General features: G+C 38.6%; 97 protein-coding genes and 1 CRISPR repeat array (1 of these 98 running past the window's edge). Of the genes, 45 read left to right on the top strand and 52 right to left on the bottom strand.

Translation table 11 applies throughout. The features are described from left to right. Positions 1-68, bottom strand: the start of a protein-coding gene (locus tag BM179_RS11400; RefSeq protein ID WP_092016849.1) for a hypothetical protein. The gene continues 217 nt to the left of window position 1, outside the view; the window shows 68 of its 285 coding nt (coding positions 1-68); the start codon lies at positions 66-68; its stop codon lies beyond the left edge, outside the window. Positions 69-186: 118 nt separating this feature from the next. On the opposite strand from BM179_RS11400, the gene BM179_RS11395 reads away from it, so the two are divergent. The 7 genes from BM179_RS11395 to map all read left to right on the top strand — a co-directional run bounded on the left by BM179_RS11395 (position 187) and on the right by map (position 6,082). Further along, a complete protein-coding gene (locus BM179_RS11395) occupies positions 187-633 on the top strand; it encodes a hypothetical protein (RefSeq protein ID WP_092016847.1) in 447 nt (148 codons plus the stop codon). A gap of 217 nt (positions 634-850) precedes the next feature. Continuing rightward, entirely contained in the window at positions 851-1,720 is an 870-nt protein-coding gene (locus BM179_RS11390) for a chromate resistance protein ChrB domain-containing protein (protein WP_092016845.1), read from the top strand. A 57-nt stretch (positions 1,721-1,777) separates the two neighbouring features. Then, on the top strand, positions 1,778-2,278 hold the full coding sequence (locus tag BM179_RS11385) for a hypothetical protein (protein ID WP_092016843.1): 501 nt from the start codon (positions 1,778-1,780) through the stop codon (positions 2,276-2,278). 10 nt (positions 2,279-2,288) lie between these two features. Beyond that, positions 2,289-3,455, top strand: a complete 1,167-nt coding sequence (locus tag BM179_RS11380) for a chromate transporter (RefSeq protein ID WP_092016841.1) — start codon at positions 2,289-2,291, stop codon at positions 3,453-3,455. Next, positions 3,452-4,177 carry a superoxide dismutase gene (locus BM179_RS11375; protein WP_092016839.1) on the top strand — a complete coding sequence of 242 codons (726 nt, stop codon included), beginning with the start codon at positions 3,452-3,454 and terminating at the stop codon, positions 4,175-4,177. The genes BM179_RS11380 and BM179_RS11375 overlap by 4 nt, the downstream gene beginning before the upstream one ends. Positions 4,178-4,451: 274 nt before the next feature. Beyond that, complete coding sequence (locus BM179_RS11370) at positions 4,452-5,177, top strand: YoaK family protein (protein ID WP_092016837.1); 726 nt, start codon at positions 4,452-4,454, stop codon at positions 5,175-5,177. Positions 5,178-5,317: 140 nt separating this feature from the next. Further along, positions 5,318-6,082: a type I methionyl aminopeptidase gene (map, locus tag BM179_RS11365; RefSeq protein ID WP_092016836.1), complete on the top strand. Its 765-nt coding sequence runs from the start codon at positions 5,318-5,320 to the stop codon at positions 6,080-6,082. 90 nt (positions 6,083-6,172) lie between these two features. On the opposite strand, the gene BM179_RS11360 is transcribed toward map, so the two are convergent. Continuing rightward, positions 6,173-7,369: a cytochrome-c peroxidase gene (locus tag BM179_RS11360; protein ID WP_092016834.1), complete on the bottom strand. Its 1,197-nt coding sequence runs from the start codon at positions 7,367-7,369 to the stop codon at positions 6,173-6,175. Between the two features lie 393 nt (positions 7,370-7,762). On the opposite strand from BM179_RS11360, the gene BM179_RS11355 reads away from it, so the two are divergent. From BM179_RS11355 to BM179_RS11340, 4 genes are all read left to right on the top strand, one after another. Further along, positions 7,763-7,996: a 4a-hydroxytetrahydrobiopterin dehydratase gene (locus tag BM179_RS11355; protein ID WP_092016832.1), complete on the top strand. Its 234-nt coding sequence runs from the start codon at positions 7,763-7,765 to the stop codon at positions 7,994-7,996. A gap of 33 nt (positions 7,997-8,029) precedes the next feature. Further along, positions 8,030-8,701, top strand: coding sequence for a 16S rRNA (cytidine(1402)-2'-O)-methyltransferase (gene rsmI, locus BM179_RS11350; protein ID WP_092016830.1), 672 nt, complete (start codon positions 8,030-8,032; stop codon positions 8,699-8,701). Further along, positions 8,670-9,947 carry an Lnb N-terminal periplasmic domain-containing protein gene (locus BM179_RS11345; protein WP_177219368.1) on the top strand — a complete coding sequence of 426 codons (1,278 nt, stop codon included), beginning with the start codon at positions 8,670-8,672 and terminating at the stop codon, positions 9,945-9,947. Before rsmI ends, BM179_RS11345 begins: the two co-directional genes overlap by 32 nt. Positions 9,948-10,110: 163 nt before the next feature. Beyond that, the gene (locus BM179_RS11340) at positions 10,111-12,387 is read left to right on the top strand and encodes a carbohydrate binding family 9 domain-containing protein (protein ID WP_092016826.1); all 2,277 of its coding nucleotides are present in this window, start codon (positions 10,111-10,113) and stop codon (positions 12,385-12,387) included. Here BM179_RS11340 and BM179_RS11335 read toward each other — a convergent pair. After that, the gene (locus tag BM179_RS11335) at positions 12,353-13,420 is read right to left on the bottom strand and encodes a DMT family transporter (protein ID WP_092016824.1); all 1,068 of its coding nucleotides are present in this window, start codon (positions 13,418-13,420) and stop codon (positions 12,353-12,355) included. The two genes, BM179_RS11340 and BM179_RS11335, sit on opposite strands and share 35 nt — an antisense overlap. Between BM179_RS11335 and BM179_RS11330 the strand changes: the two genes are divergently transcribed. Then, positions 13,359-14,372, top strand: coding sequence for a threonine aldolase family protein (locus BM179_RS11330; RefSeq protein ID WP_092016822.1), 1,014 nt, complete (start codon positions 13,359-13,361; stop codon positions 14,370-14,372). The two genes, BM179_RS11335 and BM179_RS11330, sit on opposite strands and share 62 nt — an antisense overlap. A 72-nt stretch (positions 14,373-14,444) precedes the next feature. Here the strand turns inward: BM179_RS11330 and BM179_RS11325 are convergent, their stop codons facing one another. The 5 genes from BM179_RS11325 to BM179_RS11305 form a co-directional block, all read right to left on the bottom strand. Beyond that, on the bottom strand, positions 14,445-15,740 hold the full coding sequence (locus tag BM179_RS11325) for a chloride channel protein (RefSeq protein ID WP_092016820.1): 1,296 nt from the start codon (positions 15,738-15,740) through the stop codon (positions 14,445-14,447). Positions 15,741-15,855: 115 nt separating this feature from the next. Continuing rightward, positions 15,856-16,614, bottom strand: coding sequence for a LytR/AlgR family response regulator transcription factor (locus BM179_RS11320; RefSeq protein ID WP_310586941.1), 759 nt, complete (start codon positions 16,612-16,614; stop codon positions 15,856-15,858). Then, complete coding sequence (locus BM179_RS11315; protein WP_092016816.1) at positions 16,592-18,712, bottom strand: histidine kinase; 2,121 nt, start codon at positions 18,710-18,712, stop codon at positions 16,592-16,594. The genes BM179_RS11320 and BM179_RS11315 overlap by 23 nt, the downstream gene beginning before the upstream one ends. Positions 18,713-18,991: 279 nt before the next feature. After that, the gene (locus BM179_RS11310; protein WP_092017061.1) at positions 18,992-19,666 is read right to left on the bottom strand and encodes a response regulator transcription factor; all 675 of its coding nucleotides are present in this window, start codon (positions 19,664-19,666) and stop codon (positions 18,992-18,994) included. Positions 19,667-20,110: 444 nt separating this feature from the next. Then, on the bottom strand, positions 20,111-22,318 hold the full coding sequence (locus BM179_RS11305) for a DUF5916 domain-containing protein (protein ID WP_092016814.1): 2,208 nt from the start codon (positions 22,316-22,318) through the stop codon (positions 20,111-20,113). A gap of 547 nt (positions 22,319-22,865) precedes the next feature. Between BM179_RS11305 and BM179_RS11300 the strand changes: the two genes are divergently transcribed. After that, the gene (locus BM179_RS11300) at positions 22,866-23,072 is read left to right on the top strand and encodes a hypothetical protein (RefSeq protein WP_143095205.1); all 207 of its coding nucleotides are present in this window, start codon (positions 22,866-22,868) and stop codon (positions 23,070-23,072) included. A gap of 439 nt (positions 23,073-23,511) precedes the next feature. After that, positions 23,512-23,772 carry a hypothetical protein gene (locus tag BM179_RS11295; protein WP_092016810.1) on the top strand — a complete coding sequence of 87 codons (261 nt, stop codon included), beginning with the start codon at positions 23,512-23,514 and terminating at the stop codon, positions 23,770-23,772. Between the two features lie 16 nt (positions 23,773-23,788). Here BM179_RS11295 and BM179_RS11290 read toward each other — a convergent pair whose 3' ends face one another. The 3 genes from BM179_RS11290 to BM179_RS11280 form a co-directional block, all read right to left on the bottom strand. Further along, positions 23,789-24,145 carry a DUF1801 domain-containing protein gene (locus BM179_RS11290; protein WP_092016808.1) on the bottom strand — a complete coding sequence of 119 codons (357 nt, stop codon included), beginning with the start codon at positions 24,143-24,145 and terminating at the stop codon, positions 23,789-23,791. 20 nt (positions 24,146-24,165) lie between these two features. Beyond that, a complete protein-coding gene (locus BM179_RS11285; protein WP_092016806.1) occupies positions 24,166-25,266 on the bottom strand; it encodes a DNA alkylation repair protein in 1,101 nt (366 codons plus the stop codon). A 237-nt stretch (positions 25,267-25,503) separates the two neighbouring features. Next, positions 25,504-26,520 (bottom strand): LacI family DNA-binding transcriptional regulator, encoded by a 1,017-nt coding sequence (locus tag BM179_RS11280; protein WP_092016804.1) that lies wholly within the window; start codon positions 26,518-26,520, stop codon positions 25,504-25,506. Positions 26,521-27,036: 516 nt separating this feature from the next. Here BM179_RS11280 and BM179_RS11275 point away from each other — a divergent pair. Continuing rightward, complete coding sequence (locus BM179_RS11275) at positions 27,037-28,998, top strand: sialate O-acetylesterase (protein WP_092016802.1); 1,962 nt, start codon at positions 27,037-27,039, stop codon at positions 28,996-28,998. Between the two features lie 95 nt (positions 28,999-29,093). Here BM179_RS11275 and BM179_RS11270 read toward each other — a convergent pair whose 3' ends face one another. Further along, positions 29,094-29,666, bottom strand: a complete 573-nt coding sequence (locus tag BM179_RS11270; protein WP_092016800.1) for a pentapeptide repeat-containing protein — start codon at positions 29,664-29,666, stop codon at positions 29,094-29,096. Positions 29,667-29,907: 241 nt separating this feature from the next. Between BM179_RS11270 and BM179_RS11265 the strand changes: the two genes are divergently transcribed. The 3 genes from BM179_RS11265 to BM179_RS11255 are packed head-to-tail and all read left to right on the top strand — an operon-like array spanning position 29,908 to position 35,549. Beyond that, positions 29,908-30,246, top strand: coding sequence for a PadR family transcriptional regulator (locus BM179_RS11265; protein WP_092017059.1), 339 nt, complete (start codon positions 29,908-29,910; stop codon positions 30,244-30,246). Then, positions 30,243-32,867: an ABC transporter permease gene (locus BM179_RS11260; protein WP_177219367.1), complete on the top strand. Its 2,625-nt coding sequence runs from the start codon at positions 30,243-30,245 to the stop codon at positions 32,865-32,867. The genes BM179_RS11265 and BM179_RS11260 overlap by 4 nt, the downstream gene beginning before the upstream one ends. A gap of 45 nt (positions 32,868-32,912) precedes the next feature. Next, entirely contained in the window at positions 32,913-35,549 is a 2,637-nt protein-coding gene (locus tag BM179_RS11255) for an ABC transporter permease (RefSeq protein WP_177219366.1), read from the top strand. 63 nt (positions 35,550-35,612) lie between these two features. Here BM179_RS11255 and BM179_RS11250 read toward each other — a convergent pair whose 3' ends face one another. Then, positions 35,613-36,095 carry a hypothetical protein gene (locus tag BM179_RS11250; protein ID WP_092016798.1) on the bottom strand — a complete coding sequence of 161 codons (483 nt, stop codon included), beginning with the start codon at positions 36,093-36,095 and terminating at the stop codon, positions 35,613-35,615. A gap of 246 nt (positions 36,096-36,341) precedes the next feature. Between BM179_RS11250 and BM179_RS11245 the strand changes: the two genes are divergently transcribed. After that, the gene (locus BM179_RS11245; protein WP_092016796.1) at positions 36,342-36,716 is read left to right on the top strand and encodes a hypothetical protein; all 375 of its coding nucleotides are present in this window, start codon (positions 36,342-36,344) and stop codon (positions 36,714-36,716) included. A gap of 143 nt (positions 36,717-36,859) precedes the next feature. Here the strand turns inward: BM179_RS11245 and BM179_RS11240 are convergent, their stop codons facing one another. The 7 genes from BM179_RS11240 to BM179_RS11210 all read right to left on the bottom strand — a co-directional run bounded on the left by BM179_RS11240 (position 36,860) and on the right by BM179_RS11210 (position 41,899). Continuing rightward, on the bottom strand, positions 36,860-37,870 hold the full coding sequence (locus BM179_RS11240) for a sugar phosphate isomerase/epimerase family protein (protein WP_092016794.1): 1,011 nt from the start codon (positions 37,868-37,870) through the stop codon (positions 36,860-36,862). 213 nt (positions 37,871-38,083) lie between these two features. After that, complete coding sequence (locus BM179_RS11235; protein ID WP_092016792.1) at positions 38,084-38,467, bottom strand: DUF3037 domain-containing protein; 384 nt, start codon at positions 38,465-38,467, stop codon at positions 38,084-38,086. Next, complete coding sequence (locus tag BM179_RS11230; protein WP_092016790.1) at positions 38,445-39,242, bottom strand: HipA family kinase; 798 nt, start codon at positions 39,240-39,242, stop codon at positions 38,445-38,447. Before BM179_RS11230 ends, BM179_RS11235 begins: the two co-directional genes overlap by 23 nt. Positions 39,243-39,450: 208 nt before the next feature. Continuing rightward, positions 39,451-39,588, bottom strand: coding sequence for a hypothetical protein (locus BM179_RS25280; RefSeq protein ID WP_177219365.1), 138 nt, complete (start codon positions 39,586-39,588; stop codon positions 39,451-39,453). A 26-nt stretch (positions 39,589-39,614) separates the two neighbouring features. Beyond that, positions 39,615-39,977 carry a DUF4180 domain-containing protein gene (locus tag BM179_RS11220; protein ID WP_092016786.1) on the bottom strand — a complete coding sequence of 121 codons (363 nt, stop codon included), beginning with the start codon at positions 39,975-39,977 and terminating at the stop codon, positions 39,615-39,617. A gap of 23 nt (positions 39,978-40,000) precedes the next feature. After that, on the bottom strand, positions 40,001-41,503 hold the full coding sequence (gene accC, locus BM179_RS11215) for an acetyl-CoA carboxylase biotin carboxylase subunit (RefSeq protein WP_092016784.1): 1,503 nt from the start codon (positions 41,501-41,503) through the stop codon (positions 40,001-40,003). A 12-nt stretch (positions 41,504-41,515) separates the two neighbouring features. Then, a complete protein-coding gene (locus tag BM179_RS11210) occupies positions 41,516-41,899 on the bottom strand; it encodes a hypothetical protein (RefSeq protein WP_092016782.1) in 384 nt (127 codons plus the stop codon). Positions 41,900-42,239: 340 nt separating this feature from the next. On the opposite strand from BM179_RS11210, the gene BM179_RS11205 reads away from it, so the two are divergent. After that, on the top strand, positions 42,240-43,511 hold the full coding sequence (locus tag BM179_RS11205; RefSeq protein WP_092016780.1) for an aminotransferase class I/II-fold pyridoxal phosphate-dependent enzyme: 1,272 nt from the start codon (positions 42,240-42,242) through the stop codon (positions 43,509-43,511). 145 nt (positions 43,512-43,656) lie between these two features. After that, the gene (locus BM179_RS11200) at positions 43,657-43,836 is read left to right on the top strand and encodes a BF3379 family histone-like protein (protein ID WP_092016779.1); all 180 of its coding nucleotides are present in this window, start codon (positions 43,657-43,659) and stop codon (positions 43,834-43,836) included. A 103-nt stretch (positions 43,837-43,939) separates the two neighbouring features. Here the strand turns inward: BM179_RS11200 and BM179_RS11195 are convergent, their stop codons facing one another. After that, on the bottom strand, positions 43,940-44,344 hold the full coding sequence (locus tag BM179_RS11195) for a MaoC family dehydratase (RefSeq protein WP_092016777.1): 405 nt from the start codon (positions 44,342-44,344) through the stop codon (positions 43,940-43,942). A 109-nt stretch (positions 44,345-44,453) separates the two neighbouring features. Then, positions 44,454-44,882 (bottom strand): YybH family protein, encoded by a 429-nt coding sequence (locus BM179_RS11190; RefSeq protein WP_092016775.1) that lies wholly within the window; start codon positions 44,880-44,882, stop codon positions 44,454-44,456. A 226-nt stretch (positions 44,883-45,108) separates the two neighbouring features. On the opposite strand from BM179_RS11190, the gene BM179_RS11185 reads away from it, so the two are divergent. The 4 genes from BM179_RS11185 (at position 45,109) to cdaA (ending at position 47,957) form a co-directional block, all read left to right on the top strand. Beyond that, a complete protein-coding gene (locus BM179_RS11185) occupies positions 45,109-45,969 on the top strand; it encodes a diacylglycerol/lipid kinase family protein (RefSeq protein ID WP_092016773.1) in 861 nt (286 codons plus the stop codon). Positions 45,970-45,998: 29 nt separating this feature from the next. Next, positions 45,999-46,343 (top strand): translation initiation factor, encoded by a 345-nt coding sequence (locus BM179_RS11180; protein WP_092016771.1) that lies wholly within the window; start codon positions 45,999-46,001, stop codon positions 46,341-46,343. Between the two features lie 27 nt (positions 46,344-46,370). Beyond that, a complete protein-coding gene (locus BM179_RS11175; RefSeq protein ID WP_092016769.1) occupies positions 46,371-47,063 on the top strand; it encodes a peptidoglycan DD-metalloendopeptidase family protein in 693 nt (230 codons plus the stop codon). Positions 47,064-47,171: 108 nt separating this feature from the next. Beyond that, complete coding sequence (gene cdaA, locus BM179_RS11170; RefSeq protein WP_092016767.1) at positions 47,172-47,957, top strand: diadenylate cyclase CdaA; 786 nt, start codon at positions 47,172-47,174, stop codon at positions 47,955-47,957. A 74-nt stretch (positions 47,958-48,031) separates the two neighbouring features. Here cdaA and BM179_RS11165 read toward each other — a convergent pair whose 3' ends face one another. The 10 genes from BM179_RS11165 to BM179_RS11115 form a co-directional block, all read right to left on the bottom strand. After that, positions 48,032-48,544 (bottom strand): GNAT family N-acetyltransferase, encoded by a 513-nt coding sequence (locus BM179_RS11165; protein ID WP_092016765.1) that lies wholly within the window; start codon positions 48,542-48,544, stop codon positions 48,032-48,034. Positions 48,545-48,871: 327 nt separating this feature from the next. Further along, positions 48,872-50,497, bottom strand: a complete 1,626-nt coding sequence (locus BM179_RS11160) for an NADP-dependent glyceraldehyde-3-phosphate dehydrogenase (RefSeq protein WP_092016763.1) — start codon at positions 50,495-50,497, stop codon at positions 48,872-48,874. A gap of 151 nt (positions 50,498-50,648) precedes the next feature. Next, positions 50,649-51,056, bottom strand: a complete 408-nt coding sequence (locus BM179_RS11155; protein ID WP_092016761.1) for a DUF4332 domain-containing protein — start codon at positions 51,054-51,056, stop codon at positions 50,649-50,651. Positions 51,057-51,412: 356 nt separating this feature from the next. Continuing rightward, complete coding sequence (locus BM179_RS11145) at positions 51,413-52,597, bottom strand: MFS transporter (protein WP_092016757.1); 1,185 nt, start codon at positions 52,595-52,597, stop codon at positions 51,413-51,415. A 112-nt stretch (positions 52,598-52,709) separates the two neighbouring features. Then, a complete protein-coding gene (locus BM179_RS11140) occupies positions 52,710-55,067 on the bottom strand; it encodes an efflux RND transporter permease subunit (RefSeq protein WP_092016754.1) in 2,358 nt (785 codons plus the stop codon). 157 nt (positions 55,068-55,224) lie between these two features. Then, the gene (meaB, locus tag BM179_RS11135) at positions 55,225-56,208 is read right to left on the bottom strand and encodes a methylmalonyl Co-A mutase-associated GTPase MeaB (RefSeq protein ID WP_092016751.1); all 984 of its coding nucleotides are present in this window, start codon (positions 56,206-56,208) and stop codon (positions 55,225-55,227) included. Between the two features lie 70 nt (positions 56,209-56,278). Beyond that, positions 56,279-56,965, bottom strand: a complete 687-nt coding sequence (locus BM179_RS11130; protein ID WP_092016749.1) for a 2-C-methyl-D-erythritol 4-phosphate cytidylyltransferase — start codon at positions 56,963-56,965, stop codon at positions 56,279-56,281. A 93-nt stretch (positions 56,966-57,058) separates the two neighbouring features. Next, on the bottom strand, positions 57,059-58,111 hold the full coding sequence (queA, locus tag BM179_RS11125; protein ID WP_092016747.1) for a tRNA preQ1(34) S-adenosylmethionine ribosyltransferase-isomerase QueA: 1,053 nt from the start codon (positions 58,109-58,111) through the stop codon (positions 57,059-57,061). 187 nt (positions 58,112-58,298) lie between these two features. Further along, positions 58,299-58,718: a DUF2752 domain-containing protein gene (locus tag BM179_RS11120; RefSeq protein ID WP_092016745.1), complete on the bottom strand. Its 420-nt coding sequence runs from the start codon at positions 58,716-58,718 to the stop codon at positions 58,299-58,301. Next, positions 58,702-59,142, bottom strand: coding sequence for an RDD family protein (locus BM179_RS11115; protein ID WP_092016743.1), 441 nt, complete (start codon positions 59,140-59,142; stop codon positions 58,702-58,704). The genes BM179_RS11120 and BM179_RS11115 overlap by 17 nt, the downstream gene beginning before the upstream one ends. 166 nt (positions 59,143-59,308) lie before the next feature. On the opposite strand from BM179_RS11115, the gene BM179_RS11110 reads away from it, so the two are divergent. Both BM179_RS11110 and BM179_RS11105 read left to right on the top strand, forming a co-directional pair. Beyond that, positions 59,309-60,619 carry a cryptochrome/photolyase family protein gene (locus tag BM179_RS11110; protein ID WP_092016741.1) on the top strand — a complete coding sequence of 437 codons (1,311 nt, stop codon included), beginning with the start codon at positions 59,309-59,311 and terminating at the stop codon, positions 60,617-60,619. Between the two features lie 132 nt (positions 60,620-60,751). Further along, a complete protein-coding gene (locus BM179_RS11105; RefSeq protein WP_092016739.1) occupies positions 60,752-63,001 on the top strand; it encodes a beta-N-acetylhexosaminidase in 2,250 nt (749 codons plus the stop codon). Between the two features lie 52 nt (positions 63,002-63,053). Here the strand turns inward: BM179_RS11105 and BM179_RS11100 are convergent, their stop codons facing one another. After that, complete coding sequence (locus BM179_RS11100; protein WP_092016737.1) at positions 63,054-63,899, bottom strand: MBL fold metallo-hydrolase; 846 nt, start codon at positions 63,897-63,899, stop codon at positions 63,054-63,056. 105 nt (positions 63,900-64,004) lie between these two features. Between BM179_RS11100 and BM179_RS11095 the strand changes: the two genes are divergently transcribed. The 5 genes from BM179_RS11095 to BM179_RS25275 all read left to right on the top strand — a co-directional run bounded on the left by BM179_RS11095 (position 64,005) and on the right by BM179_RS25275 (position 70,917). After that, the gene (locus BM179_RS11095; protein ID WP_092016735.1) at positions 64,005-64,775 is read left to right on the top strand and encodes a patatin-like phospholipase family protein; all 771 of its coding nucleotides are present in this window, start codon (positions 64,005-64,007) and stop codon (positions 64,773-64,775) included. Positions 64,776-65,201: 426 nt separating this feature from the next. After that, on the top strand, positions 65,202-68,444 hold the full coding sequence (locus BM179_RS11090) for a SusC/RagA family TonB-linked outer membrane protein (RefSeq protein WP_092016733.1): 3,243 nt from the start codon (positions 65,202-65,204) through the stop codon (positions 68,442-68,444). 29 nt (positions 68,445-68,473) lie between these two features. Continuing rightward, on the top strand, positions 68,474-70,108 hold the full coding sequence (locus tag BM179_RS11085) for a RagB/SusD family nutrient uptake outer membrane protein (protein WP_092016731.1): 1,635 nt from the start codon (positions 68,474-68,476) through the stop codon (positions 70,106-70,108). A 207-nt stretch (positions 70,109-70,315) separates the two neighbouring features. Further along, positions 70,316-70,714 (top strand): DUF1348 family protein, encoded by a 399-nt coding sequence (locus BM179_RS11080; protein ID WP_092016729.1) that lies wholly within the window; start codon positions 70,316-70,318, stop codon positions 70,712-70,714. 29 nt (positions 70,715-70,743) lie between these two features. Then, complete coding sequence (locus BM179_RS25275; protein ID WP_177219364.1) at positions 70,744-70,917, top strand: hypothetical protein; 174 nt, start codon at positions 70,744-70,746, stop codon at positions 70,915-70,917. Positions 70,918-70,993: 76 nt separating this feature from the next. Here BM179_RS25275 and BM179_RS11070 read toward each other — a convergent pair whose 3' ends face one another. The 5 genes from BM179_RS11070 to BM179_RS11050 form a co-directional block, all read right to left on the bottom strand. Beyond that, complete coding sequence (locus BM179_RS11070) at positions 70,994-72,565, bottom strand: ADP-ribosylglycohydrolase family protein (RefSeq protein WP_092017054.1); 1,572 nt, start codon at positions 72,563-72,565, stop codon at positions 70,994-70,996. 71 nt (positions 72,566-72,636) lie between these two features. Further along, positions 72,637-76,581: a M12 family metallo-peptidase gene (locus tag BM179_RS11065; protein ID WP_092016725.1), complete on the bottom strand. Its 3,945-nt coding sequence runs from the start codon at positions 76,579-76,581 to the stop codon at positions 72,637-72,639. A gap of 174 nt (positions 76,582-76,755) precedes the next feature. Further along, the gene (locus tag BM179_RS11060; RefSeq protein ID WP_092016724.1) at positions 76,756-80,730 is read right to left on the bottom strand and encodes a T9SS type A sorting domain-containing protein; all 3,975 of its coding nucleotides are present in this window, start codon (positions 80,728-80,730) and stop codon (positions 76,756-76,758) included. 244 nt (positions 80,731-80,974) lie between these two features. Further along, complete coding sequence (locus BM179_RS11055; RefSeq protein ID WP_092016722.1) at positions 80,975-82,045, bottom strand: M42 family metallopeptidase; 1,071 nt, start codon at positions 82,043-82,045, stop codon at positions 80,975-80,977. Between the two features lie 183 nt (positions 82,046-82,228). Beyond that, positions 82,229-83,785 (bottom strand): acyl-CoA carboxylase subunit beta, encoded by a 1,557-nt coding sequence (locus BM179_RS11050; protein WP_092016720.1) that lies wholly within the window; start codon positions 83,783-83,785, stop codon positions 82,229-82,231. 276 nt (positions 83,786-84,061) lie between these two features. Here BM179_RS11050 and porQ point away from each other — a divergent pair, with 276 nt between their 5' ends. Both porQ and hslU read left to right on the top strand, forming a co-directional pair. Next, positions 84,062-85,117 carry a type IX secretion system protein PorQ gene (gene porQ, locus BM179_RS11045; protein WP_143095204.1) on the top strand — a complete coding sequence of 352 codons (1,056 nt, stop codon included), beginning with the start codon at positions 84,062-84,064 and terminating at the stop codon, positions 85,115-85,117. Between the two features lie 79 nt (positions 85,118-85,196). Continuing rightward, positions 85,197-86,606, top strand: a complete 1,410-nt coding sequence (gene hslU, locus BM179_RS11040) for an ATP-dependent protease ATPase subunit HslU (RefSeq protein WP_092016716.1) — start codon at positions 85,197-85,199, stop codon at positions 86,604-86,606. Between the two features lie 80 nt (positions 86,607-86,686). Here hslU and BM179_RS11035 read toward each other — a convergent pair whose 3' ends face one another. Beyond that, positions 86,687-88,261: a DUF5723 family protein gene (locus BM179_RS11035; protein WP_092016714.1), complete on the bottom strand. Its 1,575-nt coding sequence runs from the start codon at positions 88,259-88,261 to the stop codon at positions 86,687-86,689. Between the two features lie 464 nt (positions 88,262-88,725). Here BM179_RS11035 and pfkA point away from each other — a divergent pair, with 464 nt between their 5' ends. Beyond that, entirely contained in the window at positions 88,726-89,700 is a 975-nt protein-coding gene (gene pfkA / locus BM179_RS11030) for a 6-phosphofructokinase (RefSeq protein WP_092016712.1), read from the top strand. Between the two features lie 30 nt (positions 89,701-89,730). On the opposite strand, the gene BM179_RS11025 is transcribed toward pfkA, so the two are convergent. Further along, positions 89,731-90,471: a YdcF family protein gene (locus tag BM179_RS11025; RefSeq protein ID WP_218159204.1), complete on the bottom strand. Its 741-nt coding sequence runs from the start codon at positions 90,469-90,471 to the stop codon at positions 89,731-89,733. A gap of 143 nt (positions 90,472-90,614) precedes the next feature. Here BM179_RS11025 and BM179_RS11020 point away from each other — a divergent pair, with 143 nt between their 5' ends. Beyond that, on the top strand, positions 90,615-92,102 hold the full coding sequence (locus BM179_RS11020) for a TlpA family protein disulfide reductase (protein WP_092016708.1): 1,488 nt from the start codon (positions 90,615-90,617) through the stop codon (positions 92,100-92,102). Between the two features lie 52 nt (positions 92,103-92,154). Here BM179_RS11020 and BM179_RS11015 read toward each other — a convergent pair whose 3' ends face one another. Beyond that, on the bottom strand, positions 92,155-93,054 hold the full coding sequence (locus BM179_RS11015) for a DUF58 domain-containing protein (protein WP_092016706.1): 900 nt from the start codon (positions 93,052-93,054) through the stop codon (positions 92,155-92,157). 128 nt (positions 93,055-93,182) lie between these two features. After that, entirely contained in the window at positions 93,183-93,782 is a 600-nt protein-coding gene (locus tag BM179_RS11010) for a septal ring lytic transglycosylase RlpA family protein (protein WP_092016704.1), read from the bottom strand. 399 nt (positions 93,783-94,181) lie between these two features. On the opposite strand from BM179_RS11010, the gene BM179_RS11000 reads away from it, so the two are divergent. Beyond that, positions 94,182-94,508 (top strand): DUF3276 family protein, encoded by a 327-nt coding sequence (locus BM179_RS11000; protein ID WP_092016701.1) that lies wholly within the window; start codon positions 94,182-94,184, stop codon positions 94,506-94,508. Positions 94,509-94,676: 168 nt separating this feature from the next. Here BM179_RS11000 and BM179_RS25580 read toward each other — a convergent pair whose 3' ends face one another. Then, entirely contained in the window at positions 94,677-94,850 is a 174-nt protein-coding gene (locus BM179_RS25580) for a hypothetical protein (protein WP_218159203.1), read from the bottom strand. 12 nt (positions 94,851-94,862) lie between these two features. On the opposite strand from BM179_RS25580, the gene ychF reads away from it, so the two are divergent. Next, on the top strand, positions 94,863-95,966 hold the full coding sequence (gene ychF / locus BM179_RS10995; RefSeq protein WP_092016699.1) for a redox-regulated ATPase YchF: 1,104 nt from the start codon (positions 94,863-94,865) through the stop codon (positions 95,964-95,966). 67 nt (positions 95,967-96,033) lie between these two features. On the opposite strand, the gene BM179_RS10990 is transcribed toward ychF, so the two are convergent. The 8 genes from BM179_RS10990 to BM179_RS10955 form a co-directional block, all read right to left on the bottom strand. Beyond that, entirely contained in the window at positions 96,034-97,359 is a 1,326-nt protein-coding gene (locus BM179_RS10990) for an OmpA family protein (RefSeq protein WP_092016697.1), read from the bottom strand. A gap of 47 nt (positions 97,360-97,406) precedes the next feature. Then, a complete protein-coding gene (locus BM179_RS10985; protein ID WP_092016696.1) occupies positions 97,407-97,691 on the bottom strand; it encodes a DUF3817 domain-containing protein in 285 nt (94 codons plus the stop codon). Positions 97,692-97,737: 46 nt separating this feature from the next. Beyond that, positions 97,738-98,970 (bottom strand): type IX secretion system plug protein, encoded by a 1,233-nt coding sequence (locus BM179_RS10980; RefSeq protein WP_218159202.1) that lies wholly within the window; start codon positions 98,968-98,970, stop codon positions 97,738-97,740. A gap of 137 nt (positions 98,971-99,107) precedes the next feature. Beyond that, positions 99,108-101,039, bottom strand: coding sequence for an ABC-F family ATP-binding cassette domain-containing protein (locus tag BM179_RS10975; RefSeq protein ID WP_092016692.1), 1,932 nt, complete (start codon positions 101,037-101,039; stop codon positions 99,108-99,110). A gap of 157 nt (positions 101,040-101,196) precedes the next feature. Continuing rightward, the gene (locus BM179_RS10970; protein WP_143095202.1) at positions 101,197-101,772 is read right to left on the bottom strand and encodes a Crp/Fnr family transcriptional regulator; all 576 of its coding nucleotides are present in this window, start codon (positions 101,770-101,772) and stop codon (positions 101,197-101,199) included. Between the two features lie 208 nt (positions 101,773-101,980). Then, positions 101,981-103,531, bottom strand: coding sequence for an FMN-binding glutamate synthase family protein (locus BM179_RS10965; RefSeq protein WP_092017052.1), 1,551 nt, complete (start codon positions 103,529-103,531; stop codon positions 101,981-101,983). Positions 103,532-103,624: 93 nt separating this feature from the next. Further along, positions 103,625-104,242, bottom strand: a complete 618-nt coding sequence (locus BM179_RS10960; protein ID WP_092016688.1) for a DUF502 domain-containing protein — start codon at positions 104,240-104,242, stop codon at positions 103,625-103,627. 140 nt (positions 104,243-104,382) lie between these two features. After that, positions 104,383-104,937 (bottom strand): DUF4139 domain-containing protein, encoded by a 555-nt coding sequence (locus tag BM179_RS10955; RefSeq protein WP_092016687.1) that lies wholly within the window; start codon positions 104,935-104,937, stop codon positions 104,383-104,385. Positions 104,938-105,135: 198 nt separating this feature from the next. On the opposite strand from BM179_RS10955, the gene BM179_RS10950 reads away from it, so the two are divergent. The 5 genes from BM179_RS10950 to BM179_RS10930 all read left to right on the top strand — a co-directional run bounded on the left by BM179_RS10950 (position 105,136) and on the right by BM179_RS10930 (position 109,896). Continuing rightward, positions 105,136-106,212, top strand: coding sequence for an Ldh family oxidoreductase (locus BM179_RS10950; protein WP_092016685.1), 1,077 nt, complete (start codon positions 105,136-105,138; stop codon positions 106,210-106,212). 147 nt (positions 106,213-106,359) lie between these two features. After that, on the top strand, positions 106,360-107,400 hold the full coding sequence (mltG, locus tag BM179_RS10945) for an endolytic transglycosylase MltG (protein WP_092016683.1): 1,041 nt from the start codon (positions 106,360-106,362) through the stop codon (positions 107,398-107,400). 183 nt (positions 107,401-107,583) lie between these two features. Continuing rightward, positions 107,584-107,991 carry an acyl-CoA thioesterase gene (locus BM179_RS10940; RefSeq protein WP_092016681.1) on the top strand — a complete coding sequence of 136 codons (408 nt, stop codon included), beginning with the start codon at positions 107,584-107,586 and terminating at the stop codon, positions 107,989-107,991. Between the two features lie 71 nt (positions 107,992-108,062). Continuing rightward, positions 108,063-109,004 carry a YihY/virulence factor BrkB family protein gene (locus tag BM179_RS10935; protein WP_092016679.1) on the top strand — a complete coding sequence of 314 codons (942 nt, stop codon included), beginning with the start codon at positions 108,063-108,065 and terminating at the stop codon, positions 109,002-109,004. 265 nt (positions 109,005-109,269) lie between these two features. Continuing rightward, positions 109,270-109,896 carry an L-threonylcarbamoyladenylate synthase gene (locus BM179_RS10930; RefSeq protein ID WP_092016677.1) on the top strand — a complete coding sequence of 209 codons (627 nt, stop codon included), beginning with the start codon at positions 109,270-109,272 and terminating at the stop codon, positions 109,894-109,896. A gap of 20 nt (positions 109,897-109,916) precedes the next feature. Here the strand turns inward: BM179_RS10930 and BM179_RS10925 are convergent, their stop codons facing one another. After that, positions 109,917-110,786, bottom strand: coding sequence for a lysophospholipid acyltransferase family protein (locus tag BM179_RS10925; protein ID WP_092016675.1), 870 nt, complete (start codon positions 110,784-110,786; stop codon positions 109,917-109,919). Positions 110,787-110,867: 81 nt separating this feature from the next. On the opposite strand from BM179_RS10925, the gene BM179_RS10920 reads away from it, so the two are divergent. Together BM179_RS10920 and BM179_RS10915 are read left to right on the top strand one after the other, a co-directional pair. Then, a complete protein-coding gene (locus BM179_RS10920; protein WP_092016673.1) occupies positions 110,868-111,476 on the top strand; it encodes a WbqC family protein in 609 nt (202 codons plus the stop codon). A gap of 112 nt (positions 111,477-111,588) precedes the next feature. Next, positions 111,589-114,150, top strand: a complete 2,562-nt coding sequence (locus BM179_RS10915; RefSeq protein ID WP_092016670.1) for an ATP-dependent Clp protease ATP-binding subunit — start codon at positions 111,589-111,591, stop codon at positions 114,148-114,150. A 169-nt stretch (positions 114,151-114,319) separates the two neighbouring features. After that, a CRISPR array of direct repeats spans positions 114,320-115,328; the repeat unit is 30 nt; unit sequence CCTTTAATCGCACCAGATAGGAATTGAAAC. Positions 115,329-115,343: the final 15 nt, after the last annotated feature.

Raw genomic sequence — 115,343 nt, 5'->3', positions numbered from 1 at the left:
GATCCCCTGCCTTCATTTGGAAGATTAGCTGAAATAAATTTTTTCAGCCCGTTCTCTGTCTTTTTCATAATATTTTATAATTTTGCTTGTCGGTTTTATAAATGTGTTAGGTGATTTAATAAATAAATCTGAATTTATAATTCGTTATGACAAAATTATAATTAAATATAAAATAAGCAAAATAAAATGGAAAGATTTTCAGAAAGATTGGAATATGTTCTCAGGACTTATAGAGATCATCCAATGCAGATTTCAGACCTAAGTAAAGCGCTTAACTATTCTAAGAGTCAAGCCTCGAAGCTATATCAATATATTTCGGGTCATTCTGAGCCCAAACTTGAAAACCTTACTGAGTTAAGAAAGGTTTTCCCTAGGCTTAGTTTGACGTGGTTGGCAACCGGAGACGGTGAGATGGTTGAAGTTGATGTTAAGGCTATATTGGAGGAAAACGAAAGGCTAAGAAAAGAGAATGAAAACCTTAGGAGCAGAGAGAATATTTTTATTAATACGCTCGGAGCTTTAGGGGCAAGCCCAAAGTCGCTGGGTGATAGTATAAGCCAAAGTGTTATGCTCAATTTTCCCGAAATAGATATGGCTATGAATACGCCAAAATCTCTTATGGGTAACGCATAGGTAACACTTTATTATTACCCGTCAGAAAAACCCTTTTTTCTGAGGCTAGAGTAAATAAGTTGTGTAATAGTAAGAGACCCTCTCTCTCTGCAGAAATCAGAAGCAGCTTAATTACTCAGGTAGTTAAGCTGTTTTTTTTTGCGGATTTGGGTATTATTTGTACTTCCGGGAATTCAGTTTGATCCGGTGTTTTTAAACTAAAGCAAACAGACCTTCAATGAAATGGATTACAAGAGAACGGCCAAAGATTGACAGGTTAGCGTGTCCATGGCTCATCAGAAAGTTTGTTGACAATGACGCGGAATTTATCTACGTTCCATACGATCAGGTGCAGGAAGAAGCGAAAAGATTAAATGCCATTCCGTTTGACATTCCGGATGTAGAGTTTACCCATTATGATGACCAATGTACTTTTGACTATATCGTCAAAAAATATAAAATAACAGATCCGGCTGTTTTGGTGATGGCAGTTATTGTTCGAGGCGCAGATACAGACCGGCACGACCTTGCCAAAGAATCAGCCGGACTTCAGGCCATCTCTGCGGGGCTTTCTTATAACCATACTGACGATTACAGGTTATTGGAAACCGGAATGCTTATCTACGATGCCTTGTACAGCTGGGCTGCACATTTACAAAAACAAAATCATTTGCAAAACAGCCCCTTTGAAAACTTATTGCATGAAGTATATAAGAAGTTTTTGGAAGAAAGTGCAAACGACAGGAAGAAAATACCCGGATGGGTAAAAAACTTAAAAGAAATAATTCAGGACCAGATTGATACTCAACTAACGTTTGACCTGAAAACAATTTCTCATGACTTAGAACTTAACCCGTCATATTTATCAAGGGAATTTTCAAAATATTTTGAGGATCTCAATTTCGGAGAATATATCAGAAAAATACGTATCGACAAAGCCATAAAACTTATTCAAAATACTAGCTGCTCACTTACAGAAATTGCCTACCTGACTGGTTTTTCAGATCAAAGCCATTTTACAAGAATATTCAAAAAACACACAGGGAAAAATCCATCCGCTTACAGAAAAAATCTGCAAAAAAGTAAACCTGGTACAAAAAGTAAATAAGCTCCTATTTATTTTATTTTGCCATCAATAGTTTTGCTCTCAACCAAGCAAAAAACTATGATAGAGTTTCGTTTCTTTTTTATTTTTTCGTTTCTTTTATTACCTGTTTCAGCATTTTCACAAAATACTTATCCGAAAATTACAGGCTATGCAGGTATTGTTCATCCGATAGTCACATTCAGCGAGTATGAAACAGCCACTAATTTTAAAGACTATTATGTAGTGGGGATGCCCGTTGGTATCAATATCTGGAAAAGTCCGAAAGTCGGGTTTTCAATGGAGTTCGTTCCGCACATAAAGGCTGAGAATGGCACCAGCAGGATGAACAATTTCTTATTTCATCCAGGTGTGCTGATTGCATTAGGTAAGGGTTACACTTTTGCGGGCAGGGCCGCCTTTGAGACATCGGGCAGGTATGGCATTACTCCGGTTCTGAATAAAACCGTTATTAAAAATAAAAACAGCAGCTATTATATTGCTATCCCGCTTCCTGTCAGGTTGGGCAACGACAAGCCCACATCTTTTACCATCGGTTTTCAGTTTGGAATTGCCTTTTAAATCGAATAAAATGACTGAAAGAACCCCATACACTTTACGGCAATTAATTTTTTATTTTCTGAAATTAGGTTCGACAGGTTTTGGCGGGCCGGTTGCACTGGTGGGTTACATGCACAAAGATCTGGTAGAAAACCGTAAATGGATTTCAGACGAAGAATATAAACAAGGCCTGGCTTTGGCACAATTAGCCCCTGGACCGCTAGCTGCGCAATTAGGTATTTATCTGGGCTTTGTTCACTACGGTATTTTAGGGGCAACGCTGGCAGGTATTGCTTTTGTAATTCCTTCTTTTTTTATGGTTGTGCTGCTGGGCATGGCTTACAGATTATATGGCGGACTTGCATGGATGCAAGCTGTATTTTATGGCGTTGGTGCAGCAGTTATTGGCATCATTGCAAACAGCTCCTATAAACTTACCATCAAATCGATCGGTAAATTCAACCTACAATCCTTCAGACAAAATTGGTTGCTTTGGCTGTTTTTTATTGTTGCAGCGGCCATCACTTTCTTTACTCAGCAGGAACAGGTTCTATTATTCGTTGCAGCAGGACTTTTGTATATGTTTGTAAAAGCGCCGCCTCAATGGCTTCATAAATCCAGAGCGAACAGTTTTGTTCTTTTACAAATCGGTTTTTGGAATTATGAAACTTCAGCCCTTGTAAAAATTGCCATATTCTTTACCGAAGCCGGGGCATTTGTTTTTGGAAGCGGACTGGCAATCGTTCCGTTTTTACATGCCGGAGTTGTTACTGAAAACCATTGGCTGACGGAACAGCAATTTTTAGATGCGGTTGCGGTCGCAATGATTACGCCTGGCCCGGTTGTAATCACAGTTGGTTTTATTGGTTATCTGATTGCAGGTTTTCCCGGAGCAGTGGTTGCGGCATTATCCACATTTTTACCTTGTTATTTATTTACAGTAATTCCGGCGCCATATTTCAAAAAAATATCCGGAAATCAATCAGTCAAAGCATTTGTAGAAGGTATTACTGCTGCCGTTATCGGGGCTTTAACCGGAGCAGTTATCGTTATTGCAACAAAAAGTATTTCAGACATCCCGACAGCGTTAATTGCTGTGGCTGCAATTTTAATTTTACTTTATTTCAGGAAAATCCAGGAACCTTATGTAATTGCAGTTGCTGCGGTTCTGGGGATTTTTATAAAACTAATATTATGAACAGAAAGACTTTTTTAAAATCAGGAACATTAGCGGGTGCAGCAACTTTGCTTTCTACAGGAAATGCTTTTGCTCAGCACCTTTCCAGCAATCCGATAGATAAATTGGTTGATGCTAACGGTAACTATATCCAGCAATCTTTGCCTTACAGTGAAAGTTTCTTAGAACCGTACATGGATGCTGAAACATTGCATCTTCATTATACATTTCACCACGGAGGCGCAGTTAAAGGGGCAAACAAAGATTTACAGATGATAAAAAAAGCCCTTGACGAAAATAATTTAGAAACCGTTGACTTCTGGACAAAGAAACTAACTTATCATTTCTCCTCTCATATTTTACATTCTATTTTCTGGACAAACCTTACCAATAAAAAAACTGAACCTTCAGGAGATTTACGAAAACGAATTGAAAAGAATTTTGGCAGTTATGAAAGGCTCAAATCACTGATTGCCGAAACTTCTAAAAATGTTGACGGCAATGGGTGGGGCATTGTTGCCTATCAGCCTTATAGCGACAGCTTGACTGTTCTGCAATGTGAAAACCATGAAAAACTAACGCAATGGGGTGCCATTCCCCTGCTGGTGATCGACGTTTGGGAACACGCTTATTATCTGAAGTATAAAAATAAACGCACTGACTTTGTAGATGCTTTATTTAATATTATCAATTGGGATAATGCAGCATTAAGACTTGATGAAGCACTAAAACTGACAAAATAAATCACAGTTAACCAAATTTACAGCTTCACCCTGTCTTATCTTTTTGGCATTAAGCATGAAAAATCCTACAATAACAGCAGTTTGCTACTGACAGAACTGCTGTTATTGTAGGGTTTTTATACTTCTGCCCGTCTTATCCCGTTTTTATTTGCTGAGAAGTTTTAACTTAGCAGATCAAAAAACTGCTTCAACTTGCTATGGTGCAACACTCAGCTTTTATTACGCTGATTTTTATATCAAAGTTTGCATCCGGCAAAAGTTATAAAAGAATGAAATGTTTAGACACCAGGGGAAAACACGGACTTTAAGGCATAATCTAAGAATAGCTTCATTATTATCATTTGTTGCTGGTTTTGTAAATGTTACAGGTTTTCTTGCGGTTCAAAAGCTGACGACTAACGTGACAGGACACTTTGCTTTTTTTGTGGATGAAGTCTTCAAACTCAATTTCTGGCAGGGACTTGTTTATTTTCTTTATATCTTTTTCTTTTTTTCAGGCTCCTTTATTTCCAGTTTTCTTATTGAAGTTTTCTCAAGAAAAAATGACCAGTATATTTATGTAGTCCCTGCTTCCATAGAATGCTTAATTCTATTTGTGGTTGGGAGCTGGCCACAGGATTTAATCATTACAAGTCCGGATATAATTGCATTTAGTCTACTCTTTGCAATGGGTTTACAAAACTCTTTAGTGACAACTATTTCAAGTGCAAGTGTCAGGACCACTCATTTAACAGGGCTTTTCACCGACCTGGGCATTGAATTATCCCAATTATTCTTCTACAAACAAAAAGAGCAAAAACTCAGATTAATTTCCTCAATTAAACTTCGTCTGACAATAATATGTTTCTTCTTTATCGGTGGAATTGCCGGGGGAGTTCTCTATTCGAAAGCAGGGCTTCATTCTTTAATTTTTGCATCAGCAACTTTAATTTCGGGCCTGATTTATGATACTTTAAAATTCAAACTCATTTTGTTAAGACGAAAAATCAAAAACAATTGACGCAATCGCTTACAGCAGAGGAGTGTGGTAAGCGTAGGGAAGCAGCAGCTTAAAAAGCTGGTAAAAGGTCTTAACTTTATCAATAAAACAAAACTTTTCAGGTTTGTGGCAGATACCGCAGACAAAGAGATAAAACGAATATGTCTATAACAAAAGAAGCAGAACTAATCGGGATGAAAAAGGCAAGCGAAGCTGTTGCCTGTACTTTGAAGGAAATGAGAGATTATGCTCAGCCAGGTATGACAACAAAGGAACTGGACAATTTCGGTGCAAAAATACTTTCGGATTTTGGGGCAAAATCTGCACCGTATCTGACTTACGGTTTTCCTGGTTGGACCTGTATAAGCGTAAATAAAGAATTTTGTCACGGTATTCCGTCTGACAACAAAATTTTGAAAGACGGCGATTTGATTAATATTGATGTTTCTGCGGAGCTGGATGGCTTTTGGTCAGACAATGGAAACTCTTTTGTGATAGGCGAAGACATCAATCAACACCAGAAACTTATAGATGCTTCAAAACAGATTTTGCGCAAAGCAATCTATAATATAAAAGGTGGTGTCCGCATTTCAGACATCGGACATATCATGGAAACAGAGGCGAAAAAATACGGTTATAAAGTAATTAAGAATCTGGCAGGTCATGGAATTGGCAGAAGTCTTCACGAAGAACCAAGCGAAATCACGAATTACAGAGACCGCTTTAATCAGACAAGATTTAAAAAGAATGCGGTCGTTGCCATTGAAACATTCATCTCCACCACTTCAACCTATGCTGAAACACTCAACGATGGTTGGACAATGGTCGGAAATAAAGGCGGATACATGGCCCAGCACGAGCATACTATTGTCGTTACAGAAGGAAAACCAATCATATTGACAGAAATGAATGAAATCTGGAATTGAGATATGAAGTAAAAGTCCGGAATAATATGATATTTGTAAGAGAGGGGGCTTGGGGGGTGCGTATTAGTATTTACTACCCCTCAATCAACCTCAAAGCCCTTTTACCGGGAGTCCGCTTGGTACTTTAACTGGCATTGTTTTGTCAAAAGAATCGTCATTCAGCGTGTTTAAAAACTCAATAATTGAAGAAATATCCTTGAAGTTTACATCTAAATGAGTAACCAGTGAATCCATTTGCTCCGCTTTTACTTTAGGATTGATGATTTTTCCTCCTGAGATATCTTCATAAAACATCAGTACATCGTCGAGGGTTAAGAATTTACCACTGTGCATGTAAGGACTGGTGTACCTGAGGTTTCGTAAGGTCGGAGTTCTGAATGCATAGTTATTATTTATTCCGGTATCACTTTCTTTCCTGTTTTTTGTATCAGGAACTCCTAAAGTATGTAATTTATAATCAGAAAGCATAGGGCCGGAATGACATTTCGCACAACCTGCTTTTAAAAATGTATTCATCCCATCTATTTCACTTACTGACAAAGCGTTTTTATCTCCCCGCATGTATTGATCAAATCTTGTGTTGGTAGCTACGAGGGTTCGTTCATAGGCTGCAATTGCTTTGGATAAATTCAGCTCATTTACAGGGTTTTTCTCTCCGGTAAAAGCTTCAGAAAACAATTTGGTATAGGCCGGTATTTTTTGGATTCTGTTTAAAACTTCAGCGATGATTTTATCTTTGTGATAATAGCTGCCCCGCATTTCTTCAAATGATTTGATTGGCTCCAATGCCTGTTGTTCCAATCCTTTGGCTCTTAAATCCCAAAACATCGGTGCTGATTCAGGATCATAAGTTTCATTGTTTTTTATGCCATTAAAAGCGGTATTCAAAACACTTTGAGAATTCCTTTTTACAAATGGAATCTCGTTAGGTTCACGAAATCTTCTTTTACTTCCGCTTCCTACTCCGTTTACACCGATGGAAGTTTCCAGAAATTCTGCATAATTTGATTCCGGCTGATGGCATGTGGCACAGGAAACATCTTTATTTCCGGAAAGAATGGGGTCAAAAAAAAGAAAACGCCCCAGCTTTATCTTTTGCGGATTGCCCGGATTATTAGCCGGGTCGCTGGCATATTGTGGTAATGCACCTAAAACATCAACTGTTTCAATAACTTTTTCATGCTTTTTGTGAGATGCTTCCGGCTTACTGTTACAGGCAGTCAAAAGGAACAACAGCCAAACATTGCATAACAACCATTTTGAAAGTTGAAGGATACTTCTTTCCATTATGGGTATAAATCGGGGTTTAAATCAATTTATGGGAATTCAAGGAAGCTAAAGATACAAATCCGATCCTATAAGATGGCATGCAATCTTTATATGTAATATTTGAGTACCCGAAATCTAAAAATTAATACATTCAATATTATCCTAACCTGTCCTTAGTACCTTCCTGAGCGTCGGTTACATCGGGCAGAAAAGTATTATATATCTTGCCGGATTTCGACTGATTAATGAAGCATAACGATAGTTTTCAATAATACAGATAAAAGAGTAAATCTCTTAAAACAGGGCAATTACTACACTAAAGCCGAACTTAATCAGTTCGGCTTTTTTTGTTTTGGATAATTCTGGCTATTTTCACATCAATATTTTAATCTCATCCTTATTTTTAAAAACATGTGGCAAGAAGAAGACAACAAATTGAAAAAGACCTTTAATTTTCAGGATTTTTCCGAAGCTTTTGCTTTTATGACCCGTGTTGCACTTTTGGCTGAGAAACTGGATCATCATCCCTGGTGGTCAAATGTTTACAGTACCGTAAGTATAGAGCTCAATACGCATGATGCCGGTAATATTGTTACACAAAAAGACCGGAAAATGGCTGAAGCCATAGATAAGCTGGTGGATTAGTATGGGCTGTGCTGAACTTTGAAATATTTTAGAATGAAACTTTATCTTGTTCCAACCCCTATCGGTAACCTTGATGACATTACCCTAAGGGCTGTGAAAATTTTGCAATCTGTTGACGGTATTTTTGCCGAAGACACCAGAAATACCGGCATGCTTCTGAAGCATCTGAATATTTCGAAACCATTATATTCTCATCATGCTCATAACGAACATCATAGCACCGCGGGAATTATCAAATTACTGAAAGAAGGAAAGACCCTGGCATTGGTTTCTGATGCCGGAACACCCGGAATATCTGATCCGGGTTTTTTACTGGTAAGAGAGTGCCTCAAATTTGAGATTGAAGTGGAATGCCTGCCTGGTGCCACAGCCTTTGTTCCGGCTCTGGTAAATTCCGGATTACCTTCCGATCGTTTTACTTTCGAAGGCTTTTTGCCACATAAAAAAGGAAGACAAACCCGTCTTCAGAATTTGGTGGAGGAAGAACGTACCATGATTTTTTACGAGTCTCCTCACCGCCTGATAAAGTCGCTTGAGCAATTTACGGAGTTTCTGGGAGGAGAACGACAGGCATCAGTTTCAAGAGAATTAACGAAAATTTACGAAGAAACCATTAGAGGAACACTCTATGAAATTACTAAACACTATCAGGAAAACCCAAATACTATCAAAGGTGAAATCGTTATCGTGGTGGCCGGCAAATAATCTGCCCGGAAAATCCGGAATTTCAGCCAGACTTTGTCTGATGCTTTTTTTATTACTTGCAGCGAAGAACTCCTTCGGCTTTGGTGAAAAGCTTTCTGCAGAAGCGAAGGTCAGTGTAGTAACTGTGGCGCCCGGAGAAGACCTTTATTCAGTATTCGGGCATACTCTGCTTTGGGTTTATGATCCTGTAAATCAGATAGATAAAGCATATAGTTATGGTACGTTTGATTTTAATACGCAGAGTTTTTACTGGAAATTTATCAGAGGCACTTTGCCATACACCATTTCTTATGCTACACTGGGACAGAATGTTGACTTTTACCGTTTCCGTGAAAACCGTGAAATGACAGAACAGATCCTTAATTTATCCTTATACCAGAAACAACGGATTTATGATTATCTGGAAACTAATCTGCTTCCCGAAAATCGTGAATATCAGTATAAGTTCTTTTATGATAACTGTTCGACCCGGATCAGAGATGCGGTTTTGAATGCCTGTTCCGATAGCCTTCACCTTCAGCCAATCCGTGGACTGAGCGATAGTACCTATCGTCAGTGGATGAATAAATGTTTGAAAAATAAGAATAAACTCTGGGAAGCTGTTGGGATGAATATCGGGCTTGGTCAGCCTGCTGATGAAGTAGCAATGCAATTCAATGCTTGTTATTTACCGGAAAACCTGATGAAAAGTTTAAGTCAGGCACGGAGAATGACTAATGGCAGGGTAAAAATGCTGGTATGGGAAGAACAAAAATTGTTCAATGCTGTTCCGATGGAAAGTCCGAAACTTTCATTCTGGCTTAGTCCCGGATTCATCTTATCTTTAGTTTTTGTCATCACCGTAGCGCTTACTTATTTTCAGCACAAAAGAGAAGATCAGGGTTATTGGTTTGATAAAATTTTGTTCAGTATTGCCGGATTGGTGGGCTGGGTTCTTGTGTTTCTTTGGTTTGGGACGGATCATGGAGTAACCAGCTGGAACAGAAATCTGTTTTGGCTGATGCCGCTTCACTTACCACTGATATTTTTTATTCGCTCAGGTACTCCGAAAAATATTATCGGTTACTACTTTTTCTTCACCGGCTTGATGATTTGTGCAGGGTTGTTTTTCGTAGTGCAATATTCAATTGATACTGTACCATGGGTTTGCGCTTTGTTTGTCCGTGCTATTTATCATGCCGGATTCGAGCCTGAAAGTCGTGTCAGAATTAAGAAGAGAACCAGAAAACATGCTCAGGCTCTGTAATAAGCCTTAACAGGCATCTTTCTTTCAGAAAAACTTTACCGAAATCATATTTACCGCTGATGGTTAATTCAATCAGCGGTTTTTGTTTACAGACAGTTACCTACAGATAATAGAATGTTTGAAAGTATTTTTGTAAAAACAGCCTCTCATCAACCCATTAGGTATGCATAAATTTTACTACGTTTTTTTATTTTTTTTACTATTTAGTGCAGCGGAATCAGTCAAAGGTCAGAACATATTCCCACCGGATTCTATTAAAAAGACCTTAAATGCTACCAAAATCGATCATCATCTGAAGATTGACGGAAAACTTGATGAATCTGCCTGGAAATCAGCAAAAATTGCGGAAGGATTTGTGCAGGTAGAACCTTTTCAGAAAGCAAAAGTGAATCATGAAACCCAGATCCGATTGCTGTATAATCAGGATTTTCTTTATGTAGGAGCTGTTATGCATGATAAAGAGGGAAAGAAATCACTGAGGGTGACAAGTATGAAACGGGATTTCGAATATGGAGCTTCAGATCAGTTTGCGATTGGTATTGACGGATTTAACGATCAGCGTAACTGCATGATTTTCATGACTGATCCTTACAGTTCTCAAAGAGATTTGCTCTCTGCTGATGATACGGTATTTGATATTGATTGGGACGGGCTTTGGAAAGTTCGTACTTCCAGGACTGATTCTGGTTGGGTTGCAGAGTTTGCCATTCCCTGGCAAACCCTTCGTTATCAGAAAAATAAGGAAAATACAGAACAAATCTGGGGAATCAATTTCTGGAGGAATCGCCGGGCAACGAATGAATTGTCCGCATGGTCTCCGGTTCCGAGGGCGTTTTCACCTTCCCGTGTACCATATGCAGGCAGACTGGAAGGAATCGAACCTCCGAAAACATCAGGTTCAAACATTCGTGTACAGCCATACGTTCTGTTTTCGAGCGATAATTACAATGGTTCTGAATACTATGACAAACATAATGGAAGTTCTGTGAAGGTCGGAGGAGAGTTGAAATGGGCTGTTACTCCCAATTCTTTGCTGGATCTCACATACAATACAGATTTTGCACAGGCTGATGCCGATCGTCAGGTAAATAACCTTTCCCGTCTGTCTATTTTCTTTCCGGAAAGAAGACAGTTTTTTCTGGAAAATGCTTCGCTTTTCGGAGCAGGTTTAGAGCCTTTGGATAGCTTTTGGGGAGGACAACAAAGAATACAGCCCTTTTTCAGCCGGAGAATCGGGTTGGACGGTAATGGAAATCCGGTTCCGATTGATGTAGGAGGAAGATTTGTAAACCGGTCTATTCAAAGGAATTATGGCGTAATGTTTGTCCGCCAGCGGGGAAATGAAGATAACCTGGCAACCAATTTCTTCGTAGGTCGTTATTCACAGAATATAGGTAAGCAAAACCGTATCGGGTATTTGTCAACGATCAGAAATGATGCCGATCATAGTAATTTCACAAATTCAATTGATGGTTTTTTCAGATTAAACGCCAGTTCTTATATCAAAACAATGGCAATGCTTTCCAATTCATCAAATGGGAAAGACAACGGTTTTGCCGGATATTATCAATTTGTTCATAAAGGAATCAAATGGATATACTGGCTGAGCCAATCGGTTGTGAATAATGGTTTTAATCCTGAAATGGGTTTTGTTTCCAGACCTGACGTACTTGAAAGCTCCACCGGAGGTTACTGGCTTAATCGGGGCAAATGGCTGCCTTCTTTTATCAGATCATTTGAACCCGGTGTTTTCGGGGTAACTTATCATTCTGCCACAACCGGAAAACTCATAGAACGACAGGTTAATTTAAATCCGGTTTGGTTTTCACTCCAGAACGGAGGAGGAATCGGTCTGTTTTCAAACCATTTTTACCAGAATGTTGATTATGTAACGACGGGGGATACTTTGACAATTCTGGGTGTGAAACTGCCGAACGGCGATTTTAATTATGATCGGTTTTCGATATTTATGAATAGTGATGCCTCAAAGAAGATTTCTTTTACTTTCAGCGGTGAAATCGGGAAATATTACAACGGAAGTTTAAATACTTATGGCGTTTCACTGAATGCTGCGCCGATTCCGCATGTTTCATTAGAGGCGAAACTTACCGAAAATTATTACAGGGATTTAGGTATTAATAAAGAAACAGGAAACAGTCAGTTATATTCAATTTCAGGTCGTTTCGCCTATAATCCACGTTTACAATTAATAGGATTTTATCAGAAAAGTTCGATAAATGACCTTGATGTATGGAATATTCGCTTCTCCTGGGAATATAAACCATTGTCATTTATTTACCTGGTTTTTAATAACCGCGGTTTTAATGAACAGCAGACGATGCTGTTGGGTGATGGCAAAACAAGGGTTAGCATGGGAACTTTAGCCCGCCAGCAGGAACAGCATGTTATTGCGAAAGTGTCTTATCTGAAACAGTTTTAAGGTTGGATTTTCCAGCCTTATTTTTTTGATTAACCAGGTAAATTCCGGCAATAACAATCAGACCTCCGATAATTTGCTCTGTCCTGAGAGATTCCTGTAAAATAAAAAAAGAGATTACGGCGGTCATAACCGGTTGGAAAAGCAGGGTAGGTGAGACAATGGCCGCTGAAATATGTCCTAAGGCATAATTGATGGAAAGCCATCCGGCCAAATGACAGATGATTCCCATCGCAATCATAAGAATCCAGGTTTGCTGATCAAATCCTGTCATCGGATCCTTGTTGACAAGGCAAAGCACAAAGGATATAATCAGACTCGGAATAAGCGACCAGCCCATGAAATTAACGGTGTCAAGGCTAAGCCTGGCTTTCTGGGTAACCAGCATGTACAAGGCATAGAAAAAAGCAGCTCCGATGGCCATGAGATGTCCAAGGCCTAAACCCTGATTGTGCATAAAATCTTTGCCGACTACCAGTAAAATTCCTCCGAGTGCCACAAAAAGACCAATCCAGTATTTTAAAGGTAATTTCTGATTGAAAAAGATTAATGACCCGATTCCTACGAAAATGGAAGCATTATTGGCCAGCAGTGTTGATACAGAAGCAGAGGTTCTGATAATTGAAAGATTCCAGAGCGCCATGTCACAGGCAAAAAATGTTCCTCCCAAAATCACTAAAAGCAAGGTGTTTCTATCCGGAATTTTAATTTTTTTGACAATCCAGATAGGTAACAAACCAATAAAACAAAACAGATAACTGTAAAAACCGGAAGTCAGAGCAGGAGCATGCGCAAGCTTGACAAATATGGAAGAAAAGGTAATGCAACCTATTCCGAGGGCTAAAAAAAGATAGGCCTTAACGGGAATAGCGGATTCTTTGGAATTGAACATGAAAATTAGGTAAGTACTTACGTTTTGCTCGCAAAAATAACTATTTTTGGAAATATTTTTCTCATCAGATTGTAAACAAACCATGAAAATAGAATTACGAAGTGATACTTTTACCAAACCTACTCCCGGGATGCTGGAAGCCATGTTTTCTGCTGAAGTAGGAGATGATGTTTTTGGAGAGGATCCTACAGTAAATGCATTGGAGCAGAAAGCAGCAGCTATTTTTGGCTATGAGGCAGGTTTATTTTGTACCTCCGGTACCATGACGAATCAAATTGCCATCAATGTTCATGTAAGACAGGGAGACGAGGTGATTTGTGATGAATTATCTCATATTTATCTTTATGAAGGAGGTGGAATTATGGCAAATTCAAATGCTTCCGTAAAATTGCTGAAAGGGGATAAAGGCAGAATTACTGCGCAGGCTGTGCAGGATAATGTTGCGCCGGATGATATTCATGCCTGTGTAAGCAGATTGGTTTCTCTGGAAAATACCATGAACAAGGGAGGAGGAAGTATTTATCAGTTTTCTGAGATTCTGAAAATTAAAGAGGTTTGCCGGAAGAATAATATGCAGCTTCATCTCGACGGGGCCCGTATTTTTAATGCCCTGGTAGAAACAAATGATGATCCTTTGGCTTATGGAAAGGTTTTTGATTCGATTTCAATCTGCCTTTCAAAAGGTTTGGGAACGCCTGTAGGCTCTGTGTTATTAGGAAATAAAGAGTTTATCAGACAAGCCAGAAGAACCAGAAAACGTATGGGCGGAGGCTGGAGACAGGCGGGGTATTTGGCTGCGGCCGGAATTTATGCACTTGACCATCACATTGAAAGGCTGAAAGAAGATCACCAGAGAGCAAGGCATATTGGCAATATTCTGGCAAAAAGACCTGAAATTGAGGAGATTTTTCCGGTAGATACCAATATTGCAATTGCCAGATTAAATACCTCAGTTCTTGCTTCGGATTATGTGAAAAATCTGGCTGAAAAAGGGATTTTTGCCGTTACTTTCGGAAAACACCTGGTCAGATTTGTTACCCATCTTGATTTCAAAGACGAGCATTTACATGAATTTGAAAAAAGAATGACACTGTAAATTTCCTGAAAACAGAAAAACTCTCTGCCATTTCTGAACAAAGAGTTTTTCTGTTTTGTAATCCCCTCAGAATCAGCGGGCCGGATTATAACTGTAAACCGTATATGGTTGAATTTTTCTGGCAAAACCAAAAGCTACCAATGAAGTAATCAGGGTTGGAAGCAAAATCTGATAATTGCCTGTAAGGCCTAATACCAGCGCAATAGCTGTAAAAGGGGCATGAATACTGGCGCTTAATACAGCAGCCATTCCCACAATCACAAAATTAATTTCAACAACATGCCCCAGTCCGGTTTGATTGATGAACTGAGCTACCAGAAAACCTACAATGGCTCCCAGAAAAAGAGATGGAGCAAACACTCCGCCGTCACCTCCCGAAGCAAGGGTAAAAGAAGTAATGATAGGTTTAAACAGAAGAATCATACACAGAATCAGAATAACCTGCCAATACTGATAGGTTGACGAAACAATGCCAAAGCCAATTTTATCTGCATTTCCGGTCAGAAGATTTTTAATAGTCAGGTAGCCTTCTCCATAAAGTGAAGGGAAAACCAATATGCCTGTGCCAATCAGTAATCCTCCCAGAAGCACCTTTATGAAACCGGAAGAAATTTCTGAGAATTTCTTTTTCACCCGAATAATTGTTTGGGTAAGATATACTGAAAATAATGCGGCAATCCCTCCCAATAAAAAGAAGAAAGGCATAGCCTGCATATGCCAGTCAGTTTGAGCGATCTGAAAAAAACTTTCCTGGTTCATGAAATAATTCAATCCTCCGGCAGTTAAGGCTGAAAGAACTGTAATTGATAAGGCTGTCATTGAAAAATTAGTCATCAGCACTTCAACTACAAAGAAAATTCCCGCCAGCGGTGCATTAAACAAAGCTGTAATTCCTGCTGAAACCCCTGCCATTACAAGCCAGTTGCTGATTTCTTTACGATTGACAAAATCACCTGCTACAGAACCGATGGCAGCGGTAGAAACTACGGTTGAAACCTCTATTCCGGTAGAACCCCCGAATATTACAGTAAGCCAGCCATTGACAAAATGAGAAAAGATTCTGTCTTTTTTCAAGGTACGTTTCTGGGAATTCAGGTTTTCTATTACTTCAGTAATTCCTTTGTTGGGTTTATTGCTGAATATGAATTTTCTAATACTGAAAATCGCCAGTAAACCAATCAGCGGTGAAATTCCGATGAGAATTTTCAGGGGATTCTCCTGATAAAAATGGAAGAAATAGTGTTCCATTTTCTCAGTGATAACTTTCAGTAAATCAGCCAGTAATGTGGCTGAGATGGCAATAAGGAGTATAAGACTGACTAATTTGGACCGATTGATAAATCTGACAAGCTTACGTTTTCTCTGCATGATTTAAAAAGATTGTTTACTCAGAATAGGAGTAAATATTTTAAGAAAGGTTTATTAACCAAAGTTGATTAATAAAGCCTTTACAAAACTAAGTCTGAGTAAGTTATAATCCTTTCTAAATCTTCATTAATTTATTGATGTTGTCTGAATAAGTAGATCCGGTTTCTATTTGTGTCTGTTTTTTGTCATTCATTGAAACCAGATATTTTCCGTTAAAATACTTTTTCAGCTCTTTAATAAGCAATGTATTAACTACACAGGAACGACTCACCCGCATAAAATTGTCCGGAAGCTTTTCTTCGAGCACAGAAAGCGTGTAACTGGTCAGGTATTTTTGTCCATCTGTCGTAACCAGAAAAACATACTTGTCTTCCGCTTCAAAGTAGCATATTTCTGTCAGAGAAATAAACAGGACTCTTTCTCCTGATTTGACGGAAAGCGTATGGATTTCCTTTTTAGGTTTAAATTGTTCCAGAAGTTCCAGAATATTCTGATTAAAAGGATTTTTAACAGGCTCTTTTCTGAAGCTATTGAGTTTATCAATAGTTTTTTCCAGTCTTTCTTCTTCTACCGGTTTTAAAAGATAATCTACTGATTTTTCCTCAAAAGCACGGATGGCATATTGGTCGAAAGCTGTCACAAAAATTACCAGGGGCATATAGCTGAGTTGTGCCAGCATTTCAAAACCTGTCATTCCCGGCATTTCAATATCCAAAAAAATCACATCGGGCGTTAATGATTCTATCTGTTCAATACCTTCAAACCCATTTCCGGCTTCTGAAATAATATTGAAAGTATCATCGTGTTTACCCAGGAGTCTTCTGAGACGAGCCATCGCTAATGGTTCATCCTCAATTAATATCGTTTTTAGCACTGTTTTGAATTTTTATTTTGATAATAACTTGCTTGTAAAGAGCATTTTCAATAATCATTTCAGCTTTGTCATCATACAAAAGTCTGAGTTTATCCTGAATACTTTTCAGTCCGTAACCTGAGATTAAGGTATCCGGAAAAGCAGGGCCATTGTCATGCACAGAGAGTTTGAGTACATCAGATTCCTTAGCAATACAGATTTTGATGACGCCTTGTCCGATGTTCTGAGAGATACCATGTTTGATCGCATTTTCTACAATAGGCTGAAGTAAAAAACAGGGAATTTCGAGTTTCTGCAAACCATCTTCCACTTCCAGGGTATAAGTAAGTCTTGTCCCGAAACGTACCTGCTCAATGGCCAGATAATTGTTGACAATTTCCAGTTCTTCCGCTATACTGTTGAATTGCTGGTTTTTAGATCCTGTGGAATACCTGAATAATTTGGAAAGCAAAAGTGTCATTTTCTCTGCTTTTGCCGGCTCTTCATATACCAGACTGGCAATGCTGTTAAGTGCATTATGGAGGAAATGGGGATTTATTCTGGCCTGTAAAGCATCCAGCTCAGCTTTGGTTTTTAGCTTTTCAAGTTGTAATAAACGATATTCCTGTTCTGAAATTTTCATGGAAATCTGCTTGGATCGCTGCCAGAAATAGTAATAAATAGATGCGACAATGGCCGGTACACTGATATAAAGCAAAGATTCATAACTGAATCCAGTATTGACTCTGGGAGTTCTTTTATACAAAATGCCAATCAGAGAGCCATGAATGACAACCTCAGCCACATAACTCCAGAGAATCAGTTTCAGGTAATTTCTGAAATTACCTGTCCCATGTGATTTCCGGCTGATAAACCAGTATAAAACCAGCAATGTTATAAATGCATTGATCGCGTTATTTATGACTACTGATTTGTTGTCTTCATAGGTAGAAGGGTTGACCGGAGTGGACCTGATGAGCGCAAGTGAGAAATATATAATGGCGCTTAAGCCAAACGTCATTAAAAAGCAAAGGGTAAAAGACAGCAGAAAACCTTTGAAATTTCTGACAAAGAAATTAGGAGAAAGATTGAAGTCTGATTCCGTAAAGGATTGGGCAATGGAGTAAAAGGTTTCTTTTTGTGCGTCACGGATAATGACTCTGCCTCCGCTTGTACGCATACGTATCATTGCCCCGCCGCCATTGAGTTTCCCGTGAATACTCCTTTTCTGAGCAAAGCCTTCAAACTGGCCGGTACGCGGGATTCTTACCCTTGAGCCACTCAGATCAAGGTTCATTCCCCGATTCAACGGGATACTGGCATGAATATTCCCGCCGTTTGTATCCAGACTTATCAGTTTATCAAAATCATTGACTTCTGCCTGTATTCCTCCTCCGCTGGTTTGCGCATCAATATTACCACTCAGGTCAATAATTCTGATAAAACCACCGGAAGTGGAGACTTTCAGTGTACCGTTTATTTTGTCTGCCTGAATATTTCCTCCGCTGGTATGAGCTTCTATTTCTCCGCCGAGGTTAAAAAAGCGAAGATTCCCTCCCGAGGTTCTTAAATTAATCAGGCCCTCAGAACTGTCAGCAACAATATTGCCTCCATAAGTTTGCAGATCAATTTTCTCACTGCAACCGCTTATTGCAATATTTCCGCCCGAAGTTCTGCCATGAATTTCTCCTTTAATATTCGCCATTTTGAGGTTCCCGCCTTCTGAAGAGAATCTTTGTTTCCCGATAAGATTTTCCAGTGAAATTTTACCTCCTGAGGTTTGAAGCGTGGTCGAGATATTTTGAGGGACATATATTTTGTAAGAAACTCCCATAAATTTCATCCAGCTGTTCCAATTCCAGGTTTCAGGTTTTCTGCGATGTAAAGCGACAATCTTGTCTTCCTGTTTTTCAATGATCAGATCATATTGCCTTAATCTTTCCTCGATTTTCTGACGTGGCGTAGTTCCCCATACCCATCCCAGAGAATGTACATACACTTCCACTTTAATATCAGTTGTATCGCTTCCTGAAACCGTAATATTTCCGGCGAGGGTTTCGGCTAATAGTGAATGGATCCCTTCAGCTGGAAACGTTTTTATCAAATATGGCTCTTCCATAAAAATGCAATGGTTAAAAAATCTGATTTAGTGGTTTGTTATTGAAATATACCGATCGGAGTTTTCAACTTACCTGATACAAAAATAGTTTAGCTTACAGAGCCACAGCTATCTTTTCAGACGAAAGTACGTTTGGGTGGCGCAAGTTTAAAAAAAATAAGGATAAATATCAGGGCTAAAGGTATGAAATACCTGTATTGGAACATAAGGATATATCTCATTCAGCAAAAATGCTGAATAATAATACTTTTAATCAGAAGCAGATTGAATAAGGAAAAGCTATACACCGAATTTATAACCCATTCCATAAACGGAATGCAGGTAATCAGGACAGCCTTTTTCCATGAGTTTTTTACGAAGATTTTTGATGTGCGTGTAAATGAAATCAAAATTGTCTAACATATCTGCATTATCTCCCCACAGATGTTCTGCAATAGCAGCTTTGGTTAACATTCTGTTTTGGTTAGCAATCAGATAAATCAGTAATTCAAACTCTTTTTTGGTGAGGACAATTTCTTCACCTTTCACAGAAACTTTCATTTCATCAGTCCGGATTTTGATTTCCTGAAAAGAAACTTCATGCTGACCTTTAAAAGTTCTGCGTCTGAAAATGGATTTAATCCTTGCGTTGAGTTCAGAAAGATGAAAAGGTTTTGTCAGATAATCATCGGAACCAAGTTCTAATCCATGCAGTTTATCGTCCAGTGCATTTCTTGCAGAAACAATGATGATTCCAGACTCAGATTGCTGCTGTTTGAGAGATTTGATGATATTGAGCCCGCTTCCATCCGGTAAATTAATATCAACGACCACACAATCGTATTGATACAGATTGATTTTCTCAGAAGCTGAGGCAAAATCATGGGCCGATTCACAGAGATATCCTTCTCCTTCGAAGTAAGAAATGAGTGCTTGTCTCAAACTTTTTTCATCCTCAATAAATAGCAGTTTCATACAGAAAGATTTGGTATCCGGTTGTTTTTCGAATGCCAAATTAGAGAGAAAATCTGGAGAAATTCTGTAGAAGGGCAGGAAGTTTTTACCCTCCTTTGTGTAAATACTCCTTATAAACCACCTTTCAGCAACAGCCCCTATATGCCCTATGTTGCTATGTGGTTAAATAACTTGCCTATGTTCCTATGCGGTTACAAGGTAGCTTCCTATGTGCCCTATGTTGCTATGTGGTTACAAGATTGCTTTCTATGTGCCCTATGTTCCTATGTGGTTACAAAGTAGCTTCCTATGTGCCCTATGTTGCTATGTGGTTACAAGTTTGCTTTCTATGTGCCCTATGTTCCTATGCGGTTACAAGGTTGCTTTCTATGTGCCCTATGTTGCTATGTAGTTACAAGGTTGCAAAAGCCACCCATCCCAAAACAGATGGCTTTTACTGAGGATTTAAACATTCCACCAATAAGTGAACTTTAATACAATAGCTCTGTTTTTAATGTAAAAATTTTCAGGAAGATAATTGTCTGTATAGACTAAAAATAAGTCAGAGGCAGGTTTATATCTCCATTGAACTCTGGCATTAAGATTTACATTTTTCGACTGCTGATTGTATTGTAAATAGGTTGTAAAGAAAAGTTTATTGGTAAAAGTTACATCCACTCTGGGGCTGATCAGCCAGAATTCAGTATTAACCATGTTGTTTTTCAGTACTTCATCTCTTTTCACCGGAACATTTACATTATCAATGTTATTGTATTCGAGTCCCAGAGTTAAGCTTACATATGGCTGAAATCTGTAACCCATTTCTCCTTTCAGACCCAGGCGGCTTCCGTTTCCATAATATCCTCCATAGCGTCCTGAAAATAAATAGGTAAATAAACCTCTTGGGCGGGAAGTATAGTCAACTCCAAAGGCTTTCCAGGAATGGTCTGTTCCGGTAGCCAGCGTATCTCCACCGGAATTGGTAGGATCAAACGGGGCAAGAAGTTTTACATAATCATATGCTACCCAGCCGGAAAGAAGGCTTCTGTCTTTGAAATTAACTGTATAAGAAAAATAAGTTTCATGATCGATCGCTTTTCCTTTTTTGTCAAAGAAAGTAGTTGATCCCAAAGAAGGTCCATGCAGGAAAATAGGGCTTGATGGCGTTTTCGGATAAAAATTATAAGTAATAGTAGGGTTGGCTTTGTAATATCCCTTTCTCGGAACATACCCGACCTCGGCATTATAATTAGTCCCGACATATTCATGACGCCAATGCCAGAACCATTTCTTGGCATTATAAACAATGTCAAAAGCATGGGTAAAATCATCTCCGGTTTTATTCGGACTGAATGATTTCATATAAACCATTTTCCCCGTCCAGATGTTGTTGGAGGAGGCAAGGTTATACTCAATTCCTAAGTTTCTGTTATAGAGTGAGACCGTTTTATTGGTATCGGGCAGGTCGATAGATTGCTTATTGACAAATAATGCTGAAATATTTGAACGGGCAAAAACACGTCTTTGTAAAGCAAAAACGGTAAAATTCTGTGCAGGGGTAATATTATCGGGAGAAGCGCCGGTTTGCATATCCATAACACCCAGTCTCCAGTTTTTATTCAGTTTTCCGCTAAGTCTGGCTCCGTAACGGATAGGAACGTTCAGACCAATTCTTCTGGAGAAAAAAGGTCTGAGGTTAGCAAAGCCGAAATTGTCAAATAAATCACCGTTTTCCAGAAAAAACTGTCTCCTTTCAGGAAAGAAAAGCTCATAACGGTCAAGGTTAGTTACCTGCCTGTCAACATCTACCTGTGAGAAATCCGGGTTGACCGTCAAATCGAGGTTCATAGAAGAGGTTACAGCAATTTTTACATCACCACCAACTTCGGTTTTATAACTGGGCGATTGATCTGTCTGGTAGTTTTTGTTAAATCCGGTCAGGAAATAAGGAATCACAGAAATGTTGGTTTTAGGTGTAGGAGGAGGGCTGTCCCAAAGTAATACACCTGCGTAAGCCAAAGAAGCAGATGGAAACTGTCGGGGAACAGGCGCCCAGGCCGATTTTTCATTAGCTTTCAGATCAAGTCGGCTGAAATTAATCCCCCAGCGGTCTATTCCGGCTTTATACCGGATACTTTTGAAAGGAATAGCAGCTTCAAAAACCCATTTTTCATCATCATTTATGGTAATAGAGTTCCATTTGTTATCCCAGTTCAGGTTGATACTGCCACCTTCAAACATTTGTCCGTCCCATTGAGCTCCTGCCGCATTTGCTCCGAAAGAGAAACCGTTCGTCATGTCATCGAAGGTATCAATAACAGCAAAAAAGTTGTCATTTTTGCCAAAAGTAAAATCCCGTTTTAAAGATTCCACCACATAACCAGCACCTTTTTCAGATTTGTAACAAATGGCAGACATGTAAATGTTCTGGTCGTCATAGGTCAGACGAACTTCGGTTTTGACATTCGCATGACTGGTATCCATAGGAGTAATCATGTAAAAATCTTTTGCTGCTTCTGCATTTTGCCAGCTTGATTCATTGAGGATTCCGTCAATCCTTATGGGAGAGCTTGCCCTTTGGATATGTAACTGGAATGCTTCATTTTTCTTCTGTGCACTGGCTAAAAAAGATGAAAAGATTAAAGAGAGTAATACAGTATAAAGTTTCTTCACGGATAATTTTGGGTTGATTTTGGTAAATATAAAAGCTAAAATACAGCAATAAAACAGGAAAATAAGGCCGAGTTGTAGGGTAAAAAAATCCTGAGTCTCACAAAAATATGTTGGAATAGTTATAGAAAAAGTTTAGGTAATGGTATCTGCCTCCGTAAATTATCAGAATTGAGAAATGAAAAATGGAGTATGCAATTGATGTATGTTAACAGGTAAAAATACCCCCTGATTTATATGAATCGGTTTAAAAAAATGACCAAACTGTATTTTTAATGTATGAATTATTTAAAAGTATGTTTCGGTTAATCTTTCATCAAACCCTTATTTTCTATTCTTTGAATTAAATTTAGCTTAATCATGTAAATAGTGAGTTTTTTTTATTAATTTAGAGTTGCAGAAGACGCAGAAATTTCTCTGAAATTTTATGCTCTTCTGCGAACTTAAACCATAACTAAATAACTGCTTCATGCCCGGAGATCATTTCTGTTGCATTGCATTGTTTTGAATTCCGGGTTAGGACAACTAAATCCAAACTGCACTAAAACTTATGAATTCTATGACAATTTTCAGCTATAAAAAAGACACCGGAATTAAGTTCCTTAAATTAAAAGAGGTAGCGATGATTCGGACTTTTGAACAGCACGTAGAGTTTGTGTTTGAGAACGGCACAAGTGAGCTTGTTTCCTGGGGAATTAATCATTCAGCATTGATTAATTTATTTAGTAACCTCCAGATGACGGATTTTCCTAACTAACTAAAACTCCTTCAAAAGCTCCGGTTTATTGTTAACCGGAGTTTTTTGATTTTCAGGAGATTTAAAAAGCCCTTTCGTATCCAGCTTCGTTTTTGTTTAAGTATTAATAACGGTCCTTAAGTTTTTCATGTTTTCCTGCGGAATAATTGCCCGGATTAATGACGAAAGCATCAATCCAGGTCTGATCTATTGTCAGATATCCCTTTTGAGCTGATTAATCTGTAAAAGGTGAACGTTCCACTCCGGGAAAAATGCGTAAAGCAGAGCATAGACAAAAATCCCTGATATGGTCAGTTTGTAAGCATTGTGTCTTTTTGTAAAGTAAGCAGCAATGACCAGGTCGGGAGTGGAAAAATAAATTTTTAAAATAAGTAAAACTTTTAGAAGTTAAAGTAGTTAAGTATTTTATTAGAAATTCATCAGCTAATTTTAAGTAACCATGTATAAGATAGATGACTTAATTTGTGAGGAGAGGGTTTTTGACGAGTTTAAGAAAATTGCCCATTATTATAATATCATGGGCGAAATCCGGGCTGTTCCGATAAATCTTGCCAACGGCGAGCGTTCAAAATTTGTAAAAATTACTTTTGAGTTTGAAGGTCTTTCCACCTTATTCCAGGTGGCGCTTAATGTTGGAATCAATCTGGGAAAAGAAGAACGGATCATTTCGGATTTTGAAGAACATCCGGTTCAGAACTGAATTTTTTAATTAGTAATTACAGCCTGTCATATTTTGCTATTCCATCCTGAAGGTTTTTCAGAATGATTTCTAAAGGTAAATCGGCATTTGGATCGATTATCATAGTAGAGAACTGATCCTTGCTTCTTACCCCGGGAATTTTAGGGAAAAGGCTTTTATCCTCTACAAATCCCAGCAGGAGTTTTTTCCGGTTTACCCATAAAAAACACAACTTTTTTCCCTTGTAGCAAAAGAACGGAATCTGATAAATTCTTTCATGGCTAATCTCCTTATCTGCAGCAAGAATAATGCTTTTTAATGCCAGTAAGCATCCCTGAATTGGTTCGGGATGCTTTAAATAATAATTGTCAAGTTCCGCAATTTCAGAAGCCATATGAGAAAGAGGATGAAATGTTAAATGGTTAATTCAAAGTCTTTTAAAGCTTTTTCTTCACCATTGACGATAATAGAAAGCTGATGAAGTTCGGCATGGAATTTTCTGGTTGTAATGAGTCTGAAAGATTGTTTCCTGTGAACTTTTGCAAACTCGTCTGGTTGATAAACCCTTTCACTTATTTTATAGACTTTCTTCGCCAGATGACCCCTGGATTTTTGATAATAGACAGCATATTCCAATCGCACGGTTTGTGAAGAAATATCATTGTTTTTAAGATGGATCGAAAATTCAAGGCTGTCTCCGATTTTAACGGAAGGAGTCAGAATGGTGAAGTCGCCCAGCTCAATATTTTTACTTTCCAGTCCGTATTGTTTTAAAATAGCCACATGCCCTTGTTTTAACAAAGTCCGGCTTCCATGTTTTATAATGGCATCGGTCTCTTTACTGATTCCCAGCCATTTCTGAGCAATTTCAATTACCAATTCAGGATGATCTTTTGCGATATCATTGAGGTTATTGGCTACACTTCGTCTTACCCATTCGGAGGGATCATTTTTTAAATTTTCGAGGATAGGCAGAACCGCAGCCGGATTCTTTTTTAACTGTGGAATGGCCATCGCCCAGGGCAGACGCGGACGGCTTCCTTCGCTGGCAAAACGCCGTACCTTATGGTTCTCATGTAATGATAACCTGCGCATTTCTTCCAGCATTTTGTCGCCATATCTGATAATAAATGGCCTTACGGCAAATTCACAGCTTACAAATTGCGTTATAAACTCCAGCGCTTCCACTGCATGGTCAAAATGATCCAGACCATAAGTTTCTATGTAATCCGGGAAAAACATAAAAGCCAGACTGTCTTCTCCAAAATGTTCTTTTCTCAGTGTTAAAATGATTTTTTTAATCATTTCTACCGCTTTGGGAAAATCTGCCGGAAGAAACTCATGTAAAACCCTTGTGGTATGTTTCATGCGCTCTTTCCATTCTTTATTTTTAAAATCATCTTCGAAAATCCTGTCTGTAAAATCCTGTTTGGAAAAGGAAGGAAGTACTGCCGACAGACTTTCTGAAAATCTGTCGTAAAATAAGGGAGAGTAAATGTCTTTAATTAAACCCATGTCGTTCAATTGAGATTGCCTTTTTTAATATACCGTTGATTTTACTGTCATTCAGGGATGTAAAAATCTCTTCTTGTAATGAAAAGCTGAATATCGGAAAAATGATTCAGCCTGAAAGCAAATATTCTCTGTTTGGAAGCTGAGAATAGGTCGGAGGTATTAAAAGGAGCATTCTGGTCTAAAGTAGGACGAAAGCCTTTCGACCTAAAAGCCTTTCGTCAGTCCTAAAATCAGTCGCTAAGAAATACCTGATTCACGAATCATCAACTCTGAGTGTAAGGTAATAGCACTGGCGGCATCCAGATCCAGATTGCCTTTCAGGTGGTTAATCATACTTTTTATGGCAATTTCTCCCATTTCTTTAGCCGGATAATGAATAGTTGTCAATTTAGGTGCAATAACCTGAGAAACAGGGTCATTGTTAAAGCCTACGACTGAAATATCTTTAGGGATATTGATGTTCAATTCTTTTAAAGTGGTAATGCAGCTGACTGCGCATAAATCACTGGCTATAAAAAGGGCATCAGGAAGTGTTTTTAAGGAAACAATGCGCTGTGCAACCTCTTTGCCTGTTTCAAGACTCAGGTCAGTTTCCCACACAAAATCCTGGTTATAAGGAATATTGTATTCTGTTAAAGCCTGTTGATATCCTTTCAGACGGTCAGCATAAACGTTTCTTTTTAAATTTCCGGTAATATGTAAAATAGTATGACGGCCCTGCTTTATTAAATGAGAGGTTGCGTCATATCCTGCTTTTATATTATCGATTACGATGGCCGGACAATTGCTGTTTTCAAGGATCCGGTCAAAGAAAATCAGTGGAATTTTCCTTTTGATAAAGGGCTGAAAATGTTCGAAAGAGTCTGTATCAAAAGCAACGGAAACCAGTAATCCGTCAACTCTGCTGCTGAACATTGTTTTGGTATTGGCAATTTCTTTCTTTTGAGATTCCAGCGATTGGCTGATAATTAGGTTAAAACCTTCTTCATTAGCTATTTTCTCCATCCCGGCCAGCACGGTTGACATAATATAACTGTTTAGTCGGGGTACAATCACGCCGATTGTATTAGTTTTTTGTTTGCGCAGGTTACTCGCAAATTTATTCGAACGATAACCTAATTCTTCAGCTTTAGCATTAATTAATGCCTTTGTTTTTACATTGATGGCCGGGTGGTCATTAAGTGCCCTGCTGACTGTTGCTGGAGATATTTGTAATTGACCGGCAATATCATAAATGGTTATTTCTTTTCCCATGGGACGATTAAAAAAGTATTTAGCTGTTTCCCGTAATGCCCGGGGTTTCTAAAATCCGGACGGGCATTGGGGAAAATGGTGTAATTGTCTTTCAATAATGCAACAAGTTAAATTATTGCATTAAATAATCAATATAACGGATTATTTAACAGGTCTGTTTTAACAGAAAAGATAGAAATAATGGTCAGTACTTAATATTTCTATATTCATTTTTTATTTATTCCTGATGATTTGAAAAATCCACAGAGCCGTTATAATTCGATTTTGCAACCGATTGCATTTTTGAAATTAATTCTCATATTTGTGCAGGCATACGAAATGTGACAAGCATTCCGGATTTTCTTATTCGGTTATTGGTAATATTTTAACGATAGATAATAAATCAAAGACTGTTCAAGAGTAATTAATCTGCATCAAACTGATTAATTGCAGCTATTACAGTTTCAGAAAAATAACAGAAAGGAGAAGAGTTTGCTCTGTAAGGACCTATTTCCCCGGTAAAACAAATGCATTGCAATGAATAGACTTTTTATATTAGGAATGATTGGTTTTCTGAGCAGTTTTATGCTCAAGGCACAGATCCGTTTACCAAGACTGATCAGCGACGGAATGATCTTGCAAAGAGACCGACCGGTTAAAATCTGGGGATGGGCTACTGCCAATGAAGAAATAACCTTACTTTTCAAAGGACAGCAATATCAGACAATTACCGGTTCTTCCGGGAAATGGGAAATTCTGATTCCGGCACAAAAGGCTGAAAAACAGCCTTTTGAAATTGTTCTGAAAGGGAAAAATGAGATTAGAATTAAGAATGTTTTGCTGGGAGATGTCTGGGTCTGCTCCGGTCAATCCAACATGGAATTGACGATGGATCGGGTGAAAGATCGTTATGCTGAAATTATTTCCAAAGCTGAGAACCCGGCTATCAGACAATTTCTGGTACCTGATAAATATGATTTTAAGGTTCAGCAGGAGGATGTTGAGTCCGGAAGCTGGCAGCCTGCTACCCAGCAAAATATCCTGTCTTTTTCCGCAGTGGGTTATTTTTTTGCCAGAGAATTGTTCGAACGATATCATGTGCCGATAGGTTTGATCAATTCCGCCTTAGGGGGCTCTCCGGTTGAAGCATGGCTTAGCGAAGATGCTGTTAAACAATTTCCCGAACATTATCTGGAAGCACAGAAATTCAGGAATTCTTCTCTGATTACTGAAATTGAGGGAAAAGATAAAATGATTAACCTCAACTGGTATAAGACGCTGAATCAGCAGGATAAAGGGCTTCAGAATCATTGGAAGAATGCTTCGTTTAACGACAGCGACTGGCAGCAAATGGAATTACCTGATTTCTGGAGTACTCAGCCTTTAGGAAATGTACATGGAACGGTTTGGTTCCGAAAAACTATTGAAGTTCCCGGAGGCATGGCCGGAAAACCGGCAAAGTTATTACTGGGCCGTATTGTAGATGCAGATTCTATATTTATCAACGATACATTTGTTGGAACTACCGGTTATCAGTATCCTCCCAGACGGTATTTTGTACCAGCCAATGTATTAAAAGAAGGCAGTAATACGATTGTCGTAAGAGTGATTAACAATGCCGGAGAAGGAGGATTTATCAGGGACAAACCCTATTATTTAATTTCAGGTAAAGACAGTATTTCATTGACAGGAACCTGGAAATATCAATTGGGGACTGCTATGCCGGAATTACCGGAACAGACATTTATCCGCTGGAAACCTGTAGGTCTTTATAATGCTATGATTTCCCCTTTGAGGAATTATGCGATGAAGGGGGTAATCTGGTTTCAGGGAGAATCCAACACAAAAGCGCCGGAACATTATTTCGATTATTTTAAGGCCTTAGTGAATGATTGGCGTGAAAAGTGGGGGCAAGGGGATTTCCCATTCTTATATGTACAATTGGCCAACTTCATGAAATCGGCCTCAATGCCTGCAGAAAGCAAATGGGCTGAGCTGAGGCAAAATCAATTGCTTGCCCTGACTATCCGTAATACCGGAATGGCAGTGAGTATAGATTTGGGGGAATGGAATGATATTCATCCGCTTAATAAACTTGATGTGGGGCATAGATTGGCCTTGCAGGCTCGAAAAACAGGATATGCTGAGTCAGGAGGAGTGTATGCAGGGCCTTTGTTCAAATCGGTTCAGAAACGTAAGGGAAAGCTGATTATAAGGTTTTCAAATGCAGGAGGTGGTTTGAAAACGGTTCCGGGAAATAATGCCCTCAAGCAATTTGCAGTTGCCGGAAAAGATAAATATTTCGTTTGGGCAAATGCTGCAATTCTCGGCCATGATAAAGTACTGATCTGGAGCGATGAAGTGAAAAACCCTGTGTTTGTCAGATATGCCTGGGCAGATAATCCGGAAGGGCCTAAACTTTATAACAGAGAAAACCTTCCGGCTTCACCTTTTCAAATTTCGGCCACCGGGAAAGGAACATGGATAATTTCCCGGTAAAAAGATGAAAAGGTTTTCTTTCGTTTCGCCTTTTGACCTGATTTTGAGGTTTCAGAGCTGAAGAGTACCTGACATATTGTAAATAAGTTGTTATATTAGTCTATAAAAAGCTGGTATTTGTCCAGAAGTCCTGCCAGCCCTGAACTTGAAAATTTTGCCTTTTTAATATGGTTGATTTCCGGATCTATTGAGAAATTATAGGCAGTCCGAAGATCGGCTTTTTCCAGAATCGTATTTTCAAATGTGGCCCCGTTTAAGTCGCAGTCCTTTAAAATAGCAGTGGTTAAATCTGTTTCAGTAAAATCTACCTCCTGTAGCTTACAGTTTTTAAACTTCGTTCCTTTTAGTTTCAATCGGTAAAAAGAGGCCAGATTTAACATGCAATCCTCAAAATCGAGCGATAAAAGAAAGGTATTACATACCCCAAAGTTCAGGCCCAGTAGTTTACAACTCCTGAACGTTACTGTTTTTAAGGCAGTATTATTCATTTTTGTCATGCTCAGATTACAACCATCGAAAGTGCAGTCGATGAAGTTTACATTTGAAAGATCTGAGTCTGCGAAAACGCAATTGATAAATGTACAATTCTCATATTCTCCCTCCAAAAAGTTATCCTCAGAAAAGGTGATTCCATTAAAATTTTGATCTTCAGTAAGGGATTGTCTCATGGGTATTTTTTAAAAACTCCTCAAAAATACTAAAGCTTTCGGGCGTAAGAAAGACAAAACCTAAGAAATAAAAACAGCTTGATTACCGGGAAAGGCTTTGATACTATTGTTCGAAATCGGACAATTACTGTCCGATTTCGAACAATATTTTTATCCGTATTCCTCAAAACAGCCTCAGGAAGCCATATCTGGTGTCTGGCATATCATTTGTTCTACAAAAGTGAATGTAATTCATAATCCCATGAAAAGGTCCTATTTAGGTGAATTTGAAGAAATCGTTTTATTGACAGTTGCCATACTTGGTGACGGAGCGTATGGCGTATCTATTGCAGATGAAATTGAACAACAGACGGATCGTTCTGTCAGTATCAGTGCAGTGCACGTGGCTTTAAACCGATTGGAAGAAAAAGGAATGCTTTCTTCTTATATGGGCGAGGCTACCGCTGAAAGAGGGGGCCGTCGCAAAAGACTTTTTACAGTATCTGCTCTTGGAAACCGGACCTTAAATGAACTTCGTTCTCTTCGCAACAGAATGTGGGAAGCTATTTCTCCCCAAAACCTTCCGGCCTTAAGTATATGAAAGCGTCGCCACAACCTCCCCGCTGGGCTGACCGCCTGCTTGAATGGTTTTGTGCTCCTCATTTACTGGAGGAAATTCAGGGGGATCTGTATGAACGTTTTCAAAGCAATTCGAACCGTTTCGGGGAGAAAACGGCCCGCCGGAAATACTTGTTTGGCGTATTAAGTTTCATACGACCATTTACCCTCAGACGAAAACCTGATTTATATCTTTCAACCTCATTATTTCCGAAGATTATGCTAAGCAATTATTTTAAAATCGCACTTAGAAATCTCCTTAGAAACAGGATCTATTCTTTCATTAATATCGGAGGGTTAGCCGTAGGTATGGCTGTAGCGATGCTGATTGGTTTATGGATTTTTGATGAACTTTCTTTTAACAAATACCATAAGAATTACGACCGAATTGCAAGTGTTATGCAGCATTACACCATGAACGGTGTAACTGACTCTCAGGTTTCATTACCAATTCCTCTGGCAAATGAGCTTCGGACTACATATGCCGGGAATTTCAGATATGTTTTGCTGTCTTCCTGGACGGAGGGGCATACCTTGTCGTATGGTGACCGGAAATTCTGGAAAGCAGGAAATTATATTGAGCCGGAAGCACCAGAAATGCTTTCTCTGAAAATGCTGAAAGGCACAAGAGCGGGATTGTATGAGCCTTCTTCGATTATGATAAATGCATCGGTAGCGAAAGCACTTTTCGGTGATTCAGATCCGATGGATAAAATCATTAAAATTGATAACCAGATTACTGTTAAAGTTACAGGCGTGTATGAAGATTTACCGTACAATACCCAATTTAACAATCTCGATTACCTGACTCCCTGGGCTTTAAATGTGGCTGTGAGGGACTGGGTGAAAAATTCCAGGGATAACTGGGATAATAACTCTTTTCAGATTTTTGCTCAGATTGGAGATAATGCAGATATGGATAAAGTTTCTGCAAAGATTAAAAATGCCAGGTTAAACAATGTTGACCGGGAAATTGCAAGAACCAAACCTGAGGTTTTTTTACAGCCAATGAGTAAATGGCATTTGTATTCAGAATTTAAGAACGGAATAAATGTAGGAGGAAGAATTCAGTTTGTCTGGCTATTTGGGCTTATAGGTTTTTTTGTGCTTCTGCTGGCATGCATCAATTTTATGAATCTGAGTACAGCCCGTTCTGAAAAACGTGCAAAAGAAGTTGGCATCCGGAAAGCAATCGGATCGCTGAGAGGTCAGTTAATCAGCCAGTTTTTGAGTGAGTCACTTTTGGTAGTTCTGATTGCCTTTGCTCTTTCTTTGGTTCTGGTGCAATTAGTCTTACCGTTCTTTAATGAGGTGGCAGATAAAAAAATGACCATTTTATGGTCAAATCCCCGGTTTTGGCTTCTTGGTATCAGTTTTAGTTTATGTACAGGTTTGCTGGCAGGAAGTTATCCGGCCTTTTATCTCTCTTCATTTCAGCCTGTTAAAGTGTTAAAAGGTGTTTTCAGGGTCGGTCGTTTTGCCGCGGCTCCCAGAAAAATCATGGTTGTTTTGCAATTCACGGTTTCTGTTACTTTAATTATTGGAACGATAATCGTTTTTCGCCAGATTCAGTTTGCTAAAAACCGGCCGATAGGATACAGCCGTAATGGTCTGATATATGTTCAGACCACCACAGCTGATGTTCATAATCATTATGAGGCGATCCGGAGTGAATTTATAAAGTCCGGAGCGGTGGTGGAAATGGCAGAATCAGAAAGCCCGGTAACCGGAGTCTGGAATAATAACGGAGGTTTTGAATGGAAAGGAAAAAATCCCGGACAGCAGGCAAATTTTGCGGTTATCGGAGTTACCCATGAATTTGGAAAAACAATAGGCTGGCAGTTTAAGGAGGGCAGAGATTTTTCAAAAGCCTTTTCAACTGATTCTCTCAGTCTGGTTTTGAATGAAGCGGCGGTAAAATTTATGGGACTGAAAAATCCGGTAGGAGAAACCGTTCGGGAGGGGAACCGGACTTACAAAATAATCGGAGTGATCAAAGATATGATAATGGCCTCGCCTTATGAACCTGTTAAACAGTCTCTTTTCTATTTAAGTGATTTTCCAAGCAATTTTATAAATATTAAAATCAACCCTAAAATGAGCGCAAATGAGGCCTTGCCTATCATCAGCGGGATTTTTCGGAAATATAACCCTGTTTCACCCTTCAATTATAAATTCGCCGACCTTGAATATGCCCATAAATTCGCGGCTGAAGAAAGAATCGGAAAGCTCGCTACTTTCTTTGCGATATTGGCCATTTTTATTTCCTGCCTGGGATTATTCGGACTGGCTTCATTTGTGGCAGAACAAAGGACGAAAGAAATCGGTATCAGAAAAGTTTTAGGAGCAACCGTTTTTAATTTATGGCGTCTGTTATCAAAGGATTTTGTCGTATTGGTAATCATATCTCTGTTTATCGCTATTCCGATCGCGTATTATTTCATGAATAACTGGCTGCACAATTATACATACCGTTCTGAAATTTCCTGGTGGATATTTGCCGTTTCCGGACTGGGCGCTTTGGGAATCACTTTACTGACGGTTAGTTATCAGGCAATTAAAGCCGCTTTGCTGAATCCTGTAAAAAGTTTAAAGACAGAGTAGTGTCATAAACAGATGTATAAAATTTTGTCCTGAAAATAAGAAAAAATGCCGGGAAATACTGAAAACCCCTCTCAACCACCCCGCTGGGCAGACCGCCTGCTTGAATGGTTTTGCGCGCCTCATCTCTTGGAGGAAATACAGGGCGATTTACATGAACATTTTCAAAGAGATTCTGAACGATTCGGCTATAAAACCGCCCGCTGGAAATACATACTGAATGTGTCTGGTTTTCTGAGACCGTTTGCGCTGAAACGCAAACCTGATCCATATCCTTCAACCTCATTATTTACACAGATTATGCTAAGTAACTATCTTAAAATTGCACTCCGGAACCTTATAAGAAATAAAGTACATTCGTTCATCAATATCTTCGGACTGGCTGCCGGGATGGCTGTAGCTATGCTGATAGGTTTATGGATTTATGATGAAATGTCGTTTGAAAAATATAATCCGAATTATGACCGTATTGCACAGGTAAAACAAAATCAGACATTTAACGGGTCTGTTGAAACCTGGCCGACCATGCCTTTGCCAATGGGAGAGGTGCTTCGGAGTAATTATGGCAGCAACTTCAAACATGTGGTAATTTCCTCCTGGCCAGAACAGCGCTTTTTGACGGTAGGAGATAAAACCATAACGATTTCAGGTAATTATATGGAAAGGGATGCCCCGCAATTGATGGCCTTGAAAATGGTAAAAGGTTTGAAAGACGGTTTGAAAGATCCTGCCTCCATTATGCTTTCTGAATCAACGGCTAAGGCTATTTTCGGAGAGGAAAACCCAATTGATAAAGTCATTAAACTTGAAAATAAAACCGAGGTAAAAGTGACCGGAGTGTATGAAAATGTGCCTCGTAATTCCAGATTTTCCAATGTCTCTTTTATTATTCCCTGGAAACAAAAACTGATCGAAAATAAGTGGATGGAAACAATGGAAAATCCCTGGGGAATGAATGGCTTTATCGTTTATGTGCAGATTGCTGATAATATGGATATGACTGAGGTTTCCGGTAAAATCAAAGAGGTAAAAAAGAATCATATTGCCCCCGATGAAGCAAAATATAAACCGGAGATTTTCCTGCATCCGATGAGTAAATGGCATTTATATTCAGAATTTAAAAATGGGGTAAACATTGGCGGTGGAATCGAATTTGTCTGGCTGTTTGGCTTTATCGGCTTTTTTGTTTTGCTGCTGGCCTGTATTAATTTTATGAATCTGAGTACTGCCCGTTCAGAGAAACGTGCGAAAGAGGTTGGTATCCGTAAGGCTGTAGGTTCAGTCCGTGGACAATTGATTGCACAGTTTTTCAGCGAATCATTACTGGTAGTAACTTTTGCTTTTATGCTGTCATTGGTTTTAGTACAGCTTATTCTTCCGTTTTTCAACGAGGTTTCCGGTAAAAAAATGTTGATTTTGTGGTCAAATCCTATATTCTGGCTGCTGAGCGTTGGATTTAGTATCATTACAGGACTGATTTCAGGCAGTTATCCTGCACTTTATTTGTCTTCTTTTCAGCCTGTGAAGGTATTAAAAGGGGTTTTCAAAGCAGGACGATTAGCTGCTGTTCCCAGAAAGGTATTGGTGGTGGTGCAATTTACCGTTTCTGTGACCTTAATTATCGGAACAATCATAGTTTTCCGTCAGATTCAATTTGCCAAAAATCGTCCTGTGGGTTATAACCGTGACAGATTGGTAGTGATGCAGCCGCTTACCAAGGATATACATAACCATTTTGAGGCAGTAAGAGAAGAACTGAAAAGTACAGGAGCAGTGACTGAAATGGCCGAATCTTCGGGTCCTATGACGGCAGTATGGTCAACCAACGGAGGATTTGACTGGAAAGGGAAAGACCCCAATCTGGCATGTGATTTTCCAACAACATCGGTTTCGCCTTATTACGGTAAAACGGTTGGCTGGCAGTTTAAACAGGGCCGGGATTTTTCTAAGGAATATGCCACTGATTCATCTGCATTTGTAATCAATGAAGCGGCCGTAAAATTCATGGGTTTAAAAAATCCGATCGGAGAAATGATTAAATGGGATAACAAACGATATAAAGTTATCGGAGTAATAAAAGATATGATTGTGGAGTCTCCTTATCAGGCTGTCCGGCCATCTCTTTTTAATATGGCTGACACCCACGATAGTTTTATAGTCTTTAAACTCAATCCTGCCAAAAGTGCCGGTGAAGCAATAGAGAAAATCGAAAATGTGCATAAGAAATACGCACCGGGTACACCCTTTGACTATAAATTTGTTGATGAAGAGTTTTCGCACAAATTCGGAGAGGAAGAACGTATCGGTAAATTGGTTACATTCTTTGCGGCTCTTGCTATTTTTATCTCCTGTTTAGGATTATTCGGATTGGCTTCATTCATGGCAGAACAGAGAACCAAAGAGATTGGTATCCGCAAAGTTCTGGGAGCAACGGTACTGAATTTATGGAGTCTGCTGTCAAAAGATTTTGTTCTGTTAGTTATTGTTTCGTTCCTGATAGCAAGTCCTTTAGCCTATTATTTCATGCATAACTGGTTGCAAAAATATGATTACCGCTCTGAAATATCCTGGTGGATTTTTGCAGCCTCAGGTTTTGGTGCCATGGCAATTGCTTTACTGACGGTTAGTTATCAGGCAGTGAAAGCCGCATTGATGAATCCCGTAAAAAGCTTAAAAACAGAATAAGGAATTAGCCGGAAAGCATGGATTAAATCTACCGGATCCATGCTTTCTGATAAAAACAGGAAATTATCTGTGTATTTCTACCAGTAGAACCCAGGCATCCAGAACAGCTTTAAGGAATGAAAACAGAACAGCCGGGACAATCCAGTAAACTCCGGAACCATTGATGGTCAAAATGGCAACTCCTCCGATAAAATAAGGAATAACTGCGATTTGATTAAGACAGAGATTAAGAATATAATGGTTTTTGTATTTCCGTTTGGTACTTTTTAAAATATCTGAATCGATTTTAGAAACGGCGAACCAGACAATAAGTCCGATTACTGTAATTTCCATACCAAGTAAGTTATAAGGTTGTTTTGGTACCAGAAACAATAAGGATACCACCAGAATCATAAGCAGTAAAATCAGGGAAAGAAGCGCCCTGTCAGGCAAACGGGGGATAGACAATATTTTTGTTAAGCTAATCGATACTCCTACGAATATAAGCCCTGTTAATGCTGCCGCAGCGCTGGCTGTTGCTACAAAAAAGTTATTCCATACTTCCATTTTCAATCATACTTAAAAGTTTCCGGGTTATTTTAAAATCCTCATTTGCTTATCCGTTTTACAGATCCGGCATTGAGGCGTTTAATTTATCTGGAAACTACCAAATTTAATTTGAAAAAGACAGATAAAAATGTAAAATTCAGGGGGATACTATATTACTTGCAATAGATTTTCCTAATCAGTTTGCAACCTTCATTCCCGGATTTACATCTTGAGGAAAGACAAATTAACATAAACCCAATAATTATGAAACGAATCTTAACCTACCTTTTCCTTATTACGGCTTTCAGTTCCTGTATTTCGTATTCCGGCGGATGGAATGGCTCTTCTTCCCGTGATTTTACAAATGGAGAATTTGTAGATCTGAATGGAAGACAGGCTTTTAAAATTGTTGTGCCAAATGATGATACTTATCTGAAATATTCTGTTGCGGTAGATAAGGGAGAAATTAAGGCTGGCTTAAAATCATCTTCCAGAAAAGTACTGGATGATAAACCTACCAGCTCCGAAGAGGGTTCTGTACATTTACTGAATGAAAAGGGAAAAACCTACACCTTCTATGTAAAAGGTAACCATGCTACCGGAAAGTTTAATGTGAGGTTTGAAGGAGCAGGTAAATAAAAATGATGGGAAAACTTGAGTTAAGATGCTGATAATCATTTCTCTAAGAGAAAATGAGTCGATTTCCACAGTTTTTAATAATAGGTAAAACTCAGAAGGCGCAGTCACAGACTACGCCTTCTGAAATATAAACATATCAAATCTTATGATAAGGCCTCTTTTGCGTAAGCAAGACATTTAGCCACTTCTTTTTCTGCATCAGAATCCTGAGGAATGGTGTATTCCAGCTCTATCGTAGCAGGAAATGAATACTTCTCTTTTTTCATAAGTTGCAGGACTTCCTTAATCGGTGTGTCACCTTGTCCCCAGGGCATATTCGGACCATTATTGAACTTCCGGTCTTTCAGGTGCATGCTGGTAATTTTATCATGGTATTTCTTAATCAGAGGAATAGGACTCTGACTCGTTCCTGCCACATAATGTCCTATGTCCAGGTTAATCCCGTTGTATTTGGATTGACTCATCGCCACATCCCAAAGCTCAGGGGTTGCCTGTGTATGGGCATGGTAACCAACCATTAATTTATGTTTTGTCGCAAATTCACCGATTCTTTTTGTCAGTTCTGCTTCTGTCGGGAGTTCCATTGTAAGCTGATTGGCACCAACTGCTTTTGCTGCATTGAAAGCGTAATCATATTCAGCATCAGACATTGCCTGGGTAAGTGGTAATTTAAAACCATACATTGTTACACCGGCTTCCTGATACAATTTGCGTAAAGCTTTGAATTTATCCATTGAAACCGAAAGACGCCATTCTTTTAATGCTTTGGTATAATTATCCAGCGCAGTTTGCTGCTCAGGAGTCAGCTGTCTTTTACCACCACCCGGAGGAGGGGGACCGAACAGACCCGCGGGAGCCGTCGGGGCTCCGGCAAATGATTCGATCGGGGTATTCTGCATCTCTACTGCATTGATTCCGATTGAGACACAATACTTTAGTAAATCCTGGGCAGTACCCGGCATGCTTCGGAAAGAATACGGAACAATCACACCGATTTGTACACCGTTAAACTTTGAATTCGGAGCACTATCAGGTTTGAAAAAAGAAGAAGCAAATGAGCTTCGACTGAGGGTCGTCATGCCTGTCAGGGCCAATACCGTACTGGCAATAAACCGGCGACGGGAAGGTTTCAGTAAATCTTTCGACTTGTTCATTTTTTAGAATCCAGAATTTTGAATTTGGGACCAGCTAAGTAAGAAAAACAAATTTTGTAACAAGACAGCCTTTGATTTCTTGGATTAGTAATTTTTATAAATGTATTATTTATATTTTTCTCTCCCAAACTAAACCGATGCAAAGGATATATTAGTCGACTAAATCAATTTATGTTTTCACCAAAAAGGCGAAAAAGATGTTTTTCTGAACTCCTAAAGTACCAGTTCCCCATGTAAACGAAGGAGTGTTTCCTGCGCATTCCCGCATAAGCCGGAATGTACTTTTGATGCCTGAACGACAGTACTTCGGGTAGCGGTAAGCCAGCGGAATCTTGAAGCAATCGGAAGTTCACCGATTGGTCCGCCTTGTTTTCCTCCGTTACAGATTTTGACCAGAGCCAGGATATAATCTTCCAGTTCCTGAATATTTAAGGAAGCAGAGAAGGCTTTAATTCTTTCTTTATCTAATGTGCAGATTGCCTGTAAAAAACGTTGTCCCGGACAATAAAGAATGACGCCAACATTCAGAAATTCTTCCCGCTCTACCCTTGGTACGACACGGATAACGGCGTACTCATATAAGTGATTTTCTTGCATGTTGTGCTTCTGTTACAAAAATTTCTGACATAGAGATCCGTGTCTCTAAAAATTGCGCATAAACTTGTCTGAGTTCATCAGCTGATTCATCTGAGCCTTCGTTTTTCAGCCATTCATCCGGAATCAGGGAAACAACCTCATTGATCTTTTCTCTGGTAAGAATAGCCCTGAATTCAGCATCTGTCTGCTCCAATTGAGAAGCCTGAGGCAGTAATACATGATCTTTGATTTTTACGAAAGGCCGTTTAGCCTGTTCTTCCCAATTTTCCCAGGAATGATGAAAATATAAAGAGGCACCATGATCTATCAGCCATAATTCTTTATGCCAGATTAACATATTGGTATTGCGGGCAGTGCGGTCAACATTTGTCAGAAGGCAGTCCATCCAGACAATCTGTGAGGCCAGTCCGGGTTCTATCTGTGTAACCACGGGATCAAAAGTAATGGCTCCTGAAAGGTAATGAACCCCTAAGTTTATGCCTGTGCTTGCCTGAAGTAAATCCTGGATTTCCTCATCCGGTTCTGTTCTGCCAAAAGCTTCGTCCAGTTCGGCAAAAACAATTTCCGGCATCTGCAAACCAAGCAAACGGGCAATTTCTCCCCCGATAAGCTCGGCAATCAATGCTTTTAGACCTTGACCTGCACCACGGAATTTGAGTACATACAAAAATCCGTCATCAGCTTCAACAATGGCCGGAAGTGAACCTCCTTCACGCAGAGGTGTTACATAACGGGTAACTTTAACCGTACGGATCTGGGCAGGGATGTTATTCATAGGTTTATCCTGTTGGAATAATTCGGAACAATTATTCTCTGGTTGATGAGCATTTAAGGTTTAATGTTGCAAAGATAGGAGATAGGCGGAATTATTGAATCGGGTACACTCAGGATTGAATAATTTCCGGGATTTTCCTTTTCAGAATAACCTGAAAAACCTTGCTGCTCAGATAAATTCTTCCTTAAATAACCTATATTCAATACCGTTAGATTTTTCCGGATTCTCTGATTTTGAAACTATGAAAAAGCTCCCGGAGGAAGACTCCCGGAACGTATTGCTGTACAAGAATATCTCCCTGAGCATCAGGAAATTGTTTGTCTTTTTTTCGGAGAATTACAGGCAATGTCGAAGCCTTTTTCCTTCAACTGCTTAGATTTTTGACAAATTTTGTTTTGCCTCTGTGACAGAATTTACAAAATATACCCGACCTGATTTATTACTCTCATAGATGAAGTCCTTCAAACTTTTACTCTGATACTTTGAAAACTCACCCACAATGGCAAGTTTGACCCGATAGTTCGAAAATTTCTGAAGAATTTCTCCTGCAAGTCCTGTTTTTAAATCAAAAAAATCGGGAATGAGATTTTTCTCATGAAGGATTATTCCATCCGCTCCCTGATAACTGCAATTCGCCATTATGTCTAAGGCTTCCTGCGTATTGTTGATTTCAATATTGTCTGAGATGATTTCTGCAATACCTGTATTGTTAATTTCTGCTAATTCTATTTTCATAATTTTATCTGATACTTTCTTTACTACCGCTCAATTCTGTTTCTCCATTTGCTCTTACCTCCATTGGAAGAAAGACTGGTATCTGAATGTACAACAGGTTTTTTGTCTTTGATGAGCATGCCTGCCAAAGCTGCTGCCAGTAATTCTTCCTGGTCGTTTGGCTGAGGGCTTAACACTTCCGGACTGAAATAGAGACTAATAAAACGGGTATCAAATTTCCCGGAAATAAAGGCTTCATGCTGCATAACGAATTTGCAGAATTGCAAAGTTGTCTGAATTCCGGTAATCTGATATTCGTCAATTGCTCTGATCATTTTGGCGATAGCTTCTTCCCGGGTTTTTCCGTAAGTAATCAGCTTGGCAATCATTGGATCATAATAAATAGGCATCGTCATGCCCGGTTCCATGCAATCGTCTACCCTTACCCCGTTTCCCTGTGGTCTGATATAGGTTTGAAGGGTACCTACATCTGGCAGGAAATTATTTTCAGGATCTTCCGCACAAACTCTTATCTCAATGGAATGTCCCTGAATCTGTAAATCCGATTGACTGAATGACAATACCTGGCCTTCAGCAATCCGGATCATTTCTTTCACTAAATCAATCCCTGTGATTTGTTCCGTAACCGGATGCTCTACCTGCAGTCGGGTATTCATTTCCAGAAAGTAAAATTTAAGATCTTCATCTACGATAAATTCTACTGTTCCTGCACCGTAATAATTACAGGCTTTGGCTACCTCTACGGCACATTTTCCCATCGCCTCCCTGATTTCCGGGGTTAAAACAGCAGAAGGAGCTTCTTCAACTACTTTCTGATGTCTTCTTTGGACAGAACATTCTCTTTCAAACAGATGTACAATATTGCCATGCTGATCTCCCAGAACCTGGATTTCGATATGTTTGGGAGAAGTAATATATTTTTCAATAAAAACCGAACCATTTCCAAAAGAAGCAATCGCCTCAGAAACAGCTCTGTCCATTTGTTCGTCAAATTCTTCCTCATTCTCCACAACCCGCATGCCTTTGCCGCCGCCGCCTGCCGAAGCTTTGATCAGAACCGGATATCCGATTTCTCTGGATTTTATTTTAGCATCTTTCCGATCTGTTACAGCATCAGATGTACCCGGAACCATTGGAATATTGTATCTGGCAACAGTATGTTTGGAAGATAATTTATCTCCCATCAGCTCAATGCTTTCCGGAGAAGGCCCGATGAAAATAATTCCGGCCTCTCTTACATTTCTGCAGAAATCCGCATTTTCGGAGAGAAAACCATATCCGGGATGAATGGCATCAACATTAAGCCTTTTACAAATGTCAATAATCTTATTTCCTAAAAGATAAGACTGACCGGAAGGCGGCGGACCGACGCACACAGCTTCATCGGCGTATCTGACATGCAAGGCATTCCGGTCGGCTTCTGAATAAATGGCAACGGTTTTGATCCCCATTTCTTTGGCCGTTCTCATAATTCTTAAGGCAATTTCTCCACGGTTTGCAATCAGAACCTTTTTGATTGTCTTCATAACTATTGTAATTTAAAAAAAATCAGGATCGTTTTCAGGGTCTTTTTTCCCGAAAAGTGCTCTGAATGTGTCAGTCATGTAAATAATATTATCCACTTTATCTTTCGCACTTTTCATCGGATTGATAAATTTTCCTTCATTTATTTTTAGCCGGAAATATTCAGAAAGTGTCAGTAAATCCTCAATATTTTCAGCAAAATCCCTGACAACCATCATCATCAGGCTTTTATGAGCATTTTCTGTCAGAAAGAGGACAATGTGAAAATTCTGATCTTCAAAAAAACTGATTGTCTGACTAGCCGACAAATCTTTGGGCATTGCCTGGTTATCAACCAGACAGTCTATGATTTCTCCATCTTCCTGAATAACAGAGATATTTTTTGAAAAATTTAGCATTTCCTGATTATCAACTTTGTGAAAATATGCCTGAACGGTCTGATATGAAAGTTTATTTAAAAAAGCATTTGCATTTTACCAAGTTTGTATATTCTGGAAAATTTACAATAATGCTTTGATAGGCCTTCATTTAAAAATATTGATAAATCATGACAATTTACAGGACTAAAATTAAATTGTAAGATAAGCTTAATAAGTTCTTGGAATATTACAAAATAAAGTTGGAGCAAAGATTCATGTTCTTTATTTAATCCAAACAAAACTGAAATTTGAATTTCCGGAAATAATAATTTAACTTTGTGATTATTTTAAGATTTTAAAACTTAAACGTAGATATAAAGTGGATATTTTCGAGAAAGTAGTTAATAACATGGGCCCTATTGGTGCTCATGCTCATTATTCCCACCATTATTTTTCTTTTCCTAAATTAACCGGAGAGTTGGGTCCTAGAATGACTTTCATGGGAAAAGAAATGCTTAACTGGTCTCTAAACAACTATTTAGGCCTGGCTAATCATCCTGAAGTACGTGAAGCAGATACAAAAGCTACTGAACAATACGGATTAGCTTATCCGATGGGAGCGAGAATGATGTCAGGTAATTCTGACCTTCATGAGGAGTTTGAAAGACAATTGGCTGAGTTTGTAGGTAAAGAAGATTCTTTTTTATTGAACTATGGTTATCAGGGTGTAATGTCGGTGATCGAGTGTATGGTTGACCACCGAGATATTATTGTATATGATGCTGAATCTCATGCTTGTCTGATTGATGGTATCCGTTTGCATAAAGCTAAAATGGGTACGTATTATAAGTTCAATCACAATGATATGGACAGCCTTCGTAAAAACCTTGAGCGTGCTACCAAACAGGCAAACGAAAAAGGAGGAGGAATCCTGGTAATTACTGAAGGTGTTTTCGGTATGTCCGGTAAAGTGGGTTCACTTGATAAAATCATTGAATTGAAGAAAGACTTCGACTTCCGTTTATTGGTTGATGATGCTCACGGATTCGGTACAATGGGAGCGAATGGTCGTGGAGTAGGTGAGGCTTTGGATTGTACAGACGGAATTGACCTTTATTTCTCTACTTTTGCCAAGTCGATGGCTGCCATCGGTGCTTTTGTTGCTGCGAAAAAGGAAATTATCATGTATCTGAAATATAACATGAGATCGCAGACTTACGCCAAAGCATTGCCAATGCCTTTCGTAGTTGGTGGAATGAAACGTCTTGAACTGATTAAGAAACATCCTGAGCTGAGAGAGAAACTGTGGGAGAATGTTCGTGCATTACAGGAAGGATTTAAAGCAAGAGGCTTTGACATTGGTGATACCACTTCTCCTGTTACGCCGGTATTCTTACATGGTGACTATGAAATTGAAGATGTAACAGCTCTGATTCGTGATCTGAGAGAGAATATGGGCATTTTCTGTTCAATTGTGGTATACCCTGTAATTCCTAAAGGCCAGATCATGCTTCGTATCATTCCAACGGCTTCTCATACGATAGAAGACATCCAATATACGATGGATTGCTTCGAAATCGTGCAAAAAAGACTGGGAGATGGTACTTATAAGCAGATGGCCAAGCAATTCCTGAGTGAATTAGCAGTATAATGATAAGAATTTGGTTTTTTTTTTGATTTTTTTTTAAAAAGAATTTGCGAGGTTTTGGAAATTGAGTAAATTTCGAACGTTAAAAGTGCGATTAGACGCTCTACAAGCATTTTAACGTTAATTTCAACCTAAAAATCCAAACACTATGAGCAGATTTTCAGAAGTAAAAGACCTCATCCTGTCACTTGAAGGTGACTTTGAAAAATTCTACGATAAAGGCAATCAAGCAGCTGGTACTCGCGTAAGAGGTGGCATGCAACAATTGAAGACTTTGGCACAGGAGATTCGTAGTGAGGTACAAAGTTTGAAAAATGAGAAAAACTAATTTTCTAGTTTAACTATAGAAAAGGCTTAGGGAATCCTAAGCCTTTTTTGTTTACAATGTTCCTTAAGCAAATCGGAAATTGCGGATTTTATCTGTAAAATGTCTAAAACTGATCTTTGTTCATGATCAAAGCAGAACCTTCCGTTGTCTTTTTCCCGGTTTGCACATCAAAAATTTCGGTTGAAATTTCAGCAGTATGTTTGTCAGCATTAATGGCAGTTACGGTAAATACTGCTTCATACTCGTTGTCAACAAACATTGGTCTTTTGTACTCTGAAGTTTGTTTTAAATATACACTTCCGAAACCCGGAAATTCTGTCCCCATTATTTTGGAAAATACGCTTGATGCTAAAGCACCATGAATAATCGGACGTTTAAAGGGCGTTCCGGCTGCGAATTCAGCATCCAGGTGTAAGGGATTGTTATCACCTGAAACTTTGGCAAAAAGGATTACATCATCCTGAGTAAATGAAAATTTATGTCGGTAAACCGTGCCTGACTCTATCATTGTAAGGGGTAAATATGAATATTAGGAATTTAATTTATCGTTTTTCCGTCGGGAAATGCCGGATCTTGTGGCAAAGTTAAAGATTATCAGTAACCTGTTAGATATTTATTTAAGAAGAATGATCAGCAACAATAAACCATTTTCCATTGATTTTCTTCCATAGAAGGGTATAGTGCCCTTCGATATCACCTTTTTCGGGTCTGGTTAAATGCCATTTACCCACCAGAAAACAAACGTCTTTGGCCGGGAAATCTACTTTAATAATATCAAATTTTAGTTTACCCATTGTGGCAAGATTCGGGTAATTTTTCTTATAATTTGCCAGCGTTGTATGATAGCCATATTTTACGCCGGATTTTCCGATGTACATTAATGAGTCAGATTCCCAATAACCTTTCATGAAATTTTCAAGATTTCCCTCATTCCATGCTCTGGTCTGTCGGTCTAAAATGTCAAGAATAGTTTGTTTATCTTTCGATAACTGACCAAAGCTTTGAAAACCAAACAGGAAGATTCCGAGAAATAGTAATTTTTTCATGCTTAAATTTTATGTATTTTTGAGTTTAAAATGCGCTATTTTTAAGGCAAAGGATGGTTTTTTTGAGAAAAATAAAAGGATAATATGAAATTCAGGGAATTTATTGAAAAATACAAGGATTATTATATCGTGGATGGATTGATGTACCTTTCATTTATTCTGGTGTTAATACTCATGTTTATTTTTTTTAGTTGAAAAACATTCAGCTAAGCATCTGTTTTATGATATGATTTGGTTTATAATGAATGCTACCTCCGGAACGACAACAGAAGCCCGGAAAAGCAAAATAATAAAGCTGATAGAGAATCAAAAGAATGTAAAATTGATTTTCACTGAATATGCCGGACATGGTGCGGAGATCAGTAAAAGAGCAGTGGCAGAGAAAGTCGATAAGGTTATTGCAGTAGGAGGAGACGGAACGGTGAATGAGATTGCCAGAGAGCTGATTGATTCTGAAACAGCTCTTGGAATCATTCCGATTGGTTCAGGAAATGGTTTGGCACGTCACCTGAAAATTCCGATGAAAGTTGAAAAGGCCATTCAGCTGGCTGTATCAGGGAAGACCGTTAAAATTGATGCCTGTTTTTTGAACGAAATTCCGTTTTTCTGTACAGCCGGTGTTGGTTTTGATGCCAATGTAGCAAACGAATTTGCCAAGCAGAAATCCCGTGGTCTGAAAACCTACGCAAAAATGTCGCTGAAATATTTCAGAACCTATAAGCCACAGACTTATCTGCTGGAATATAAAGGTCATGAAATGTCAAAAACCGCTTTTACGATCACTTTTGCAAATGCCGCTCAATACGGAAACAATGCGATGATTTCTCCTGATTCGAAAATTGATGACGGACTGATCGACCTGGTGGTTTTAAAACCTTTTCCTTTCGGGGCGGCACCGATTATCGGGGTGAGGCTTTTTAAAGGAACCTTGCCAAATTCACGCTATGTAGAAACTGAAAAGGGAACTTCTTTCAGACTGAAATCTGAGGAGCCTTTATTGGTTCATTTTGACGGAGAACCACATCAATTGTCTGTTAATGAGGTGGATGTAACGATCAGGCAACAGTGTTTGAAGGTAGTTTGCTAATCAGATTATAATGTTTTAATTTTTATAAAATGTCCAAAAACAAGAAAATTCCGGTAGGGGTTGTTTATTCCACCGATCCGACTTTTGACTTTTCTTATGACCAGGCTGAGGAGCCAGATACGCTTGCCCCTGAAAAGCAGAATTTTAAAATTCAGTTAGATAAAAAGGCGAGAGCCGGTAAACAGGTTACCTTAATCAGTGGTTTTATCGGAAAAACGGATGACCTTGATGCATTGGGTAAGAAACTGAAAAACCATTGTGGTTGCGGAGGTTCGGTAAAAGACGGGGAGATTTTACTTCAGGGAGATTTCAGGGAAAAAACACTGGAATTTCTTACTAAACTTGGATATAAAGCCAAAAAGAGCGGCGCTTAAGACCTTTGCAGCCGAATTAAAGAGCATATGGAGTTAAACACTTTACTGAAAAAATATCAGCATGAATTTGCAGCCGTTGTTCCTTTCAACTGGCAAAGTGATAAAGTGCTTAAACTAGACCTGACTGCCGGCAATCCTGATTTACATACAATCGATTTAAACGACACCAAAGTTTTTGAAGCATATCTTTTCGGAAAAATTAAACAGGCAAATGCAGTCTGTGGCTTTGGTGGATACATGGAAAATCGCTATATTTATCAAAAAAGAGATCATTTCCAACATTCTGACGAATCCCGGTCAATCCATTTAGGTGTTGATATTTGGGCAAAAGCCGGAACGCCCGTCTTTACACCTCTCGCAGGTAAGATTCATAGTTTTCAGAATAATGACAATTTTGGAGATTATGGCCCAACCATCATCGTTGAGCATGAATTGGAAAATACAATTTTCTTTACGCTTTACGGTCATCTTGATTTAGCGTCTCTAAATGGACTTTTTGAAGGGAAATTTATTGAAAAGGGGCAGAGAATAGCATCTTTCGGGGATTATCCTGTGAATGGGAACTGGCCGCCTCATCTTCATTTTCAGGTTATTTCAGAGATGCAGGGGAAAAAGGGCGATTTTTGGGGTGTTTGCAAGCCCTCTGAAAAGGATAAGTTTTCAATCATCTGTCCTGATGCGAATATTGTCCTGAAACTGGACGAAAAGTTTTACGAATAAAATAGTTTGTTATTAATATCTCAACTTTATAAAAAGAGTTTTTGCCGCTGTGAATATTTACTGAAGTTTTTACAGTACCCGGACAGCTCTTATGAAAATTAAAAAAATATGCGGATTGGTTTCCTTCAAATAGATTGGATTGATGTTTTAGATGTATTACTGGTAGCATTCCTGCTTTATCAGATATACAAGCTTATACAGGGAAGTATTGCCAACAAAGTATTTTTCGGATATATTCTTATTTATGTAGTGTACCTGGTTGCGAAGGCATTGGGGATGGAATTGCTGTCTGCTATTTTAGGACAATTTATGAATGTTGGGGTACTGGCTTTACTGATTATTTTTCAACAGGAAATACGTAGATTTCTGCTTATGCTCGGCAGATCAACCTCTTTTCAGGAAAATGCTTTACTAAAGAGATTCTACACACCTAAGATTTCCAAGGAAAATGTAAGCACTTTACAGGCGATAGTAGAAGCTACCAAGTCAATGGCAACAACGCATACCGGGGCATTGATTGTAGTGGAAAAAGAGGATGATCTGAAAAAATTTATAGATTCCGGAGATCATCTGGATGCTGTTGTTACAAAACCTTTGTTAAAAACAATTTTTGGGAAAAACTCCCCGTTGCATGACGGCGCCGTCATTATTAAAAACGGAAGAATTGCTGCGGCGAGGTGCATGCTTCCTATTTCTGAAAATGGCACAATTTCTCCGGCTTTGGGGTTCAGACATCGTGCCGCAATTGGAATGAGCGAACATACTGATGCTGCAATTGTAGTAGTTTCGGAAGAAAAAGGTGAAATTTCATTTGTTGAAAACGGAAGTATTTTTAGAAATATGTCTGCAGGTAATCTTGAAGAAAAACTGGCAGGGTATTTTGTCAAAAATTAGAAAACAGCATAAAACTAAAACAGCCCGGTTCGGAAATCATTTTCCATGCCGGGCTGTTTTATGATACACCATCGCTAATTTATAAACAGAAGAAGTTCGTCCTTTTCATTATCATTAGGAGAAAAACGAACCTTTTTGTCAAATTTCAGCCCAAGTTTTTTTAATAAGGCAATTGAGTGGCTATTGTCCTCCGTTGTAATGGCTGCAACCGGATGGATTTTCAGAACATTTTTTGCATAGTCCAGCGTGGCTTTGCCCGCCTCAAAAGCATATCCCTTTCCTGTATATTCAGGTAATAAAGCATACCCTATATCGACGTATTCCAGATAATCACGATGAATCAATCCGCAAAGACCAATAGGCGTTTCATCAGTTTTCAGTTTCACAAGGTATAAGCCGAAACCATTTGTCTCATAGCTGAGTTGCGGCCCGTTAAGAATATAATTACGGGCATCTTCCAGATTCTTTATACCCCGGTCGCCAATAAATTCCAGCCAGGTTGGATTATTTAACAGCTCAAAGATGAAGGCATCGCATTCAGGAGTTAGATGAGAAAGAATCAGCCTTTCAGTTTCGATTACAGTCATATTTTGAAAATTTAGCTAAAAGATGAAGGTTTTAGAAATGAAATGTTTGAAGTAAAATGAAATACAAAGTACAAAAGATTCTTCAGATCTGGTAATCACCTCATCATAAGTCTGACCATTTCCCTATTCGATCCGCCCTCAAACTATCCTTTAAATTTTATTCTATGTATTCTTAATGTTCCCCCTATATGCGCTGTGTTCCCATGTGGTTACCAAGCATTCCCCCTATGTGCCCTATGTTTCTATGTGGTTGCAAATGTGGTTGCAAAGAAAGAGGCTACCTCAAAACCCTGAAGCAGCCTCTTAAAACGTTAAATGTATTTTTTCTTACAAAATGAATCTTGTAGATAAGAAATTTGATTCCTGATTTTCAACAATCTGGTTAATAATTGCCTTATTTTCAAGTGTCTGCTTAGTCGCTACAACCGTGCGGATTGAGAATGAGCGCAAAGCAGCAGTTACTGACAACGTTCCTTCTGCAGAATCCTTACGGCCAGTGAAAGGAAAAGTATCTGGTCCCCGTTGGCATTGGGCATTAATATTAACCCTTGAAACCTGATTTACGGTAGCATCAATCAATTCGGAAATCTGGTTTACTTCAGTACCGAAAATAGAAACCTGCTGTCCGTGAGATGATTCAATCAGATAATCAATAGGTTCTTCGATGCTTTCATAAGGAACTACCGGAACTACCGGACCGAATTGTTCTTCATGCCAGATTTTCATTTTACTGTTAACCGGATAAATCAAAGCCGGTTGTACCAAAGATTTGTAGCTTTCTCCACCACCTTCGTTAATTACGCTGGCGCCATGAAGCTTTGCATCTTCGATCAGCTCTTTAAGGTAAGCAGGCTTGTTGGGTTCAGGAAGCGGAGTAATGTTAACTCCTTTTTCCCACATCATACCCAACTGAAGTTTTGAAATTTCCTCAGCCATTCTTTTGTTGAAAATATCGACAACGGACTTATGTACAAACATGATTTTCAGGGCTGTACAACGCTGACCGTTGAACGACAAAGAGCCTAGCATACATTCTTTCACAGCAAGTTCAATGTCAGCACTTTCTGTGACAATCGCAGCGTTTTTAGCATCCAGTCCGAGAATAGCTCTTAAGCGGTTTACTTTCGGGTGCATTTTCTTTAATTTATCGGCGACTTTTGAAGAGCCGATCAAAGTTAATACATCAATTTTCCCGGATTCCATCAGGCAGGGGATAACTGAGTTTCCACGACCATAAACAGTATTAATTACTCCGGCAGGGAAAGAATCTTTAAATGCTTCAAGCAAAGGATAATGTAATAAAGAACCGTGTTTCGGAGGTTTGAACAAAACTGTATTACCCATAATAAGGGCAGGAATCAGGGTTGTGAATGTCTCATTGAGGGGATAGTTAAAAGGTCCCATACAAAGAACAACTCCCAGTGGCGAGCGGCGAACCTGCCCGATAATTCCTTCAGTAATGGTAAAAGTTGAAGAGTTCCGGTCAATGTCTTTCAGAGCATCAATCGTGTCATAAATATACTGAACGGTTCTGTCGAATTCTTTCTGAGAATCTCCCAGTGATTTACCGATTTCCCACATCAGTAATCTGACCACTTCATCTCTTTTCTGAATCATCCTTTGTGTGAATTTCTCCACACATTCAATGCGTTTTGCCACTGACATTGAAGGCCATTCTCCACGACCGTTGTTATAGGCTTTTACGGCTGCATAAAGCACTTCCATCGCATCGGCGGGATCAGTGATAGGATAAGAACCTATGCGTTTTTGTTCCAGGCCTTTTTCGGTCTGGATATAAACCGGAGACCATACGTCCTGGGTCTTTCCTGACCACTGGCGCATTTCTCCGTTAACTAGATACTCACGCTGCTCAATCGGCTGAGTGAGGTTAAATTCTGCCGGAATTTGAGATTCCGCAGGGAACAAGCTTTCAAATTTTCGAGAGTTACTCATGGTTGTAACAAGGTTTTAAAGATAAATTTGCCGGTGGGAATGGTCACTAAATAATCCAAATATCGACAATTAATTTCTTGGCAAAGTTCAAAAAAAAAGCAAACTCCCTGTCGAAAGTTTGCTTTTTCTTGAAAAAAGAATATGTTTTCTCTTAATATTCTAAAATATAAGGGAGGTTCTTCGCTTGATCAACCCAGTCCTCAACTGCTGCAAGGGTAGGAGGGCGAGATGTTAACTGGTCATTTTCATTAGCTGAAAGAATCTTCGCATGAAGGTTGGCAGGAATCCTTTTTGACAGTTCTTTAACAGTATCTACACCTGCTACTTCCAATAGATCAGAATAGACAGAACCGATACCTTTCAGGCGGGCCAAATCAGCACGATTGGCTAATTCTAAAACTTCTTTCGGGAAAATACCAAGCTGAGAGGCCAACTCATTTCTACCTGCAGGAGTTGCTGCTTTAGCAAGAAACGGGTCAGATGTTGGATAACCTAATTCCTTTAATTTATCAGCCACTGTAGTTGAAATCCCTTTTAATTCACCAATTGGTAAGCTCATACTTTTGTAGGTTTATTTGTTGAAAAATACAGAAGTTTAATATATCTAAATTTGCTGAAGAAAAACTCAGAAAACTTACATATACTAAGTGATCAGAAATATAAGAATATTTTTATTTTTTTCGAACCAACCCAGTATTTTTTTTCCCCTGAGCCTTTTTAAAAGGTTTTCAACTGGTATTTTCTTCTTAGTTTATTGAGCAGAAATTTTTTCTGCATGGTAAAACTTTCGGGATGAATCTGGTTGAAAATTGTCTTTAACTCCTTGAATTTCTCAGGGTTATCCCAAAGAAAGGTTTCTGCATTTATGTTTTTCTGTTCTAAATACGTTTCAAAAATCATCCCTGAATGAGTTTACTAATTTTCTGCAAGTGTCTTCGACTTCTTGTTAACATAAATCAAATATACAAAAGAAATAAGTGCCAGTACTGCTGAGATAAAATACGGAAGTGAAATTTTATCAGGATTTCCCTGGTAAATCATCCCTGAGAAATAAGCACCAAGTCCGATTCCGGCCTCTAAAGCAATGTACATGGTAGCCATCGCTCTTCCTCTGTAGCGTTCATCAGAAAGATCAATCGTCCAGGCTGTAAGCGTTGGTGTATTGAAGCCCCATGAGAAACCAAAAAGGATTGAAGAGGTAATGAAAACCCAGAAAGATTGTGTCCAGGCAAGTAATAACATGGAAGCGATTAAAAATACAATCGAAATAATTAAGACCGGCACCCTTCCGAAACGATCAGAACTTTTAGAGAAAAATAGTCTCACAGCAAGGGAAGCAATGGTATAGAGCGTAAAGAAAATTCCTTTATTGGTCAGTCCCAGCATTTTTGTCTGATCAGGAATCAGCGTCAGAATTACACCGGATGAGAACGATACGAGTAACATGACAAAGAACGTTGGAAATACCCGTGGTTCAAAAACATCTTTCCAGCCTATTTTAAAAAGCTTCAGGCTAAATGCCTGTTTCTGTGCTTTAGGTAAGGTTTCCTTCATGTTCAACAGGATTATGATCGAGAACAAGGCCATTCCTGACGATACATAGAACATGGTATTCAATGAGAAAATATCTGCCAGATAACTTCCGATTGTTGGGCCTAATGACATTCCGGTAGCGGTAAAAATACCTAACATTCCCTGTGCTTCCCCTCTCCGGCTTTCCGGAATAATATCAGCTACGTATGCTGCTGTAGCCGTAGGTTTCGTTCCGGTTGACATGCCATGTACAAAACGCAGAAATAAAAAACCTGCCACAGAATGGATTAGGGGGTAAATACCTCCGCATATAAAACAAACAATTGAGCCGAAGGCCATAATCGGAACCCGGCCTACTGTGTCGGAAAGTTTTCCTGAAAAAGGCCTTGAAATTCCGGCAGTCAACGTGAAAAGTGCAATAATATAGCCGATATAAGCTTTTCCTCCCATACTACTCAGGTAATCTGGCAGTTCAGGAATCATCATTTGAAAACTGGCCGAAAAGAGAAAGTTACTAAGACAAAGCAGCCAAAACTGAAGCGTATAAATAGAAGATTGTCGTTCCATTCGCAAAGGTACGAAAAGTACAAAAGCAAGATGAGGTTTTTTTTGATAAATTTCGCAAAAAGAGCCCTGTCAGACAAACGAACCTGACAGGGTTTTCGTAAATGATTGATTCTTAATGTTTTTTTCGTGAATCAGATTTATTGATAGTCATGAGAAAGGCTGGTAAAAGGATTAAATTACAAATCATGGCCATCAGCAATGTTACTGAAATAAGAATTCCTAATGCCTGGGTTCCCTTGAAAGTTGAAGCGGTAAAAATAAAAAAACCTGAGAACAGAATTACTACAGTATAAAACATGGATACCCCGGTATTGAGAATGGTTTCGGTAACGGCCTGTGCGATTGTCCTGTTTTTCGAAAGTAATTCATCCTTGTATCTGGTAAGGAAATAGATGGTTCCGTCTGATGAAATACCAAAGGCAATGGAAAAAATCAGGATCGTGGTTGGTTTTAAAGCAATGCCAAAAAAACCCATCAATCCTGCTGTAATAATGAGCGGAATCAGACTTGGCAACGTAGAAATGAGTACCATTTTCCAGCTTCTGAATAACAATGCCATAATCAGACAAATCAGAATAATTGCCTGAAAAGTACTTTCAACCAAGTTTTTTTGCAGATAGTCATTTTGCCAGGCATAAACTACACTATTTCCGGTAATCTGGGCATTATATCCCTCAGGATCGCCGATTTTATGCATAATCCCGGCTTCGGCATCATAGTTAAAAATAGAATCAATTTTGGGCTGAAGTATTTTTATCAGTTCATTGGTTCTGACTGTTCCGACATCTGCCATTTGAAAACTTACCCTTGTATATCTTTTAGTGGAATCAATAAAACCATTAAAACTGTTTTGCTTTCCTTCCAGACTGGCATTAAATTCCTTTAGTTTATTTAACTCATCAATGCCTGGCAAAACAAAGTATTTGGGGTTTCCGCCACGGTAGGCCTGATAAATGAATTTTGTAGCAGTTACGAGTGATAAACCTTTCGTAAACTCCGGAAATTTGGCAAACTCCTTTTCCATTCTTTTAATTTTTGTTAAAAGCTGAGGTGTAAGGGCCCTTCCGGGTTTATAGGCATCAATATTTACTTCAAAAGGCATTACACCTTTAAAGTTCTTTTCAATAAATTTCAGGTCAGTAAAAATGGCATTATCCCTTGGTAAATCATCTACAATATAACCGATTGCCTGAATTTTGGTCATGCCATAAACTGAAGTCCCGACAATTAAAACAATAATGGCATAAATAAGCCCCCTGTGATTATTTACCCAGAAATTGATGGTGGTCAGAACTTTGGTAAGTCTTTTGGCTTCCAGGTGAGCGGTATTTTTAGCACTTGGCGGAGGCAGATAACTGAAAACGATCGGAATAAAAACCAAAGAAACAAGGTAAATAAGCATTACATTGATAGAGGCTACAATACCGAATTCTACTAAAAGAGCACTACCCGTAAAAGCAAAAACCCCAAAACCTACAAATGTGGTAAGATTTGCCAGAAACAAGGTTTGACCAACTTTCTCAATGGAAGTGCTGAGTGCCTGTATTTTGTTGCCATGCAGACTATATTCTTCATGGTATTTGTTGAGCAGGAAAATGGTATTCGGAATACTGATTACAACAATAAGCGGTGGAATCAGACCGGAAAGTAAAGTGATTTTGAATCCGAATAATACAATAATCCCCAAAGAAGAAACGATTCCGATTAAAACTACGATCAACGCAAAAATAACTACTTTCAACGACCGGAAAAAGATGGCCAGAATCAGGGAAGTAACACCAATGGCAAGCAGAAGAAAAAGACCTAATTCATGAGTTACCTGAGACGTAAATTCTGTTCTGATAAAAGGCATACCCGAAAAATGCATTTTTACCTGATTGGCATTACCGAAATCCAGAGCCATTTTCTTAATCCTTTTAACGATATCAATTCTGCTGTGATCGTTGATGGTTTTCTGATTAAAGGTTACCATCATCAGATGAACGTTTCCGGCATCATTATAAATAAAGTCCTGATAAACAGGAAGGTTCTTTATTTTCTCCCTGACAGCATCAACCTCTGCCTGAGTTTGAGGTCTTTTATCCAGAATTTTATCGGTAACGAACTTTTTAGCAGCCTCATCTTTTTTTAGAACAGGTAAGTTTGCATTTGAAATAACATCTTTTATGCCTCCGGTATTTTTAATTATTTCTCCCAGATCGTACCAATGCTGGAAGGTATTCAGGTCATACATGTGATCTGTTTCAGCAGCGATGACCATCACGGCGCCATCCTCACCATATCTTTGTTTAAAAGATTCATACAGCTTAAAGCGTTCATCTGTTTTCGGAAGAATTTTGGCTAATTCATAGGAAAGCTGAACTTTAGAGGCTTCAATTGACATGAAAATGGTCAGGATTGCCAATAATACCAGTGACAGGATGCGGTGGTTAAGAATAGTGCGGGCGAGATTGTGCCAGAATTGTTTCATCAGCGTTTTTAAATTATTCTTTTTCAGTATTTCAGAAATTCGTATCACCGGATTCTTTGTTAATTAACGAACGGTAATCTGTAAATAATCTGATCATCCCCTGATTAAATCATTACGAACTTAAAATATTGAAAGTATTAATGGTTTGAATAAATTCCTACTTAATATATATACTTAATAGTTCAAACGCAGCATGATGGGGTAATATTTTTCCGGAAATGACATCTTTTTGTAAATTTTTCAGCCTTTCCTGCACTTTGGGGTGATTATAAAAATGTTCTCCTAATGTTTGCTGAATGGAATTTTGCATCCATTCCAGATTCTGGTTCTGACGGTTTTTTTCAAAAAAACCATTCTTCTGAAGTAATTGTTTATGTTGTTCGACTAAATCCCATATTTCAGCAATCCCTGCGTTTTCGAGGGCAGAACAAGTCATTACCCTGGCGTACCATCCGCTTTCTTCGGGAGGGAAAAGGTGAATTGCATTTTCATACTCGGCTCTTGCAAGTTTTGCTTTGGGCAGATTATCAGAATCAGCTTTGGTAATTGCTATGGTATCAGCCATTTCCATAATCCCTTTTTTTAATCCTTGCAGCTCGTCTCCGGCTCCGGCAAGCATAAGCAGTAAAAAGAAATCAACCATTCCCCGTACAAAGGTTTCCGATTGACCTACCCCGACAGTTTCAATAATAATTACATCAAAACCCGCTGCTTCGCAGATGAGCATTGTTTCACGGGTTCTGTTAGCCACACCACCCAGGAAAGCACCTGCAGGAGAGGGGCGTATGTAAGCAAGGGGGTCATGAGCAAGCTGTTCCATCCGGGTTTTATCTCCGAGAATACTTCCTTTACTCTTTTGACTGCTTGGGTCGATGGCAAGAACGGCCACTTTTTTGCCTTGTGAAGTAAGAAATTTACCGAAAGCTTCAATAAATGTACTTTTTCCCACACCGGGGACACCGGTAATGCCGATTCTGATAGCTTTTCCGCTGAAAGGAAGAATTGATTCCAGAACTTGTGAAGCAAGTATTTTGTCCTGGGACAGCTGACTTTCAATCAAGGTAATAGCTCTGCTCAGAATCACCCTGTTACCGGAAAGGATTCCTTCTACATAACCTTGTACTGAAAGTCGTTTTTGCATAGATAAAGATTGTTTTCTAAAGGTTTAAGGTAACAGAAACTTATGAAAACATATTCAAAACGGGCCAAAACTATCTCTTTTTCAGAAGAACTTCTGCCCAGAGCAAGTCTTCCGGTGTAGTGATTTTGATATTTTCGTAGTCTCCGTCGATAAGATGAATTTCGAAACCGGCTGCTTCAGCCACGCTGGCATCATCAGTAAATGTAGGTAATTCAGGGTTTTGAAAAGCCTTTTTTATGGTTGAAAGAAGGAAGGTTTGCGGTGTTTGTATGATACGAACGGTAGAACGGTCAACAGCTTTTCCCGAAATCCTTACAGAGTCTTTCGAGGCAACGCTGACCACAGCAGTTCCGGTTTCTGAAGCGGTTTTAAAACTTCTCAGAATGACTTCAGTACTCACAAAAGGTCTGACTCCATCGTGAATGGCTACTAATCCTTCTCCCTGAATCATATTCAATCCGTTCAGACTTGACTGAAAGCGGGTTGCTCCGCCTTGTATGACCTGATGCGCTAAATTCTGAGAGAAATCTGCATGTTTTCGGCATAGTTCTTCCCAGAAATCGATCTGAGATTCCGGAAGAACTAAAAGAAGCTCAATGGAAGGATCAGCTTCCCGGAATTTTTTAAGGGTATGTAGTAAGATCGGAATCCCCCCAATTTCAATGAATTGTTTGGGTAAATCACTTTTCATTCTGCTTCCGCTGCCTCCGGCTACTATGATGGCATATTTCTTGAAAGAATTTGCTGACTCAGACATTATTCAGGTTTGGACAAGACTTAAAAAAAAAAAGACTAAATATGATTTTCCAGGAACATGAGAAATCATATTTAGTCTTTCAAAGATCAAAAATTAAAGAATCAGCATTGCATCACCATAGCTAAAGAATTTATATTTTTCTTTAATAGCCTGCTCATATGCACTGGTAATCAATTCATATCCTCCAAAAGCGCTGGTCATCATAATTAAAATAGATTCAGGCAAATGGAAGTTTGTTAAAAGCGCATTAGGAATTCTGAAATCGTAAGGTGGGAAGATAAATTTATCTGTCCAGCCTTCAATTGGTTTCAGATGTCCATCAGCAGAAACTGAAGATTCCAACGCTTTCAGAACAGTAGTTCCGACAGCACAAACTCTTTTAGAATTGTCGATCGCATCATTTACACTTTGGCAGGTAGCCTCAGTAATCACGAAATTCTCAGAATCTGTTTTATGTTTGGTAAGATCTTCGACATCAACCTGGCGGAAAGTACCAAGACCAACGTGTAATGTTACCGGAGAGAAATGAACGCCTTTCAGCTCCATTCTTTTCATAATAATTTTAGAAAAGTGCATTCCGGCAGTTGGTGCAGCAACCGCACCGACATGTTCAGCATAAATGGTCTGATAGCGCTCACGATCAGAAGCTTCTGCTTTACGTTTGAAGCGGATTTCGTCAGGAAGTGGTGTTTCTCCCAGTTCATCGATAGCCTTCATCAAAGCATTGTGATCGCCATCATACAGAAAACGGATAGTACGACCTCTTGAAGTAGTATTATCAATTACTTCAGCAACAAGATCGCTATCTCCAAAATATAATTTATTTCCGACACGAATCTTTCTGGCAGGATCTACCAATACATCCCAGAGACGATGTTCGCGGTTTAATTCTCTCAATAAAAACACTTCGATTTTAGCACCTGTTTTCTCTTTATTTCCATAAAGACGGGCAGGGAAAACTTTGGTATTGTTCGTGACCATTACATCACCATCATCGAAATATTCGAGAATATCAGAAAACATACGATGTTCAATGGTTTTAGTCTTGCGATTAACAACCATCAATCTTGAATCACCTCTGTTTTCAGGGGGATGCAATGCAATAAGGCTTTGTGGAAGGTCAAATCTGAATTCAGATAACTTCATACGGATTTATGATTTTGGTTTTTGTGGAAACGACAAATTCTTGAACAATAAAGGGTTAGTTGTAATCTATTTTGGTGTGAATAAATCCTTCTGACCTTGAACAAATCACTATCGTTTTGTACCGATTCTTACAAAGATACAATTTGGAGGGGGGGCTTGTCAATATAAAGTTTATAATATCCTCTTCCTAATTTTTCGGAGCTAATAAATTGAAGGGGTAAAATTGTACATTTCTTAGTATCCAAAAGGCACAGATCAGGCAGATTACTGACCAGAAAAATGTTTTGCCCGGGATTAATCTGTTAAGGTAATAACCTGGAAATAATTCCTGCAATACTTTCAGGAAAATTAATGGTAATATAATGTAAATCAATGGATTGTATTGTAATGCATCCAATGGTTTTCTGTGCAGTAATGCCTGAAATGCTCTTTGTCCCCCGCATCCGGGGCAATAAAAACCCGTGAATTTGTGAAAAATGCAGACAGGAAGAACCGGATTATCCAATAAGTCTGCGAAATAATAAAAAGCGGTTATTATCAAAATAATAACCGCTAAAATAATTTTATCAAAGGAGAATTTTTTGTATTTATCAGGCTTTAACCACATAAGTTTTAGCAATCATGTCATGTAAAGTCTGTTCTTCTTTATTAAAAAATGCCAGAAAGTAACCGATCAGACATATCATACCGGAAATCAATCTGCTGATTGACCTAATGATAGCTGTATTGGTCTGGAGGCGTTGACCATTTGCGTCTACTACTTTAATTTTCATAATTCTTTTACCGATAGTAGCCTGACTCGGAGATGATTCGAAATAAGCAAAATAGGCGATTTGGGCAACAACAGAAAAACCGTTTAAGGCGATATATCCTGCTCCGAATATTGCGGCATTTCCATCAGAAACTCCGGTAGAAAAAGCCGACCCGAAGAAAATCATCATGAGAGCGCCAAAAACAAGGCCAAAAAGTACTATGTCAATGATTACAGCCAAAAGTCGGTTTCCGACTCCGGCCAGCACTTGGTTTTCCATAAAAATACTGTTTAGGGTTTATTGAGGAATTAATTGAATTTTGGAACAAGAAAATTATATTTTCATTCATTCCCAAATTTTATCAGCCGAAATGATAAACATTCTTATTTAACGTTCAGTTTAGATGAATAAATAACATTGTATTTGATTTACTATTTTCAAGATTATGTCAAAAGTTTCCGTTTTCTGGTTCAGAAGAGATTTGAGATTACATGATAATGCCGGATTATATCATGCGTTAAAGTCGGGATATCCGGTTCTGCCTGTTTTTATTTTTGACCGGGAAATTCTTGATAAACTGGAAGATAAAAAAGACAGAAGAGTAAGTTTTATTCATCAGGCTATTCATGATTTACAAAATCAGCTCCGGCAGTCAGGTTCCTCTCTTTTGGTGAAATACGGCAGTCCTTCAGAGGTTTTTCCGGCACTTCTTGAGGAATATGACGTGGAAACCATTTTTTTGAATCATGATTATGAACCTTATGCTTTGGAAAGGGATGAAATGGTACAGGAATTTGTCAGAAGTGAGGGCGTGGATTTCAGAACTTATAAAGATCAGGCGATATTTGAGAAGAATGAAGTACTTTCCGGTGCCGGATCTCCCTATACAGTTTTTACACCTTACAGCAGGAAATGGAAAGAAAAACTAAATACATTTTACCTGAAATCTTATCCGAACGAAAAGTATTTCAGCAATTTTTTACAGACAGAACCTTTTATTATTCCTGCACTGGAAGAAATGGGTTTTGAAAAACTAACTGAAAATTTTTCGCCTAGAATCGTAGAAGAAAATCTGATTCTTCACTACCAGGAACAACGAAACTTTCCTGCAATTGAAGGAACAACCAGACTGTCGGTTCATTTAAGGTTTGGTACGGTTAGCATCCGTGAACTGGCAGAAAAGGCGCTGCGATTATCAGAAACCTGGTTAAATGAATTGATCTGGCGGGATTTTTACTTCAGTATCTTATTTCATTTTCCTCAGGTGGGTAAGGGTGAGGCCTTTAAAAGAGAGTATGACAGGATTACCTGGCGAAATAACCCGGAAGAGTTTGAATTGTGGTGTGAAGGAAAAACGGGTTATCCGATTGTCGATGCAGGTATGCGTGAACTAAATGCGACAGGTTTTATGCACAATCGGGTGAGAATGATTACGGCAAGTTTTCTTACCAAACATTTATTGATCGACTGGCGTTGGGGAGAAGCGTATTTTGCTCAAAAGTTAATAGATTTTGACCTTTCTGCGAACAATGGGGGCTGGCAGTGGGCTTCAGGAAGCGGATGTGACGCTGCGCCGTATTTCAGGGTATTTAACCCGACCTTACAAACAGAGAAATTCGATAAAAATATGGAGTATATCAGAAAATGGGTTCCGGAATTAAATACTTCGTCATACCCTCAGCCGATGGTAGACCATAATTTTGCCAGAAAACGTGTCCTGGAAGTTTATCAGTCGGGTTTAGGAAAAAAAGAGTAAAGATGCTTCTGTTTTTGTATGAAATTATTTAAGGCGATGCAGATAAGGATAATGATAGAAATAATGAAAACGTACTTTGCTGTATTAAGTACTCTTTATACTTATCCTGTTTTTCGATAAAATAATTTTCTAATGAAACGTCTGCAATTTTTTCAGTTTTCTAAAACTGTATTTCTGTTCCTTATTTCTTTCGTCGCCTTTTCTCAGTCTGCGAAATATCCGATTATCCCCCAACCTCAGTCACTCATTCCCGGGAAAGGATATTTTACCGGAAATACCAGTACAAAGTTTATCAATTTAAGCAGGGAAAAATCTGTCGATTCAGTATTGATCTGGGCCAAAGCGGAATATGAGCGGTTTTGTAGAGTTGAGCTGAAAACAGCAAAAACGAAACCAAAATATCCGAATAACCAGGTGCTGATTCGTCTGGATCAAAGTGTGGTTAATCCGGAAGGATATTTACTTAACATCAGGCCCGAATCAATTCAGATTACCGCTTCCAAACCTGAAGGCGTATTTTATGCGCTTCAGACTTTACGCCAGATTATTACTCACAAGGAAGGGGAAAAGACCTGGAAAGTTCCCTGTGCGAAAATAGAAGATGTACCGAGATTCGCTTACAGAGGTATCATGCTGGATGTTTCCAGACATTTTATGCCGGTGGATTTTCTTAAAAAATACCTGGATGCCCTGGCAAGTTTAAAAATAAACCGTTTTCACTGGCATCTTACTGACGGACAGGCATTTCGTTTTGAAAGTAAAAAGTATCCTAAATTGCATACTGCCACATCTACCCAATGGCCGACGAATGAAGGATATTATACTCAGGATGAAATGAGAGCGATTGTAAAGTATGCTGCTGAGCGATTTATCACCGTAATTCCTGAGATTGAAATGCCAGGGCATTCTAATGCTGCGTTATCAGCTTATCCTCAGTTTGCTTGTCAGGATAGTACTGGAAAACAATTGGAGACACAGGGAGAGTATTGTCCTAAGGATGAGACTATTGCATTTTTGAGTGATATCATTGACGAAGTAATTGAGATTTTCCCAAGCAAATATATTCATATCGGAGGGGATGAAGCCGGAAAACAGGCCTGGAAAAAATGTCCGGCTTGTCAGAAACGAATGAAAGATGAAGGTCTGAAAAGCCTGGATGAATTGCAAAGTTATTTTATTCAGCAAATAGAAAAACATGTTAATAGCAAAGGCCGCAGAATTATTGGCTGGGATGAAATTGTTGATGGCGGAATTGCTGAAGATGCAACGGTGATGTCATGGAGGGGAATTGAAGGAGGGATCAAAGCTGCAAAGGAAAAGCATCAGGTAATCATGACGCCTGGCTCACATTGTTATCTCGATCATTATCAGTCTGAATCTACGGATGAGCCTAAAGCATTCGGTGGCTTGACAACTTTGGCTAAAATATATTCTTACGAACCAATTCCAGAAGGTTTAACGAAGGAAGAAGGTCTGAATATTATTGGTTCTCAGGGAAATTTATGGACAGAATGTGTCCCCGAAGGCTCGCATGCTGAATATATGACCTTCCCAAGGGCAATTGCTTTGGCTGAGGTAAACTGGTCAAGAAAAGAGTCTAAAGATTTCAATGACTTTTTAGGACGGTTACAATACTGGATTAAATATTTTGATCAGAGCCAGATTAACTATGCCCGACATTTTTACGAGATAAAGCCACAGGCCCAAAGACAGAATGGAAGCCTTAATCTGGTTTTACAAAGTCAGAATAACAATGCCCCCATTTATTACACACTTGACGGAAGCAAGCCAACTTTACAATCAACACTTTACAAAGAACCTTTTAAGGTTAGTCAATCAAGTACCTTAAAAGCTGCTTCTGTAATGAATGGAGAAGTGGTGGACGAAATCCGAAGAACATTTGTCCTCCATAAAGCTGCCGGAATCCCTGTTTCATTAGTTACTCCACCCAATAAATCCTATAATAAAGGTGGTGTACAGGCTCTGAGTAATGGTATTCTCGCTAACGATGCCAATTTTAGTGATAATGAATGGCTTGGCTGGAATGGAACAGATTTCATAGGTTCTTTTGAATTATCAGGACAAACGGAAGTCTCAAAAGTCTCATTCAGATTCTTTCACAGACCAGGTGCCTGGGTATATGTTCCTTCAAAAGTATCTGTCTGGTCATCTGAAAATGGAACAGATTATACATTATTAGCAGAGACAAATGTGGAATTTCCACAGAAAGAAGGAGCCACAGATGTTTCCCTCAATTTAAAAACGGCAGTTAAGCCAAAATGGCTGAAAGTTACGGCAAATTGTCTGATGAAGATTCCGCAGAATTATCCGGGAGCAGGAGATATGGCCTGGCTTTTTGTAGATGAAATCGTAGTAGAATAAGGTGAATTTTCCATAAAAAGGGCATTGCATGGTTTGCAATGCCCTTTCTGAATTAGAGGAAATCATTAATCTGACCTTTGTTCTTCACTTTGAAACCTTTTTCAGTCAATTCAACCGTAGCACAATCAAATTCCGGGTCGTGGTCGAAAAACAAAATCCATTCTTTGGCTGCTGCTGCTTTTAAAACTGCCTCTTTTTCTTCCATAGTTTGTAAAGGTCTTATGTCATAACTCATCACGTAAGGCACATGTAAATGTGCGTGTGAGGGAACGGTATCTGCAATAAACAGTATTTCTTTGTCATGGCAGGTGATTTTAGGCATCAGCATTTTTTCAGTGTGCCCGTCAGCCAGCAGGAAATCTATATTCGGGAAAGGCTTTTCAGATTGCTTATCGATAAAATATAACTGATCGCATTCCTGAATAGGGAGGATGTTCTCTTTAAAAAAAGTAGCTTTTTCTCTGGGATTCGGATTGATCGCCCAATTGAAATGAGCAGAATGACTCCAATACCGGGCATTCGGGAAAGTCATTTCAAATTTTGTTCTGTCATTATTCCATCTGACGGCACCGCCACAGTGGTCGAAATGAAGATGGCTTAAAATAACATCAGTCACCTCTTTCTCAGAAAATCCTGCTTTTCTGATAGATTTGACCAATTCACCTTCTCCATGACGATAATAATAAGATTGCCATCTGGCATCCTGTTTGTCGCCCATTCCTGTATCTGTCAGAATCAGACGATCTCCGTCTTCAATCAGTAGGCAGCGCATTTTCCAGGAACAAAGGTTGTTTTCATCAGCCGGAACCCATTTATTCCAGAAAGTTTTAGGAACAACTCCGAACATTGCTCCGCCATCCAATTTAAAAAAACCTGCGTCAATACTATAAAATTTCATGTAATCTGATATTTAATAAGTTGATGAGTTGGTAAGTTAGGTTTTGTTAATTAAATTCGGAAGCAGCAGTTAAAAATAATCTCTTTAAATAAACCGGTAAATTATATGAAAATTGGATTGGTTCTTTCAGGTGGCGGAGCAAGAGGATTTTCTCATCTGGGTGTTTTGAAAGGATTGTTAGAGCAGGGTATTCAGCCCGATATGCTGTCTGGCTGTAGTGCCGGTTCGATTGCGGGGGCGATGTTTGCTGCCGGATATTCCCCTGACCATATTTTTGAAATAGTTGTTTCCAATATCTCATACCGGACTTTTCGTCCGGCCCTCAGTCGTTTAGGTTTATTTAAAATAGAAAATATTGAGAACCTTTATGCCAAATACCTTCCCCATAATTCTTTCGAAAATCTAAAAATTCCCTTAACAATCAATGCCACAGATTTATACAAAGGAGAAACGGAATATTTCAGTTCGGGAGAATTGATTAAACCTATTCTTGCTTCATGTTGTATTCCCGGGCTTTTTGAACCAGTCAGGTTTAATGATAAGATTTACATAGACGGCGGAGTGCTCAATAATATGCCGATCGAGCCATTAGAAGGAAAATGTGATTTTATTATAGGAAGCCATTGTAATCCTTATGGAGTGCCGAAAAGATTGGTGTCAATGAAATCGGTTATTGAAAAAACGCTGTTACTCGCCATTAACAATAACACACGTTCAAGAGCAAATCGCTGTGATTTTGTCATAGAGCCGGGTGGTCTGCGTGACTTCGATCCCTTCAGTATAAGTAAAGCAAAAGAGCTTTTTACAATAGGTTATGAACATACTAAATCTTTGGAAATTGCAATTTTGATTGAACGGCAAAAACAGCTTTCATGATGCGCAATATTTGCGCAATATTAAAAAAGTACAATTCTTGACTGATTTGTGCTATCAGGTATATAAGTAGAACTGATTAGAAAAGTAGAAAATATTGATAAAAATCAATAAAAGGAAAAATATTTTAATAATCTGTAGAGTGGCCAAATAAAATTTCGTATATGTCGAAATGTATAGTCTATTAGTATAGTATTTTAATAGATTTGTGGTGATTTTTTGTGGAATTATTGAAAGATGATTTTTGTCAGTTTTCTCAAAATGAGGTTTATTTTCGAGCCTATAATCTGTTTTTTATTGAAAATTTTATGTTTTTGGCTTTTTTGAATTAAAAAGTTTTCAAAAGCATTTTGTTTGTTAAATACAAATTATATAAATTAGCAAGTGTTAATCCATAAAACTTTTGTCAACTTTAACTAAAACTTGTTCATGAAGAAATTTTTACTAATGAGTTTGCTGTTAATTTTCTCGTCTTGCTTGAGTGTTTTTGCTCAGGACAGGAAAATTACAGGCAAAGTGACTTCGGCCGAGGATGGTTCGGGTCTTCCGGGTGTTTCTGTTCAGCTGAAAGGTTCCAATAAAGGAACTACAACTGATGCTACAGGCGCTTATTCACTTTCAGTACCATCCGGTAACGGGGTATTGAAATTTAGTTTTGTCGGGATGTCAACAAAAGAGGTTTCTATTGACGGGAAATCTGTAGTTGATACTAAACTTGAAACCGATGCCAGACAATTATCAGAAGTTGTTGTAACCGGGGTTGGGGTTGCAACAAGTAAAGCTAAATTAGGTTTTGCTGTAGAATCCATTACTTCTAAAAATCTTCCACAGGCACCTACTGCTTCAGTGGATCAGGCTCTTGTCGGTAAAATTGCCGGAGCACAGATTTCTTCAGTAAGCGGTACTCCCGGTGCTCCTGTAAGTATTGTATTAAGAGGTATTAACACGATCAATAAAGGTACTTCTCCCATCATTCTGATTGATGGTATTCAGGTTGCATCTACTGATTTAAACTCAATTGATTTGAATACGATCGAAAGAGTAGAGGTGGTGCAGGGTGCTGCTTCTGCCACTATGTATGGTGCGCAAGGTGCGAACGGTGTAATCCAGTTGTTCACTAAAAAAGGAAAACCCGGTCAGTTAAATATTGATTTCTCTTCAAGTGTTTCCCGCAATGAATACCTGAATGTAGGAGGATTGCGTCAGGCACAATATCATGCTTTTACCACTGATGCCAGTGGAAATGTAATCGGTGCATCAGGAAAACCCCTTACTCAGGATCCTGTAACCGGACTTTACAGTGAAAACGTTCAGTACAATGCCTTAGATCCGAAAAGCCAGCTGAATAAGCCTTATAATGCTAACCTGAAGTTTTATGACAATTATAGTTTCTTCTTTGTTCCTGCTTATACTTACAACAACAGTGTTTCAGTAACAGGAGGAAAAGAAAAACTGGATTTTGCTTTCTCACTTTCTAACAATACACAGGGAAGTAATATCGTAAACAACGGTAACTATTCAAGAACAAACCTTGTGGCAAATATTGGTGCTGAATTGGCTCCTCGTTTGAAATTCCGTTCTACTACTCAATTGGTTTATACCAAAAATACCTTAAAGACTCCTGACAGAACGATTCTTTACAGTATCAATAACACTCGTCCTTTTGCCAACTATCAGGCGGTTCTTTCTGACGGCAACTATGCAGCTTATGTCGGAGATGCAGCTGGTGTGAATGGTTTGAACCCGAACTTCTATCAGCAATATACTGATCGTCAGGATAACAGAGTAGATGTAATTCAAAACCTTAACCTGAACTACGAAGTGAATAAGTTTTTGGAACTGGATGCGAAATATGGTATTAACTACCAACGTGATGAAGACGTTTATCAATATGCTAACCAATCTCAAAATGGCAATATTCGTGTAAGACCTACCAACTATGTAGGAAACTATGCTTCAAATGCTTTAGGGGAGATTGATAATTTCAGTATTTCAAAAGTTTTCCAAAACTTTCTGGCAACTGCAACCATCCGTACGGATTTTCAGAAAGACTTTAACCTGAGTCTTCCTATTACTACTACTACTCAGGTTGCTTTTGATTATCGTAAGCAAAATAATAATCAATATGTTACTTATCAGTTAGGTTTGCCTACTTACACTCCGTACACACCTGCTCAGGGAACAACTACCCTGACTCGTCCGTTGGATTTTAACTCGGTAACAGGAAACCCAAGAGGTACTTTCAGTGAGCCGTTTGTAACCTATGGATATCTGGTAAACCAAAGATTTGAATATGGCGACATTGCCGGAGTATCAGGTGGTTTCAGAACGGATTACTCTTCTGCCTTTGGTGCAGGTTCTAAACCATTTACTTTCCCGAGAGCTGATGGTTATCTGAGACTTTCTCAATTGGATTTCTGGAAAGATAGTCAGATTTCCGGAACATTCTCTGAATTTAAACTGAGAGCAGCTTACGGACAAGCAGGTATTCAGCCAAGACCATTTGACCGTTATGTAACATTAGGTACAAGAAATATTGGTTCTAACAGTGCATTCTACTATCCTACAGCTCAGTCTAACCCAGACTTAAATGTGGAGGTTTCTACTGAAACTGAATTGGGAGCTGATTTTGGTTTCAATCTTAGCAAAGGAAGCAACTGGTTTAATGACCTTCGCCTTTCTGCTACTTACTGGAAGCGTTCTACAGACGGAGCGATCTGGAATGTGGATGCTGCGCCATCATCAGGAGCAGGAACGATCAAAACAAATGCTTTTGGTATCGGATCGAACGGTATTCAGGCTTCAATTAATGCAACAGTTTTCAAAAAAGGTGATTTCACCTGGAATACCACGGTTAACTTCAGTAAACAATCTTCTCAGATTGACTGGGTTACAGGAAATGGTGAAATTGTAATTCTTTCTAATGCTGGTAGTACCAACTATGTCTTGAAAGCTGGAGAGAAAATCGGTCAGTTATATGGCTTTAAAGCTGTTCATGATCTGAAAGCAAGAAAACCGGACGGATCTTATGAAATTCCTGAAGGCGATCAAAGTAAATATGAAGTGGCGAGTAACGGATTTGTAGTTGATAAAACAACTAAACAACCTTATTTCACTACAGATAAATACAGCTTCGGAGATCCTAACCCTAAGTTTAATTTATCGTTCATTAATGATTTTACCTATAAAGGATTTATCAATTTCGGATTCCAGTTTGACTGGGTTAACGGAAGCCATATTTACAACCAGACGAAAGAATGGATGTATCGTGACGGTATCCACAGTGATTACGAAAAACCAATCACTATTAATGGTGAAACAGGTGCATGGACTGCTTTCTATCGCGGAGTTTATACAGCCCGTGGTAATAACGCAACCAAAGACTATTTCTACGAAGATGCTTCTTTCCTGCGTTTAAGAAACGTTTCAATTGGTGTTGATCTGGCTAAGGCTTTGCATATCAAGACTTTCAGAAAACTTCAATTGGTGTTCTCCGGAAGAAACCTGCTGACCTTTACAGGATATACCGGGTTTGATCCTGAAATCAGTTCGGGTGGTAGTGCAGCAGTTGGAGAACCAGCAGGTAACAACTCTGCCTGGGACAGAGGAACTGACCATAATACGATGCCTAACATACGTTCTTATCAGGTTAGTTTGAATTTCGGGTTTTAGTCAGATTTAACTTTAAATGCATTAAGAAGATGAACATAATAAAGAAATATATATTGATGGGGACGATGGCACTTTCGCTGGCGTCTTGTCAGGACCAATTAGATATTAAGAACCCTAACCTACCGACTCCTCAGAGTGCGAGCACTGAATCAGGTATTTTATCATTGGGTTTAGGAGCCGTTTATGCAAACGGATTCAGAGATTTGAAATATTATGATGGGGTAAACGGCCGTTTCTGGGCTGGTGCTATCGGATTTCATGAATTAATGGGAGATGTGGTAGGTATTGAAGCTGCAAACCAATATGCAAATCAACTGGCTTGCCCGGATGTAGTTACGTTGGATAATGGTAATAAAGTATTAAACCCAAGTGTACCAAATACGCAGTTAGCCTTAATTCGTTCGGTAAACGTTAACTCAAATGCCGGCTCAAATCCATTGTATTTTGAGTGGGGTTATATGTATTCTCTTAACAATGCCTGTAATGCTGTACTTGAAGTGGTAGAAGGAGTTACTTTTTCAGGGGATGGTGCTACCAAGAAAAACACCATTAAAGCCTGGGCTTATTTCTGGAAAGGTTTTGCTTATGCGAGAATCGGTTCAATTTATTATGCCGGTGTAGTTAACGATAAATCAGGTGTTACCAATGGTAAATATCTTTCTAAAGAGGATATAATTAAAGAATCTAACAGCAACCTTGATAAAGCTGCAACAATTCTCGGAACAATCAACGGAGGAGCAGATTATACCGCTATTCTTGGAAAATTGATTCCTGATTATTGTCAAAAAGGCAAAGGTGGTATTTTAACACCTGATATGTGGGTAAGAAATATTAATACGCTGAAAGCACGTAATATTCTGGTAAATACTCCGGTAAAATCAATGACTGCTGCGCAATGGAAATCTATTTCGGATTTGGCTAATGCAGGTATTAAAGCAACAGATTATATCTTTACCGGTCGTTCTAACAATGCCGGAGATAATGATTTTGTTGGTAGTCAGAATGGATCAGTTATTTCAAAAACCATTTCATCGGCAGCCGGTGGAAACACTTACAAATTGAGTGAGCGTTTTATTCAGGAGTTTAAAGCCGGTGATAAACGTTTGGCTAATAACTTTAAAACTACAACTGCCTGGGTAGGTGATGCCAGCCGTGGAAACGCTTTTAACACCAGATATACAGTTATTGATGGTGGTTTAGGCGCTGCGGGAGTGGTGGTTTATGGTACTCAGAAAGAAGGTGAATATGAATTGGCTTTAGCAGGAAATTATGAAGAAAATGAATTAATGAAAGCCGAAGCATTGATTTACACCGGTAGTATTGAAGACGGTTTGAAATTGATCGATGGTGTTCGTAAATCTCAGGGAGCAGGTCTTGATCCGGTTGCAGGAACGGGTCTTGCTGATGCAGACGCTAAAGAAGAACTGAGAAGAGAGAGAAGAATTACCTGTGCATGGAGAGGTCTTTCATTCTACGATGCACGTCGTTGGGGTGTGTTGGAAACAGGCAGATCCAATACGATTGTAGTCGACAGAACCGGTACAGTAAATACCAAAGCAACAATCAGTTATAACTATCTTGATTATTGGGATGTACCTGATAATGAACTAGCTTATAATAAACCTGCTGCTGGCAGTGCTCCGGTAGTGAATCCTAAAAAATAACAGGTTTATTAACAATAGTAAGAAAGAGAATCATCCGAAAGGGTGATTCTCTTTTTGCGTAAAAGAAGATTATGAATCCGATGTCCCGCTTCCTTTTCTGCTGAGATAATTATCCATGACAAGGCGCCCATCCTCCATTTTTATTCGCAACTATTTGAGCCAGTTTTGTATGGTAATTTAAGAAAATCAAATACCAGCCAATACGATATGGAATTTAAATACCCGCTTCCGCCTTTTACTATGGAAACAGCTTTGCAAAAGGTACAGATAATGGAGGAAATCTGGAATAGTAATGACCCGGAAAAACTAAGTGAGTTTTGCAGCATAAATACTGAATGGAGAGAAAAGACAGAATTTATTCAGGGAAGAACAGCAGTAAAGGAACTACTGAAACAAAAATGGTCAAGAGAGTTAAATTATAGTCAGAAAAAGGAATTATGGGGGTTTAGAGGTAATCGGATGGCTGTCAGATTTGAATATGCGTATCAAAATGAGGAAGGACAATGGTTTAAAGCCTATGGAAATGAATTACTTGAATATGATGAATCAGGCTTGCTTGCCAGAAGGTATGCAAGTATGAATGAGCTGCCCGATGAAGAGGCATGAAGCAGTATAAACTATTACAAATTAAGACCATGGAAAATAAGCAATTAATGACAGAATCTTCGGAACAGGTAGGTACAGTGAGGGATTTTTATAAGATTGAAACCGAAAAAGTGGTAATCGCTGATGAATGTGGGGATACACTATGGGATGAAGTATTGGAAGAAAATGAGCGAAAAGTGCTGAATACTGAAGCAGATCAGTAAACGGGAAACAATAAGATTATGATAAGGGAAATGATGACAAACAGGTATGATTTCCCTTATCATAATACCGGAACAATTATGGTTTTGCCATTTTCTTAACAGGCTGCCCAAATCGGAAAACAGTCTGATTTGCTTCTGAATCAGGTTTATCACTATAAATTAAAATATCTGTAATCCGGCAATCATGCTCTTTATCCGGATTTAATAATTTCAGTTTAACGTTGTGTTTTCCTTTGGGAAGTTTATAATTCCAGCATAATTCATGCCTGCGTGTGGTAAAAGCTGTTGGTAATTCAGCTATTTCCTGCACTTTCCCATCTACATATACTTCCATTTTGAGAACGTACGGACTCTCCGAAGCCCATTTGGCTGTTTCCCCTTTTACCACATAGCCAGTTCCTTCAAAATCAAAGGCGTATTCATCATTTAGACTTTTATAAACATATTGTTTGTCAACCGGATATGTCCCGTCAAAGCTCTTTTCAAACTTTACTGCTTCCGGGGTTTGTAAGGCTATTTTTACAGAATTATTACTGATTTTGCCACCGTTCCGTTCGATATTTTGCAAAGCATGCTTAAACCCGATTTCGTATACCTTGTTTAAAGACGTTGTGGTATATTTGAAATCAATATTTTCAGCTTCTTTTAAACCCATTTTCCAATAGGCCGGAATAGAGGAGTATCCAAGCATGGTTCCTAAAATACCTCCGGCGGAAGAAGGGTTACAATCGGCATCTTGTCCGCATCGCGTGGTGATCTCCATTGTTTTGGTAAAATCGCCTTTGCCATATAATAAACCCAGTACAACATAGGCGGAATTAATGGTAGCATCTATATTAAAAGGGGCAAAAACTCCGTCCGGACAGCCAATATCTTCCGACCATTTATTCTGAATCTCATACCAGGTCTTTTTCCAGTCATTAGGATACATTTTATGCCATTTTATAACATCGGCGATGCATTTATAATAGTTACTTTGTCTGGGGATGGTTTTTAAAGATTCTTCAATAATGTAATTGATGTCTTTCGAAACAAAAGCTAAGGTATAACAGGCGCCCAGAAATACACCCCCGTAATACCCGTCTCCATAATTCATAATATGGCCGATTTTGTCTGAAATCTGAGCGGCTGTATTAGGCATACCGGGCGACATTAATCCTGCAAAATCGCATTCAATCTGATAATCAATACAATCTGCATGAGGATTATTTTCCCAATGACCGGACTGAGGAGGCATTATGCCATGCAAAATATTGTATCGGCCAACCTGATTGGCATGCCATAGCGCATATCCCGCATTGGCATATGCTTTTGCATGAGAAGTTACGGGTGCATCAAGACCTTCCCGTTCAAATACTTCTACAAAAGTCAGGTCCATATACAAATCATCATATAAGCCCGGATTCTGCTCCATACATTTTTTCAGATAACCATCGTACCAGGGAACAGGCTGATATTCATTGATGATTGTACCATTGTATTTGAATTCCATTGGCCCACCGAAGGTTACGCCAATCGTTTGGCCAGCCCAGCCCCCTTTGATTTTATCCTTTAACTGGTCTTTGGTAAGGGTGACAGATTTATTGTATTGGGCATCAGTTTTAAATAGAAATCCCAGCAATGCGGAGATTATCAGCAACTTTTTCATAGTTTTTCGGTTCATTGTAATGGAAAGAGAGAATTGTTTCAAATAGAAATCCTATCATTTTACCGATAATTTTACTCAAGCCTGACCTTCCCTGTGGTCTTTTTATCTTTTTGCTGGATGATGAAGAAATAAGTACCTCTGGCTAAGTTTCTGACCGGAATGGTGGTTTGTCTGAGGAAGATTTGGGTGCTGATTTCTTTACCGGAAGCATCATAAAGCTGAATAGTTGCTTCACCTTCCAGACCTGTTACAATCTGAATTTTGTCACTTGCCGGGTTAGGATAAACCTTGAAATCGGTATTAGATTCCTGCTCGTTGGCCAGCGCTGTTTCGATTTTCAATTCAGTCTGTGCATTGGCTTTACATCCGTTTGCATCGGTGACATTCACTACATAGGTTCCTGCATGGATACTTTTGCTGATCCGTTTTATGATTGGGTTTTGTTCAGCAGAAGAATAATTTCCCGGGCCTGACCATGAGTAGGACGTACCTCCTGAAGCCAGAAGTTGCACATCCAACCCCTCATATACCACGCTTGAAACAGAAGCTGTTGCATTTGGATTGGGATTCACTACCACATTGGCTGTGCCGGTATTTCTACACCCGTTTGTTCCTGTAACTGTAACAAGATAAGCCCCTGCATAACTGGGATTTATATTGGAAAATGCAGGATTTTGAAGGGAGGAAGTAAAGGAATTTGGCCCTTTCCAAAGATAACTATCACCACCCGTTGCCCCGATTGAAATATTAGCTCCAATACATCCCGCAGCTCCGGTTGCAGTAACAGAAGGAGTGGCAAGGATATTGATTTCTAAGGAATCTTTGGATAACATTTTAGGGGAGGATGCTGTCATCTTTAAATAATATTTACCCGCTGGTATAGAATTTGAAAGCGGAAATTGAAAATGAGAGCCATAATTATAAGTTATTAAAGGCAAATGGTTTAGGTTCTTATTTGATAAGAAATAGGCGTTAAATTCATTATCCCAATTGACATCTCCGTTAATATTTGCTATTACCTTTAAGGAATCTCCTTGACAGAAAGTATTATTTATAATATTGTCTAAAGTGATTGTAGGTGAAACTGTTATTGTTAAGTTCGTTGGATTACTTGTACAATCTTGCTCATAACAACGTGCTGTATAGGTAGTTGTGTAATTGGGGGTGATTTTTAATTCTATCTTTCCAGGGTTATATAATTCCTCATTTGGATATTTAGCATTTTGCCAATTCCATAATACATTTGTACACCCTTCGGCCTTAAGGTAAGTGCTTTCCCCGTATTCTAAAATAGTCTTTGAAGCTGAAAGCTCGGGCTTTATGATGGTGATATCACATGGAGTAAAACGAAGTAGTCCAAAGCCAATATTATTGAACCATAGGTTTCCATTAGAGTCGACAATCATATCGCTAAGTAGCTTTTTTTCGGAGGGATTGGTTATAAATGGGGTTCGACCTACCTCTTTCCAATTTTTCCCATCGTACTTTAAAATTCTATTATTATCAACTACAAAAATATTTCCCCAATTATCAAAACCAATTTCGGATGGGGTATCTATTATGGAATTGGTTTCGTCAAATGTTTGCCAAATTGCACCATCAAATTTTAAAAGTTTATAATGATTGTCATATGCTATAGCCCAGTAGTTCCCTTTAGAATCTAAACCAAAATCTGCAAAAGAATTACCAATACCAGGATCATTATATTTATTATGTATAATATAATTTTTAGTAATTAAATCATATTGCCAAAGTTCATACTCTCTTGAATTTTGATTATATACTTGTGTCCAGGCAAATTTATCATTCCAAACCGGACGATTCGTTAAAACGTTTTTATCCGTTTTCAGGAAAGGAATAATTGTATTACCTTCTAAACGGTATAAAATCGTAGAATTCTTTGAATTGCAATAAATAATCTTATTAACCATATCAAGAGTCATAGGAGTAGTATTTTCTAGGTTAATTAATTCCGTTTCACTAATTGTCTTACCTGTTAGTTGATCTATTTGTGATAATGAGTAAACAGGTCTCGGAAATACACCATCAAATACGTTTCGTTTACTTATTTGGTTAATTACCCAAATGGTATTATTATAGTCTACAGTACTTATTCCCAAAGGAATATTTCCAATTGATCCATTTGTATTTTTAATATTAATGTTTGTTTCTTTTAAGCTGTCTATACTTATTTTAACTATTCCTTGGCTATTTTGAATAAAAATATTATCCTTTCCTGAAATAATAGAATAAATATCCCTCTCAAGGTTATGGTTTTTGTCATTATTTATGAATGACCAACGATTTGAAGCTTTTTTAGATCCGGTTTTAAATGTTTGAATTGAGGAAAATTTAATACCAGGAGGTAGAAATCCGTTTTGCTCATAAAATTGTTCTACTTTGACAAAGTATGTAGTATTTGGTGATAAATCTTCTGCCATACAAGTATAATATCGATTTGAGTAATTGCTTGGCAAGAATGTCTTGGTTATAACAGGTACAGTAAAATCTTCATTATTTGATATTATGAAGCGGACAGTAGCTCCACTTGCATTCTTAATTGGGGAATAACCAATGGGAAAGCTTTGAGGTAAGTTTATACCTTTAGAAGGAATAGTTATAAGATTATTATTGTCTATATCCTTATTATTCAGCCATATGGAATTAGCTTCTGACCAAGGACTTTTTATGGACGATCCTTTAATCGCCCGGACTCGCCAAAAAATATGGTCGGCTTCTGGTAACCTGAAAGTAAATTCATTTGTTAATGCAACTTGCGGTGTTGGGTATGAAAAATAAGGATCATTATATTGTGTTATCTGTACCTCATATGAAGAAGCAGATGCGACCTTTTTAAATTTTAATGTTACATCGCGATTTTGAAAAAAGTTTACCGAATTATTGAGAGGGGACATAGGTTCTGGTGGTAGTAATTTAGAATCAGGAATATTAATGACTGATATATTAGACCAGGCTGATTCTCCGAATCTGTTAACAGATTTTACTCTTATAAAGTATCTGTTGTTACTTTCGGATGATTTAAAATTATATGCACTGAATTCAGAAGAATCGGAAAGAATAAGAGTATTAAAGTTTGGGGAATTAGAAGCTTCAATTAAGTATTTTTCTGCAGATGAAACCGGTTGCCAGCTAATGATTGTACTATTTTCAAACGCAATTGAAGAAGGTAAAACCGGAGCTAAAGGTAAAGATGCTATTTTTTGAAAATAAGTTTTAGCATAGTTTTGCATTAGAACTTGACACATAGGGTGAAAAGTTTGTTTTATGTTAATGCAATAACTCATAAATGTTCCTGCGGAATTCTCTAAGGACTTTTCATAACAGTTAGCCTCGGCAGGGTAACAGTAATCAATAGGTCCATTTGGCCAATCACAACTTTGTGTATGTGGTGATCCAAAGTTATGTCCTAATTCATGAGCTAACAATGTATAGAATGTACCCCATTTTACAACACATTCTTTACCTCCCATAACAGCGACCCCTCCTGCTCCACTATAATCTCTGGTTGTGATATACATTATCTTATCATATACTGAGTCCAATGATTTTAGCATAGGATCTGTTAACCGGACTTTATTTGTTATAGAAAGTAATTGAAAAATATCATAAGTTACTCGATATGGATCTAGATTAGGGTCTTTCCAGAAATGAACAAGTGTTACTATTAATTGAGTATTGATTTCTTTTTCGTAAATTTTAGAAACCATGTTAATTTGCTTCATAACTTCATATTTAATCAGCGTTGTATCTCCACCAAAGAGATTATAGGTTTCGGAATCAATCTCAATAGCAATTCTGCAAATGTATCGTTCATTTGTGGAAATCTTTGACTCATTTCGTTGTTTTAGCCAGGTCGGTGCCATCTGCATTTGCCGGATGGTTTCGGGGGAAAGGTTGGAGTCGTTGACACCGCAAACAAATGCTTTTTCTTGTTTTTGAGAGAAGGATAGGTATGAGTATATTAAAATCAGTAATAGCGGTAAAAGTTTTTTCATGGATTATGGATTAAATAAAGTGTATCAATTTTAATACAGGCATTTGATATTAATGACCTTGGGTAAAATGTTTATATGAGTAATTATTTTATAAATGTACAGATACAAAATTAAAGGATTAAGCAAAAACAAGGGTGTTTTAAAAATCAAAACATCCTTGTTTTACCGATAATTTTACTCCAGTCTGACCTTCCCTGTGGTCTTTTTATCTTTTTGCTGGATAATAAAGAAATAAGTACCTCTGGCTAAGTTTCTGACCGGAATGGTGGTTTGTCTGAGGAAGATTTGGGTGCTGATTTCTTTGCCCGTAGCATCGTAAAGCTGAATAGTTGCTTCACCTTCCAGACCTGTTACAATCTGAATTTTGTCACTTGCCGGGTTAGGATAAACCTTGAAATCGGAATTAGATTCCTGCTCGTTGGCCAGCGCTGTTTCGATTTTCAATTCAGTCTGTGCATTGGCTTTACATCCGTTTGCATCGGTGACATTCACTACATAGGTTCCTGCATGGATACTTTTGCTGATCCGTTTTATGATTGGGTTTTGTTCAGCAGAAGAATAATTTCCCGGGCCTGACCATGAGTAGGACGTACCTCCTGAAGCCAGAAGTTGCACATCCAACCCCTCATATACCACGCTTGAAACAGAAGCTGTTGCATTTGGATTGGGATTCACTACCACATTGGCTGTGCCGGTATTTCTACACCCGTTTGTTCCTGTAACTGTAACAAGATAAGCCCCTGCATAACTGGGATTTATATTGGAAAATGCAGGATTTTGAAGGGAGGAAGTAAAGGCATTTGGCCCTTTCCAAAGGTAACTATCACCACCCGTTGCCCCGATTGAAATATTAGCTCCAATACATCCCGCAGCTCCGGTTGTTGTCACAGAAGGAGTGGCAAGGATATTGATTTCTAAGGAATCTTTGGATAAAACTTTAGGAGAGGATCCTTCGAGTCTGAGGTAATATTTGCCTGCGGATAAAGAGTTTGGCAATGAGAAACTCAAGTCTTTTCCTTGCCCAGCTATATTTAAAGAAGTGGAGCTTGCAGCGGCATATAAATAGGCTTTAAATTGATTACTTATATCAAACTCACCCGAGATTTTTGTACCAACTTTGAGGGTATCTCCCGGACAATTCTGAGCTTTCCCGAGGTTATTGAGTGTCAAGGCCGGTAAAACGGTTATCGCTAAATTAACCGGAGCACTCATACATCCATCTTCATAACAACGGGCAGTATAAGTAGTGCTGAGGGCAGGAGTAATGTCTAGCTTATTATTCCCAGGTGTTACTGGTTTAGAAACAGACTCCTTGTTGTTTTTCCAGTTCCATACGACATTGGTACAGCCTTTTGCAGTGATAGAACTGCTTTGTCCCAGTTCTATAGCAGAAGCTGTTGCAGAGAGTTCGGGTTTGGCAAGAGATCCGTCGCAAGGATCAAAACGGATCAGGCCGTAATAGAAATTATTAAACCATAATTTCCCGGAATTGTCAATGGTTAGTTCTCCGATTCCTGAATTTTCATAACCATTGATATTCAGAGGTGATGAGCCCAGGTTTTTCCATTTTGTACCGTCATATTTCAGTACCCGACCCAGATCCAGGACGTAAATATTGTCGTAACTATCAATTCCTAGTTCTATGGGGTTGTAAATCAGAGGATTATTAATGCCTACGTCTTGCCAGGAATTACCATCTGATTTTATCACCCTATATTTCCCGATAGAATTATTATAGATTAATGCCCAGAAATTACCTTTTGAATCTACGCCTGAATCGATAGTAGAAGCCCCTTGTTCCAGTACTTTAACATTGTCACTGTTGAATATAACTGAGGTTTTATTGCTTAGGTCGCAACGCCAGTATTCATTCTTTTGAGTGGTATAGTTATATGCCGGAACCCAGGCATATTTTTCATTCCATTTTGGGGGATAAAAGTAGCGTGACTGGTTATTTTCAAATGTAAAAAGTGAAGTAAATCCACCGTTTTCAAGTCGGTATAACGTTCTCGAATTTCCGGAATTACTGGAAATAAGCTTATTTTTCATATCAATGAGTTCCGGAACCGGATCATTGGCTTTCGTCAATTCCAACACCGAAACAGGATTGCCTGTTTGCTGATTAATCTGAGAAATTGCATAGGTTGACCTTGGAAATACCCCGTTAAATGAAATTCGTTTACTGATGGTATTGGAAGTCCATACCGAATTATCACTTTCCACCGCACTGATTCCGGTGGTTGTATTTCCAAGTATTCCATTCGTGTTATAACAATCAAAAGTCCTGATTTTCAGACTATCCGTATCTAATCTTACTAATCCCTGATTGTTCTGTAAGAAAAGACTTCCTGTGCCAACAGTAAGGGATTTAATATCACGCCCTAAAGCCGGATAATTATCACTATTAATGAATGACCACTGACCGGAGATTTTAGTAGTACCGGTTGTGAATTTTTTACTTATTTTAAAGGCCGGTTCATTTGGCATACCTCTTAAGTATCCATCTTTAGGATCATAAATTTCCTCCGCTTTTAAAAAATAAGTTGTATTGGGAGAAAGGTTTTCGGCCAGGCAGGTATAGTTTCTGGAAAGATAGTTTCCAGGAGAAAATGATTTAGAAAGAACCGGGTCTGAAAAATCTTCATGAGATGATATGGTAAACCGAACAGTTGCTCCTCCGTTTATATTATTCCCATAGTATCCGATAGGAAATGTAAGAGGTAAATTTGTTCCATCCAAAGGAAGTGAAAGGGCAAAACTGCTATAGCTCATCCACATTGTATTTACTTCGGACCATGCGCTTTTTCTGCTGCCGTTTAATGCCCGGACTCTCCAGTAAAGCTGAAGATCATTTTGAGATCTGAAAGTGAAAGTGTTTGACTGAATCGTTTGGGTTTGTAATGGTTTTGTGAAAAACGGATCATAATACGAGGAAACCTGTATTTCATATGAAGTGGCAGAACCAACCGGATTAAATTTTAAGGTAATATCACTTGTTTGAAGGAGATTAGTGGCATTGTTTAATGGAGAAGTGAGAACCGGAGGTAACAAGTCGGAATCCTGAATACGAATTGAACTGATATTTGACCAGGGGGTTTCTCCCAGGCTATTAATGGCTTTTACCCTGAAATAGTATTGATTGTTATTCTTAAAAACTTTGCAGTTATAAGCACTGACAGATGATGTGTCTGAAAGTATTTTAGTACTGAAATCTGCGGTTTGGGAAATTTCGATAAAATATTTGTCAGCAGAAGGAGAGGCTTCCCAGTTGAGGATGGTATTGTTTTCAAAAGTTGTATTGAGTGGTAAAACAGGAGCCTGATCTAAAGCGGTTATTTTTTTTAAGTTTGTCTGAGCATGGTTATACATCAGAGCCTGACATAGCGGATGAAATGTAGATTTTATACCGCTGCAATAGCTCATAATAGTTCCTCTGGCTATTTCGAGAGATTTTTCATAACAGTCAGATTCAGCAGGATAACAATAGTCGATCACGCCTCCCGGCCATGAACAGCTTTGGGTATGCGGAGAGCCAAAATTGTGACCCATTTCATGTGCCAAAGTAGCTAAACCTCTTGAATCACCGTTGAATCCCCAGGGAATAAGACTTTGTTTTCCATTAAGATATGCCACTCCGCCAGCTCCGTAAAATCCTTTGCTGACCATATAAATTACTTTGTCATATTTCGGACTAAGTTTAACAAGCTCAGCGTCCGTATTCCATTTCGCAGCGAATTTATCAAGCAAGGTAAATATGTCATAGATTCCTTTGTAAGGATCATTTCCTGAATCTTTCCAGAAATGAACAAGGGTAACAACCAATTGGGTATTAATCTCTTTTTCGTAGATTTTTGACACAAATTCCACCTGTTTCATGGCTTCATATTTAATCAGGGTTGTATCTCCACCGAACTGGTTATACGTATCAGAATCTACTTCTATGGCTATTCTGCAGACATAACGTTCATTGGCGGAAACCCTTGAAGCATTGAGTTGTTTGAGCCAGATTGGTGCCATCTGCATTTGCCTGATCGTTTCAGGAGATAATTTGGAGTCATCCACACCGCATAAAAGTGCTTTTTTGCTTTCCTGCGCATAGGAGTACATCGAACTTATTAAAAGAAGTAGTGATAATAGAAGTTTTTTCATCAGCTAAAGGGTTAGAAAAGGGTGCTTAACTTAAATGTTTTTATTTCAATTAAATATCTGAAAAAAATGCGGAACACATGATATTGTTTTATTATACGGAGAGGAATCTGCTTTATACAGATTGAGTTTACATTTATAAAAAAATCCCTGAAACTTAGTGCTTTTGTGCTTGGCAACCTCGTATCAGGGATAAATTTGAATGACAGGATTTCCCTGATTCTTTAAACGTAGTACAACTTTTATACTACTTGATATATCTGAAATCCTCGTTTCCTTTTAGATTTAACAAAGATTCATAAATCAGCTTGATGACTTGCTGAACATCTTCCTTCGCTACAGTTTCTACTGTAGTGTGCATATATTTCAAAGGTAGTGAGATGAGAGAAGAAGCAACTCCTTCTGTAGCATAGGCGAATGAATCTGTATCCGTTCCGGTTGAACGGGAAACCGCCTGACGCTGAAACGCTATTTCATTTTTTTCTGCCACCTCAATAATGAAATCTCTTACATTATTCTGCACTGCTGGGCCATAACAAATTACTGGTCCTCCGCCACATTTCAGATCTCCCTGTTCTTTCTTATTGTACATCGGTGACTGAGTATCATGAGTTACATCGGTAACAATGGCAACATCAGGTTTCAATCTTCTTACAATCATTTCAGCACCTCTCAGTCCGATTTCTTCCTGAACCGCATTTACGACATAAAGAGTATATGGCAAATGAATATTGTTTTCTTTCAGTAACCTGGCTACCTCAGCAATCATGAAGCCTCCCATTCTGTTATCAAGGGCACGACCTACATAATAACGGCCATTTAATTCTGTCAGACCATCTTCAAATGTCACAACCGTTCCGACATGAATTCCCATGTCTTCAATTTCTTTTTTATTGGCAGCACCGCAGTCGATGAAAATATCAGTAACCGCCGGAGCTTTATCTTTAGCGGCATCGCGAACGTGAATAGCCGGCCATCCGAAAACACCCTTTACTACGCCGTTTTTTGTATGAATATTGGCACGCATAGAAGGGGCAATTAGAGCATCAGACCCTCCATTCCTGCGAAGGAACAAATAACCGTTATCATCAATATAGTTTACAAACCAGGCAATCTCATCAGCATGTGCTTCAATTACTACTTTATATGGCTGATTCGGATTAATTACCCCGACTGCTGTTCCGTACACATCAACAATTTGTTCATCAATATATGGCCTGATATAATCCAGCCATAATTGTTGTCCGGATACTTCAAAACCTGTCGGAGAGGCATTATTTAAATATTCGTAAAGAAATTTGCTACTTTTTTCGTTCATAATTCAAAACTTTATTTTCTATTAATTCAATATGATACAAAGTTAAATGTACAGACGGATTTTAATCTTCCGCGCTTCATTTATTTAAATTTGTATGCTTTAAAAACTCAGGGAATATCTTAAAAGTTCTTCAAAATGCCAAGAACGGATTCTCTCATTTCTGTATAAAAAATTCCGGAAAGGCTAAAGCGGGATATTTCCGTGTTTCTTTTTGGGAAGCGAAGCTACTTTGTTTTCCAGCATTTTAAAGGCTTTAATTAATTTCTGACGGGTTTCTGAAGGTTTTATAACTTCATCGATATATCCTCTGTGTGCTGCCCGGAAAGGATTCGCAAATTTGTCGGTGTATTCCTCAACCTTTTCGGCAAGTTTCTCTTCTTTATTATCAGATTCGGCAATTTCTTTCTTGAAAATAATCTCGGCGGCGCCTTTTGCACCCATTACAGCAATTTCTGCAGTTGGCCAGGCATAATTCATATCCGCTCCGATATGCTTGGAATTCATCACATCATAAGCACCACCATAGGCTTTTCTGGTAATTACGGTAATTCTTGGAACTGTCGCTTCGCAAAATGCGTACAATAATTTAGCTCCGTGAGTAATGATTCCGCCCCATTCCTGGTTGGTTCCCGGCATAAAACCCGGAACATCTTCCAGAACCAGTAATGGAATATTGAAACAATCACAAAATCTGACAAATCTTGCCGCTTTCTGACTGGCATGAATATCTAGTACTCCGGCCATAACAGCCGGCTGATTTGCTATAATTCCGATACTTCTTCCGGCAATTCTGGCAAAACCCACTACAATGTTTTCAGCATAATTCTGATGAACTTCGAAGAATGATTCCGGATCTGCTAACTGCTCAATAACCTCCTTGATATCATAAGGTTGATTCGGATTTTCAGGGATGATTTCATCAAGACCTTTACGCAGCTCATTTCCCGGTTCATAAATCTGAAAGGGTGCATCTTCTTCACAATTCTGAGGAATGTATGATAAGAGTTTTTTAATATTATTCAGACAAATTACTTCATTTGCACAAGAAAAATGAGTAACACCGGATTTGGTGGAATGTGTAGAGGCTCCCCCTAATTCCTCCGAAGTTACCACTTCATGCGTAACGGTTTTCACAACATTTGGCCCGGTAACAAACATGTAGCTGGTATTCTCTACCATTAAAATAAAATCAGTAATAGCAGGTGAATAAACAGCTCCTCCGGCGCAAGGTCCCATCACCGCTGATATCTGCGGAATCACCCCTGAGGCAAGAGTATTTTTGTAGAAAATGTCTGCATAACCTGCCAGAGACATGACGCCTTCCTGGATTCTGGCACCGCCTGAATCATTCAGCCCGATGACCGGTGCACCGTTTTTCATGGCCAAATCCATTATTTTACAGATTTTTTCGGCATGGGTTTCAGATAAAGCTCCTCCGAAAACAGTAAAATCCTGGGCATAAACATAAATAAGTCTGCCATGAACCGTTCCATAACCTGTAACTACTCCGTCGCCCAGGTAATATTCCTTGTCCAGTCCGAAATCCTTGCAACGGTGCATTACGAATTTGCCTATTTCTTCAAAACTATCTTCATCCAGTAAAAGACTGATTCTCTCTCTTGCAGTGAGTTTACCTTTTTGATGCTGAGCCTCAATCCGTTTTTCTCCGCCACCTAATAGCGCTTCCGCATTTTTTCTTTCCAAAACCTCAAATTTCGACTGATTTGTATTTACCTTCATGGTTTATTTTCTGGCGATTTAGTTCAGAAATTCTTTTGAATCCGCAGGAACTGATTTGTTGAATGATAAATTATTATGGCAAAGCCCGATATCTGACGACTTCAAACGATCATCTCTGCTAACCAAAGATATATTGCAAAGATTATAAAACCTGTAAAATTGATATATATTCTTCGAAATCGTATATTTTAAAATAAAACAATAAATCGCACCCGGAATTTTCGTTCAATTATTTCGTTTACCTGAAAAGGAATAATTTTGAGCAGGAGCCAAAAAATGTCCGGACAAATCAGCGTAATAATGTCATTCAAAAATATAGTTTTAATATTTCTACTCTCATACTTGTTTGTAAACAAATCCCGGGGACAGATTGGCGGAGGCGAGAGCTTCTCTTTTCTGAATATTCCTTCCAGTCCCAAAACGATGGCACTTGGGGGGATGAATATCTCTCTTACCGGAAAAGATGTAAATTCCATATTTAATAATCCTGCCCAGCTGGATTCTTCAGAACATAATACGATGGGGATCAACTTCATTCCGTATTTTGCAGGTATCAAATATTCAACATTATCATATGCCAGAACGATCGGAAATGGGGTTTGGGGAGCTGGTATTCAATATGTTAATTATGGGGATTTTCAGCAAACGGATGCCAGTGGCAATGTATCCGGAAATTTTCTGGCCAATGACTTTGCTGTTTTAGTAAGCCATTCCAGAAAACAGGGAAACATTACTTTTGGCGGAAATCTCAAATTCGTCGGCTCGACCATCGAAGCTTATTCTTCTTATGCGGTTATGATGGATTTTGGAGGTGTTTTCAAACATCCTGACCTTGATATCAGCTATGCGTTTGCCATCAGAAATATCGGGCTGAGAATTAAAAGTTATACCAACTCAACCGGGGCTGATTTACCGGTTGATGTACAAATGGGGATGAGTTTTAAGCCAATGTATATGCCAGTCAGATTTTCACTGACGGCTCATCATCTTCAGAAATTTAACATTACTTACAGTGATCCGACAATTGTGGAGAGAGACCTGAACGGTAATGTTATTCCTTCTTCGGCTTCTTTCACTGATAAACTGGCCAGGCATCTGGTTTTCGGGGCAGAATTTCTGTTAAGCCGGAATTTTAATCTTATGTTAGGTTATAACCATTTAATGAGGCAGGAATTATCTCAGAAAAATATAGGAGGTTTCTCCGGTTTTTCAGTTGGATTCATGGTTAAAACAAAAGTTTTTGACTTTTCTTATTCATATTCGGGATACAGCCCTGCTGGAAATCTAAATAGTTTTGGTTTAGTTTGTGACCTCAAAAGAATAATTCGATAAAATTTACAGATATTCCCGGCGATTTAATTAAAATTCTTTTCAGGATTTGAGTGTTATAGCTGAGAAACCCTTAAAAACAATGGTAAAACTAGATTATCTAACCCCGCGGCAGATTGTTGAAGAACTCGACAAATATATTATTGGTCAGAGTGATGCTAAAAAAAATGTAGCAATAGCCTTAAGAAACCGTTGGAGGAGAATGAATGCCCCTGCTGAAATGCAGAAAGAAATAACGCCTAACAATATTTTGATGATTGGCTCAACAGGTGTAGGGAAAACGGAAATAGCCAGGCGTCTGGCTAAAATCGCCGATGCCCCTTTTACCAAAGTTGAAGCCTCAAAGTTTACAGAAGTCGGATATGTAGGCAGAGATGTTGAATCTATGGTGAGAGACCTTGTTGAACAGTCTGTTCACATGGTGCAGGCGCAAAAAAAGGAACAAGTGAAGGAAAGAGCCATTCAGGCAGTAGAAGATGTTATTCTTGATGCACTTATTCCTGCAATTAATCCGACAACTCATCACCAGAAAGAGAGTAAAATCAAGGGATTTACCGGTGGAGATAATGCTGAAGAACCAATGCCGGATACTGATGAAGCATTGAATGAGAGAACCCGTGAACTTTTTCGCCTGAAAATCCGGAACGGAGAACTTGACCAGCGAAAAATTGATATTGACGTTCAGGCCAGCAATGCTCCCAATATCGGTGTGATGGGCGGCCCGATGGATGAGATGTCGATGATGAATCTCCAGGAAATGATTGGGGGAATGATGCCTAAAAAGAATAAAAAGCGTAAAGTGACCATTGCTGAAGCAAAGAAGATTTTGCTGGAGGAGGAAGCCCAGAAACTGGTTGACATGGATGAGGTGAAGGAAGAAGCTATCAGAAAGGCCGAAAACCTTGGTATCATCTTTATCGATGAAATAGATAAAATTGCCTCAAATAAGAGCGGAAGCGGCCCTGATGTAAGCCGGGAAGGTGTGCAGCGTGATTTACTTCCTATTGTTGAGGGATCAACGGTTAATACGAAATATGGTGTGATTAATACGGATCATATCCTGTTTATAGCTGCCGGAGCATTTCATGTGGCAAAACCTTCGGATCTGATTCCTGAATTACAGGGTAGATTTCCGATCAGAGTAGAACTGCAAAGCCTGGTTGAAGCTGATTTTTACAGGATTCTGAAAGAACCTAAAAGTGCATTGACGAAACAATATGTGGCTTTACTGGCTTCCGAAGGAGTGGAATTAAGCTTTAATGATGATGCCTTGCTGGAGATGGCAAGTATTGCTTTTGCAGTAAATGCCGAAGTTGAAAATATCGGAGCCCGTCGTTTGCAGACTGTTATAAGTCATTTACTGAATGATTTAATGTTTGACATTCCGGATGTAATTACCCCCAATGCCAAAGTGCTGATTACCAAAGAGCTGGTAAAAGAAAGGCTGGGAGGTTTAGTGAAGAACAGAGATCTTAGCCAGTATATTCTTTGACCTGGAAATCATAACTATAAAAACAAAACGGGCAGTCGGATAAGTAATATTCCGGCTGCCCGTTTCGATTGTCAGACTGTCTAATATTTTCTTTTTTTCCAGAACATTAACCGATCTTTCAGCGGTCTTTTCTCTGGTATTTCATACCAGCAGGCATTTGGCAGAGATGGCGGTTTTCTGAAAACCGGTACAAAAACACCGAAATAAAAATCCAGTCCTCTTGGTTTTCCAATACTTAACAATCCGGGAAGGTTGTCTGAACCCATAAAAACAGGTCCAGCCCTGCCTGCAAGTCCCATCGTAAAAATGTTGTAATTATCCAGTAAACTAATAGGTACAGCAATTTCGTACCATTTATGTTCCATCCTTGGAGTTACTGAGAAAGAAGAAGGTACGGTCATTCCGATCGACTGGCTTTTTCTCAGGCTTTGAGACCACATGGTATTAACATAATATTTACCCCGGATATGGTAATCAAAATTTACCTGTAAAGTAGTAGGAAGCGATGAACTGAATTTGATTTCCCGGTTGTTTAATCCCAGTGAATTGTTGATTCTTTGGAAAGCATCATTATAGCCGTTCAAATCCTGGAAATTCTGATAGGTAAGTAAACGGTTGGTCTGATTCATTTCAAAATGATAGTTCAGATCACCGTTATTATACCTTACACTTCCGAAATCCAGTAAGGAAACGCCTAGCTTAAATTCATATTTATTCTGAGTCGGATCTAAAGTTGCCGTACCGCTGCTGCGCCGTATATATTTCTTATAGTCGGGTCTGTATTCATAAACAAAACCCAGATCCAAACCAAAGCCTGAACCAGCCGGAAGACCTCCTAAAGCCCACTGCGGGTCTATTTTAGCATTTTTGAAAGACTCATCCATGGTATATCCGTAACTTCCCTGAATAGAATTAATCTGAATATTATTTCTGTTTGGATCCTTATTGTCCCTTACAATTTCGTAGTTTCCTTTATCGACAATGATGTGAACATTGTAAAGGCCAACTACTCTTTTTACCGTTACACCAAATTTAAAGAAGTTTTCTTCGTTATTCATCAGGACATGCCCGTAAGTAAGCCCCATTTCTGCATAAACATTTGCATTGAGTGCCGATTCACTGACATCAACCTTTTGCCCGATCAATCCCGGGCGGTTAGTACTTCTGGTAATCAGATCGGCCAGTGAGTTATTAATACCATTCAGATTGACGGCATATCTTAGTCTTGTATATGCTGCAATGGCGCTTTTATTGTTGATTGTATAAATGATAGAGGGACCTTTCGCATCACCGGTGGTGTTGCTATGATAAGGCGCTCCGTTAGAACTGGTTTCGATGTAACTGTCTTTGAAAATAATCTTTCCCTGTGCATTACGATATTGCGGGCCAACACTGTTTCTGATAAAACCAAGAAACGGAAAAGGGGCATTATAGCTGAAGTAATTATTCCCTTCAAATACATCATTTCCTGCAATATTAAGGAAAAGTTTATAACGTGAATCTACCACATTGGCAGGGTTGTTATGGACAGAATAAATACCTGCATAATTACTGCCCGATATACCGGCCCATTGTTGAGAAAATACACAATGAACAGATAAAATAAGGCAACAGGTAATTATAAATTTATTCAGGGGTAAGGAAAATGTAATCAATGGGTCAGTTTAAAAAAAGATCTCTATTTGTTTTTTGTGCTCCAAAATAGCCATAAAAACCCTAAAATTATCTAAATTCGATAAACAAAGTTTATTTACAGGCAATTTGTTTTACAAAGTTAGTTCTATAACGAATACCTTAAATATTTAGTTAAAAGTTTCTTCCATAATAAGTGAAATTTTTTACCTGAAGAATTATATAATGTTCTATTCCGAAAACCGGCGTTTTACATGGTTTAGGGGAAAATACATTTAAATAATTGTTATTTTTTTAGAAAAATCTTAGAAACGTCGTTTTTAAACAATAAATTTGTGGCCGAATACGAAAAAAGAGAATAATATTTTGCAAATATGTATAAATACTAATTTGAGACTAAGTTGTCTGTAAGGCGCTTAATTTTCTGATTTAGAAACCCATTATTTATACATAGGACTAACCAACATTATCTTAGATACTAAAATTTATGAAAAAAATTGCAGTTTATACTTCGGGAGGAGATGCACCAGGAATGAATGCCTGTATCAGAGCAATTGTACGAGGAGCGGTTTTTCATGGTGTGGAAGTTTATGGTATCATCCGGGGTTATAATGGCATGATTAAGGGTGATATCATCCCTCTTAATTCACAGTCAGTAAGTAACATTATTCAACGAGGCGGTACTGTATTGAAATCGGCGAGAAGTAAGGAGTTCATGACTCCGGAAGGCAGAAAAAAGGCTTATGATCAGTTAAAATCAAGAGGAATTGAAGGCCTGGTAGCAATTGGCGGAAACGGTACCTTTACGGGTGCTGAAATTTTTTATAACGAATATAAAATTCCTACCGTAGGAGCTCCGGGAACTATTGATAACGATTTGTACGGAACAGATTATACAATTGGTTATGATACCGCTGTAAATACTGCACTGGATGCCATTGATAAAATCCGCGATACGGCAGATTCTCATGACCGGGTATTTTTTATTGAAGTGATGGGTCGCGACTCAGGATATATTGCCATTCAGTGCGGTATAGCCGGAGGTGCAGAATCTGTTATGATTCCTGAAAACCTTTCTCCGGTAAGTGATGTAGTAAAAACCCTGAAGCAAGGTTTTTCGAGAGCTAAATCCTCTTCAATTGTTGTGGTAGCAGAAGGAGATGAAGAAGGAAATGCACAAAAGGTGGCTGCTAAAATTAAAAAGCAAATGGACGAAGAAGTTGATATCAGGGTAACAACACTGGGTCATATTCAACGTGGAGGTGCTCCAACTGCCTACGACCGTATTTTGGCGAGCCGTTTAGGATTAGGCGCATTGGAAGGTTTATTAAGAGGTGAAAAGAATGTAATGGCGGGTGTGGTAAACAACAGATTGGTTTATACTCCCTTCCATGATACAATCACCAAGAAAAAACCTGTAGCAGATGATTTGCTGAGAATGGTACATATTTTATCTGTATAGAATTTTAAGGGGCTGATTTTCAGCCCCTTTTTATATGTATCCTATAATTTTATAAACCGTATAACCGATTAACTCTCTTATCAGAAAGTAGGAGAGGAAGAGAGATTTTTCATGAGGTATCAATAATGTACCCGGATTAAAATTTCTTATTTCCGATCTGAAATCTGTGCTGAAGGGTTGTACCTCAATACCGGCTTTCTGAAAACATCCTACCGCCCTTCTCATATGGAATGCGGAGGTAAATAAAAGTATTTTCCCGCTGTTTTGATAGGTTTTGAGTATTTTTTGTGAATTTAAGGCATTCTCTCTTGTATTCCTTGAATGTAACTCTAATACTATATCTTCCTTTCGAACCCCCAGCTCTATCAGCAATTGGGCTACCTTCCTGGATTCATCACTTACATCAGTAGAATATCCGTTGATAGAAACGGAACCACCGGATATCAATAACTTCCTGATTTTCCCTTGCTTGTAAAGCCTGAGCGGCTGGATGAATCGGTCGGAAGTCTCTGAAGCAAATATCTGATCAGCATCTGCTGTTTTATTTTGTATAAGACCACCGCCCAAAATTACCCCGAACTCAAAAGTACCTGTTATTTCATGCGGAGCAACAGGGGGAATTTCCCAGGCCAGAAGGGCTTCATTGACCAAGGAGCCATTTGAAAATAAAAGAATCAGAAAAATGCCTGATTTAAGGCTTCGGGCCTTATGTCTGGCATTTTTTGTCCATAATCCATATGCGAAGCAGCAAAAGATTAAAGACAAAGGCATGAGAAACAAAAACAAGATTTTAGAGAAAATAAAAAACATCGTATTTTTGAAGAAAAATTGTTAATAAAAAGTTAAAATTAGTCAGGGAATAAAATTAATGCCCTGTTACGCCTAACTTTAATTAAAAATAAACCAATTTGAATATGCAAAGGCATTTTAAAAAATCGCTTACTCTTTTATTACTAGTAATTTCTGCTTCGGTTTTTGCCCAATCTACACAAAAAAGCACAGGGGTTGAAGGCTTTTCCATTCAGGGGAAAATCAAAGGACTAAAAGACACCGTTTCAATTTTAGCCCATTACCTCGGATTTAATCAGCAGGTAGTTAAGGACACTGCCAAAATTGACGGAGAAGGAAACCTTCATTTTAAAGGAACAAAATCTCTTCCGGAAGGACTTTATCTGATTTCTTTACCGAAAGGAAGATATATTGATTTTGTGATCGGTAACCAGAACTTCAGTTTTGAAACAGATACTGCCAATTACGTAAAACATATGAAAATAAAAGGTTCAAAAGAAAATGAAATCTTTTATACCTTTCAGCAGGATATGAATAAGCGTTTTGACGAATTGAGAGCCTTGAATGCGGAGAAAAAAGCCAAAGGAGGGAAAGAAGTTGAAGCTAAAATCAAGAAACTACAGGAGGAGCTTGCCTTGTTTCAAAAAGATTGGCTGGTTAAAAATCATGATACTTTTGCCGCAAAATTAATAAAAGCCTCTCAGGACCCTGAAATTCCACCATACGGGAAGCCTTTGCTGACAAAAGCAGACAGTTCAGCTTTCTACAATTATCAGTTCGGTTATTATAAATCTCATTTTTGGGATAATATTGACCTGAATGATGAGCGAATGATGAAAACCCCTTTTTTACAGAAAAAAATTGAAAGATATTTCGAGGATTTAACTGTCCAGACCTCTGATTCAATTGCAATGGAAGCCGATAAATTACTGGCAAAAACCAAAGCCCGTGATATCCGCAGGTATATTGTTTACAAACTGGCAAGTTCTTATGAAACACCTAAAATCGTTGGTACTGACGGAGCTTTCGTTCATATGGCAGAAAAATATTATATCGGTGAGCCGGAAATGTGGGATACCAGTACCGTTCGTCGTATGAAAGAAAGGGTGAAAGTTTTAAAACCGCTATTGGTCGGAAAGCGTCTTCCTGAAATATATTGTACGGATACATTGGGAAGAGAATTGCCCTTGTCGAGCGTAATTGCTGACTACACCGTTGTTTTCTTCTATGATCCTGAATGCGGACATTGCAGAGAAGCAGCGCCGAAATTAGTTAAAATGTTGCCTGAATTGAAGAAACGCGGAGTCAGAATCTATGCCGCTTCTATGGATCGTGATATTACAAAATGGAAAAAGTTTATCAATGAATTCAAAACCCAGGAGTTTGTTAATGTGATTGATGTTCATAAAAACCCTCAGACAGGGAAAGAAGAATATTATACAGATTTCAGAAATGTCTATGATGTGGTTACAACTCCGATGGTTTATGTATTAGACCGCAACAAGAAAATTTTAGGAAGTCATATTCCGGTAGATCAGATCGAAGGTTTGATCGATTTTTACAAAAGCCAGGAAGTAAGAGCAAAATCAGCAAACCCTAAATCTGGGAAATAACCGGCTGATGCAGGAACTGACGAAATAGGAGAAAAAGGGATCCCTTTTTCTCCTATTTCATTTTAGTCCTTTTCACCAGATAGGAGGATAAAATATGATCGAAACCCTCATTAATATCAGCTTCTACGAAATCTATTTTATACTGCCCGCATTTAAGTTTCAATTCATGGTAGAAGTTATTGATTGTTTCCTGATAAGCCGCTTTAACCTGTGAGGGATTCAGTCTGACCTTTTCATTGCTTTCCAGGTCGATAAATTCATAAGGTCTCTCATCAAAAGCAAATTCCGATTCGGTCTTTTTATCTGTTACATGAAAAATAACCACTTCATGTAAATTATGCTTCAGGTGCTGTAATGCTGAAAAAAGAGTTTCGGACTCCAGGATATTGTCGAACATGTCACTGAAAATAATCACCAGAGATCTTTTGTGAATTTTTTCAGCAATTTCGTGAATCACATCTGACACACCAGTCTTACGATTTGGTTTTGGTTTATGTAAGAGGTTATCCAGATCCAGAAAAATCTTATGAATGTGAGAGGGTGTAGATTTGGTAGGCGTCTGCAGCTCAATTTCATTGGAAAAAGTCGTCAGGCTGACTGCATCTTTTTGTTTCTGAACCATATGGGCAATGGCTGCTGCTGCCATTACCGAAAAAGTGATTTTCCCCTGATTTTTTTCCGGATAATACATTGAAGAGGAAGTATCAATTAAAAGATGGCATCTTAAATTGGTCTCTTCTTCATATCTTTTTGTAAAAAGCTTTTCAGATTTGGCAAAAACTTTCCAGTCGATATGTCTTGTACTTTCACCGGTATTATAGAGACGATGTTCGGCAAATTCAACTGAAAAGCCATGAAAAGGAGATTTATGAAGCCCTGTTATAAAGCCTTCCACCATTTGGCGGGCCAGAAATTCAATATTGCCGTACTCTCTGATTTTTGCTAAATCCATATATTAAAAAGAAGATAATGTCACTGTAAGCTAGTAAAAACTGTGCCTGAAACAGGGTTTGGGCAGAAAACTTTTCCAAAATAAACAAAAAGCCCCAATTACTGAAACGTAATTGGGGCTGCTTTATGTTATTTTCTCTTTTTATGACGCTTTTTGGATCGATGAATCTTTGCTCTGTAGGACATGATTTTTAAGCGTTTCCTCTTTAAATACGGATACTTCCGATGTTGCCAGTGTTTTCTTAACCGGTAGTGTTTTCGATATCGAAGCCGTGTTTTCTGATAAAACTTCGGTATAAATTTCGGAGGAGAATCCAGGGTTAAGGAATCGAAGGCTTCCAGCATGATATCACCGTCGAAGCCGACAATCTTAATTTTTACTTTCGTTAAACCATCATTTTTCATTTTGAGCCACCTCGCTGCATTTTCGGTAAGGTCAATTTCGCGGCCGGGTTTATAAGGGCCTCTGTCGTTGACTCTTACAATTACGAAACGCTTATTTTTCATATTCGTAACCTCTACCATGGTATTAAATGGTAAGGTCATATGAGCTGCAGAATACGAATTTCTGTAAAGCATTTCGCCTGTTGAGGTAGGCTTATCGTATAAAAATTTGGAATAAAACGAAGCAATCCCATAGAACTCATCACCTAATTTTTGTGAGTGAGCTGCCTGAGCAAACCCAAACACAAGCGGGATGATTACTATCCCGATTCTGAAAAATTTCATATTAGGTAAATATTTTTTGGAAAAGCCCGATTAATAATCAAGCATTAACAGAATAATATGTAAGCATAAAGAAAAATGAAGTAATTCGCTAGAAAACATTCATTTAGAGATATCTGTCTTACAAATGAAAAAAAAGAACTTCCAGTGGTTTCAGGCGGAAAGAATAACTCAATTAAAATTGAATTATTGTGTAAACCTTGAAAAGTCCAAAAAGAATAATTGCAAAATTAATATTTTCGGGCTTCAAATAAAAATTTTTATTGGTTTTGTTATATTTCTTATTGGGAATAGTTCTATTATTTTATTTATATACAAATATTATTTTATTCATTTTTTTTTGCATGTTCTCAAAATATTCATAGTTTTACGAAATCATAAACCCTAAAATCAAAAAGTACTGTGGAAGAAAGAGAAAGAGAAGAAATTTTTTCAAAACGAATCAGAGCAGGGAAGAGAACTTATTTTTTTGACGTCAAATCAACCCGCTCTCAGGATTACTACATTACCATTACCGAGAGTCGTCGTCATCAAAAAGAAGATGGGTTCGTTTACGAAAAGCACAAAATGTTCCTTTATAAAGAGGATTTCGACAAATTTGTGGAAGGTTTGAGAGAAGCTGTCGATCATGTTAAGCATGAATTAATGCCAGATGTTGATTTCTCGCAGTTTAATCGTGATGAGGAGGAGTTTGGCGGTGTAAGTGGTAGCGACTTAAAATGGGAATAATTTTGAAAGAATTATTTACTAAAGATCTTTGATTTCAGAGCTGAATATTTCTTCGTATTTCGATGAAAATAGCCTTTTATGTCTCTGTTTTTCAAATTAAAATTAAGCCTCTGATTTTTCAGGGGCTTTTTTGTTGGAAAAATGCTAATTTTGCAACCTGTAGAGATTTCAGGTTGTCAGTCTGACTCCGGAAAAAGGAATCTGGAACCCGGCTTTCTGTGGTTTTATGGTCTGATTTCCTGAAAAAGACACATTTTCAGCCTGAGAACCCCTGCGACCGGTATTCTGATTAAGTAGCAGAATATCATGATTTCTCCGGGGGCTTAATTTGTAATAAATCATTCACCAAAAAATATGGGTCTTAAATGTGGAATCGTGGGTTTACCGAACGTTGGTAAATCAACTTTGTTTAGTGCAATTTCTTCCAACAAGGCAGAAGCAGCTAATTATCCTTTTTGTACAATTGAACCAAACGTCGGAGTGGTAACAGTACCGGACGAGCGTCTGACTATTCTGGAAGGTTTGGTGAATCCTCAACGAGTTTTACCAACCGTAATTGAGTTTGTTGACATTGCGGGTCTGGTAAAAGGAGCTTCAACCGGAGCAGGTCTTGGAAATAAATTCTTAGGAAATATCCGTGAAGTGGATGCGATTATTCACGTAGTACGCTGCTTTGCAGATGATAACATCGTGCACGTGGAAGGTCGTGTAAACCCTGTTTCTGACAAAGAAATTATTGATTTCGAATTACAGATCAAAGATCTGGAATCAGTTGAGAAAAAAATGCAGAAACTGGAGCGTGCTGCCAAAGCCGGAGACGCAAAATCAAGAGCAGAACTGGCGACTCTTCACCTTTATAAAGCAGCATTGGACGCAGGTAAATCTGCCAGAACTGTGCAGGTTGATGAAGAAGCAAAGCAAAATGCGATCGGAGATTTGTTCCTGTTAACAGATAAACCGGTAATTTATGTAGCAAATGTGGACGAGAATTCTATCGCTTCAGGAACAAATGAATATGTAGAGGAGTTGAAAAAGGCTGTTGCTGACGAAAATGCCGAGGTGATTGTAATTTGTGCGGCTATTGAATCACAGATTGCTGAAATTACTGACGAAGAAGAAAAGCAAATGTTCCTTGATGAATATGGTTTGACTGAGTCTGGATTGAGTCAGTTAATCCGTGCTTCTTATGCTTTATTAAACCTGATCACTTATTTCACAGCAGGTGTTAAAGAAGTTCGTGCCTGGACAATTGAAAAAGGCTGGAAGGCTCCTGCAGCAGCAGGTGTAATTCACTCAGATTTTGAAAGAGGATTTATCAGAGCTGAGGTGATTAAAATTGCAGATTATCAGCAGTATAAAACTGAAGTGGCTTGTAAAGATGCCGGAAAAATTTCTGTGGAAGGAAAAGATTATGTGGTAAAAGACGGAGATATTATGCACTTCCGCTTTAATGTATAGTCTTTTGATATAAATGAAAAGGGGCAAAATCAATCGATTTTGCCCCTTTTTTGTTAAAATGAAAGTACTAAAGTTTCAGAATGACAAACTCCACTCTTCTGTTTACCTTACGTTCTTCATCGGTTCCTTTTTTAAGGATGGGTTTCGTATCGCCGTAACCAATTGCCTGTAATCTGTATCCTGATATTCCATTTCTGAGAATATATTCTTTACAGGCATCAACCCTTGCCTGAGATAACTCAAGATTTGCATCATGGTCACCCACAATATCGGTATGTCCTTCCAGACGGATTTCCATTTTAGGGTTATCATTCATCATGGTTACCAATTTATCTAATTCAGCATAGGATGCAGGTAACAGATCAGATTTTGAGACCTCGAAATAGATGTTTTTCAGGGTAATTTTATCCCCGATGCTTAAAGGCGTAAGATAGATGTCACGGGTAATGTTCTGGTTATTTGCCTTACTTAAATCAATGACATCATTGGTAACAATATATCCCTTTGCTGAAGCAACATAAGTATAAACCTGGCCTTTCGGCAAATACATCTTGTAGATACCCGTAGAAGCAAAGCTCTGCACTGAATCTATTTTCAGTTTACTGCTTGAGATTTTATAGTCGATAGTTGCTGAAACAGGCTTTTGTGTTTTAGCGTCTTTTACCAGACCGCTAATCATAATATTAGGAACGGCGGCTGGAGGTACTGGTTTAGGGGTATTATCAACTTCTCCGATTTTTCCGGGCTTTTTAACAGGGTTTGTTCCTGTTGAAGGTTTCCCGGGAGCCGGAGCCGGAGGAGAGGGTTTGTAAACGACCGGATCATTGGGGTTTATAGTATGAAGATCATATACATTCCAGCAAACCAGATGATCGTAATCATTACATTCAAATAAATCAAAGTATTCCAGACCTTTGTCCAGTCTTTCAAAATATAAGACAAAATTAACCTGTTCCCCCGAACGGGTATTATAACCAAGATCATCGATATTCTGATTGTCATTGAGTACCGGAATACCTTCTGCTTTAATCAGACGAAATGTTCTTGATCCCTGTGCTGCAATTAAGGTAGCCGATTTCTTGAAGGCGATATGCTGTTCGGGATTAAGTACTCTTCCATTTTGATCTCTCTGCGGCTTTGTAAGATTGATAAAGCTCATATAAAGAATCGTGTACTGATCAGTAAGCCTGATATTGGAAACATGAACACCTCTGTCTGCAGAACGGCCATTGTCATCATCACCCGGGTATTGCGTGCCTGATGTTCCTCCATAGGTTCCGTTGCCGGAACTTCCCCCCGAATTCCCTCCGTTATTTCCACCTGTCTGATACATACCCGGCATACAACTGCTGAGTAAAAAGGAAATGATTGTGAAATAGAATAAGTTTTTCATACCAGGAAAATGATGTTTAAAGAGAAGTTTTCTTAAGAGTTTTAGGATTATTGTCTGAAAATTTTCTTATCAGCATAAAAGGTCCCGAAAGGGATCAATGAGGCAATAAAAGCCAGAGCCGTTTTTTTCAAAGACCATTTAAGTTCAATAAATACTGTCAGAAGAGTGATCATGTAAAGAATGAATAAAACACCATGACACATTCCAACGATATAATTTGGCTTTGGCAAACCCCATACATATTTTAAAGGCATGGTTATTCCAAAAAGTATATAAGAACATCCTTCCATAAAGGCAATTGCTCTGAAGCGGCTCAATGCATTGTTAAACATATCAGAAATATTAATTTGTTGAATTAGTTCATTTAGACTTTATTGCTTAATGAATGGTAACATAACCAATCAGGGCATCAGCTCTTGCTCCGATCGGACGGTTATAAACCAGAATTTCATAAATATTTTCGGTTTGAGAATGTGAGCCTTCCAGTTCGGTTTCGTTCTTAAGGCCGTCACTTCCGAGCGTGGCATAATTGTAATTATAAACACCCTGTTTTAATTCGATACTTGCTTCATAGGCCTGGTGATCAGGATTATAAGTCATAAGATTATTGTCATTCAGATACCAGTCATTAAATCCACCGTTAATAAAGACTTTTTTACCGGATATTTCATCCATTTTCAACTGAAATCTGATTTGGACGTAATCTGACTCCGTTTCACCACGGTTTGTTTCATAATTATCTATGACATACATGCCGTTGAAATCATTCGTAGCTACATAAGCCAGTCCGTTCTGAGGTTTATCATAATGCAGAAAGATAATACTCTGTTGTTCTTCCTGCATAATTGTAGAAATATTTACCAGCTTTTGCTGTGTACTTCTTGCATCAAACATTCTGAATTCATTTCCTCCCGGGATCAGATTTTCTCCCTCAAAAAACTGATAGTCAATTTTTTTGTCGAAGTCATTTACCATAAAAGGCTTCAGATTTTTCAGGGTTTTATCATCTCTGAAATTTTGCCTTACCACAACTTTAAAATCTTCTTTGGGGTTAATTACGTCGTAGCCATTGTACGACAGGCTCATATTTACCTGAACATAACTGTTTCTTTTGTCGGCATTATTGGCAAATCTGATATTCCCGCCAACATTCACCCGGTTCTGATAAACCATAAACCTTCTGGTCAGAACAATGTCACTTTCGTCTCTGTTTCGGTAAACCATCAGGATATAATTCCCGGAAATTCTGGTTTTAGGTACCTCAAATGTATAATGGTAGTAAGGGATTTTTGTCGCGAAAGAATTGTGGTAGTTCTGAATCGGAAAGTCATTGTATTCCGGTAAAAATTCTATTTCATTTAATACCGAAGGCGTCCAGTCTGCATTGCAATGGATTATTTTTGCCCTGAAAGAGAGAAAACCCTTGCTTAAACAGTCGAAAGATAAAAGCAGGGGAGAGGCATCATTTAACGCTACAACAGGGGGATTCAGCGATTCGGAAGGAGACCTTTGCTGACCAACCGCAGGGAAAAGCTGAACCGTTTTAATATAGGGCTCATAAATTGCATTTTCATAGCGGAGGGTTTTATTCTGGGCCTGAGTGTTCAACACAAATAAAAATAGGAACACACTGCTGTGAATTCCTATTTTTACTATTCCGGACTTTTTTAAGTACATATTCAGAATAAATTTGATTGGGGACTTTCTGAAAAACGAATAATGAACCAGGTTGAATAGTATCCGGACCCTTAAAAAGCTTTTTCAAGTTCTTCTACTTCAATCATAACTGCTTCCCATTCGTTATTGGCATTATTCAATAAATCCTGAATTTTCCTGTATTCAGCATTTTGGCGTTTTAACGCCTCTACATCATTGAAAATTGCAGGATCGGCCAGTTGTTTTTCTGATTCAGCTTTCTGAGATTCAAGCTTTTCAATCTGTTCTTCCAGTTCCGCAATTTTCTTATTTAGTTTCTTAATATTTTGCTGAGCTTCTTTTTTAGCCGATTCATTTAAAACAGGCTTTTTCTCAGCTTCTTTTTTCTCAACGATTTTTGGCTGAGGAGCCGCAATTTCAGCATTTAATTTTCTTTCTTCCTGCCAGATTTCGTATTCCTCATAAGTTCCCGGATATTCTTTGATCTCGTAATCTTCAAGATACCAGATTTTATTGGCAATTTCAGAGACAAAGAAACGGTCGTGAGAAACGACGATATAACTGCCTTCATATTGCTGAAGTGCCTGAATCAAAATATTCACCGACATCATGTCAAGGTGGTTGGTGGGCTCATCCAGTAATAAAAAGTTGGCTTCGGAAATAAGCACTTTAGCCAGAGAAACCCTTGATTTTTCCCCTCCGGAAAGTACTTTGATTTTTTTGAAAACCTCATCACTTGAAAACAGAAAACAACCCAGAATACTTCTCAGCTCCACTTCCGTTTTAGCAGTTCCGGCTTGTTTCAGCTCATCAAGTAAGGTATTTTCCACATTAAGGCTTTCAAGCTGATGTTGGGCATAAAATGAATCAATAACATTATGCCCCATTTTGCGCTCACCCTCAATTGGTTCGGAGCCATCAATAATTCTGAGAAGAGTGGATTTCCCTTTACCATTGGCACCGATTAATGCGATTTTATCACCTCTTTCGATCACCGCATTGGTATTTTTCAGGATAATTTTATCACCATAAGCTTTAGAAACCTCTTCAAGGTTCATGATAAATCTGCCAGGCTGTGTACCAAAGTTGAACTTGAAGTTAACTTTAGCGGCCTCATCAATTACATCATCAATTATCTCAAGCCTTTCCAAAGCTTTTACTCTCGATTGAACCTGTCTTGATTTGGAAGCTTTGGCCTTGAAGCGGGTAATGAATCGTTCAGTCTGACGAATCTGCGCCTGCTGATTTTCAAAAGCACCCTTTTGAATTTCATTTCTCAATGATTTTTCTTCCAGGTAAAAAGAATAATTACCCGGATAAAGATTGATTTTCTGACCGGTTACTTCGGCAATTGACGTGACAGTATTATCTAGAAAAAATCTATCGTGAGAAACTACGATAATTGCTCCTTCGTAATTATTGATATAGTTTTCAACCCATTCGATTGAAGGTAAGTCGAGGTGGTTGGTTGGCTCATCAAGCATAAGAAGAGAAGGTTTCTGCAAAAGTAATTTTGCGAGCATAACCCTCATTCTCCAACCCCCGGAAAATAAACGTAATGGTTTTTGAAGATCATCGGTACTGAATCCGAGTCCTTCCAGGATTTCTTCTGCTCTTGCCTGAATTGTATAACCTCCCAGTCCTTCAAATTCATCCTGATAGCGTGCCAGTTTATCGATATCAGAATCCTCATAATTTGTTTCCATTTTATGAAGTACTTCATCAATCTGCTTTTGCAGAAACAATTCTCTTTCAAAAGCCTGCATAGCCACCAGCAGAATAGAATCATCTGTCTGATAGGAAAGAAGATCCTGATTCAGGAAACCGATAGTACAATCTCCGGCTTTTGAAATATTTCCCGAATCTGCCTGATATTCTCCGGTAATTAAACGTAATAAAGTCGATTTTCCAGTACCATTTGCCCCAATAAGACCGATTTTATCTTTTGGTTTAATATGTAAATTGGCACCGTCGTACAAAGGACGACTACCAAAATAGAACGAAAGATTATTGATTGATAACATATCGCAAAGATACTGCTAAGATTTTAATGTAGATTTATAGTGAAGAGGCTTTTTAATCGAATAATCATCAAAAACTATCCGTATCCATTAAATAGTAGCAGAACTTAAATGCAGTAACCTTGTTTTTCAGATAAACTAAATTTCAAAAATATAATTCTTACTGTATATAAATGTGTTTTCTTAACCGGCTCAGAGACTCCGGGGTTATACCCAGATAGGAGGCAATGTGATACTGATGTGTTCTGTGTAAAAGTCCCGGATAACGTTGCATAAATTTTTCATAACGCATCTGGGCAGTTTCTTCCAAAAAAGACCTGATTCTCAGGTTCTGTTCAATCACAGCTGACTCAAGTAACAGTCTGCCGATTCGTTCCCAGCCATGATGGTGGCTGTAAAGTTTTTGCATGTTTTTGTAATCAATGGTTAGTAATTCTGTGTCTTCCAGGGCCTGAATGTATTCCGAACTGGGGGTTTGGGTTAGAAAACTTACATTGACCAGGTTAAAAGTTAATTCCTCGGAAAAAGAATTAACAATTTCGGTAGTGTCATTTTTTTTGACAAAATTTCTTAAAAGGCCTTTTTTTACAAAACATAACTGCGGTGCAATCTGACCAACCTGCAAAAAGAATCTTCTTTTGGGGATATGAGAAACTCTGAAATATCTCGGGATTTCAGAAAGTTCTTCTTGATTAAGAACATTAAATTTTCTTATAGCGGCAACAAGTGTGTCCATCTCGGGCAATTTTTTAAGTTCTTCTGTAAGACGATCTTTCAAAAAATGGTCACTTGATGACAGTATAAAACTTGAAAATGGTTAGAAATCGGTATGTTGCTTCAGGCAGGAGTAAATAAAATTTTCGAAGGAACGGGGTTAAACTACAAACCGGAAGCATTTTCTGCGTCAGAATGCTTCCGGTTTTTTGTTATTATTTCGTGGACAATTAAAGTGCTTTTCCTCCTCCGAGATAAGGACTGGCCAAAAGTGTTTCAACATTAACAAACGGAACATTGGTTTTATGATAACCAAAAGTTTTGCTCATCGGTTGTGTGCGGTTATTATCTCCCATCGACATTTCCACATCATCCATGCTCAGCTGACAAGGATGTTCGTAGCCACAGGCATGGGTAATTTCCAGAATTTCCTTGTTCAGGGTTTTTACATAATTGTAGAAACGTTCACTCTTAATTGTCGGGTCAATTCCTGCCTGAAGCCATTGATTTGAGGTTGCAACCCCTGTAGGACAAGTGTTGGTATGACATTTCTGAGCCTGAATACAACCAATCGACAGCATAGCTTCTCTGGCAACATTGATAACATCAGCACCCATGGCAAAAGCCATCAGCGCTTTTTCCGGAAAGCCTAACTTTCCGGAAGCGATAAAGACAATTTTATCCGCCAGATCATAACGCTGGAAAATGTGATAAACCTTGGTAAAAGCAAAATTAAACGGCATAGAAACGTGATCTGCAAAAGCATGAGGTGCAGCACCTGTTCCGCCTTCTCCGCCATCAATTGTAATAAAATCAGGACCTTTCCCTGTTTTTGCCATTAAAGCCGCCAGTTCTTCCCACATATCCAGTTGTCCTACCGCAGATTTAATTCCTACAGGCAGGCCGGTATTGTGTGCCATTGCTTCAATGAAATTAACCATTTCAGGAATGTTTGAAAATGCAGAGTGAAATGCAGGAGAAATGGCATCCTGTCCCATCGGAATTTTCCTGATTTCTGAAATTTCTCTGGTTACCTTAGCAGCAGGTAAAACTCCGCCTTTTCCCGGTTTTGCACCCTGAGAAAGTTTTAATTCCAGCCCTTTCACAAATGGATTTTCGGTTGTCATTTTAACCAGGGCATCCATAGAGAAGCCTTTGTCATCTCTTACCCCAAAGTAAGCCGTTCCGATATTTACAATAACATCAGCACCATATTTATGATAAGGAGAAAGAGAACCTTCTCCGGTATTATGATAACAACCGAATTTAAGTGCGCCTTTGTTTAAAGATTCAACCGCTTTTGCTGATAATGAGCCATAGCTCATACCTGAAATATTGACGATAGAATAAGGTTTGAAAGGTTTCTTCCTTTTATGGTATTCTCCGATTGTTTTAGCACAGGGTACAGCACTCGGATCTTTCTTGTTGGGATGATTGTCAGGCAGCCGGTAACCCAGCATGGCATGTTTTATGAAAACATATCCCGGAGCGCTGAAATCCTGATCAGTACCGAATCCCTGAAGGTTATTTTCTCTTTTTGAGGAAGCATAAACCCATGACCTTTCCTGACGGTTAAATGGCAATTCTTCCCGGTTATTGGCTACAATGTATTGTCGGATTTCCGGACCTATTTTTTCCAGCATGTAGCGCAGATGCCCTACTAAAGGAAAATTATGCTGGATGGTATGCGATTTCTGGAAAAAAATATCCCGGATAACAATAAGTAATAAAGCGGCTAAGATCCATGCCCACCATGGAATATCGGAAATGGTTTGTATCATATGATGAAGCTGAGATTGTTTTAACATAGTTCCGGTAAAGAACCGTAACTATCGGGTACGAAGGATTATAAAATATGAAATGGTAAAGTTAAACTAAGAATTTGATTTTTCGGATTCTGCTGTTCCAAAGGAAACGCCTCCCGAAACAATAAATTTCATTACATCCGCCGCCGGAATATGAAGAAGAGAAACATTTTCGACTGGTACGACAAACATTTCACCTGAGAATGCATAGGAATGAGGGCAATAAACTGTGACAAATCCTTTCATGTCCATAAAACTAAGATCGGTTTGGGTAAGAAACCCTAATTTTCTGAAACCGGATTCCTTATTAATCAATACGATTACAGGCTGGTTAAACTTACGTTTATCTCCTACAAAAGCCTCTACCAGATCTTTTAAAGACTGATAGATAATACCTACAAGCGGGATTCTTGACAATCCGGCTTCCAAGAGATTAAATACCGGAACTGCCAGGAAAGTGGAACCTATAAAGCCTACACTTATGATGATGAAAAGTACAATCAAAAGCCCGATTCCATACAAACGATAAGAAGCATCTCCTTCAGAATGGATTTCGATCGGAATAATGCCATCAACTTTGATAAATGCAATGTAAATGATATAAAGGGTAATGTAAACAGGAGCCAGGAAAAGTAAACCCTGAACGAAGTAGCTGAAAAGACGGTTTAAAATTGATTTGAACGACATTTTTTATAAATTTTCAAGTGAGTGATTCTGGTATTAAAGGTAGTGTTTCGTATAATAATAACTGTGACGACAGATCCGGTAAATAGTCATTCAACGGTAACTGAAATTCTGTAAATACTGTCAATCTCAGGAAATGGTAATTAATCTTTCAGACTATTCCCTTTCGGGTATTTAACACTATAACGTACCTCAATGTTCCTTACTTCATTGGGTTTTAAGGTAATATTCCAGGAAAGTTTGCCTTTGGCAATATCGATAATGGCATCCGAATTTTCAATCAGTTCAACCTCAATCCGGTTGTCTTTCAAAAATGGGATTAAATCTTCGAGTTTTAAGGTAACAGTCCGTTTTTTTATATTCCTGATAGTGAATTTATATGCTTTATCTTCCAGAATTTTGTTTCCCAGGTCGTTGGTGGAAATATAATTTTGCAGGATTTCTTTTTTAATGCTGACTTTTTTATTTCCGTTTCCGAAAGAGATCAGGAATAAAGTGTCTTTTTCAGAGGTATATACCCGTTTCTCCCGGAAAGTTCCGGAAGCATCAGGAATGAGGAAAGTCCAGCCTGATTCGCTTTTTTTTCCGGTTTCCTTTACTTTTCTGGTCTTTTCAAAGATGCTTTTATGGTAACAGTGGGCTGCTACCTGATAATGTGATAATAAGCTGAAAATAATGATTGAGCGTAAGTTTTTCATGAGGTTCGGTATTTACCTAAAAATAGGTAAAATGACGATTTTTACAAAATATTTCGGCAAATAACATCGGGTTCATTTTTTATACGGAAATACTATTCAAAGCATTTTAGCTTTTTTAAATTCTTCGAACAAGTATTTTCTGTAATTTTGCAGCCATTCAGTAGTGTCAGTAGATTTTAAAGTAGAGAAAAAGCGACAATGGTTTTTAAATATGAGTATTTGCAAAACTTCATCAAAGAAGTTTTTCTATCAATCGGATGTCCTGAGGCTGACGCCGGACTTGCTTCAAAAGTACTTATCTCGGCAGATTTAAGAGGGGTTGATTCACACGGTATAGCCAGGTTATCCGGATATGTCCGCTTATATGATAATGGCCGGTTAAATCCTAAACCCGAAATAAAAATAATTCATGAAACACCTTCCACTGCCGTGGTAGACGGTGACAAAGGATTAGGTTTGGTGGTTGCGCCTAAAGCGATGCAGATTGCTCTGGATAAGGCAGATAAAGTGGGATCCGGCTGGATTTCTGTTCAGAATTCCAATCATTTTGGCATTGCCGGTTACCATGCAATGCTGGCTTTGCAAAAAGATATGATTGGCTGGGCAATGACAAATGCTGCTCCTTTGGTAACTCCGACGTTTTCGAAGGAGAAGTTATTGGGAACTAATCCTATTGCAGTGGCGGTTCCTGCCAGGGAAAACCCTCCGTTTGTAGCCGATTTTGCCTCTACAGCGGTGGCTTACGGTAAAATGGAAATTCTGCAGAGAAAAGCACAGCCGGCTCCGATTGGCTGGGTTCAGGATAAAGACGGCAACCCGACAGACGATTCCAATGCTGTTAAAAATGGCGGTGCATTACTTCCTTTAGGCGGTGATCGTGAGCATGGCTCCCACAAGGGGTATGGCTTAGGTGCTATTGTAGATATCTTTTCCGGAGTTCTTTCCGGGGCAAATTTCGGCCCCTGGGTTCCGCCTTTCGCTACTGCAGGTTTTATGTCTGCCGGAGAACAGGTTGGAAAAGGGACGGGTCATTTTTTAGGTGCAATGAGAATTGATGGTTTCCGCCCGGCTGAAGATTTTAAAACAGATATGGATAAATGGATCAACCGCTTCAGGTCTGCTCCGGCCATTGAAGGAAAGCAGGTATTAATTCCCGGAGACCCTGAAAGAGCCCTTGAAATTGAAAGAAAAGCCGCCGGAATCAACTTACTTGATCCGGTTGTAAAAGATATGCAGGGTCTGGCTGAACGTTTTGGCATTCAGTTTGAGGCATAGAATCCCTTATTTTCGAGATAAATTACAGAAAACACACCGTGATATTCGATCAGATTTTTGATTCTTTTAAATCTGTTATAGAATTTCACAATAACATTCAAAAGAGTGGGGTAAAGTATCTTACCAAAAACAACGCTCAAATCCAAAATGCAAAAATCATCAAAATTATTCAGATATCTGATTCTGGCTTTTTCACTGTTCGCCGCTATGTTTTCTTATTACATCTGGCAGGTAGCAAAAACACCGAATTTCAAAACGGACGAAAAAACAGGGTATTATTTGTTGATTCCTTCAGGAGCAACTTTTGAAACAGTTTGGGATTCCTTATCTAAAAAGAAGATTGTAAAAGATGAATTGTCTTTCAAATTCCTTGTAAAACTTCTCAAATATCGTGAAAACGTAAAAGAAGGCCGTTATAAAATTACCGCAGAAATGGGTAACTATGAGATGCTTAAAAAGCTGAAATCAGGGAACCAGGATCCTGTTCGTCTGACATTCAATAACGTCCGGCTGAAAAAAGATCTGATTCATAAAATCGGAAACAGGTTTGAATTTGATTCAACAAAATTCGCATCAATGCTTGAATCTGAAGAGCTGGCTCAGAAATATGGATTTACTTCAGAAACAATCATGTGCATGTTTTTGCCGAATACTTATAACATCCTGTGGAATACCAAGCCGGAAAAGTTTTTTGGCAGAATGAAGTCTGAATATGACCATTTCTGGACGGATGCAAGGAAAAAGAGAGCCCAGGAACTAGGTTTCACACCAATTCAGGTAGCAATTCTGGCTTCGATTGTGGAAGAAGAGACAAAAGCGGAAGATGAAAAACCAAAAGTTGCCGGACTTTATATCAATCGCCTGAACCTGAAAATGCCGCTTCAGGCTGATCCGACAGTAAAGTTTGCTTTGAAAGATTTTGCCATTAAAAGGATTTTAACCGCTCAGTTACAGGTTAATTCTCCATATAATACCTACAAGATTATTGGTTTGCCTCCGGGGCCTATCCGTTTAGCAGAATTGTCGTCGATTGACGCCGTATTAAATTACGAGAAACATAATTATACCTATATGTGTGCCAATCCGGCTCTGAACGGAACGCATATTTTTGCAGAGAATTTTCAGGATCACCTCAATAATGCCCGTTTGTATCAGGCAGCATTAAATAAGCTGAACATCAGAAAATAAGCTGAACCTGAGTTAAGCTCCAGGCAAAGCATAAGTCTATTTCTGTAAACCACTTATTCTGATAACGATAAAAAACAATTATATTAAAGCGGCAAACAAATGAAACATTATTTGTTTGCCGTCAATTGAAGGGTAAAGGAAGATCGTCTTTTCCGGTGTCCTGATTCTTAAAGTCGATTTAAAATGTATATTCACGAAACAAACTATCGGGTAAGGTATGCGGATACTGATCAGATGGGCTATATGTATTATGGAAATTATGCCCGTTTGTACGAGATTGGAAGGGTTGAAGCCTTAAGAGGTTTGGGATTCAGTTATAAAGAAATGGAAGATTCGGGCATTATGATGCCCGTTTATGAGAATATTTCCAAATATATTCAACCGGCGCTGTATGACGATTTGCTTACGGTGCGGACAATCATTAAGTCGCTTCCGGGTGCAAGAATGGTTTTTAACTATGAAATTCTGAACAGCTCCGGATTATTGGTTCATACAGGGCAAACTACTCTTGTTTTTCTCAAAAGAGAGAATAACCGGCTTACTACTGCTCCCAGGGAGCTTTTTGAGAAATTAAGCACATTTTTTGAATAACCGTACCATCGGCTTTTCAGAACCTGTATGTTATTTCTTCATCAATACAGGAATAATCCCTGGTACAACCTATGATAAATAAATTAAGGCATACGAGATCTATTGTCAGGATTAAGACTTTTCTTCAGAATTTTCATTTGTGGAACACTACCGTAACTGTGTATCATGTTTTGCAGATTCTGTGGAATAAAATTATACAATTCGACATAGATGTAAGGGCAGCGGCAGTTGCTTACAGCTTTACACTGGCGGTTTTTCCTACTATTATTTTTTTATTTTCCCTGCTTCCTTACATTCCGATAAATCATCTTGATCTGAAAATCATCACATTTCTGCAGGGAGCAATACCTGAGGGATTGGACAGTCAGGCGGCAGAACTGGTAACAGAAATTGTGAGCAAACCTCATGGGGGAGTACTTTCTCTGGGTTTCTTTTTGGCCTTATATGCTTCCACAAGCGGGATAATGGCTTTGATGAAATCATTTAACCTCACTTATAAAACTGATGAAAACCGGGGATTTATCAAGGCAAGATTAATTGCAGTGATGATGAATTTTCTGCTTACGGTTGTTTTGGTTGTGGCGATTATGGTATTGATTGTAGGCAGATTTGTCATTGACGGACTTTTTGAAAGGGGATACCTGAACCTGAACTTTACTTATTATGTATTGAAAGGCATTACCTATCTGGTGGTTTTCGCGGTATTCTTTGTAACAATCTCCATTATTTATTACTGGGCACCTGCTATTCACAGAAAATGGAACTTTGTAAATGTCGGTTCTGTGACGGCTTCCATTCTGACAATTTGTGTTACCAACCTTTTTTCGTATTATTTGTCAAATTTTGCCACTTATAATAAATTGTATGGCTCAATTGGTACAATAATAGCGCTGATGGTCTGGCTTTATCTGATAGCCCTGATTTTGATAATCGGTTTTGAAATAAATGCCAGTATCGATCATGCACTTAACGGTTTTGATCAGAAAAAGAGCTCTTCCGGTAAAAAAAGCTGAGGAACACTCATAAAATAAAAAAGCCATGCTTCAACTGAAGTGTGGCTTTCAAGTAACCCTAACCCATAAATATCAGCATAAAAGGTTTACACTGATGCAAAAATAGCAGCGAACATCATGCCAGTTTTATGAGTTTTTGGGTAAATAATTTGATTTTTACTGAATTTTTTCAATTTGTGTATATATTTCTTCATTTATGTACTTAGATTGAAACATGATTATACGAAACTACCTTTATTATTGTTTCATAAACTAAACTTCTGACATGGCTGAATTTATTAAACTTTATGAAAAAAATACTGACCAGCGAAGAATCGAGCAGATCGTTTCTTGTCTGAAAGACGGTGGAATTATTATTTATCCGACAGATACGGTTTATGGAATAGGTTGCGATATTCATAATACCCGTGCTGTAGAGAAAGTTTGTCAGATTAAAGGGATTAAGCCCAATAAAAACAATTTTGCCATCATTTGTTATGATTTGAGCCATATTGCTGATTATGCGAAGGTTTCAAACTCTGCCTTTAAACTGATGAAGAAGACATTACCGGGCCCGTTTACTTTTATTCTGGATGGCAACAGTAATGTACCTAAAGTTCTGGCTCAGGGTAAAAAAACAGTGGGAGTAAGGATTCCGGATAATGAAATAACCAGGTTAATTGTAAAAGAGCTTGGAAACCCGATTATCACCACTTCTATTAAAGATGATGATGACGTTATTGAGTATTCTACGGATCCGGAACTGATCTTTGAGAAATTTCAGCATCAGGTAGATATTGTGATCGACGGAGGTTACGGAAATAATATTCCTTCTACCATTGTTGATGCAACAACAGACGATTTCGAAGTAATTCGTCAGGGTCTGGGAGATCTGGAGAGTTTTTTAGTATAAATCAAACCCTCCGGACCAGGTTATTTTAAATGATCCTGAACCAGATTTTCAGGACGAGTATGTTTAAACCTTTTATGCGACCACAGCCAGTCGGACGGATATTGACAAATGGATTTTTCCAAAGTTCTTACATACAATTCAGTAATTCCGTTGGGGGGGATATGATCGTAAGGAGGTTCAATCAAGGTATGGTATTTTAAATGATAAAACCCTCTTTTCTTTCTCGATAATTCTCCATAGAAAACGGGATAATTATTACTGCGTGCTATTCTTTCTGAACCCATAAAGAAATCAGTATCCTGATTCAGAAAATCTGTCCAGTAAGCATTTTCTCTGATTCCGGGAACCTGATCTGCTACCATTCCGATGATTCTGGGGATATTTTTTCTTCTGACGACTTCTCTCAGGGTCATTTTCATCGGAACCGGGAAAACCCCGAATCTGGAACGGATTGTAAACATGAATTTTTCGAAAAATTCACTTTTAAGCGGTTTATAGATTACATCCGAATTTACCTCCGAAAGAGCAGACCTTAACGGAACAAGCTCCCAGTTGCAAAGGTGGTTTGACATAACAATTCCGGTTTTCCCTTCCCTGATTAATTTTTGTAAAGGTTCCTCTCCTTCGATAGAAACTCTCTTTTTAAGCTCTTTTTCACTAATGGTAAGTGATTTGATAACTTCAACAATGATATCGGAAAGATTGAGGAAAAAATCTCTGGCAATAGTCTCGATTTCAGTTTCTGATTTTTCCGGAAAAGATTTTCTAAGGTTCTCACAGACAACCTTTTTGCGGTATTTTACCACATAGAAAAGAACAAAAAAGATAAAGTCTGAGATCCGGTAAAGAATCCGGAAGGGTAATCTGCTTATTAATTTTAAGGCAAACATGCGGTTTTGATATTGATGGATTTTAACTAAAAAGTTTTACAAAAATTTGAAAATAAGTTGACAATACCTTATTTTAGGTAAATGATTATTGATTTACAGTATTTACCAAGTTTAGAATACTTCGCTTGTCTGCTCAAATTTGAGGATGTTCAGATCGAAACACATGAACATTTCCAGAAGCAAAGTTATAGAAACCGATGTCATATCTTGACCTCCAACAAGATTGATACGCTTTCGGTCCCCGTTTCGAACGGCAATTCTAAAATCTTCGTCAAAGACTTACGCATTGATTATCGTCAGGATTGGACCCGCCGTCACTGGGGTGCAATTTATTCGGCATATGGAAAAGCGCCGTTTTACGAATTTTATTCTGAATATTTCAAAGATATTCTGGCAAAGAAACCTGACTTTTTGTTCGATTTGAATTTAGAACTACTGTCAATTTGTCTTAAACTTTTGAAAATCGAAAAAAAGTTTATATTTACAGAAAAGTATGAAAAAACGGTTCCTAACGACTTCAGAGGAAAAATTCATCCGAAAAAGGATTTTTCTGAGAATGATTTTTATGAACCATTGTCATACCGCCAGAACTTTGGCAGTGAATTTGTGCCAAATTTATCAGTGTTAGATTTAATATTTTGCCAGGGTAGTCAGGCAGGTACAATATTAAAGGGTTCTGTAAAAGATTGAACAAATCGCTTTAAAAAGCTGTTTATTCGATATAAGCCCAAAAATAAGGGTCATTTTTAAGCTCGTTTAACATCAAGAACTAAAATCTTGTAACTTTTAAGAAACTCTGTTTATGGAGGCAAAATTCTCAAATAAAGTCAAAGAAGTAATTGCACTTGCCCGTGAGGAAGCGTTGAGGCTTGGGCATGATTACATCGGAACGGAACATCTCATCCTGGGAATGATTCGTGAAGGGGAAGGGGTTGCGCTCGAACTTTTGAAGAAAATAGGTGTATCACTTGATGAATTAAGAGCTACAATCGAACAGTCTACAAAAGGTACGGGTGGTTTCTCGAGTTTTACTCGTCAGAATATGCAGAATATTCCTCTTACCCGCCAATCAGAAAAGGTACTTAGGGTTACGTATCTGGAAGCAAAAATTTTCAAAACCAATTTGGTAGGAACAGAACATCTGTTGATGGCTATACTTCGTGATGAGGACAACATAGCTGCGCAGATTTTGAATAAGTTCCAGGTAACTTATGATCTGATAAAGGAGATGGTGGAATATCAATCTAACCCGAATCTATCATCTAAACCAAATATTACGGCTGCATCTGATACCGATGATAACGATGACGATGCAAGAATGTTTGCAGGTGGTAGCGGCAGCGGCTCAGGGAGCAGTACTGCCAAAGGAAGTGAAAAATCTAAAACGCCGGTTTTGGACAATTTCGGAAGAGATCTTACCAAAATTGCCGAAGCAGGAAAGCTGGATCCGATTGTCGGACGTGAGAAAGAAATTGAACGCGTAGCACAAATCCTTTCCAGAAGAAAGAAAAACAACCCGATACTTATCGGTGAACCGGGTGTAGGTAAAACGGCTATCGCTGAAGGTCTTGCCTTAAGAATTGTTCAGAAAAAGGTTTCACGGGTACTTTTCGGAAAACGTGTTGTAACCCTTGATCTGGCTTCTTTAGTGGCAGGAACAAAATACAGAGGTCAGTTTGAAGAAAGAATGAAAGCGGTAATGAACGAACTGGAGAAATCTCCGGATGTTATTTTGTTCATTGACGAATTACATACAATCGTAGGAGCAGGAGGAGCTTCCGGTTCTCTTGATGCCTCAAACATGTTCAAGCCGGCTTTAGCCCGTGGTGATATACAGGTTATCGGAGCTACCACACTTGATGAATATCGTCAGTATATTGAAAAAGACGGAGCTTTGGCACGTCGTTTTCAGACGGTCATGGTTGATGCCACTTCAGTTGAAGAAACCATTGAAATTCTGAACAACATCAAAGACAAGTACGAAGATCACCACCATGTAAATTACACTGACGAGTCAATTCAGCAGGCGGTTAAACTTTCTGAGCGTTATATCTCGGACAGATTCTTACCGGATAAAGCAATTGACGTGCTGGATGAAGTAGGAGCGAGAGTTCATATTTCAAATATTACTGTTCCTGAAGACATTGTGCAGCTTGAAGCACAGATTGAAAATGTTAAGAAGGAGAAAAATCAGGTGGTCAAATCTCAGAAATATGAGGAGGCTGCTCAACTTCGTGACCGTGAAAAGAAATTGTTAGATCAGCTTGATCGTGCAAAACTTGCCTGGGAAGAAGATACCAAACGTCGCAGATATACTGTTACAGAGGAAAATGTAGCAGAAGTAATTGCTCAGATGACTGGTATTCCGGTGAGTCGTGTAGCTGCTACTGAAGGACAAAAGTTACTCAATATGAATGAGGAACTTAGCGGTAAGGTAATCGGACAGGACTCTGCAATTTCAAAATTGGTGAAGGCTATTCAGCGTACACGTGTAGGCCTGAAAGATCCTAAAAAACCAATCGGCTCATTTATTTTCTTAGGGCCAACAGGGGTAGGTAAAACAGAACTGGCAAAAGTTCTGGCAACTTATCTTTTCGATAAAGAAGATGCTCTTGTCAGAATTGACATGAGTGAGTACATGGAGAAATTCAGCGTATCCCGTCTGGTAGGAGCTCCTCCGGGCTATGTAGGATATGAAGAAGGAGGTCAGCTGACTGAGAAAATCCGTCGCAAACCTTACTCTGTGGTATTATTGGATGAGATTGAAAAAGCTCACCCGGATGTATTCAATATCCTGTTGCAGGTGTTGGATGATGGTATTTTGACAGATGGTTTAGGTCGTCGTGTAGATTTCCGTAACACCATTATCATTATGACTTCAAACATCGGTGCCAGGGATTTGAAAGATTTCGGTGCGGGCATCGGATTCTCGACCAAATCGCGTCAGGATGGTATGGATGATATGGTGAAAGGAACGATCCAGAATGCCTTGAAAAAAGCATTTTCACCTGAATTCTTAAACCGTTTGGATGATGTAATTGTATTTAACGGATTGGAAAGAGAAGACTTGCATAAAATCATTGATTTGATGCTGAAAAAACTCTTTATCCGTATTACGAACCTTGGCTATAAAGTTGAATTAACTGAAAAAGCCAAAGATTTTCTGGCCGACAAAGGATATGATCCTTCTTACGGAGCAAGACCATTGAACAGAGCAATTCAGAAATATCTGGAAGATCCGGTTGCTGAGGAAATTCTGAAAGGTGATTTGGTTGACGGAGACGTTATTTTAGCAGATTATTCAGGAGAAGGAGATGCATTAACTCTTTCAAGAGTATCAGCTAAAGCCGCAACAGCAGAATAACAACGCTGATAAATTCAATATAAAGAAAGCACCATAAGAATATTCTTGTGGTGCTTTTTTATGTCGTCGAAGTACAGGGTAAATCGTATTATTTGAGATCGACGCATTTTAAGCGTGAAATATTCAATAAAAAGCCTTAAATTGAGCTAAAATAGCTGTTTTTACAACGGCTTTAATCGCACCAGATAGGAATTGAAACCTTTTTTTGCCCCATCCAAGTACTTCTAAAGTCGGCTTTAATCGCACCAGATAGGAATTGAAACTAAAAAAACCGGAAGGGTTATCTTCCGGCTGCAATGCTTTAATCGCACCAGATAGGAATTGAAACGGGCTTCTGGTTGTTGCGGCAGACCTTGTGTACATACTTTAATCGCACCAGATAGGAATTGAAACGGACGAGCAAAGTCTTGACGAAAAAAACTCGGGAGCTTTAATCGCACCAGATAGGAATTGAAACTTGGTTCGGCGCTGAAAGGTCTTGCAGATCAGGGAACCTTTAATCGCACCAGATAGGAATTGAAACTTACTGATTCGCCCGGAGGATTTACTTTGCCAAACGCCTTTAATCGCACCAGATAGGAATTGAAACGGCTTATTGGTATTGTTCCTTCCATATCTATAAACCTTTAATCGCACCAGATAGGAATTGAAACTGTCAGCTATTTCCGAAGAAAAGGAAAAAGTGAATGCCTTTAATCGCACCAGATAGGAATTGAAACCAGCAGTGAAATCGCCTGACACGGTGAATCTCAAAACCTTTAATCGCACCAGATAGGAATTGAAACTGTCAGCTATTTCCGAAGAAAAGGAAAAAGTGAATGCCTTTAATCGCACCAGATAGGAATTGAAACCAGCAGTGAAATCGCCTGACACGGTGAATCTCAAAACCTTTAATCGCACCAGATAGGAATTGAAACGGCAGTAGTTGCCTTGGGAATCAATTCAAATATCGCCTTTAATCGCACCAGATAGGAATTGAAACGATTATTGGGGCTTATGCCATTGTCAATTTCAAAGACCTTTAATCGCACCAGATAGGAATTGAAACACATTGATTAATGATCTTTCACAACCTTTAAAAACCTTTAATCGCACCAGATAGGAATTGAAACGGAAATATTGTTACACAATACCGGGCAACCGCTTCACCTTTAATCGCACCAGATAGGAATTGAAACTTGTAGAGCTAGAAA

The organism is Pseudarcicella hirudinis (assembly GCF_900115665.1).
Lineage (GTDB): Bacteria > Bacteroidota > Bacteroidia > Cytophagales > Spirosomataceae > Pseudarcicella > Pseudarcicella hirudinis.
This window is presented reverse-complemented; position numbering and strand designations above follow the sequence as displayed.

Coding starts and splice junctions, on each gene's coding strand:
- BM179_RS11300 (WP_143095205.1), top strand. CDS start 22,866: ATGAATTCTATGACAATTTTCAGCTATAAAAAAGACACCGGAATTAAG.
- meaB (WP_092016751.1), bottom strand. CDS start 56,208: ATGCAAAAACGACTTTCAGTACAAGGTTATGTAGAAGGAATCCTTTCC.
- BM179_RS11090 (WP_092016733.1), top strand. CDS start 65,202: ATGAAGAAATTTTTACTAATGAGTTTGCTGTTAATTTTCTCGTCTTGC.
- BM179_RS10925 (WP_092016675.1), bottom strand. CDS start 110,786: ATGTTTGCCTTAAAATTAATAAGCAGATTACCCTTCCGGATTCTTTAC.
- BM179_RS10930 (WP_092016677.1), top strand. CDS start 109,270: ATGGCTGAATTTATTAAACTTTATGAAAAAAATACTGACCAGCGAAGA.
- BM179_RS11060 (WP_092016724.1), bottom strand. CDS start 80,730: ATGAAAAAACTTCTATTATCACTACTTCTTTTAATAAGTTCGATGTAC.
- BM179_RS11070 (WP_092017054.1), bottom strand. CDS start 72,565: ATGAAAAAGTTGCTGATAATCTCCGCATTGCTGGGATTTCTATTTAAA.
- BM179_RS11180 (WP_092016771.1), top strand. CDS start 45,999: ATGTCCAAAAACAAGAAAATTCCGGTAGGGGTTGTTTATTCCACCGAT.
- BM179_RS10985 (WP_092016696.1), bottom strand. CDS start 97,691: ATGTTTAACAATGCATTGAGCCGCTTCAGAGCAATTGCCTTTATGGAA.
- BM179_RS10935 (WP_092016679.1), top strand. CDS start 108,063: ATGATAAATAAATTAAGGCATACGAGATCTATTGTCAGGATTAAGACT.
- mltG (WP_092016683.1), top strand. CDS start 106,360: ATGCAAAAATCATCAAAATTATTCAGATATCTGATTCTGGCTTTTTCA.
- ychF (WP_092016699.1), top strand. CDS start 94,863: ATGGGTCTTAAATGTGGAATCGTGGGTTTACCGAACGTTGGTAAATCA.
- BM179_RS11240 (WP_092016794.1), bottom strand. CDS start 37,870: ATGAACAAGTCGAAAGATTTACTGAAACCTTCCCGTCGCCGGTTTATT.
- BM179_RS11185 (WP_092016773.1), top strand. CDS start 45,109: ATGATTTGGTTTATAATGAATGCTACCTCCGGAACGACAACAGAAGCC.
- BM179_RS11340 (WP_092016826.1), top strand. CDS start 10,111: ATGCATAAATTTTACTACGTTTTTTTATTTTTTTTACTATTTAGTGCA.
- BM179_RS10970 (WP_143095202.1), bottom strand. CDS start 101,772: ATGGACACACTTGTTGCCGCTATAAGAAAATTTAATGTTCTTAATCAA.
- porQ (WP_143095204.1), top strand. CDS start 84,062: ATGTCCGGACAAATCAGCGTAATAATGTCATTCAAAAATATAGTTTTA.
- BM179_RS11250 (WP_092016798.1), bottom strand. CDS start 36,095: ATGGAAGTATGGAATAACTTTTTTGTAGCAACAGCCAGCGCTGCGGCA.
- BM179_RS11395 (WP_092016847.1), top strand. CDS start 187: ATGGAAAGATTTTCAGAAAGATTGGAATATGTTCTCAGGACTTATAGA.
- BM179_RS10950 (WP_092016685.1), top strand. CDS start 105,136: ATGGTTTTTAAATATGAGTATTTGCAAAACTTCATCAAAGAAGTTTTT.
- BM179_RS11140 (WP_092016754.1), bottom strand. CDS start 55,067: ATGAAACAATTCTGGCACAATCTCGCCCGCACTATTCTTAACCACCGC.
- BM179_RS11085 (WP_092016731.1), top strand. CDS start 68,474: ATGAACATAATAAAGAAATATATATTGATGGGGACGATGGCACTTTCG.
- pfkA (WP_092016712.1), top strand. CDS start 88,726: ATGAAAAAAATTGCAGTTTATACTTCGGGAGGAGATGCACCAGGAATG.
- BM179_RS11355 (WP_092016832.1), top strand. CDS start 7,763: ATGTGGCAAGAAGAAGACAACAAATTGAAAAAGACCTTTAATTTTCAG.
- queA (WP_092016747.1), bottom strand. CDS start 58,111: ATGAAGTTATCTGAATTCAGATTTGACCTTCCACAAAGCCTTATTGCA.
- BM179_RS11310 (WP_092017061.1), bottom strand. CDS start 19,666: ATGAAACTGCTATTTATTGAGGATGAAAAAAGTTTGAGACAAGCACTC.
- BM179_RS11245 (WP_092016796.1), top strand. CDS start 36,342: ATGAAACGAATCTTAACCTACCTTTTCCTTATTACGGCTTTCAGTTCC.
- BM179_RS11220 (WP_092016786.1), bottom strand. CDS start 39,977: ATGAAAATAGAATTAGCAGAAATTAACAATACAGGTATTGCAGAAATC.
- BM179_RS10955 (WP_092016687.1), bottom strand. CDS start 104,937: ATGAAAAACTTACGCTCAATCATTATTTTCAGCTTATTATCACATTAT.
- BM179_RS11290 (WP_092016808.1), bottom strand. CDS start 24,145: ATGGCTTCTGAAATTGCGGAACTTGACAATTATTATTTAAAGCATCCC.
- BM179_RS11280 (WP_092016804.1), bottom strand. CDS start 26,520: ATGGGAAAAGAAATAACCATTTATGATATTGCCGGTCAATTACAAATA.
- hslU (WP_092016716.1), top strand. CDS start 85,197: ATGGTAAAACTAGATTATCTAACCCCGCGGCAGATTGTTGAAGAACTC.
- BM179_RS10965 (WP_092017052.1), bottom strand. CDS start 103,531: ATGATACAAACCATTTCCGATATTCCATGGTGGGCATGGATCTTAGCC.
- BM179_RS11095 (WP_092016735.1), top strand. CDS start 64,005: ATGAAAATTGGATTGGTTCTTTCAGGTGGCGGAGCAAGAGGATTTTCT.
- BM179_RS11080 (WP_092016729.1), top strand. CDS start 70,316: ATGGAATTTAAATACCCGCTTCCGCCTTTTACTATGGAAACAGCTTTG.
- rsmI (WP_092016830.1), top strand. CDS start 8,030: ATGAAACTTTATCTTGTTCCAACCCCTATCGGTAACCTTGATGACATT.
- BM179_RS10975 (WP_092016692.1), bottom strand. CDS start 101,039: ATGTTATCAATCAATAATCTTTCGTTCTATTTTGGTAGTCGTCCTTTG.
- BM179_RS11335 (WP_092016824.1), bottom strand. CDS start 13,420: ATGGCTTCCAGCATCCCGGGAGTAGGTTTGGTAAAAGTATCACTTCGT.
- BM179_RS11065 (WP_092016725.1), bottom strand. CDS start 76,581: ATGAAAAAACTTTTACCGCTATTACTGATTTTAATATACTCATACCTA.
- BM179_RS11375 (WP_092016839.1), top strand. CDS start 3,452: ATGAACAGAAAGACTTTTTTAAAATCAGGAACATTAGCGGGTGCAGCA.
- BM179_RS11230 (WP_092016790.1), bottom strand. CDS start 39,242: ATGAATAACATCCCTGCCCAGATCCGTACGGTTAAAGTTACCCGTTAT.
- BM179_RS11190 (WP_092016775.1), bottom strand. CDS start 44,882: ATGAAAAAATTACTATTTCTCGGAATCTTCCTGTTTGGTTTTCAAAGC.
- BM179_RS11390 (WP_092016845.1), top strand. CDS start 851: ATGAAATGGATTACAAGAGAACGGCCAAAGATTGACAGGTTAGCGTGT.
- BM179_RS11325 (WP_092016820.1), bottom strand. CDS start 15,740: ATGCAGAGAAAACGTAAGCTTGTCAGATTTATCAATCGGTCCAAATTA.
- BM179_RS11105 (WP_092016739.1), top strand. CDS start 60,752: ATGAAACGTCTGCAATTTTTTCAGTTTTCTAAAACTGTATTTCTGTTC.
- accC (WP_092016784.1), bottom strand. CDS start 41,503: ATGAAGACAATCAAAAAGGTTCTGATTGCAAACCGTGGAGAAATTGCC.
- BM179_RS11235 (WP_092016792.1), bottom strand. CDS start 38,467: ATGCAAGAAAATCACTTATATGAGTACGCCGTTATCCGTGTCGTACCA.
- BM179_RS11285 (WP_092016806.1), bottom strand. CDS start 25,266: ATGGGTTTAATTAAAGACATTTACTCTCCCTTATTTTACGACAGATTT.
- BM179_RS11130 (WP_092016749.1), bottom strand. CDS start 56,965: ATGTCTGAGTCAGCAAATTCTTTCAAGAAATATGCCATCATAGTAGCC.
- BM179_RS11020 (WP_092016708.1), top strand. CDS start 90,615: ATGCAAAGGCATTTTAAAAAATCGCTTACTCTTTTATTACTAGTAATT.
- BM179_RS11260 (WP_177219367.1), top strand. CDS start 30,243: ATGAAAGCGTCGCCACAACCTCCCCGCTGGGCTGACCGCCTGCTTGAA.
- BM179_RS11165 (WP_092016765.1), bottom strand. CDS start 48,544: ATGACTGTAATCGAAACTGAAAGGCTGATTCTTTCTCATCTAACTCCT.
- BM179_RS11160 (WP_092016763.1), bottom strand. CDS start 50,497: ATGAGTAACTCTCGAAAATTTGAAAGCTTGTTCCCTGCGGAATCTCAA.
- BM179_RS11055 (WP_092016722.1), bottom strand. CDS start 82,045: ATGAACGAAAAAAGTAGCAAATTTCTTTACGAATATTTAAATAATGCC.
- BM179_RS11295 (WP_092016810.1), top strand. CDS start 23,512: ATGTATAAGATAGATGACTTAATTTGTGAGGAGAGGGTTTTTGACGAG.
- map (WP_092016836.1), top strand. CDS start 5,318: ATGTCTATAACAAAAGAAGCAGAACTAATCGGGATGAAAAAGGCAAGC.
- BM179_RS11370 (WP_092016837.1), top strand. CDS start 4,452: ATGTTTAGACACCAGGGGAAAACACGGACTTTAAGGCATAATCTAAGA.
- cdaA (WP_092016767.1), top strand. CDS start 47,172: ATGCGGATTGGTTTCCTTCAAATAGATTGGATTGATGTTTTAGATGTA.
- BM179_RS10920 (WP_092016673.1), top strand. CDS start 110,868: ATGATTATTGATTTACAGTATTTACCAAGTTTAGAATACTTCGCTTGT.
- BM179_RS11210 (WP_092016782.1), bottom strand. CDS start 41,899: ATGCTAAATTTTTCAAAAAATATCTCTGTTATTCAGGAAGATGGAGAA.
- BM179_RS11025 (WP_218159204.1), bottom strand. CDS start 90,471: ATGCCTTTGTCTTTAATCTTTTGCTGCTTCGCATATGGATTATGGACA.
- BM179_RS11200 (WP_092016779.1), top strand. CDS start 43,657: ATGAGCAGATTTTCAGAAGTAAAAGACCTCATCCTGTCACTTGAAGGT.
- BM179_RS11195 (WP_092016777.1), bottom strand. CDS start 44,344: ATGATAGAGTCAGGCACGGTTTACCGACATAAATTTTCATTTACTCAG.
- BM179_RS11145 (WP_092016757.1), bottom strand. CDS start 52,597: ATGGAACGACAATCTTCTATTTATACGCTTCAGTTTTGGCTGCTTTGT.
- BM179_RS11360 (WP_092016834.1), bottom strand. CDS start 7,369: ATGGAAAGAAGTATCCTTCAACTTTCAAAATGGTTGTTATGCAATGTT.
- BM179_RS11010 (WP_092016704.1), bottom strand. CDS start 93,782: ATGAAATTTTTCAGAATCGGGATAGTAATCATCCCGCTTGTGTTTGGG.
- BM179_RS11050 (WP_092016720.1), bottom strand. CDS start 83,785: ATGAAGGTAAATACAAATCAGTCGAAATTTGAGGTTTTGGAAAGAAAA.
- BM179_RS11265 (WP_092017059.1), top strand. CDS start 29,908: ATGAAAAGGTCCTATTTAGGTGAATTTGAAGAAATCGTTTTATTGACA.
- BM179_RS25275 (WP_177219364.1), top strand. CDS start 70,744: ATGGAAAATAAGCAATTAATGACAGAATCTTCGGAACAGGTAGGTACA.
- BM179_RS11380 (WP_092016841.1), top strand. CDS start 2,289: ATGACTGAAAGAACCCCATACACTTTACGGCAATTAATTTTTTATTTT.
- BM179_RS11175 (WP_092016769.1), top strand. CDS start 46,371: ATGGAGTTAAACACTTTACTGAAAAAATATCAGCATGAATTTGCAGCC.
- BM179_RS11015 (WP_092016706.1), bottom strand. CDS start 93,054: ATGGATTTAGCAAAAATCAGAGAGTACGGCAATATTGAATTTCTGGCC.
- BM179_RS11330 (WP_092016822.1), top strand. CDS start 13,359: ATGAAAATAGAATTACGAAGTGATACTTTTACCAAACCTACTCCCGGG.
- BM179_RS10915 (WP_092016670.1), top strand. CDS start 111,589: ATGGAGGCAAAATTCTCAAATAAAGTCAAAGAAGTAATTGCACTTGCC.
- BM179_RS11385 (WP_092016843.1), top strand. CDS start 1,778: ATGATAGAGTTTCGTTTCTTTTTTATTTTTTCGTTTCTTTTATTACCT.
- BM179_RS11270 (WP_092016800.1), bottom strand. CDS start 29,666: ATGAGACAATCCCTTACTGAAGATCAAAATTTTAATGGAATCACCTTT.
- BM179_RS11120 (WP_092016745.1), bottom strand. CDS start 58,718: ATGTGGTTAAAGCCTGATAAATACAAAAAATTCTCCTTTGATAAAATT.
- BM179_RS11115 (WP_092016743.1), bottom strand. CDS start 59,142: ATGGAAAACCAAGTGCTGGCCGGAGTCGGAAACCGACTTTTGGCTGTA.
- BM179_RS25580 (WP_218159203.1), bottom strand. CDS start 94,850: ATGATTTATTACAAATTAAGCCCCCGGAGAAATCATGATATTCTGCTA.
- BM179_RS11315 (WP_092016816.1), bottom strand. CDS start 18,712: ATGGAAGAGCCATATTTGATAAAAACGTTTCCAGCTGAAGGGATCCAT.
- BM179_RS11255 (WP_177219366.1), top strand. CDS start 32,913: ATGCCGGGAAATACTGAAAACCCCTCTCAACCACCCCGCTGGGCAGAC.
- BM179_RS10990 (WP_092016697.1), bottom strand. CDS start 97,359: ATGAAAAACTTATTCTATTTCACAATCATTTCCTTTTTACTCAGCAGT.
- BM179_RS11155 (WP_092016761.1), bottom strand. CDS start 51,056: ATGAGCTTACCAATTGGTGAATTAAAAGGGATTTCAACTACAGTGGCT.
- BM179_RS11100 (WP_092016737.1), bottom strand. CDS start 63,899: ATGAAATTTTATAGTATTGACGCAGGTTTTTTTAAATTGGATGGCGGA.
- BM179_RS10940 (WP_092016681.1), top strand. CDS start 107,584: ATGTATATTCACGAAACAAACTATCGGGTAAGGTATGCGGATACTGAT.
- BM179_RS11275 (WP_092016802.1), top strand. CDS start 27,037: ATGAATAGACTTTTTATATTAGGAATGATTGGTTTTCTGAGCAGTTTT.
- BM179_RS10960 (WP_092016688.1), bottom strand. CDS start 104,242: ATGTCGTTCAAATCAATTTTAAACCGTCTTTTCAGCTACTTCGTTCAG.
- BM179_RS11110 (WP_092016741.1), top strand. CDS start 59,309: ATGTCAAAAGTTTCCGTTTTCTGGTTCAGAAGAGATTTGAGATTACAT.